A 111,957-nucleotide genomic window follows, 5' to 3' on the forward strand; every position below is an offset into this window, starting at 1 on the left:
GGTCGGCTTGTTCTACCTGCTCGACAGCCCGATCAGCCTGGCCTTCTTGCGCCGGTTTCCCACCGAAGCCAAGGCGGCCTGGTTGAGCGAGCTCCGGATGGCGCACTAGCTCAAGAGCAACGGCTACTGCGGCCGTCACACCCCGGCCCGGCTGGTCGGTCACCTGCGTGAAGCCGCCAGCGGGCGCGTCAACGGAGCAGCAGCTGAAGCCAGCGAGGTCATCGTGCTCACCCTCGTCGACCTGCTCACCACCCTGCGCGAGCATCAGAGCGTGCTCGAGGTCCGGATCAAGGAAGCCCTACTGGCCCACCCCGACGGCCCGATCTTCCAGTCCCTGCCCCGCGCCGGTGTCGTCCGCGCCGCCACCCTCTTGGCCGAGATCGGCGACTGCCGTGCCCGGTTCCCCGACCCCGCATCACTCGCGGCCGCGGCCGGGGTCGCACCCTCGACCCGGCAGTCGGGCAAACACCGCAACGTCGCCTACCGCCGTGGCTGCAACAAGCAGCTGCGCGCCGCGCTCGTCGACTGGGCCCAAGACACCCCACGCGCCAACGCATGGGCCCGCGACACCTACGACCGAGCCCGCGACCGCGGCTGCCGACACCCCCACGCAGCAAGGATCCTGGCCCAGAACTGGACCAGGATCCTATGGCGCTGCTGGCACGACCAGGTGCCCTACAACCCCGACCTACACGGCCGGCTCAGCACCCTCGCTCAGGAGGCTGCTTGACATAGGGCTCTCAGGCCACGGCGTGCGGCGGCTCAGCCGTCCGCCCCTGGAAGGCCAGGATGTCCGAGTTGCCCACGCGGCCGTCACGGATCTCGATCGCCCGGCTCAAGGTCTCGTCGGCGTCCCAGGCGGTCGCGCCTTGGAGCACCGGCCGCAGGAACGGGATCAGCGCGTTGCTGTTCTCCCACGTCGCCGAGTTCCACAAGTACGACGGGCTGTGGTCGACCGCGTAGTAGACGACGTTCTCGCCCACGACGAAGGTCGGCTCGTCGAAGGTCGTCGGGCGAGCCCAGCTGAATCCCATGCCCAGGTCGCAGGACACGTCGACGATGACGCTGCCGGGGCGGAAAGCGTCCAGGTCGCCGGTCTTGAGGTAGACGAGCGGTTTGCTCGGATCCTGCAGCGTGCAGTTGACGACGATGTCGGCGTCGGCGAGGTACGCCGGCAGCGGCTCACGGCCTCGCTCGGTGACGACGTTGCTCACGTGTTCACCGTCCGGCTCGTGCTCGAACTGCCGGATCACCACCGAGTGGATCGGCGAGCCCACCGCGGCCACCGCCCGGTTGGTCAACACCACCACCTGGTGCACACCGTGGGCGTTGAGCGCCGTCACCGCTCCCCGCGCGGTCGCGCCGAACCCGATCACCACCGCGCTCCGGCGCCGGCCGTAGTCACCGGTCAGGCCGGCCAGCTGAAGGGCATGTAGCACCGAGCAGTAGCCGGCGAGCTCGTTGTTCTTGTGGAACACGTGCAGGCCGACGCCGCCGTCACGGCCCCAGTGGTGCATCGCCTCGAAGGCGATGAGGGTCAGCCGCCGGTCGATGGCGAGCTGCGTGAGCTCGCGGTCCTGGACGCAATGCGGCCAGCCCCACAGCACCTGCCCGGGCCCCAGTGCTGCGACATCCGCGTGCTGCGGCTTCGGGAGCAGGACGACCTCGGACTCGGCAAGCAGTTGCGCCCGTGAGGCGAAGCCGGCGACGTGGTCGCTGAGGACCTCGTCGGCGACACCGAATCTGGCGCCGTACCCGTGCTCGAGCGTGATGCGCGCCCGCAGGTCGTCCTGCAGGAGCGGGATGTGCTCGGGGTGCAGCGGCAACCGGTGCTCGTTCTCCTTGGCCGACGACCCGACGACACCGAGCCCCAGGAGCGTCGTCACTTCTTCTTCGTGGGGTGGATCTTGTCCGAGACGCTCTCCTCGGACCCCTTGCTGCGCTTCTCGGCGCGCTTCTGCTTGATGGACTGCCCGGACTTCTTGGACATGCTCTGGCGCGGCGACTTGTCGCTCATGTGGGAACTCTCTGAGAGGAAGCCTGAACGGCTCCGTGTCCCGACCATACGCCCTCGGTCGCGAGGCTCACCCCCGCTTGGCTCCGCGGTCACAAGTGTCTGCTGCTTGCGGAGCCGGCAGGCGTCGGCCCCCGGTGGCGACTCCCGGATCGGTGGAGCCTTGGGCGTCGGGCATAGCCTTGGTCCACATGACCGGCGATGGTGCCTCCAACTCTGGCATGTTGTCGGCCAGATAGGTGGACGTGATGTCGACGCCGAACGCCCCTGCTCCGGATCCCGAGAGTGCAGAACGGAGTCGTACCCCGCTCCGCCTCCGGCTGGCTGAACACGCCGACGGAGACAGTCTCGACGGCGGTTGGTGGCCACACAGTCGTGACCTGACGGTCGAGTTGGCCGACCTCGTCGACCAATTCCCGCCGCAGTGCGGTCGGATCGAACGTGCTCTCTTCTCAGCGCCGGATTGGGAGTCTGCGCCGCGACGAATCGCGGTCGCCGCGGGGTACGTGGACGTTGAAGCCTTTCTCCGCGACGACGCCCACCTGATGCATCTCACGACCGTCGACGGGAGCTTGGTGAGACTTCTCGTCGTACCGCCGGAAGTCACCGACCAGCAAGGCGAGGAAGCGCTCCTGGCCGCCGCCACCTCGGGGAATGCGCACTCGGCCAGTTCTCTGCTGGACACCGCCCGCGAACACCCCGACGTCGACCCTCAGGATCTCTGGAACGACAGTGGCGGATCATGGTGGGATCCCCACCCCGTTGCGCCATCATCCCGGAGGAGCGGAAGACCCTGACCTGCTTGGGCGCTCTACCGGAGAGCGCCCATCCCATCGCGCAGAGCGCAACGACTGGCCTTCGACGTGGATGACGCGGTACGCCCTCGGACGCGATCGGTGTGGCGATCACGCCGCGACTGGCTTGGACTCGGCAGCGGCCGGGTCGAGAAGGCCTTCCCGCCGCGCCACGAAGACAGCGGCGCCAATGGTTGCCGCTACGGCGAACCCGTTGAGCAGCAGCACGGACACGCTCTTCATCAGGACGAAGGTCTCCAACGGCTGAGAGTGAAGCAGCCACAAGGTCGCCATCGCCTTGCCGAGGCACAGGATCGCCCACATCAGGGTGAGGCACCAGAACAGCCGACGGATTCGGGGTCGCACGTGGAGCTTGTCGTCCATCGGGTAGAAGTCGCCGGCCAGGCGGGCGACCATCGGCCGCGCTGTCGCCAGCGTCGCGATGAACGCCGCGCCGATGAGCCCGTCGCTGATGATGGGTTGGAGAAAGTACAGGTAGGTGCTGTCGGTGAGCAGGGCGACGAGCGTGCGGCCGGTCATCACGAGGGCGGTCAGCACGAGGAGGCCCGACGTCCGGCGCCCAGTGACCGCCCGCCACGCGATTGCGCCATAGGACCAACAGAGCGCGACGAAGATCGCCGTCCAGACGCCGTCCAGGCGCAGGCACGTGTAAAAGAGCGTCGCCGGAATCGCGCACGCGACCAAGAGGCTCACGGCGACCCTTCGGACCACCGCACGGAGGGAAGGATGGGCAGTGGTGGAGATCGAGGGCATCAGAATCCTGTCGTGACGAGCGGTCGCGAGCGGGTCCCGCACCTGCAAGTACCCAATCCACCACGGCACAATTGGACCCAACGCAGTCGCACCATGGCCGTCCTCGATAGGAGCTGAACGGCAGGGCCGCGTCGGGCTGATGACTGGCGACCCTGCCGCCGCTTTCCGCCGCTACAGCCAGTACAACCGCTACAGCCAGTACTGCCGTTACAGCCGCTTGGCCACCGAAGATCGTTGACTCTTCTCGACCCTCAGATTCTTCTCCGAATCGCCACGCTCTCACCGCGTTCCAGCCTTCTCTCCTGAGCGGCACACATGCTACGAAGGGTCGTAGATGGGTCGCCCGTGTTCGGGCGGCCCACGCGGCATTTTTGGGGTGTCCGTTGGTTGTCGACGGACGCGCTGGAGCGGGTGATCCGGGGTGATCGGCGTGCACGGCGGGGTGAAGTTCTACCACGGCGCCGCGAAGGCCGCGCGGACCTACGTCGAGCGCGACTGCGCGCGCTACGACGACTACTACCTCGCCGAGGGAGACGGGATCGCGATGCGGTTCGTCGCCGAGACAACCTGCGGCGGCGGCGTCGCGGTCGAGAGGAAGCAGGACCTGGATGGTGACAGCTACGAGGGCTGGGTCGCCGGGATGGTCGTCGAGACCGGGCAGCCGAAGGGCCGGTTGCGAAAGGATCCGGATGCGCTGCGGTTCGTCGAGGTCACCGTCAATGGACCGAAGACCTGGTCGCTCGCGGGCGCACTGAACCCGGGAGTCTCGGCCGCGCTCGACGCGGCCCAGGAGCGCGCAGCGACGCAGATCGTCGCCTACCTCGCCGGGCACGCCACGACCCGCGTCGGCCCACGCGGCCGGCAGGCGCAGGTGCCCGTCGAGCAGATCGAGGCCGCGGTGATCCGGCACTACACCTCCCGGGCGGGTGATCCCCACCGGCACCTACATCTCCAGATCAACGCCCGGGTGTTCGCGGCCGGCGGTTGGCGGGGGCTGCACTCGGTCGGGGTGCGGGACATGATCGAGGCGATCAACGGCATCGGCCATGCAGCTGTCGCGACCGACCCGGAGTTCCGGGCGGCACTCGCCGAGGCCGGTCTCACCATGGACCCGGAGACCGGCGAGATCACCGAGTTGGCGCCGTTCATCGCAGCGTTCAGCGCCCGGGCCGCGCAGATCCGCGGCAACATCGACAACTACGAAGCCGAATGGCGGGCCGAGCATCCCGGCGAGGAACCCGGACCCCGGCTACGCGAGACCTGGGACCGGCGGGCCTGGGCGCAGGCGCGGCCGGACAAGGCCGTCCCGTCAGACGGCGCGTCGGTAGTGGCGCGGTGGAACGAGGAACTGCGCGCACTCGGGTACGTCGACCCGGCCGGACACGTCCCACTGGTCTCCCCGCGGATCGCCGACCTCGACCGCGACGCGGCAGTCGACCTCGTGTTCTCGCGCCTCGGGGCGGCGCGGTCGGCGTGGAACGCGGCCGACATCCGCGGCCAGGTCGAGCATCTGATCGCCCAGGCCGGCCTGATCGCCGACGCCGGCGTCCGCATCGAGCTGGCCGAGGACCTGACCGCTCGGGCGGTCGCCCGCTGCACGCCGTTGCTGCTGCGGCCCGACGTGCCCGAGCACGTACGTTCCCTGACGTCACCGGCCGTGCTCGCGGTGGAGACCGAGATCCTGGAAGGGCTGCTGGGTCGCGCCCAGCCGCTCGAGCCAGCCAGGCTCCACCGCGCGACCGTGGCGCAGCTGTCTGTCGAGCAGGCACGGGTGGTCGCGGCACTCACCGGACGCGGGCCGCTGGTCGTGGTCGAGGGCGCCGCCGGCGCGGGCAAGACCACGACCCTCTCGATCACGCACCGGCAGTTGGCGGTTCGTGGCCGTCGCCTGCTGGTCGTGACCCCAACCTTGAAGGCGGCCGAGGTCGCCGCCACCGAGACCGGTGCCGAGGCCAACTCGGCCGCCTGGCTGATCCACCAGCACGGCTGGCGCTGGGACGACGACGGCCACCGGACTCGCCAACGATCCGAGCCGGCACCGGCTGCGCGGCTCAAGCGCGGCGACCTCCTGCTCGTCGACGAGGCAGGCATGGTCGACCAGGACACCGCACTCGCGCTCCTGACCATCGCCGACGAGGCCGGTGCCCGGATCGCGTTCATGGGCGACCGCCACCAGCTCCCCGCCGTGGGACGCGGCGGCGTCCTCGACCACGCCATCGCCTGGGCACATCCCACCGCGGTGCTCACCATGGACCGGGTGCACCGGTTCGCCGACCCCGACTACGCCACGCTCAGCCTCCAGATGCGCGAAGGACGGCAAGCCGACGCCGTCTTCGACCGACTCCTCGCGCGCGGCCAGGTCCTCGTTCACGCGTCCGAGGCAGAACGCAGCGCGCTGCTCGCCGTGGTCGGCGCCGACGGCGCCCTGGTCGTGGCCGACACCCGGGACCAGGTCGCCACCCTCAACGCCGCGATTCGGAGCGTCCGCAGGAATGACTCTGCCGGGGTGATCACGGATCGCGGCGACCTGATCGGACTCGGCGACCGCGTCGCGACCCGACGCAACGACCCCAGCCTCGGGGTCACCAACCGGCAGACCTGGACCGTGGCTGGGATCGGCGACGACGGCAGCCTGATCGTCCGCTCCCCCGGCATCCGCCGAGACCGCGAGCTGCCTGCGGCGTACGTCCGCGGCCACGTAGAGCTCGCCTACGCCACCACCATCCACGGCGCCCAGGGCGAGACCGTCGACGCCGCCCACGTCGCCATCGGCGACACCACCGGCGCCGCGTCGGCGTACGTCGCGATGACCCGGGGCCGGCAGAACAACGTCGCGCACCTCGTCGCCGAGTCCGTCGACGATGCCCGCAAGCAGTGGTCGGAGATCTTCGGCCGCGACCGCGCCGACCTCGGGCCCGCCCATGCACGGGTCCAGGCGATCGAGGCGATCGACCGCTACGGATCGGCCCCAACGCGGCGCGCCGGCCACGTTCCCCCTCCTGCAGCGCCGTCCCGTCGACCGGCCGAGGCGCCCGGGATCGGGCTCTGACAAGAACCCCGGCCACACAAAAGGGGGAACGCCCCTGACCTGCACGAACGCAGCGTTCCCCCTCGGCGTACCCCCACCTTGTTACCGGAATCCGGTAACACCCGGAGTCCACGCTGACCGGCGTGAGTCAACGACTCGCAAGACAACCAGCAAGACGACTTAGGGATACCTGTTGACCTGCGGAAACGCAGGCTTCGGGCAGGTATCCCCCTCCAGGTATCCCGAAATCGTGGATACCTGGCGGTCCACGCTGGCCGACACGAACAGATCGCTCACGACGACAACCGGCGAGGAGAGCACCATGACCGCATCACCCATCGAACCCGACGAGAACCGCCGCCCCGTCCGGAACCCCGGCGACGAGATGCTGACCCTGCAGGAGGCCTGCCGCTTCCTCCGCATCCCCGAGGGCACGCTGCGCTATTGGCGCCACCTCGGCTGCGGACCGCGCAGCTTCAAGATCGGCCGTCACGTCCGCTACTGGCGCGCCGACCTCATCGTGTGGCTCTCCGAGCAGACCAACCGTCCACAGAACGACGCCTGACCGCGACACCGACGGACCAGAGAGGCACGATGAGCCATGGCCAGCATCGAGAAACGCGTAAGGAATGGCCAGACGTCGTGGCGTGCGCACTACCGCACGCCGGCCGGCGCGCAGCGCAACAAGACCTTCGCCCGGAAGATCGACGCCGAGCGATTCCTGGCCGGCGTCGAGAGCACCAAGGTCATCGGGACCTACGTCGACCCGGCACTGGCGAAGGTGAACGTGGGCGAGTGGGCGCAGCGCTGGTTGGACGGGCAGGCTCACCTGAAGCCGTCCACGCGCTCCCGGTACGCCGGGATCCTGAGCAAGCACATCCACCCGCGGTGGGACCGGGTGAAGCTCGCCAACGTCTCGCACGGCGACGTCCAGGCCTGGGTCACCGACCTGACTAGGAGCCATTCTCCGGCGACGGTGCAGAAGATCCACCGGGTGCTCAGCCTGGTCCTCGACATGGCGGTCAAGGACGGTCGGCTCGCGCGCAACGTCGCCAGCGGGGTCAACCTGCCGCGGGTCGCCAGGCACGAGCATCGCTACCTCACCCACGATCAGGTCGACGACCTCGCCACGGCGACCGGATACCCGAGCGACGCGAGCAAGTTCAGCAGCCTCAACACCAGGGCCAACCAGACCTACCGACTCGTCGTGCTGTTTCTGGCCTACACCGGCGTCCGCTTCGGCGAGATGGCCGCACTCCGTGTCGCCCGGCTCGACCTGCGCCGCAACCGCGCCGTCATCGTCGAGTCCGTCACCCCGGTCCAGGGCCGGGGACTCGTCTGGGGCACCACCAAGACCCACCAGCGCCGCGAGGTCCCGATCCCGCCGTTCCTCGCGACCGAGCTCGCCGAGCACATCAAGGGCAAACCACTCGACGACCTCGTCTTCTCCGGCATCCGCAACGGCCAGCCGCTGCGGGTCAGCACGTTCCGCACGGCGTTCAGCGCGGCAGCACGCGCCATCGGCGTACCCGACCTCCACCCGCATCAGCTCCGGCACACGGCCGCGAGCCTGGCGATCGCCAGTGGCGCCGACGTCAAGGTCGTCCAGCAGATGCTCGGACACGCCTCGGCGACGATGACGCTCGACACCTACGGCCACCTCTTCGAGGACCGGCTCGACGAGGTCGGCAGCGCGATGGACGCGGCCCGAGCGGCAGCCCAGGCACGTCGCGCCAAGCTCACCGCCGTTCCCCGTGTTGCCCCAGTGTTGCCCGAGCGCGAGTTGGTCGGAGATGACGAAGAGGCCCCGTCCAGCATTTCTGCTGATCAGGGCCCCTTATCGGATCTGTACCCCCGACCGGATTCGAACCGGCGCTACCGCCTTGAGAGGGCGGCGTGCTAGGCCGCTACACAACGGGGGCTTCGCTCTCTCGAGCAACCTGCGGAACTCTATCGGTTGCTGTCGATCGCACAAAATCGCCGCTGTTGAGCGGCGATCTCGCTGGGATACTAGGACTCGAACCTAGACTAACTGGACCAGAACCAGTCGTGCTGCCAATTACACCATATCCCACTGGATTACCAGTGTTTGGCCCTCCAGACACCGCCTCGCGGCGGGCTGTCGGGCCGAGGAGAAACCTTACACAAGTCCGGTTCGGCCGACCAAAACGCCAGGCTCCGCGGGCGTTCGTGTCGTCGAACGGAGCTCCATCCGGCGGGCCACCCACACGACGAGGCCGAGGTAGACGAGTGACTGGGTGAGCGTGACGGGGATCGTCCACCAGTCGCCGCCGGTGGGGTTGAGCGTCGAAGCCATGTCACTGAAGGCGATGGCGATGCCGAACGCGAGCCAGTTGTTGAGCACGTGCATGGCGATGCCGGCCTCGAGCCCACCCGTGAGCACGACGGCCAGCCCGGCGACGACGCCGAACGCGAAGCGGTCGAGGAAGATCGGCGCGCTCTGGGACCCGTGCGCCAGGGCGAACAGGAGCGCGGGGAGCAGCACGGCCGCCCACGGCTTGCCGAAGAGGTTGCCGAAGGCCTGGGTGAGGTAGCCGCGGAAGGCGTACTCCTCCCCCGCCGCCTGCAACGGCGTGAGGAAGACCACCACGAGCAGGAAGTTGCGCATCGTCGTGGTGAACTCGTTGACGTCGCCGCTGAGCTCGGCGCCACCCTCGGACGACGGCACCACGGCCGAGACCACCAGCGTCGCGAACAGCGCGACGATCGACAGCCCGAAGCAGACGGCCAGCCAGCGCCACCGGATCCGGGGCGCCACCGACGCCAGCCAGCGCGGCCGCAGGCCGTGGAGCGTGCGGCTCAGCAGCCAGGTCACGAAGATCGCGCAGGCAAGCGTGACGTTGAGGTAGGCGAGTCCGAGCGGCGTCGGGTCGTCGAGGTCGAGCAGCCGGGTCAGCTCGTCGGTGACGTCGCGACCGGCGAGCGCGAGGCCGATCGCGAACGGCACCTGCACGAGCACCGGCACGATGACGATGAAGCAGGCGATCAGCGCGAGCACGCCCACGAGCGGGCGCCACACGCCGGAGCGGCCGCCCCGCTGGACGAGGTGGTAGGGCAGGCCCGGTGGCGCATCCATCGCAGGCGGCCCGGTCAGCCGAGCGCGCTCTGGAGCCGGGCGAGCGAGCGCTCGCGCCCGAGCAGCTCCATCGACTCGAAGAGCGGCGGCGAGACCCGGCGGCCGGTGACCGCCACCCGCACCGGGCCGAAGGCGTTGCGGGGCTTGAGCCCCATCGCCTCCACGAGCTCGGCCTGCAGGGCGTCCTGGATCGCGGCGGTCGACCACTCCGACAGCTCCTCGAGCTGGAGCATCGCGCGGCGTACGACGGCGCGCCCGTCGTCGTTGAGGAGCTTCTCCGCGTCGGTGGGGTCGATGGCGAAGTCCTCGTCGGAGACGAACAGGAAGCCGAGCATGTCGACGGCCTCGACCAGCTTGTTGATGCGCTCGGCGACCAGCGGCATCGCCTGCTCGAGCAGCTGCGCGTCGGCGTCGTCGACCGGGTCCGACACCACGCCGGCGGACTTGAGGAAGGGCAGCACCCGGTCGGTCATCTCGTCGAGCGACAGCAGGCGCATGTGCGACGCGTTGATCGCCTCGGCCTTCTTGAGGTCGAAGCGGGCGGGGTTGGGGTTGACGTCCGAGATGTCGAAGGCGGCGACCATCTCCTCCATCGTGAAGACGTCACGGTCGGCGGCGATCGCCCAGCCCAGCAGGGCCAGGTAGTTGAGCAGGCCCTCGGGCAGGAAGCCCTGCTCGCGGTAGGCGAGCGCGTGCGCCTCGGGATCGCGCTTCGACAGCTTCTTGTTGCCCTCGCCCATGACGTAGGGCAGGTGGCCGAACTGCGGGACCGCGGTCGAGAGGCCGAGGTCCACCAGCGCCCGGTGCAGCGCGATCTGACGCGGCGTGCTCGAGAGCAGGTCCTCGCCGCGCAGCACGTGGGTGATGTCCATGAGCGCGTCGTCGACGGGGTTGACCAGCGTGTAGAGCGGGTCGCCGTTCGCGCGGCAGAGCGCGTAGTCGGGCACGAACCGGGTCTCGAAGGTCACGTCGCCACGGACGAGATCGTCCCAGGTGATCGAGCCGTCCGGCATCCGGAACCGGACGACCGGCCTGCGGCCCTCGGTCTCGAACGCCGCGCGCTGCTCGGCCGACAGCTCGCGGCAGAAGCCGTCGTACCCCATCACCTTCGAGCCGGACGCCTTGCGTCGCGCGTCGACCTCCTCGTTGGTGCAGAAGCAGTCGTAGGTGTACGACGAGGCGCGCAGCCGCGCCAGGGCGTCGGCGTAGATCTCGCCGCGCTCGCTCTGCCGGTACGGGCCGTGCGGCCCGCCGACCTCGATCCCCTCGTCCCAGTCGAGGCCGAGCCAGCGCCAGAGGTCGAGGATCGCGTCGTAGGACTCCTGGGTGCTGCGCTCCCGGTCGGTGTCCTCCATCCGGAAGACGATGTCGCCGCCGTGGTGGCGCGCGAACGCCCAGTTGAAGAGCGCCGTGCGCGCCAGGCCGACGTGCGGCGAGCCGGTCGGAGACGGGCAGAAGCGGACGCGGACGTGGGTCGACCCCGGGGTGTTCAACGCTGTGCCACCTTGTTCGTGAGAGTGCCGAGTCCGGCGATCGAGACCTCGACCTCGTCACCGATGTTCATGGGTCCGACGCCCTCGGGGGTGCCGGTGAGGATGACGTCGCCGGGCAGCAGCGTCATCACGCTGGACACGTGCGCGACCAGCGTGGGGATGTCGAAGATCAGGTCCTTCGTGCTGCCGTCCTGCTGGAGCTCGCCGTTGAGGTGCGTCTGCACCCGGCGGCCCTCGGCGAAGTCGTGGGGGTCGAGGTCGGTCTCGATCCACGGACCCAGCGGGCAGAACGAGTCGAAGCCCTTCGCCCGGGTCCACTGCCCGTCGCTCCTCTGCAGGTCCCGCGCCGTCACGTCGTTCGCGATCGTGTAGCCGTGGATGACGTCGGTCGCCTGCTCGGGAGGCACGTCGCGGCAGATGCGGCCGATGACGACCGCGAGCTCGCCCTCGAAGTGCAGGTCCTGCGTCTGCGGCGGGTAGAAGATCGGGTCGCCCGGGCCGACCACGCTGGTGTTGGGCTTGAGGAACATCAGCGGTTCGGCCGGGACGTCGTTGCCCATCTCCGCGGCGTGCGCGGCGTAGTTGCGGCCGATCGCGACGACTTTGCTGCGCGGCAGCACCGGCGCGAGCAGCCGCACGTCCTCGAGCCTGAACTCCTGGTCGAGCAGCTTCACCCCGACGTACAACGGGTCCCCGGCGAGCGCCACGACGGCGCTTTCAGGGTCGGGCTGCCCGAACTCGTCGAGCTCGCCCGTGACCACGCCGTACATCGGGTCCTCGCCGGTGGTGAATCTCGCGATGCGCACCCGACGAGCCTATCGAGCGGGCTAGGGGTACTCGCCGCCGGTGACGCCGAAGAACTCCTCGAGAGTGGCGGTGCGGGTGGCGGTGCCGGTGACGCGGAGCTCGGCGGCGAGCGCGCGGCCGACGTAGCGGAGGTGCCAGGGCTCCGGGGAGTAGCCGGTGATCGCGGTCGCTCCGGGTTGGTAGCGGACCACGAAGCCGAAGCGCCACGCGTTGCGGTCGAGCCAGCGCCCGCCGGGCGTGTCGGCGAAGCACGCATCGAAGTCGCAGCCCGGGCGGGCGGGGGTGACGAGGTCGACCGCGAGGCCGGTCTGGTGCTCGCTGTGGCCCGGACGCGCCGACACCCGGTCGGCGGCGACCCGCCCGCCGGATGCCACGGCGTCCGAGTGGATGGCCTGCTGGTAGGCGTACGAGCGGAAGGCGCTGGCGATCTTGAAGCCGAGGCCCTCGCGATCGCTGTCGGCGAGGAGCGCGGCGAGCGGGCCCGCGGCCGGCGTCGCGACCTGGTAGCCGCGCACCAGCGTGATCACGGGCCTGAAGCCCGGCGGCAGCGGATGCTTCTTGTTCACGACGACCCAGATGCTCCGCGGGTCCGAGGTCGAGTGGCGGTCGCGGTCGAAGACCGGCTCGATCCTCAGTGCGGCCGGCGTCGGCACCACCGCTCGGGGGACTGCTGCCGGCCGCTCGCTCGGGGACGCGCAGGCGACCGCCAGCAGGACGACCGGGATGCCGAGCGCCGTCTTCCTCACGTCTCACTGACAGGTGCGACGCTGCCCGAGGTTGCATGCAACCCTGCTGCTGCCCGCACCCGTCAACCAGGCGGAAGGAGAGGTGTGCGCGACGACGAGCGATCCGCAGAGTTCGTGGCGTTCGCGCGCGCCCACCGGAGCGACCTGGTGCGCACGGCGGCCCTGCTGTGTGCGGGTGACGAGGCATTCGCGGAGGACGTCGTGCAGACCACGCTGACCCGGCTCTACCTGTCGTGGCCGCGGGTGCGCCGCGCCGACAGCCCGCTCGCGTACGCGAGGCGCAGCCTCACCCACGTCTTCATCGACGAGGCGCGCCGCGCCCACCGGCGCCGGGAGTCGACGGTCGCAGACCCCGCACGCACGCTGGCCGTCGAGCCTGCGACCGGCGACGCCGACCCGGAGCTGCGTGACCTCGTGCTCTCCGCGCTCGCCTCCCTCGGCCCGCGCCAGCGGGCCGTCGTCGTGCTCCGCCACTGGCACGACCTCGACGTGGCGCAGACGGCGCGGGTCCTCGGCTGCTCGACCGGCACCGTCAAGTCGCAGAACGCCCGGGCGCTCGCCCACCTGCGCGACCACCTCGCCCCGATCGTCCCCGCGTCCGACCTGGAGGTGTCCTGATGTCCCCCACCGACGACCTCAAGGGAGTGCTGCGGTCCGTCGCCGACGTCGACCGGCCGGCTGCCGACCCCGCCGACGACCTGGCCCGGGCGCGGTCGGCGGCGCGCGCACGCAGCCGCCGCCGGTTCCGAGTGGGCCTGACCGGCGTGACGGCGGGGGTGGTGCTGGCGGTCGGCGTCACGCTGGTCGTCGACAGGACCGGTCCGCAGCCCGCGCCGCCCAGCGCCGCCGGCGTCGAGCTGGTGGCCGAGCCGTTCGAGGCGACGCCGTACACCTTCGACCTGACGCCACAGGGCTGGTCGGTGCAGGGGCAGCGCGCGTCCGCGGTGACCATCGCGCCCGACGACGGCTCGACGTCGAGCCACCCCGACGACTTCCGGGGCAAGCTCGTGATCCTCTTCGACGCCAACCCGACCCACGGACGGCTCCTGGAGCGGGACGGCCGGGAGTTCTGGATCGACGGCGACTCCGGGCACACGACGGTGGCGACGCACACGCGCGAAGGCGAGCCGCCCGGCGTGGTGCGGATCCAGTACCCCACCGACGCCGGCTGGGACCTCGACGCCATGGTCGCCTTCCTGGCGAGCGTCCACGTCGGGCCGGGCGCTCGCCACGGGCTCGGCTGAGCCCGTGGCGAGCCGGTCGCTCAGTCGCTGATCCGGACGGTCCTGACGAGGTCCTTCTCGATCTGCGACTCGGTCCACGCGAACGCGACCCAGCCCTCGTCGGAGAAGATCCGGGTCTGGTCGTTCGACCAGGGCGACGACGGGTTCTCGTACTGGCCGTAGGTGAGCACCGTGCGCGCCTCGACCTCCCGCTTCCCGCGGAACGCGATCGCCTGGATGTACGACGACCCCACGTTGACGCCACCGACGACCGGGTCGTCGGTGCCCGAGGAGGACACGGCGTTCGCATCACCGGTGGTGTTACCGAGCCCGCCGCTGACCCCGATGCCCTCGCCCTCGTCGCCGCGGTCGGCGGACTGGTGCATGGAGCCGTACGGCGCGCGCAGGTCGATGCCCCGGTCGGTGAGCGTCTTGATCGCCTTGGCCATGGTGTCGACGACCGGCTGGGCGGTCGACAGCGTGCGCGGCGTCGTGAACGGGTGCTTCGCGGAGAACGGGACCTCCCACAGGCTCACCTTGTCGGCGCCGGCCAGCCGCATGAACTCCTGGAAGATCGCGGTGCCGACCGACGTCGTGTCGGACCGGCCGTCCCAGTCGCGCAGGACCTGGCAGGCCGCGGTCAGGCCGGTCGCGGCGCAGACCCGGTCGAGCCGGCCACCCGCGCGCGCCACCTCGGCGGCGTACACGCGGTTGGCGTACTGGTGCGACCGCAGGGTGGCCGGCGACTCCTTGCCGTCCTTCAGCTGGTCGCGGACGTAGCGCATGACGACCTTCGTCCGCATCGAGCGCTCGCACTTCTCGCAGCCGATGATGCGCGGGTAGCCCTCGAGCTTCTTCCGGGCATTGGGCGCCCAGTAGGAGTCGTTGGCGTTCATCACCCAGGAGTCGGTCACGACCTCAGGGAGGTGCTCCGGGCCGAGGATGCCCGGCCGCTGGGCGCCCCTGTCGGTGCCCCACGCGCACTCGCCGTCGGCGCGGGTGCCGTCGAGGCCGGGCAGGCCGGCCACGCCGAAGATCAGGCGGCCGGTGTCGGTCATGCACTCGTCGGCCATCTCGTCGGTCACGTGCGGGATCACGGAGTGGTCGGCGTACAGGACCTCGCCGCCGCGGTCGGCCGCGATCGTGTTGACCCACGGCATGCCGCCGCCGCGGTCCTGACGACGCAGCAGGTCGCGCACGTCGGAGGCCTGCGCCATCGACAGGAACGTGTCGAGGATGCGCAGGTGCTCGGCGTTCGCGTCGCGCATCGCCCAGAAGCCGGACTTCGTCCACGTCATGTACTGGCTCGGCGAGTTGAAGACGTAGCCCTGCGGGGTCCGGTAGAGCGTGCGGGTCACGGTCTTGACGCCGTCGTCGGTGCGCACCTCGACCTCGACGCGCCGGCGCTCGAGCCGGCGGACGCCGTCCTCGGTCTCGTAGCTCGTCGGGCTGCCGGCCGTCGTGTACTGGTACGGCGTGAACCGGTAGCCGGTCGAGACGGTGTGGCTCCAGGCGACGTCCTCGTTGAAGCCGATGTTGATCACCGGGGAGCCGAGCAGCGACGCGCCCGCGGCGTCGAAGCGGCCCGGGATCGTCAGGTGCAGCTGGGTGAACCGGTAGCGACCCAGCCACGGGAAGTGCGGGTTGCCCAGCAGCATCCCGCGCCCGGTCGTCGTCTCCGAGCCGCCGACCGCGGTCGCGTTGGACCCGAACGACGTGCTCTCGTCGGCTCCGAGGTTGTGCGCCAGCTCGGCGCGGCTGAGCGACGGCGTCGCGACCCGCTGGCCCGCCGCCGGCGGAGCGGCGTCGGTGATCTCGCGGAGGAACCTCGTGGTCGAGCCGATCAGCTGGGCCAGGTAGACGGCGTACCAGATGTCCTTGGTCGTGACGTCGGGCCGGATCCACTGCTGCTTCGCGCACGCGGGGTCGGTGATCTCGTGGGTGCGGAGCCAGCGGTTGATGCCGACGGCCTCGGCGCGGACCATCGCCTTCGCCCGCTTGCTCGGGCCGGCGACCTCGTCGGCCAGCAGCCTCTCGACGACCCGGCGGTCGCGGAGGTCGGTGACGAGCGTGTCCCACTGGAGGTTGGTGCCGACGCCGCCGACGCGGTCGCTGTACGTCGCGCTCGGGCCGTGCCGGAGCGAGCGCTGGCCGCGCGCCGTGAGCAGGGTGTCCATCAGGTTGCAGGTCGCCGCGGCGGTCGTCGCCCACCCCGCGCCGTAGCCCAGGCTCGCGAAGTCGTCGGCCTGGATGTGCGGGATGCCGTGCTTGGTGATGCGGATCTTCGCGGCGTACCTCTTCGTGGGCTTGTCGGGCTTCGCTGCCTGCGGCGATGCCGAGGTCGACGCCGGAGCCGCGGTCGCCTGGACGGCGCCGGTCACGGCCGCCGGGGCGAGGAGCAGGAGGGAGGTGAGGCCGATCAGGCCCGGACGGAGATTCACGAGGAGCACCGTAATGGTCGTCACACTCGCCGACGTGCTCGCAGCGCGGATGCTGCCTACGATTTCCGCGTGCAGACGTTGACCCGGGACGAGTGGGAGCCGCGCGCCGCGGCCCATGCCCGGCGTGTCGACGCCCTCGTCGACCCGCACCTCGAGCGGCGACGGGACCGGGTGAAGCACCCCGTGCACGACTTCCTGTTCACCTACTACTCGCAGCGACCCGCCCAGCTGCGGCGCTGGCACCCCGGCTTCGGCGTACGACTGCTCGATGCTCCTTCCCACGACGGCCTCAAGGGGTACGACGACGGCGCGGTCACCGCGGCGTACGTCGAGTCCCAGCGTCCGCTGCTCGTCGCGCTGTCACGGCTGCTGCGTGCGACCGCCGGCCGGCCGGCGAACTTCGGGTGCTTCGGGATGCACGAGTGGGCCATGGTCTACCGGCTCTCCGAGGACGAGACCCGGCACGCGGACTGGCCGCTGCGCCTCGGCGCGGCCGGCACCGACGAGGTCGTCGAGTCGCACCGGATCGCCTGCTCGCACTTCGACGCCTACCGCTTCTTCACCCCGGCCGCCGCCCCGCTCAACTCGCTCTCCCCCGCGGCGCACGACCGCCCCGACTTCGAGCAGCCCGCGTGCCTGCACGCCGGCATGGACCTCTACAAACACGCGTTCCGGCTCACGCCGATGATCAGCTCGGACCTGGTCGCGGACTGCTTCGAGCTCGCCTGGGACATCCGCGTGCTCGACATGCGCGCCGCGCCGTACGACCTCCGCGAGCTGGGCCTGACCCCGGTGCCGGTCGAGACGGCGGCGGGCAAGGCGGAGTACGCCGAGGCGCAGCGCCGCTTCGCCGAGCGCGGCGCCCCGCTCCGGGCGCGACTGGTCGAGGAGTGCGACCGGCTGCTGGCCGTCGCCGATCGGGGACCTTCGGCCCTGCTCCCGGAGACGTCCGCGACCTAGCCTCGATCGCATGGGGAAGCCCGTCCCGCAGTGCCCGATCCGCATCGGCGACCCCTGCTCGCTCTGCGTGCCCGGCGCGACCGGACCCGAGGACTGCCCCCTCGTCGCCGAGGTCATGCGCGACCCCGAGCTGAGGGCGCGCCTCGCCGAGCTGCGCCGCAAGCTCGCGCCCGCTCGCTGACCCCCACTTCCCGGGCAATCCCTGACGTTCTCGGGCAATCCTTTGCCCGGGAAGATCAGGTTTCCCCGGTGGGCCGGGGAAACCTGCGGGCCCCGGGCCATCCCGGTGACGAATCTCCCAGATCCCGACCACGGGGTTGCAGACGCGCACCCCGTCCGCCATGGTCATTAGGTAAGGCTTACCTAAATCCCATTCTCGGAAGGATCCATGGTGACCGCCACTCCCCCTGCCCGCGTCGCGGACTGCGCGCACCTCCAGCACCTCTTCCACCCGGCCCACGCCGATGCCTACGTCGACGCGATGCGTCGGGGCGTAGACCACCTCGCGGCGGCGCTCGCCCGGGTCGGCGGCCCCGCGACCGGGGTCGTCCCCGAGACCGCCGCCAAGGCCGTGGCCGACGTCGACCTCGACCGCCCGCTGGGCGACGTCGGCGAGGCGCTCGACGAGATGAGCCGGCTGTGGCTCGACGACACGGTCTGGTTCCACGAGCCGGCGTACGCCGCGCACCTGAACTGCCCCGTCGTCATCCCCGCGCTGCTCGCGGAGGTCTTCGTCAGCGCGGTGAACCCCAGTCTCGACACGTTCGACCAGAGCGTCGGAGGCACCTTCGTCGAGCGGCACCTCGTCGACTGGACCGCCGCGCGGATCGGGTTCGGGCCCGGCGCGGACGGCATCTTCACCAGCGGCGGCACCCAGTCCAACCTGCAGGGCCTGCTGCTGGCCCGCGACCACGCGCTCGCCGACGGAGCCGCCGTCCGCGACCTGCGCATCGTCACCAGCCGCGATGGCCACTTCAGTGTGCAGAAGGCCGCCCGCCTGCTCGGCCTCGGCGACGCCGCCGTGGTCACCGTGCCCACCGACGGCGACCGGCGCATGGACGTCGGCGCGCTCGGCCGCGCGCTCGCCACGATCACCGATCGCGGACACGTCCCGATGGCCGTCGTCGCGACCGCCGGCACCACCGACTTCGGCGCGATCGACCCGATCCCCGAGGTCGCCGCCCTCTGCGAGGGGTACGGCGGGTGGCTGCACGTCGACGCGGCGTACGGCGGCGGCCTGCTCGTCTCCCCCACCCACCGGCACCGGCTCGCCGGCATCGACCGGGCCGACTCGGTGACGATCGACTACCACAAGACCTGGTTCCAGCCGGTGTCCGCGAGCGCGCTCGTCGTGCGCGACGGGCGCCGCCTCGGCCACGTCACCTGGCACGCCGACTACCTCAACCCGAAGGACGCGGCCCATCCCAACCAGGTCGACAAGAGCCTGCAGACCACCCGCAGGTTCGACGCGCTCAAGCTCTGGATGACGCTGCGCGTGATGGGGCCCGACACGATCGGCGAGTACGTCGACCGCGTCGTCGCCCTCGCCGCCGAGGTCGGCGCGGTGCTCGACGCCGACCCCGACGTCGAGCTCGCTGCCGCGCCGCAGCTGAGCACGCTCGTCTTCCGCCCGGCCGGTCTCGACGACCGCGAGGCCGACCTGCTGCTGCCGCGGATCCGCGCGACGCTCTACGAGCGCGGCCAGGCGATGGTCGCGGCCACCCGCGTCGGCGGCCGCCGCTGGCTCAAGCTGACCCTGCTCAACCCGCTCGCCACCGCCGACGACATCCTGGCCGTCACCGGACGGGTCGGCGAGCTGGGCCGCGAGCTCCGGACGGCGGTGGCGTCGTGAGGGACTTCGTCGCGATCGGCGTCGGCCCCTTCAACCTCGGCCTAGCCTGCCTGACCGATCCCCTCGACGAGCTCGACGGCGTGTTCCTCGAGGCCCGCGACGAGCTCGCGTGGCACCCCGGCATGATGCTCGACGACGCGACGCTGCAGGTGCCGTTCCTCGCCGACCTCGTCACGATGGCCGACCCCAGCTCGCGCTGGTCGTTCCTCTGCTACCTCAAGGAGACCGGCAACCTCTACCCGTTCTACATCCGCGAGTCCTTCTACCCGCTGCGCCGCGAGTACGACGACTACTGCCGCTGGGCCGCCGAGCGACTCGACAGCATCCGCTTCGGGCAGGCCGTGACCTCGGTCGAGCACGACGGCTCGGCGTACGTCGTGACCACGGCGACCGGCGAGCAGCACCGCAGCCGCCGCCTCGTGCTCGGCGTCGGCACGCGACCGAAGGTCCCCGAACCCCTGCAGGGCATGGGGATCCACTCCTCCGACTACCTCCGCAACAAGCGCGCACTGCAGCAGCTCGACTCGATCACGATCGTCGGCAGCGGCCAGAGCGCGGCGGAGATCTACCGCGACCTGCTGCTCGAGAGCCCCGACCACGGCTACCGGCTGACGTGGCTGACCCGCAGCCCGCGGTTCTTCCCGATGGAGTACACGAAGCTGACGCTGGAGATGACGTCGCCGGAGTACACGTCGTACTTCCACGGCCTGCCCGCCGACACCCAGGCCCGGCTCGGGCGCGAGCAGCGGTCGCTCTACAAGGGCATCAGCGGCGACCTGGTCGACGAGATCTTCGACCTCCACTACCGGCTTCGCGTGCAGGGCGACGGCCCGCACACCACGCTCGTCACGAACACCACCGTCACCGGCGCGCACCACGACGGGGACCACGTCCTCGAGTGCCACCACGACGAGACGGGCGAGGACTTCACGATCACGACGCAGGGGCTGGTGCTGGCGACCGGGTACGCCGCGGAGGTGCCGGCGTTCCTCGAGCCGGTCCGCGACCGGATCCGCTGGGACGAGCAGGGCCGCTTCGACGTGTCGCGCGACTACACGATCGACCACCAGGACAGGGAGATCTTCGTGCAGAACGCCGAGGAGCACACGCACGGACTCGCCGCGCCCGACCTCGGCATGGGCGCCTACCGCAACTCCGTGATCATCGCGGCGATGGCCGGCCGGGAGGTCTACCCGGTCGAGAAGCGGATCGCCGTGCAGAGCTTCGGGGTGCCCCGATGAACACACGGATGAGGATCACCATCGAGCCCCTCGACCTCGAGCGCGACCTGTCGCTGCTGCACCAGTGGGTCACCCACCCGCGCAGCGTCTACTGGCAGATGCAGGACGCGTCGATGGACGACGTCGCGACGGAGTACCGGCTGATCGACGAGAACCCCCATCACCACGCCTGGCTCGGGCGGGTCGACGGCGAACCGGCGTTCCTCGCCGAGACCTACGACCCCGCGCAATCGGAGCTCGCCGGGCTGCCGGAGATCGCCCCCGGCGACCTCGGCATGCATGTGCTCGTGGCCCCGACCGACACGCCCGTCTCCGGCTTCACGCGGGCCGTCTTCGCCGCCGTCGTGGACCACTGCCTCGCCGACCCCGCCGTCCGGCGGGTGGTCGTCGAGCCCGACGCCCGCAACGCGCGCATCCGCGCCATCAACCGTGAGTTCGGGTTCCGCGAGCTCCGCACCATCACCCTGCCGACCAAGGAGGCCGTCCTGTCCGTCCGCACCCGCGACCACCTCACCCCGGAGCACCTCGCCAGCGCCCAGCGCCATCTGGTGACCAAGGCGATCTCGGAGTTCGCCCACGAGCGGCTGCTCTCCCCGGTCGCCGATGGCGACCGATGGCTGCTCACGACGCCGGCCGGCGACACGACGTACTCGTTCGCGGCCAGCCGACTCGTGCTCGACCACTGGGCGGTCGACGCCGCGACACTCACACGGACGGTCAAGGACGACCCGGCCGCACTCGACGTGCAGGACTTCGTCGTCGAGTTCTCCGAGGTGCTGGGCATCCCGGACGCGCTGCTGCCGACGTACCTCGAGGAGCTCGCGGCGACGCTGGCGTCGGCGTGCTGGAAGCTGGCGCACTCGACGCTGTCGGTCGACGACCTCGTGCACGCCGACTACCAGCAGCTCGAGGCGGCCATGACGGAGGGACATCCCGGCTTCGTCGCCAACAACGGCCGGGTCGGGTTCGGCGCCGACGACTTCGCGGCGTACGCGCCCGAGACCGGCAGCGCGGTCCGCCTGCACTGGCTCGCCGCCCGGCGGTCGCTCAGCCACCACTCCGGCCCCGAGGTGTACGACGCGTCGCTGCTCGTCGACGCCGGCCTCGACCCGGCCGACTACCACCTGGTGCCGGTGCACCCGTGGCAGTGGAGGAACAAGATCGCGATCACGTTCGCGCCCGACATCGCGCGGGGAGACCTCGTGCACCTCGGCGAGGGGCGTGACGACTACCGGGCGCAGCAGTCGATCCGCACCTTCTTCAACACGACGCACCCGGAGCGGCCCTACGTGAAGACGGCGCTGTCGATCCAGAACATGGGGTTCATGCGCGGCCTGTCGCCGAAGTACATGGAGGCGACGCCCGCGATCAACGAGTGGGTGCACGACCTCGTCGAGTCCGACCCGACCCTGCGCGGCTGCGGCTTCTCGGTGCTCCGCGAGATCGCCGCCATCGGCTACACCGGCGACGCCTACCACCGGCTGACCCGGCCCTCGCCGTACCGGAAGATGATCGCCGCGCTCTGGCGCGAGAGCCCGGTGCCCCGCGTCGGCGACGGCGAGCGGCTCTCGACGATGGCGGCGCTGCTGCATCGCGACGGAGCCGGGCGGTCGTTGGCCGCCGCGATGATCGAGGCGTCGCCGCTGGACGCGGTGGAGTGGCTACGCAGCTACCTGCACGCCTACGTGCGCCCGGTCGTGCACTGCCTGCTGGCGCACGACCTCGCGTTCATGCCCCACGGCGAGAACCTCGTGCTCGTGCTGCGCGACCACGTGCCGGTGCGGGCGTTCATGAAGGACATCGGCGAGGAGGTCTGCGTGATGTCGACGGCGCGCGACGTTCCCGACGACGTCGCGCGGGTCCGGCAGGACGTCGACCCGGAGATCCGTGCGCTGGCGCTGCACACCGACGTCTTCGACGGCGTGCTGCGGCACCTGGCGGCGATCCTGCACGTCGACGGCGTCCTCGACGAGGGCGACTTCTGGGCCGAGGTCGCGCGCTGCGTGCGCCAGCACGCCGAGGACCACCCGGAGCTGGCCGAGGCGTCGGCGACGTACGACCTGCACCGGCCGGAGTTCCGGCACAGCTGCCTGAACCGGCTCCAGCTGCGCAACACCCTGGAGATGGTCGACATCTCCGACCAGGCCGAGTCGCTGATCTACGCGGGGACCCTCGATAATCCCATTGCATGACCTCCCGAATCACCGAGATCAGCGTCGACTGCGCCGACCCCGCCGGGCTGGCCGGCTTCTGGTGCGCGGCCCTGGGCTACTCGGTCGTCAACTCCAGCGCCGACCTCGTCGAGATCGGTCCGGACCACGGGGACGACGCCGCGCTCCTGGCAGCGGTACGTCGCGAGCCGGTCGCTCCGTCGATCTTCTTCGCGAAGGTGCCCGAGGGCAAGGCGGGCAAGAACCGCCTGCACCTCGACCTCTCCCCGATCGACTGCACGCAGGACGAGGAGGTCGCGAGGCTCGAAGGCCTGGGGGCGCGGCGCGCGGACGTCGGCCAGACGGGCGCGGAGTCCTGGGTCGTGATGGTCGACCCCGAGGGCAACGAGCTCTGCGTGCTGCGCAGCCTGGCTCCCGGTGAGTTCGACCTCTGATCCCGTTAGGTTGAGGGGCATGCGCCTGCTCTCGGTCCTGCTCGGCCTCGTGCTCGTCGGCTCGCTCGCGCCTGCGGCCCACGCGGATCCGCGCTGGGTGTTCTACACGAGCGACAAGACCCGCTACGAGTCGCCGTGGTTCGCGGGCGCGCACCGGATCATGATCCCGTTCGGCTGCACCGCGGCGCCGTACTACTCCCCCGACTCGCGCTGCCGCGGCGGCCGCGGATTCCACCATGGGCTCGACGTCGCGATGCCGTGCGGCACCCCGCTCATCGCCGGGCGCAAGCTCCGCGTCGTCTCGAACGACTCCCTCGGCTCGGCGTACGGCGTGCACCCGCTGCGGCTGCGCAACCGCAAGCTGGGCTGGGACCTGGTCATCGGGCACACCCGCCGCGTCTACGTGCGCGAGGGGCAGGTCGTGAAGCGCGGCACGATGTTCGCCCGGGCCGGCGACAGCGGCGCACCCGACGGCTGCCACCTGCACTTCGAGCAGCGCTCGGTCGGTGGCGGGCTGTCGAGCGCGGTTCATCCGCGCCCGCTGCTCGCGCTGACGCCGCGCGACCGATGAACGACCGGGTGCTGCACAACTTCCTCGCCCCCGACGGCCGCCTGCACACGATCCCGTCGAAGCACGCCAAGCTCCTCGTCGTCCTCGACCACCTGGCCCAGTCCTTCGAGCCGGGCCAGCGCTACCAGGAGGCCGAGGTCAACCTCGTGCTGCGTGGGTTCCACGACGACTACGCCGCGCTGCGCCGCTACCTCGTCGAGAACGGCTTCCTCGACCGGGAGGCCGGTGTCTACTGGCGCAGCGGCGGCACGGTCGACGTCAGCCCGCCGCCCGCCTGACTGGTTCCTGTGTCGGGGTCAAGCTTGCAGCGGAGCCGCCGTCGGTTTCCCCGGTGAGCCGGGGAAACCTGACGTTCTGGGCCGAAACTTCGCCCGAAAAGATCAGGAATCCCCGGTGGGCCGGGGATTCCTGCGCCAGCCGGCCAACGGACGTCAGCCCGCCGCCCTCCTGACGAGCTCCTCGATCCGCGCCACGTCGGCGTCGGTCAGCGTCGTGATCGCGTACTCGGTCGGCCACATGTTGCCGTCGTCGAGCTGGGCGCCGTCGTTGAACCCGAGGTTGGAGTAGCGCGCGCCGAACTTGGCGGCCGGCTTGAAGAACACGATCGCCTTGCCGTTGCGACCGTAGGCCGGCATGCCGTACCAGGTCTTCGGGTCGAGGTCCGGAGCCACGGTCGTCACGATGGCGTGGATGCGCTCGGCCAGCACCCGGTCGGCGTCCTCCATCTCGGCGATCTTCTCGAGCAGGCTCTGCAGATCGTCGGCCTTCTTCGCGCCCTTCTTGCCCTCGGCCTTGAGCTCGGCGGCGCGCTCCTTCATGGCAGCGCGCTCGGCGTCGGTGAATCCGCTGGTGGTCTTCTTCGTCGTGGTCATGGCAGCACGCTAGTGAGGTCCTACCGGCGCTGCTTCTCGATTCCTGACGGGTCTGCGACCCGCTGCCGGATCCCGTCGAGCACCAGCCCCAGCCCGAGGGCGAAGTCGGAGTCCTCGCGCGGGGCGCCGTCGATCGCGCCGGCGGAGCCGGCCTGGAGGTGGGTCTGCTCGTCGACCACGTGACCGAAGACGAAGTGCAGCAGCGTGCGCGCGGCCACCGGCACCTGCGCCGGGGTGAGGCCGCCCTCGCCGAGGGCGACCACGAGCTCGTCGTACGGCGTGGCCGCGCCGATGCCGAAGGAGCGCACGGTCGCGACGAGCTCGGCGCCGTCGCGGTAGGCCAGCAGCCCGTCGCGCAGCTCGGTGCAGACCGCCTCGACACGGGCATCCCACGCGGGCGGGCGCACGTCGCGGCGGCCGCGGGCGAGGATCTCGTCGGCGACGGCGGCGAGCAGCTCCTGCTTGTTGGCGAAGTGGTGGTAGAGCGCGCTGGGCTGGACGCCGAGCTCCGTGCCGAGCCGCCGCATGGTCAGGTCGGCGAGCCCGTAGGTGTCGAGGACCCCCAGCGCCCGGTCGACGACATCGGCCCGGTGGTAGCGCACGTCACCCTCCGTCCCGCCCGGGGAGCGTTGACCCCGGCGCAGCCCGAACCCTAACCTGAACGCCGTTCACCTGACCAGCGTTCCGGCGCCGATCCGAAGGACCGAGCATGGCCATGGCCGAGACCCCCCTCTCCCCGACCGACGACGCGGAGGCACCCCGCGTGCGACGGCGCTCGTCGACCACCGACATCGCACTGATCGCGGCCTTCGCTGCACTCATCTCCGCCTGCGCCTACATCGGCGCGATCCCCGTCGGCGGCGCGGGCGTGCCGATCACGCTGCAGACCTTCGGCGTGATGCTCGCGGGCTGCCTGCTCGGGCCGGTGCGCGGCTTCCTGGCCGTCTCCCTCTACCTGCTCCTCGGCGCGATCGGGCTGCCGGTCTTCGCCGAGCACTCCTCGGGCCTGGGCGTCTTCACCGGCCCCAGCGCGGGCTACCTCTACGCGTTCCCGGTCGCCGCCGCCCTGGCGGGCTTCCTGGTCAAGTACGTCGCGCGCGAGCGGCGTACCCGCGCGATCTGGGTCTTCGCGTGCTCGATCGCCGGCAGCATCCTGGTGATCCACCCCTTCGGCATCGTCGGCATGAAGCTCTACTTCGACGTGTCGTGGCACGAGGCGCTCACCTACGACACGCCATTCTGGATCGGCGACCTGCTCAAGACCACGCTGGTCGCGCTGATCGCCGCCGAGGTGTTCCGCGCGTTCCCGCAGATGCAGCGCATCGACGACTGACCCTGTCCGCGCCTTGCCCACGATCACCTTCGATGCCGCCGGGCTCAGCGTGCCTGTGCCCGGCGGCACCCGCGTGGTGCTCGAGCCGACGACGGTCGAGCTCACCGAGCAGCGCGTCGGCGTCATCGGGGCCAACGGCTCCGGCAAGTCGACGCTCGCGCGCCTGGTCAACGGCCTCGTCTCCCCGAGCACCGGCAGGGTGCTCGTCGACGGCGTCGACGTGGCGCGCCACGGAGCCGCCGTACGCCGTCGCGTCGGCTTCTGCTTCACCGACCCGGCCGCCCAGCTGGTGATGCCGACCAGCGTCGAGGACGTCGAGCTGTCGCTGCGGCGTCACGAGCGCAACCCGGCCCGGCGCAAGGAGCGGGCGCTCGAGGTGCTCGGCCGCTACGGGCTCGCCGACCACGCCGACGTCAGCGTGCACGCGCTGTCCGGCGGCCAGAAGCAGCTGCTCGCGCTGGCCGGCGTCCTCGCCGTCGAGCCCGCGATCGTGGTCGCCGACGAGCCGACCACCCTGCTCGACCTCGCCAACACGCGCCGCGTCGCCGACCTGCTCTTCTCGCTCGAGCAGCAGCTCGTGCTGGTCACCCACGACCTCGACCTGGCCCGCCGCTGCGACCGGGTGCTGGTGGTCGAGGACGCGCGGGTCCGCTTCGACGGGGCGGCCGACGCCGCCGTCGGCGACTACCTGGCCTCGGTGGCGTCGTGAGCACCCCATGAGCAACACCGGCCTCGTCGGCGTCTACCAACCCGGCACCACCGTGCTGCACCGCCTGCCGGTCGGCGTGAAGCTCGGCGGGCTGATGGTGTTCAGCCTCGCGATCGTGCTGGTGCGGAGCATGCCGGCGGCCTGGGTCTTCCTCGCGATCGCCCTCGGACTGGCCCTGCTCGCCAGGATCCGGCTGGCGACGGTGGCGCGGGCGGCGCGTGCGGTCCTGCTGCTCGCGGTCTTCGTCGGCGCGCTGCAGTGGTGGTGGTACGGCCGCGACAAGGCGATCGAGACGTTCGTCGACCTGGTGGCGCTGTCGCTGGGCGCCGTCGTCGTGTCGGCCACGACGCCGGTCAACGCGATGCTCGACGCCCTGATCCGCTGGATCGGGCCGCTGCGTCGGTTCGGGGTGGACCCCGACCGGGTCGCGCTCACGGTCGGGCTCGCGATCCAGGCGCTGCCGGGCACGGTCGCACTCGCGGTCGAGACCCGCGACGCGGCGCGCGCCCGCGGCGTACGCCATCCGCGCGCCTTCCTCACGCCGTTCGTGATCCGGGTGGTCGCGCGGGCGCACGAGACCGGCGACGCCCTGCACGCGCGCGGGATCGGTGACGACTAGGCACCGCCGTGCTCGGCGAGCCACTGGGTCGCCCGACGCTTCGACGCCTGCGCGAGCCACGCGTCCTGCACGACCTCCACGAGCTCGTCGCGGGTGAGCTCGCCGATCCTGCTGGCGCGCAGCAGCACCGACGGATGGCCGTTGAAGTGCGGGGTGGTGAAGTACGGCGTCGACTCGTCGAGCACCATCGCCTGCTTGTCGGCCTCCGACGGCACCCAGAAGACGATGACGTCGTCGTACCGCTCACCCGTCTCCGGGTCGACCGCGTCCGGCCGCGGGGTCCGGAAGAAGACGAACGACTTCCTGCCGACCTGGTAGACCGGCCGCTCGCGCGTCGTGCCCTCGGCGATCTCGGCGTACGGCATCGCGAGGGCGATCTCATGGACGTCCTCGACCCGCGCCTTCCGGGATCGGCTCATCCCGCGTAGGGCACCTCGGTCTGCCAGTCGGCCTCGAGCTGGTGCGCGGCGTCCCAGAGCACCTCGGCGACCCGGTCGGGCGTGAACGGCCCCTCTTTGCCGAGGGTGCCGCGCACCGTCACCGAGACCGCGCGGATGCCGTCGTCCTGGAGCGTGGTGTCGATGCTGTGCACGAGGTTGCGTACGCCGGCCTTCTGGATGCCGAGCGACGCCGCCTTGTTCCACGGCTTGTCGGCGGCCATGCTCCCGGTGACCGTCACCCGGCCGCCCTCGCCCATGAACGGCCGCGCGGCCTGCACGCTCGTGAGCAGGGCGCCGACGCCGAGCGCGAGGTCGTCGAGCAGCTCGTCGACCGTGAGCTCGAGCGGGTCCTTCTCGCGGAAGGCGCTGGGGTTGAAGTGCAGCACGTCGATGCGGCCGAAGTTCTCGCCCATCGTCGCGATCGTCTCGGTCGTGGCGTCGACGTCGGTGATGTCGACCACGGCGATCTGTCCGTTGGCGCCGAGCGCCTCCAGGTCGACGCCCAGGGCGGCGAGCTCCTCGGGGTCGATGCCGAGCAGGCCGACGTCGTAGCCCTCCCGCGCATAGCGGCGCGCGACCGAACCGCTCACTCCCGGACCTGCTCCGACGACCACGATGACCGGACGACTCATGCAGCCACCGTAGCCAGCGATGCCGGAGGCGATGCGTCAGCTCGGCTGGTTGAGGAACCAGCGGTGCCCGAACGGGTCGTGGAAGACCGCGACCCGACCGGCCGGAGGGCTGTCCTCGGGCCCGCCATCCAGGGGCACCCCCGCGCGCGTGACGCGGTCGCAGACGGCGTCCACGTCAGCCACGGTGAGATGGAGCGAGACCGCGTTGCCGCGGCGCGGGTCGGGCGCCGCGACGCCGGCCGAGTCGAACTCGTCCGACATCATCCAGCCTGCGCCGTCGACCGCCAGCTCGACGTGGCCGACGCGTCCGTCGTCCATCACGATCGGATCGAAGGTCACCTCGGCGCCCAGCACGTCGACGTACCACGCGATCGCGGCCCGGGCGTCCGAGACGCAGAGGTACGGCGTCAGCTCGCTCACCACACGTCCCCCTCCCGCCAGTCGCAGGTGATCGGGGCGTCGAGGTTGATCCCGTTGCCGCGCACGTAGAGCCCGCCGTCGTCGTCGGGCGTGGGCACCACACCTACGGTCGTCGCCACCGACGACGGCCCGCGCCAGAGGTCCCAGCCGCGCGCCTCGTAGAACGGGATCGCGCCGTCGGAGGCACTCAGCGCCAACACGTCGTATCCCGGCGCCAGCTCCTCGAGCGACTCCATGACCGCCGAGCCGTGGCCGCTCCGGCGTACGTCGTCGGCGACCGCCACCGCCTCGACGTACCCGCACCGCACCCACATCCCGTCGACCATGAGCCGGCGCAGCACCAGCGAGCCGTGGGCGACCAGGCGACCGTTCTCGTGCACGACGGCGTGCATGCCGCCGAGGGCGTGCGACCAGTCGGCGGGTGTGAAGTCGCCGAACGCCGCGTCGCACAGCGCGCGGGCTTCGTCGAGGTCCGCCGCGCTGAGCTCGGCGGTGTGGCAGCGGCGCACGGTCACCATCTCTGTCACCATCCGGGTGCCTTTCGTTCGGCCCACGGCGCGGCCTGCTCGACCTGCGCCGCGAGCGAGATCAACAGCTCCTCCTCGGCCGGCCGCGCGGCGATCATGACGCCGACCGGAAGGCCGTCGGGGGTCCAGTGCAGCGGGAGGGAGACCGCCGGCATGCCGGTGACGTTCCACGCGGACGTCCACGGGGTGAACGCCTTCTGCGCCTCGAAGTCACGCTCGGGGTGCTCGTCGTCGCGCATCGCACCGACCGGCAGCGGCGGCGTCGCGAGGGTCGGGGTGAGCACCGCGTCGTACGGCGCGAGGGCGGTCAGCGCAGCCGCCGCATGGCGTCGCATCGCGCCGATGGCGAGCCCGAACTCGGGTCCGCTGACCGCGCGACCGCGCTCGGAGAGCCATCGCGTGAGCGGCCGGAGCAGGTGCTCGCGGTCGGGCGGTGCGACGGAGAGTGCGGTCAGCACGGCCCAGCAGGTCTCGAAGACCGGGACCGCCTCGGCGGGCAGGGGCACGTCGACGTCCTCGACCTCGTGGCCGAGCGACTCGAGCAGCCGGGACGCGTCCTCCCAGGCCCGCACGCACTCCTTGTCGACGGGAGTGTCGGTGATGACTGGTGTGATGAAGCGCGCGACCCGAAGCCGCCCCGGGTCGCGGCCGCAGGCCGACAGGAAGCTCTCGGAAGGAGGTGGTGCCCAGGCCGGATCACCCACGCGACGACCGCCGAGCACGTCGAGCATCGCCGCCGCGTCGGCGACCGTCCGGGCGATCGGCCCGGCCGTCGCCAAACCCACCGGGTCGCCGTACATGGGGTGACCACTGATCCGCCCACGCGTGGGCTTGAGTCCGACGAGCCCGCAGCAGGAGGCCGGGATCCGGATGGACCCGCCGCCGTCGGATCCCTGGGCGAGCGGCACCAGGCCGGCCGCGACGGCGGCCGCCGCGCCACCCGACGAGCCGCCGGCCGTGCGGGTGCGGTCCCACGGCGTCACCGCCGGGGGCGCCACGTCGGGCTCGGTGTAGCAGGGCGACCCGAACTCGGGGGTGTTCGTCTTGCCGAGGCTCACCAGTCCCGCGGCCTCGATCGACAGCGTGACGCCGTCGGAGACCTCCGGCACGTGGTCGGCGTACGCCGCGGAGCCGAACGTCGTGCGCACCCCGGCCGTCAGGTTGAGGTCCTTGATCGCGGTGGGCACGCCGTAGAGCGGGCCCGTGCCGTCGCCGGCCTCGAGTCGCGACGCGCGGTCCCGGGCGAGGTCGGGGGTGAGCGTGACGAACGCGCCGACCGAGTCGAGTCGGTCGGCGCGTTCGAGGTAGTGCTCGGTCAGCTCCGTGGGCGACACCTCGCGGCGCCGCACCAGGTCGCCCTGCTCCAGCGCGGTCAGGTCATGGAGTTCGGCCACGACCCCGACGCTAGCGGGCGCGGGTGGCAGCCGTCAGGCGGCGGCCTCCGACTCGTAGGCGGCGAGCAGCCGGACGGCGTTGGTCAGCCGGGCCAGCACATCGGGGTCGGTCAGCACGTCGACCTCGATCGCGGACTGGGAGACGGTGACGTCCTCGACGACGGTCGCGCCGGCGATCCGCGCGGAGCGGGCGGTGTCCTCGTGGGCCCACTTCCCGCCGTACGGCGTCGGGGTCGTGCCGATCACTCCGAACGGCTTGCCGACCATCGCGCCGGCGCCGTACGGGCGCGAGAGCCAGTCGATCGCGTTGTTGAGGACGGCCGGCATCGTGCCGTTGTACTCCGGGGTGACGGCCAGGACGCGGTCCGCGCGGCGGACCCGCTCGCGCAGGGCGGCGGCCGAGGAGGGGATGGCGGCGTCGTTGTCGACGTCCTCGTTGTAGAACGGGACCTCGCCGAGGCCGTCGACGATGTCGACGGTGACGCCCTCGGGGGCCTGGGTGGCCAGCAGCTCGGCCAGCTTGCGGTTGACGGAGTCGGAGCGCAGGCTCCCGACCAGGACGGCGATGGTGGTGTCGGTCATGGCAGGCTAAACGGACCATGGTCCGCTTCATATTCCGGGGATCTGCGGAATATCGCGAGCGGTACGTCACACCTGCTCACTAGGGTCACGACATGTCCGAGCCGCACCTGCTGCCGTTGCTCGACGCTCCGCCGCCGGAGCGTCGCGACGCGGCGCGCAACCGCGAGCTCCTGCTCGAGGCGGCGACGGCGCTCGTCGAGCGCTGCGGACCGGGCAGCGTGACGATGGACGCGGTCGCGGCGGCCGCCGGCGTCGGCAAGGGCACGGTGTTCCGACGGTTCGAGTCCCGCGAGGGGCTGATGGCGGCCGTGCTCGACCACTCGGAGACCGAGTGGCAGGCACAGGTCATGTCCGGGCCGCCGCCCCTCGGTCCCGACGCCGACCCGTGGGACCGGCTGCTGGCGTTCGGCCGGTCGCGGCTCGAGACGACCCTGCTGCACGCCGAGCTGATCCGGGCCGCGGGGCAGGCGGGCACGCGCTCGTTCGCGGCGTACTCCTTCGTCGCGATGCACACGCGCTACCTGCTCGGCCAACTCGAGGTGACCGGTGACGTGCCGATCCTCGCGACCGCGCTGCTCGCGCCCCTGGAGGCGCCGATCCTCGACCAGCAGGTGACGATCGAGGGCTTCCCGCTCGAGCGGGTCTACGCCGGCTGGGTCGACCTGGCCCGGCGCATCGTGGGCCGGGACCTCGCGCCGGATCAGTAGCGCTCGACGGTGTCGACCATCCGCTCGGGCGGGTCGTAGGACTCCGGCCAGAAGTCGGTGACCCGGGTGACCAGGCCGTCGCCGCCGAACTCGAGGAAGACCTGCGCCTCCGACCGCTCGGCGCCCACCGACCACTCGAACCAGACCACCGCTCGCTCGGCGTCCGCGATCACGACCTTCGGTCGCAGGCTCCAGTCGCCGGGGTAGGTCTGGTTGAACTCCAGGTAGGCCGCGCGGCCCGAGATGCGCTCCCGGGTCTGCGGCAGCAGGTAGACGACCTCGGGGTCCAGGAGGGCGGTCCAGGCGTCCCAGTCGCGGGCGTCCAGGGTCTGCACGAACGCGCGCGCGAGCGCAGCGGTGTCGGTCATGGGCCGATCATGGCCGACGGCACCGACGGTCAGCCCCGACGGTCAGCCCTGGTGGTGCCGCCGCAGTCCGAACGTGACCCCGTCGACGAGGGCGCCCCACGACGCCTCGATGACGTTGGCGCCGACGCCGACGGTCAGCCAGGACGTCTCGCCGTCGCTGGTCTCGATGAGCACCCGGGTGATCGCGTCGGTGCCGTGGCCCTGGTCGAGGATGCGCACCTTGTAGTCGATGAGCTCGAACTTCGCGACCTCGGGGTACGCCTGCTCGATCGCGGCCCGCAACGCCTGGTCGAGCGCGTTGACGGGACCGTTGCCCTCGCCGGTGACGACGTAGCGGACGCCGCCGGCGCGCAGCTTCACGGTCGCCTCCGAGAGGGCGTCGCCCTGCGGGACGGTCTCGGTGATGACCCGCCAGGACTCGACCTCGAAGTACGTCGGGCGCAGGCCCTCGACCTCCTCGATGAGCAGCAGCTCGAAGGAGGCGTCGGCGGCCTCGAAGGTGAAGCCGCGGTTCTCGAGCACCTTGACCCGGTCGGTGATCCGGGTGACCAGCTCGCGGTCGCCCGAGAGGTCGAAGCCGAGCTCGCGGCCCTTGAGCTCGATCGACGCGCGGCCGGCCATGTCGGAGACCAGCAGCCGCATGTCGTTGCCGACGCCGGCCGGGTCCATGTGCTGGTAGAGGTTCGGATCGACCTTGATGGCGCTCGCGTGCAGGCCGGCCTTGTGCGTGAACGCCGAGCTGCCGACGTACGGCTGCCGGGACGCCGGCGGGAAGTTCGTGACCTCGGCGACCGCGTGGGCGATCCGCGTCGCCTCGCCGAGCAGGCCCTGCGGCAGCACCTGGCGGTCGAGCTTGAGCTCGAGGTTGGCGACGACGGCGACCAGGTCGGCGTTGCCGGTGCGCTCGCCGTAGCCGTTGATGCAGCCCTGCACGTGGGTGGCGCCGGCGTCGACGGCGGAGAGCGAGTTCGCGATCGCGCAGCCGGTGTCGTTGTGGGCATGGATGCCGACCCGGACGCCGGTGGACTCGATGACGTCGTGGACGGTGTCGGCGACCCAGTGCGGCAGCATGCCGCCGTTGGTGTCGCACAGGGCGATGACCGAGGCGCCCGCGTCGTACGCCGTGCGCAGCACCTCGAGCGCGTAGGCGCGGTTGTCCCGGTAGCCGTTGAAGAAGTGCTCGGCGTCGAGGAAGACCTCCTGCCCCTCGGCGCGCAGGTGCGAGACCGTGTCGCGGACCATCGCGAGGTTCTCCTCGAGCGTGGTCCGCAGCGCCAGCTCGACGTGGCGGTCGTGCGACTTCGCCACCAGCGTCACAACGGGAGCGCCGCTGTCGCGCAGCGCCGCGACCAGCGGGTCGTCGGCCGCCTTCACGCCGGCCCGCCGCGTGGCGCCGAACGCCGCCAGCTTCGCGTGCTTGAGGTCGAGCTCCTGGGCTGCCCGCCGGAAGAACTCAGTGTCCTTGGGGTTGGCGCCCGGCCAGCCACCCTCGATGTAGCCGACGCCGAGCCCGTCGAGCTGGCGCGCGATCGCCAGCTTGTCGGCGACCGTCAGGTTGAGCCCCTCCTGCTGCGCGCCGTCACGCAGGGTGGTGTCGTAGACGTGGAACGCGCCGTGGAGGTCCATCGGGCTCTCTTCCATCTTCTGGGCTTCCGTGCTCGGGCAACAAAAAAACCCCCCGGGAACGAGAGGTTGGCGCGTCGGGCTTCCCTGGCGGGAGCGACGACGCGCTAGGCAATGATGATCGGTCGGTGGTGCACGGCCTCATCGTGCCACGCGGCCGTGATCAGCCACCAGGGATCTCGACATGCGGGCGGCCGTCCGCCGGGCTCCAGGAGGTGCCCTCGAGCTCCGCGCGGAGGCCGAGGGCGAGGACACCGGCGACCACGACGACGAGCGCGACGACCCAGGTCCGCGGTCGCGCCGCGAGCGGGTCGACGACCGCGCCGACCGGGTCGCGCAGGCGCGAGCCGCCCGGCCCCCACCACAGTGAGGCGGCGAGCACGACACCGCAGACGAAGAGCGCGAGCTCGAGCCCGGTCGCCACCGCGTAGCAGACCAGCGCGGCCGCGGTCGCCAGGCCGAGGGACCACAGCACGAGCAGCACCGCGCCGGGGATCGACTGGACCAGGTGCCAGGGGGCCGCGACGAGCAGCTGCGCGCCGTCGTACCACTTGCGGCCGCGGTACTGCCGGCGCTGGTCCTGCGCCGACGCCGCCAGCGAGACGCTGCGCAGCAGCCACGTGAGCAGGACGAGGGCTGCCAGCGTGAGCCAGGGGTACGCCGCGCAGCCGGCGCCCGCGGCCAGGGCGAGCCCCGAGAGCAGGGTGCCGCGGCGCAGCCGCTCCGCGAACCCCGGTCGCTGCTCGCCGTAGAGCTCGGTCGCGCCCTCGGGGGGCAGCGCCAGCGTGTACGGCTCGGGCGTGTCGTGGCCGGGCCACACGTCGGTCTCGTCGTCCGCCGCGGCCTGCGAGGCCAGCGCGAGCGGGACGGTGTAGGGGTCGTGCTCGACGGGGGTCGGCGGCGGGGTCGGCGGCGCGTCGCGGCGCGTGGTCAGCGGCCGCAGCCACGCGAGCAGCTCGGCGACGGTCGGGCGGTTGCGCGGCTCGGGGTCGAGGGCGGCGGCGACCACCTGGCCCAGGTCGTCGGGCAGCCCGGTCAGGTCGAACTGGCCGCGCCGGACCCGGTCCATGATCGCCATCGACGGCCCCCGGCCGAACGGCGGGTGCCCGGTGCCGGCGTACGCAACGGTCGCGGCCCAGGAGTGGACGTCGGACGCGGGGGTGGCGTCCTCGCCGTACAGGATCTCGGGCGCGAGGTAGCCCGGCGTGCCGAGCAGCCAGCCGGTGTGGGTGAGCTTCGGGTCGTCGGCGACGCGGGCCAGCCCGAAGTCGATGAGGATCGGGGTGCGCCCCTCCATCAGCACGTTGGAGGGCTTCACGTCGCGGTGCAGCACACCCACGGCGTGGACCGAGGCGAGGCCCTCGGCCAGGCAGCCCGCGAGCCAGTACAGGTCCGGGCCGGTGATCGCCCCCTCGTCGACGATCATGTCGTGCAGGGACGGCCCGGGGACGTAGCGCGTGGCGACGTACGGCACCTCCCCCCACGGGTCGGCGTCGACGATCCCGGCCACCCAGCGGCTGTTCACCCGCTGCAGCGACCCGACCTCGCGCGCCAGGCGCTGCCGGGCCTCGTCGTCGCCGACGATGTGCGGGCGCAGCACCTTGAGGGCGATCCGCTCGCCGTCACCGCGCCGCGCCAGGTGGACCACGCCCATGCCGCCCTCGCCCAGCTTGGTCAGCAGCGTGTAGCCGCCGATGGTGGGGCGCTCGGCCGAGCCGGCGGAGCCGGCCGGCGAGGGGGTGCTCGTCACGGCCCGAGGCTACCTGTGACCGGGTCGGCATCCGGGCAGAACGGCCACCCTCTTCCAGACACCGTCCCGCCACCAGTAAGGTAAGCCTTACCTTGTCGTGCGGGGCCGTCCGTCCTGCGCTCTCCCGAGAACCCTGGACCGCCGATGACCTCGACCGCGCCCCCACCGGTGGCGTCACCCGCCCGGCCGGCGCCTGCCCTGCGGCACGGGACCGTGCGCGGCCTCGTGGTGCTGGCCCTGCTGCTCGCCCTGGCGACCCTGGTCAGCCTGGCGGTCGGGAGCCGCCCGATCGGGCTCCCGACCGTGCTCGACGTGCTCTTCAGCCCCGACGGGTCGGACGCGTCGACGATCGTCCACGACCTGCGCATCCCCCGGACCGTGCTCGCGATCGCGGTCGGCATCGCGCTCGGCATCGCCGGCGCGCTGATGCAGGGCCACACCCGCAACCCGCTCGCCGACCCGGGCCTGCTCGGCGTCGAGGCGGGTGCGGCGTTCGCGGTCGTCATCGGCATCTACGCGTTCGGCGTCCACGACCTCACCGGCTACGCCTGGTTCTCGCTCGCCGGCGCCGGCCTCGCCGCAGCGGCCGTCTTCGCGATCGGCTCGACGAGGGGCGGTCCCGACCCGGTGTCGCTGGTGCTCGCCGGCACGGCCGTCAGCGCGCTCCTCTTCGCCCTCACCCAGGTCGTCGTGCTCCGCGACATCGACACCCTCGACGCCTACCGGTTCTGGGCCGTCGGCTCGGTCGCCGGACGCGGCATGGAGGTCTTCTGGGAGGTGCTGCCGTTCATCGTCGTCGGGCTCGCGCTCGCCGCGAGCAGCGCCTCGACGCTCAACCTGCTGCAGCTCGGCGACGACGTCGCCGTCTCCCTCGGCCTGCACCCGATGCGGCACAAGGCGATCGGCGTCCTCGGCGTGATGATGCTGACCGGCGCCGCGACCGCCGCCTGCGGCCCGATCGCCTTCGTCGGCCTCGTCGTCCCGCACGTCGCGCGCTTCTTCGCGGGCGTCGACTACCGCTGGGTGATCCCGTACTCCGCCTTCATCGGGGCGCTGCTGCTCGTCGTCGCCGACGTCATCGGGCGGGTGATCGTCCGGCCCGGCGAGCTCCAGGTCGGCATCGTGATGGCGCTGATCGGCGGCCCCGTGTTCATCTACCTGGTCCGACGAACCCGGATGGTGCGGATATGACGACCCTCAGCGCGCCGATCCGGATCGGCGCCGCGTCCTGGCTGGTGCCGCTGCGCGCCGGGCTCGCCTGCCTCGGCGGCCTGGTGCTGCTCGCCGTCCTGGTCGCGCTCGACCTGGCGAAGGGCGACTTCGAGATCCCGGTGACCGACGTCATCCGCACGCTCCTGGGCGGCGGCGACGCCGGCCAGCAGTTCATCGTGATGGAGCTGCGGCTCCCGCAGACGCTCGTCGCGATCCTCACCGGCGCCGCGCTCGGCCTGTCCGGGGCGCTCTTCCAGACGTTCGCGCGCAACCCGCTGGCCAGCCCCGACATCCTCGGCGTCACCCGGGGCGCCGCCCTCGGCGCGGTCGCGGTGATCGTGCTCTCCGGAGCGTCCGGGTACGGCGGCGGCCTGATCACCGGGCCACTGCAGACGATGGGCGTGCCGCTCGCGGCGTTCACCGGCGGCATGCTCGCCGCGACGCTGCTCTACCTGCTCTCGTGGCGCAAGGGCATCGACGGCCAGCGCCTGGTGCTCGTCGGCATCGGGCTGAGCGCCGCCCTGACGGCCGCCACGTCGTACCTGCTCGTGAAGGCGCGGATCGAGGACGCCGCCAGCGCCCACGTCTGGCTCAACGGCTCGCTCAACGCCCGCGGGTGGGAGCAGGCCTGGCCGCTGATCTGGGCCCTCGCCGTGCTCGTGCCCCTGGCCCTGCTGCTCGCCCGCTCGCTCAACGCGCTGCAGCTCGGCGACGACGCCGCCCGCGGGCTGGGCGTGCGGCTCCAGCTCACCCAGCTCCTGACGCTCGTCGCCGCCGTCGGCCTGGTGTCCGTGTCGGTCTCCGCGGTCGGCCCGCTGGAGTTCGTCGCCTTCGTCGTCCCGCAGATCGCGCTCCGGCTCACCGGCGGCTCGCGTCCGCCGATGCTCGCGTCGATGATCTACGGCGCCTGCCTGGTCGTGGCGGCCGACTTCGTGACCCGCGTCCTCATCCCGTTCGCCCTGCCCGCCGGCCTGGTCACCGCGGCGATCGGCGCGCCGTACCTCATCTGGCTGCTGCTCCGCACCAACCGAAAGGTGTCAGCATGAACGCCCCCACTCCCGCCCGGCTGCGCACCGAGGCCGTCTCCGTCGGGTACGGCGAGGACCCGGTCGTCCACTCGCTGTCGCTCGCGGTCGCCGACGGCAAGGTCACGACGATCGTGGGGCCCAACGGGTGCGGCAAGTCGACGCTGCTGCGCACCATGTCGCGGCTGCTCAAGCCCGCGAGCGGCACCGTCTTCCTCGACGGCGAGCCGATCCATGACGTCTCCACCCGCGAGGTCGCTCGCCGGATGGCGCTGCTGCCGCAGAGCCCGATCGCCCCCGACGGCCTGCTCGTCCGGGACCTGGTCGGCCGCGGCCGGCACCCGCACCAGCGCTGGTTCAGCCAGTGGTCGCCTGAGGACGAGCGCATCGTCGACCTCGCGCTCGAGCTGACCGACACCGCGGAGCTCCGCGACCGGCCGCTCGACCAGCTCTCCGGCGGGCAGCGCCAGCGCGCCTGGATCGCGATGACGCTCGCCCAGGACACCGAGCTGCTGCTGCTCGACGAGCCCACGACGTACCTCGACCTCGCCCACCAGGTGGAGGTCCTCGACCTGGTCGCCCGGCTCAACCGCGAGCGCGGCCGCACGGTCGTGATGGTGCTGCACGACCTCAACCTGGCGGCCCGCTACAGCGACGTCATCGTCGTCATGAAGGGCGGCGTGGTCGTCACCGAGGGCACCCCGACCGAGGTGTTCACCTCCGCCATGCTCGCCGAGACGTTCGGCCTCGAGGCCGACGTCCTCTCCGACCCACGCACGGGACTCCCGATCATCGTCCCGGTCTCCTCGGCCGCCACGGCCGTCGCCACCGACCCCCAGCAGAAAGAGCTCGCCCATGCTCCGCAGTCCTGACCGGTTCCGTCGTCGGCTCCTCGTCGGCGCCGTCGCCCTCGCCACGTCCGCCCTGCTCGCCGCCTGCGGCAGCAGCGACGACGGCAGCGACGCCGCCGCCGACAGCAGCGCGGCCCCGGCCCAGGGCCCGTGGAGCTACACCGACGACCTCGGCCAGACCGTCGAGCTCGACGAGACCCCCACCCGCATCGCGGCGTACGGCGACGCGGGCGCGGCGCTCTGGAACTTCGGGATCACCCCGGTCGCGCTCTTCCACTACATGGACCCCGCCGAGGACCCGACGTTCGAGGACATCGAGCTGTCCGAGACCGAGGTGATCGGCACGACGTACGGCGAGATCAACCTCGAGGAGCTCGCCGCGCTGCAGCCCGACCTGATCGTCACCACGACGTACGACGGCGACACCCCCGAGGAGATGTACGGCTTCAAGGACAAGGCGCAGCTGGCGAAGATCAAGGAGATCGCGCCCGTCGTCGGCGTCGAGCAGTCCGGCTCCGCCCTCGACGTCGCCGCGACCAACGAGGAGCTCGCGGCCTCCCTCGGCATCGACACCGCCGAGGGCTCGGACGTCGCCGAGGACAAGGCGGCGTTCGAGGCCGCGTCCGCCGAGCTGACCCAGGCGGCCGGCACCGGCCTCACGGTGCTGCCCATGTACGCCGAGGACGCCGGCCTCTACGTCCTGATCCCGCAGGACGACCCGATGATGAACTACCTGCAGTCCGTCGGGGTCCGGTTCGAGAAGACCGGCGGCAAGGGTGACTACTACTGGGAGACCCTGAGCTGGGAGAACGCCGACAAGTACGACGCCGACCTGATCCTCAACTCCCAGCGCGGCTCCTACTCGACCGAGCAGCTCGAGGAGCAGCCGGTGTTCGGGAAGCTCGCTGCCGTCGAGGCCGGGCAGGTCGAGCCGTGGAAGTTCAAGTCGATGGACTACGTCTCGCTGACGTCGTACATGGAGGAGCTGACCGGCTGGCTGACCGCCGGCCAGGACGTCGCCTGACCCGACGACGCAACGACAAAGGAGCCCGGCCCCCTCGCGGGGCCGGGCTCCTTTCGCGTCGCGGATCAGGCCTGGGCGGCCGGAGGCTCGGTCTTCGGGTCACCGTCGGCGGCCGCGGCGAGCTGCGGGACGTAGCGATCGAGGACGTAGGGGATGCTCAGCGGCGTCACGAAGCTGTGCGCCACGTAGTAGCTGCCGTCGGCCTCGCTGATGTCGACCCAGCGGCCCTCCTCGGCAGCGGTCGTCGACCCGAAGATCGAGCTCACCTGCTTGACGGCCTCGAGGTCGATCCACACGACGGTGCCGATGTCGCCGAGGTCGGAGGTGCGCTCGGCGCTCAGCGAGATGCCGAACTCGCTGTCGTCCGCGGTGGTGATGAGCTCGTGCAGGTCGAAGCCGAGGTCGGTGAGCATCCGCGAGCGCGGGTCCTCGGGACCGTAGATGAAGAGGCCTTCGTACGGCGTGACGACCGCGGCGGTCTGGCCCTCGAACTCGGGGTGCGCCGCGGCCTCGTCGGCGATGCGCTGCTTCACGGAGTCGATGAGCTCCTGCGCCGCCTTCGGCTGGCCGATCGCGGTGCCGACGGTGAGAGCCGCCTCCTCCCACGGGGTGCCGTAGTCGGCGTAGTCGCCGTTCTGGGCGACGACCGGGACCCCCATCGCGGAGAGCTTCTTGTAGTCCTGCTCGGTCAGGCCGGAGTACTGCCCGATGATCAGGTCCGGCGCGAGAGCCGCGATCTTCTCGATCTCGACGCCGTTGGTGTCCTTGAGCATCGTCGGCAGCTCGGCGTCGCCGAGGTGCTCCTGCGCCCACGGGTAGACGCCCTTGAGCTCCTCGTCGCCGAACCAGTACGTCACGCCGACCGGCACCACGCCGAGGGCCATCAGCGTGTCCTGCTCGGTGTAGCCGATGCAGACGACCCGCTCCGGGGCCTTCTCGATCGTGGTCTCGCCGTACTTGTGCGTGATCGTGACGGGGAAGGCACCCTCCTCGGGGCCGGCAGAGGACCCGGTGTCGCTGCCGGTGCTGCCGGTGCTGCCGGAGTCGCTGTCGTCGCCGCAGGCGGCGAGGACGGGTGCGACGGCCAGCACGGACAGGCCGGCGAGGAAGCGGCGGCGACTGGTGTTCATTTCTCTCCTTGGTCGGTCCCGAGACATGGGGTGGTCGAGCGCGTCCCTCAGGCAGGGAACTCGCGCGGGGCCTCACCGTCGACGGCCTGCTCGAGCATCGGCGTGAGCCGGTCGAGGGCGTACTCCAGGCTGAGCGGGGTGAGGAAGTAGAGGGCACCGGCCAGGGTGCCGTCGGCGTAGACCGTCCGGTTCTCGGTGACGGCCGGCAGGGTGTCGATGGTGCCGAAGCCCTGCAGCTGCTCGAACATGTCGGCGTCCTCGGTGGCGAAGACGACGACGTCGGCCTCGATCAGGGCGGTGTTCTCGGCCGAGATCTCGGCCTGCGACCCGATGTCGGGCGCGAAGCCCTCGAGACCCTCGGTCATCGTGAAGCCGAGGTCGGTGAGGAAGCTGGTGCTCAGCCCGTCGGGGTAGACGTAGAGGATGCCGTCGTACGGCCCACCCTGCGAGAACGTCGCGGTCAGACCCTCCCACTCGGGGTGGTCGGCACGAACCTCGGCGAACCTGCCCTCCACCTCGTCGACGAGCGCCTGTCCGTCGGCCTCGCGGCCGAGCGACCGAGCGACCTGGAGGACCTGGTCCTGCCAGGGCGAGAAGTACGGCGTCGAGCCCGCGACGTTCGTGACGGTCGGCGCGATCGCCGACAGCAGCTCGTAGTCCTTCTTCGTCATGCCCGAGTTCGTGCCGATGATCAGGTCCGGCTCGAGCTCCGCGATCTTCTCGAACTCGATGCCGTCGGACTGGCTGAGCACGACCGGCTCCGCGTCACCGAGCAGGTCCTGGGCCCACGGCCAGGTCGCGTGCGGCTGCTCGCCGTACCACTCGGTGACGGCGACGGGCGTCACGCCGAGCTCGAGCAGCACGTCCTGCTCGGTGAGCCCGACGCTGACGACCCGCTCAGGGGCCTCCGGGACCACGGTCTCGCCGAGCCGGTGCTCGACGGTGACCGGGAACGCCGCCGCGCCGCCGGAGTCCACGGGCTCCGTGTCGTCCGATCCTGCGGGGCCGTCGGATCCGCACGCGGTCGCGAACAGGGGAAGCACCAGCGCCGCAGCCGCGGCGGCACGAACACGCATGGCCAACGCCTCTCAGTAAGGTGAGCCTTACCTTAGCCCCCCGGCTTCCGCACGCGACACCGGGTCCGGTGGTCGAGCAGCGAGCGTGCTGCAGGGGTCTCGACAGGCTCGACCACCCGAACCCCGCCCCCGGTGGTCGAGCAGCGAGCGCCAGCGAGCGTCGTCGAGACCCCCGCACCCCACGACGACGCGCACGCCGCAGGGGTCTCGACAGGCTCGACCACCGGTATCCCGGCGCTGCGCTCGCTTCTCCACAGATCGCAACGGGATCGTTCGTCACCGTGCGCGGTCGGGCAGAAGATCGGCATGCCCTGGACCTACATCCTCGAGTGCGCTGACGGCAGCTACTACGTCGGGAGCACGGTCGACCTGGAGAGACGCGTCGCCGAGCACAACTTCGGAGTCGGCGCGACGTACACGCGCATCCGCCGGCGAAGGCCCGTGAAGCTCGCGTGGGCCGGTGAGTTCGAACGCATCGACGAGGCGTTCGCATTCGAGAAGCGCGTGCGGAAGTGGGGCCGGGCGAAGCGGCTCGCCCTCATCGAGGGGCGCTTCACCGACCTTCCTGCGCTGGCCCGCGGGCGGGACCGTCCTCCTCGCGACACCTGAGGCTTCCGGGGTCTCGACAGGCTCGACCACCCGAACCCCGCCCCGGTGGTCGAGCAGCGAGCGCCAGCGAGCGTCGTCGAGACCCCCGCACCCAACCGCGGCCCTCACGCCGCAGGGGCCTCGACAGGCTCGACCGCCGGTCGGGTCAGACGATGCGGTGCATCCAGCCGAAGGTGTCCTCGGCGCGGCCGTACTGGATGTCGACCAGTGCCTGGCGGATCCGCATCGTGAGGTCGTCGGACTGCGGCGCCGGTGCCGAGCCGCCGTCCCAGCGCAGCTCACCGACCGGCGTCACGACCGCGGCGGTGCCGCACGCGAAGATCTCGGTGATCCGGCCGCTCGTCACGCCCTCGCGCCACTCGTCGATCGAGAACCGTCGCTCCTCGACCTGGTGGCCGAGCTTGCCGGCCAGCTCGATGATGCTGGACCGCGTGATGCCCTCGAGGATGGTGCCGGTCTCGGGGGTGACGATGGTGCCGTCGTCGTGCACGAAGTACATGTTCATGCCGCCGAGCTCCTCGACGTACTGCCCCTCCTGGGCGTCGAGGAACACCACCTGGTCGCAGCCCTGGGCGATGGCCTCCTGCTGGGCGACCAGTGAGGAGGCGTAGTTGCCGCCGGTCTTGGCCGCGCCCATGCCGCCGCGGCCGGCGCGGGTGTACTCCTCGGTGAGCCACAGCGTGACCGGCTTGACGCCGCCCTTGAAGTACGCGCCGGCGGGGCTGGCGATCACCATGAAGGTGACGTGCTGGCTCGGCCTGACGCCGAGGAACTTCTCGGTGGCGATCATGAACGGCCGCAGGTAGAGGCTCTTCTCCCCCTCGGCGTCCGGGACCCAGCGCTGGTCGATCTCGACGAGCGCGTCCACGGCCTGCACGAAGTCGTCGACCTCGAGCACCGGGAAGGCGAGCCGATGGCTCGAGCGCACCATGCGGGCGGCGTTCTCCTCCGGCCGGAAGGTCCAGATGGAGCCGTCGTCGCGGCGGTACGCCTTCATGCCCTCGAACGTCTCCTGCGCGTAGTGCAGGACGGCCGTGGCGGGGTCGAGCGTCAGCGGCCCGTAGGGCTCGATGCGCGCGCCGTGCCAGCCGGCGTCGGGGGTCCACTCGACCGTGAGCATGTGGTCCGTGAAGTGCTGGCCGAAGCCGGGGTTCGCGAGGATCTCGGCGAGGCGCTCGTCGGAGACCGGAGCGCTCGACCGGGTGGTGCTGATCTCCATGGGGGACAACTTAGTCGCCCTTCCTACTAAATGAGACCGGCCGGGCACACGAACGTGTGCCCGGCCGTCGGTGGACGTCGACGAAGGCAGCCTCAGCCGGCTACTCGGGCAGCGATCGCGTCGCCGACCTCGGAGGTACGACGGGTCGCGCCCGGCGCCCGGGCGGCGAGGTCGTCGATGGCCGCGGTCTCGATGGCCGCGGCGGCGTCGGCGTACCCGAGGTGGTCGAGCAGCAGCGACGCCGAGAGGATCGCGGCGGTGGGGTCGGCCTTCTGCTGGCCGGCGATGTCGGGCGCGGAGCCGTGCACGGGCTCGAACATCGACGGGGCCGTCCGGTCGGGGTTGACGTTGCCGGAGGCCGCGAGGCCGATGCCGCCGGTGATGGCGGCGGCCAGGTCGGTGATGATGTCGCCGAAGAGGTTGTCGGTGACGATCACGTCGAAGCGCGACGGGTCGGTGGTCATGAAGATCATCGCCGCGTCGATGTGCATGTAGTCGGTCGTGACGTCGGGGTGCTCGGCCGCCACGGACTGGAAGAGCCGCCACCACAGAGAGCCGGCGTTCGTGAGCACGTTGGTCTTGTGGACCAGTGTCAGCTTCTTGCGCGGGCGCCGCTGGGCGCGGGCGAACGCGTCGCGGACGACCCGCTCGACGCCGTACGCCGTGTTGACCGAGACCTCGGTGGCGATCTCCGCCGGTGTTCCGACGCGCAGCGCGCCGCCGTTGCCGGTGTAGGGCCCCTCGGTGCCCTCGCGGACGACCACGAAGTCCACCTCGCCCGGCGCGGCGAGCGGGCCGGGGACGCCCGGGAAGATCCGGGACGGTCGGAGGTTCACGTAGTGGTCGAGCTCGAAGCGGAGCCGCAGCAGCAGGCCGCGCTCGAGGATGCCCGGGGGCAGGTTGGGGTCGTTGGGCTTCCCGCCGACCGCGCCGAGGAGGATGGCGTCGTGCTCGCGGATCTCGCCGAGCACGGAGTCGGGCAGCACCTCGCCGGTCGCGAGGTAGCGCTCGGCGCCGAGGTCGTAGCGGGTCTGCTCGAACTTCACGCCGGCCGGGGCCGCGACCTCGAGCACCTTGAGCGCCTCGGCCGTCACCTCCTGACCGATGCCGTCGCCGGGGATGACGGCGAGGCGGATCGTGCCCGCGGGTGCGTTCGAGTCAGTCGTCATGGGGCCAGAGGCTAGTTGTCGTCGGGGCGCTGGCCGCCGTTGTCCCGCAGGTCGAGCGACGCCTGCACGGCGGCGGCGACGTTCTCGTGGCTGTGCGGGTTCTCGGGGTGGTGCTGGGCGGGTCCCCACTCGGGGTACATGTCGTACATCGGCTTGCTCTTTCTCGTGTGTGTTTCTTCGGTGAGGTGTCCGTGCGGTCCCGGTACACCTGGAACGAAGATGGTCCGCAACGAGAGCAATCGCTCGCGGATCACACGAGATGAAGGAGAACCATCAGGAGGCGGGTCGCGCCGTGCTGTCGGGCGCTCGGTCGCCGCGGAGACATCTTCGATCCAGATGTGCCGAGAGACCGTCCACGCCGAACACCGCGGCGAGGTGGCCTCTCTGTCAGGCCCCGCCGCGGCAGTCGATGAGTACGAAGACGCTCCGCATGGTGCGACCACCGTACGGTGTGGCCGGGATCGGCGACACTGGATTTCACAGAGTGTTCGAGATGCGAGACAACCGTCCCGGAATGAAAGACTCGAAATATGAGCGCTCCCCCGGACCTTCCCGAGATCGTGTCGCGGGCCTTCGAGGTCTCCCGCAAGGCCGGGTACGTCTCGTTCTGCCGCAACGAGACCGGCCGACTGCTGGCGGCGCTGGCCGCCACGCGCTCCGGGACCATGGCCGAGTTCGGCACCGGCTGCGGCGTCGGCACCGCCTGGCTGCGCTCGGGCCTGCGCGGTGACGCCACGATCCTCACCGCCGAGCTCGACGCGAAGCTGGCCGACGCGGCCGCCGAGATCTTCGAGGACGACCCGCAGGTCGAGGTCCGCTCGGCGGACTGGTCCACCCTGCTGGACCAGGGCCCGTTCTCCCTGCTGTTCCTGGACTCCGGCGAGCCGACCGAGGTCAGCGTCGACGCGATCGCCGACCTCGTCGAGGAGGGCGGCATCGTCGTGCTCGACGACTTCACCCCCTGCGAGATGTGGCCGCCGGTGACGTACGGCCGCGTCGACACGCTGCGCGAGCAGTGGCTCACCGACGACCGGTTCACCGCGGTCGAGGTGATGGTCGCCCCCGACGCCTCGGTCGTCCTCGCGACGAAACGGTGACGCGGAGCGCGACATGGACGACGTGCCGGACACCGTGGCTGGGTGGAAGGCGCACGTCGAGGGGCTGCTGACCGAGCCGTCCTGCGCGTTCCACCGCAACGTCGACATCTCGTCGCACTACGCGCGCACCTACCTGGAGCTGCCGACCTGCCTCAAGTGGGCGGGGATGGCGGCGTTCGCCTCCCACCACGTGCGGCTCGCGCTGTTCCCCCTGCGGCTGGACACCGACCGGGCCGGGTTCGTCGACCTCCCGCGCAGCCTCGGACGACGGAAGGTCCTCCGCACGATGGACGTCGATACGATCCGCGTCACGAACAACGCGATCTTCGACGACATCTTCTGGGTGCATCGCGCCTACCTCAGCGGCGGGATCGGGCTGGTGCGCCGACTGCTCGCCCCGGAGCCCGGCTACGCGTCGATCCTCGCGGGCTTCGAGACCATCGACCGGGGACGTCGCGTGCTCGAGGACCCGGCCGCCACGGCCGACGCGCGACGGGACGCCGAGGACCTGGTGTGGACGGGCAACGTCCAGCTCCTCGAGCACGAGCAGCGGGCGCTGGTGCAGCCGCACTTCGACCGGCTCTCGTGCATGTCCGCGCGGCTCGTGTCGATCGGCGCCGCCACGACGTTCGAGGTGCGCGGCCCGCGTCGCGAGGCGGCGTACTTCACGTCGTTCTACCTGACCTCGCTCACCCGCGGCATGCCCGACGTCCTGCGCGCCGGCTCGTGGCCACGCATCACCCGGTACGACGACCGCTGGCGCTGGATCTCCACCAGCGTCGTCCCGCGCTTCCGGCGGTTCGACGCCGACACCCGGCTGATCGAGGCCACCGTGCAGCGGATCGTGGAGGAGGCGAGCGTGCACGCTGCCATGCCCTGCATGGCGCCCCGGTCCCGGCCGGGCTAGTCGTCGAGCTGCGCCCGCACCGGGATCGTCCACGCCGGCAGCCACAGCTGGGTGAGCGGTCCGATCGCCAGGGCGTAGAGGACGGTCCCGAGACCGAGCGTCCCGCCGAGCAGCAGCCCGACGACCACGACCGTGACCTCGAGGCCGGTGCGCACCAGCCGCAGCGACCGACCGGTGCGCCGCGCCAGGCCGGTCATCAGGCCGTCGCGCGGGCCGCGGCCGAGCTGGGCGCCGATGTACATCGCGCTGGCCAGGCCGCACAGCACGATGCCGCCGACCATCAGGCCGACGCGCAGCGCCATCGCGTCCGGGCGGTCGAGCAGCGCGAGGGTGGCGTCGGCGGAGAAGCCGACGACGAGGGCGTTCGAGATCGTGCCGAGGCCGGGCTTCTCGCGCAGCGGGATCCAGAGGATGAGCACGACGAAGCTCATCAGCACGACCGCCTGACCGAGCGTGATCGGCAGGTGCCGGATCAGGCCGGAGTGCAGCACGTCCCACGGAGCCAGACCGAGGTCGCCGCGCACCATGAGCGCGAGCGAGACGCCGTACGCGACGAGGCCGACGTACAGCTGCGGCAGCCGGCGAGCCAGGCGCCCGGCGCGCAGCTGCGCGATCGGGCCGAGGTCGGCGAGACCGGTGGGGGCGGTGGCGATCGTGCTCACGACGGCAAGTCTGAGCCCGATTGGCCTTCTCCCCAATAGCCAATCGTGTGAGAGTGGACTGCATGAGCACGTCCATCAGCGCCGGCCGGGTGTCCACCCTCGTCGGCGCGTTCGATCGCTCCCCCGCCTACGCCGGGCTGGCCGAGGCGTTGACGCTGCTGATCGGCGACGGCCGCATCGGCATCGACACCCGCCTCCCGAGCGAGCGCGAGCTGACCTCGGCGCTCGGCGTCTCGCGCACCACGGTCACGCGCGCCTACGCCGCCCTCCAGGAGGCGGGGTACGCCGAGGCGCGTCGCGGCGCGGGCACGTTCACGCGGGTGCCGGGCGGCCGCAGCCGGGCCCACGACCGCGCCCTGCTCCCCCGCCCCGGCGACGGCGACGCGATCGACCTCAACTGCGCGGCGCCCTCGGCTCCGCCCGGCATCGCGCGGGCGTACGCCGAGGCGGCGGCGGACCTCCCGGCGTACCTCGGCGGGCACGGCTACTTCCCCGCCGGGCTGCCAGAGCTCCAGGCGGCGATCGCCGCGACGTACGACGCCCGCGGCCTGCCGACGGACCCCGCCCAGGTGATGATCACCCCGGGCGCGCTGACAGCGGGCGCGGTCGTGGCGCAGGCGTTCACGAGCGCGGGCGACCGGGTGCTCGTGGAGTCGCCGACCTACCCCAACGCGACCGACGCGCTGCGGCACGCCGGCGCGCGGCTGGTGCCGAGCGAGGTCGACCCCGAGGGCTGGGACCTGCAGGCGGTCGCGGCGACGCTGCGCCAGACCGCGCCGCGGCTGGCGTACCTGATCCCGGACTTCCAGAACCCCACCGGGCACCTGATGACCGACGCCCAGCGCGAGGAGTACGCCGCCCACCTGCGCGGCAGCCGGACCGTCCCCGTGGTCGACGAGGCCCACCAGGCGCTGGCGCTCGAGGGGCAGCGCATGCCGCGACCGTTCGCGGCGTACGCCGCCGACGCGATCACGATCGGCAGCGCCAGCAAGGCGTTCTGGGGCGGCCTGCGGCTCGGCTGGATCCGCGCGCCGCGGGACCGGATGGAGCGGCTCACCCAGGCCCGCATCAGCCTCGACCTCGGCGCGCCGGTGCTCGAGCAGCTCGTGCTGACGCGCCTGCTCGCCGATGCCGACGACGTGCTGGCCGCCAACCGCGAGCGGTTGCGCGAGCAGCGGAACGCCCTGGCCTCCGCGGTCGGCGAGCACCTGCCCGACTGGACGTTCCACCTCCCCACCGGGGGTCTCGCGCTGTGGTGCCGCCTGCCCGGCACCCACGCGACGGCCGTCACCATCGAGGCGGAGCGGCTCGGCGTCATCGTCGCGCCGGGCCCGGTCTTCGCCGCGGAGGGTGGCCTCGACACCTTCGTCCGCATCCCCTGGACCCGCCCCGTGGAGGAGCTCACCGAGGCCGTGCGACGCCTCGCCGCCGCGTGGGCCGTGGTGCGCGACCGACCGGGGTCGCGCACCGGCCGCACCGAGCGGGTCATGGTCGCCTGAGCCCGCGGGGCGTGGCTCAGCTGCCCGTGATGTAGTGCGCGGCGTCGAACTCGGGACCCCCGTGCGTGTCCTCCTCGGTGTCGCTGGCCGCGTGCTCCTCCAACCAGGCGACGGCGGCGTCGAGGTGGCGGCTCGAAGCCAGCACGTAGGCGATCACGTTCGCCTCGTAGCACGTGAAGTGCGGGCCCACCCGCTCCGCCGTCTCGTGACGGCCGAAGACGCGCGCCATGTGCTCCAGCGCCTTCTCGAGGTCGTGGCCCTCGTCGCGCCCGGCACGCAGCATGCGGATCAGTGCAGGATCCACCATGGGTCTCCTGTACCCCCGACCGCCACACGCCATGACCCTCCCCGATACCGGGCCGTTACTGCGCCGGGGGCGAGCTGACACCGCCACAGTCGACGGTGAGTGAGCAGGGCCGGATCAGCCGGTCCTCCTCACGAGAAGAGCTCGGCCATGACCACCAGGACCACCCCTCGGAGCCGCATCCTCACCTTCGGTGCGGCACTCACCCTCGCCGCCTCCGCGCTCGTCTTCAACGGATCCACGGCGGCAGCCCAGCGGCCCGCCCCGGACTCCCCGTGCTTCGTGGGGGCCGACGCCGCCGAGCGCCTGTGCCGGGCCGAAGCGGCGCCCTGCATGAACCACCCGACCCGACCGTGCGGCGGGCTCCCGGAGCTGCGGTGCGCGGTCACCCCCGACGCCGCCGAGCGACGCGGCGCCCGCCACCCCGGCGACATCTGCCGGGTCTAGGGGGCGCAGACGCGTCGGTACGGCACGTCGTCGCCGAACGCATCGGCCCACTCGAGGCGGGTGAGCTCACGCCCGGCGACGTCGCAGGCGTAGCGGACGGCCGCCCGCGCGGAGACGTCCCACGCGAAGACGCTGCCGGTGATGCTCGCGGCGAGGATGCGGCCGTTGGGCGCGAAGGTGACAGCAGGCGGCGCCGGCATGTACTCCGGAAGGTCGGACGACGCCAGCGGCGTGCCGGTCGCCACGTCCCAGAGCCCCATCGGCACGCCACGGGAGCCGGTCGCCAGCCGGTCGCCCTCGGGATCGAAGGCAAGGTGGTGCACGTCGCCCGCGCCGTCGGTGACGGCCGGCCGGACGGAACGCCCCGACTCGAGGTCAACGATCTCGACCTCCCCGTCGAGACCGCCGAAGGCGACGCGTGACTCGTCGGGCGCCAGGGCGAGGGCCAGGCCGTGGCGCATCGTCAACCGACCCGACTGCACGACCTTGCCGGAGACCAGGTCGACGCGGTACCAGGTCCGTCCCCCGGGTGCCCAGGTGACGCGCGGGTCCGAGCCCTTGCCGAGGACCACGGCCGTCCTGCCGTCGGCGAATCCCGCCAGGCCCGCGACGTCCTCGGGCAGCGTGAGCGTGGTGCCGACCTGCTCGAGCGACGAGGCGTCGAGCAGCAGGAGCCGCCCGTCGTCGGTCGCTACCCCGATGCGCTCGGGGCCGAGGTACGACGCGGCGACGATGCCACGGTCGGTCACGCTGCGCCGGCCGACCTCGCGGCCCGCGTCGGCGTCGACGACCTGCACCCAACCCGCCCCATAGCCGGCGACGTATCGATCTCCCGCCGGGTTCCACGCTCCGGCGCGCAGCCACTCGGTGCCGATGACGGGCAGGTCGGACTGGCGGCGCGTGTCCAGGTCGAAGATTGTCAGCGCCAACTCCTCCAGCTCGGTGTCGATCCAGCCCGCGCTCGCCATCCTCGTCGCGTCCGGGCTGAACCGCAGCTCGGCGTTCGCGAAGCCCGGAGCCTGGTTGAAGCCGATCCGCTGGACGAAGCCGTGGGTCTCGCTCAGGTCCCAGGACTGGAGCTGGCGCCGCAGCGGCTTGGCCACGTAGAACGTGCCCCCGTCACTCGCGAATGCGACGCCGTAGCCCGGCGGCCCGCCCGTGTCGAGCGTCTCGACCGCCACTCCCGTCCGGACGTCCCACACGACCGCGGTGCCGTCCTCGCCGGACGCCGCCACGGACCTGCCGTCACGAGCGAACACGATGTCCACGACCACCCCGATGCCGTCGAGCAGGGCGAACCCGGGCCGGCCCGTCCGGATGTCGTAGAGCTGCACTGCCGAGGAGTCGGCGTTCGCCGTGGCGAGCATGTTTCCGTGGACGTCCAGGGCGTTGTTCCAGGTCGCGACGTCCGCCTGCCACCGGACGGCACCGGTGGCGACGTCGTACGCCGCCACCGGCGTGCTCGACAGGACGGTCCTCCCGTCCGCGGAGAGCCCGACGCCGGTCCATGCCCCCCCTGCCTCGATCGGCGGCCCGGCCGGGCGCCCGGTCGCGAGGTCCCAGACCCTGATGCGGTTGTTGACGTCCTGGACCGCGGGATGCTCCCTTATCGCCGGGCTGTACGCCACGGCGAGCCTGCGTCCGTCGGCGCTCAGCGACACGTCGACGACGAAGATGTTCGTCGGCACACCCCGGAGCCGGGTCGGCAGCTCCGTGAGCGACGCCGGGTCGATCAGGCGGATCGGACGATCATCACCGGGCGCGGCGGGCACGACCAGCACGTCGTCGTTGGCGGCGAGCGGCGGGTCGACCGTGGCGCGGTGGCCGTCTCCGGCGTCGTAGCTGCCGACCGGGCGGAGGTCGGTGTCGAAAGACCTCACGATGTGACGCTTGTCGATCGCGAACACCCGGTCGCCGGCCGCTGCGATGAAGCCGATGTAGTCGCTGTCCGGGACCGACACGAGCCCGGTGAGCAGAGGACGGCTCGCGACCGCCGAAGAGAGGCTCCGGAGCGTGTCGGCGGAGGGCGAGACCTGGTGCGCGGCCGCAGCCAGCAGCAGCGAGAGCTGGGGATCGTCGGTCTTGAGCGCCTTCGCGCCCACCGCCGAGGAGATGGCTTCAAGCGACTGCTGGTCCGCCCGGCGAGCCTGGATGACGGCGAGGACGCCCGCCACCAGGGCCGCGACGAGCAGGACGGCGACGCCGATCAACAAGCCACGCAGCACGCGGTTCGTGCGCTTCTGGCGGCGGACCTGGTCCTCGAGGGCGGCCGCCTCGGCGTCGGCCAGCTGCCGACCGGCCAGCAGGAAGGCCGCCTCCGTCTCGGTGAGGGCGACGTCAGCAGTCTCCGCCCAGCCGACCGCCCGGGCGAGGCGGACCCCCCGGTAGAGCTCGCTGTCCGGGCGGCCCAGCTCCTCCCACGCCCGGGCCGCCGCCGCCAGGTGGTGGAAGACGCGACGCCCGTCGACGTCCTCGTCGAGCCACTCGCGGAGCCGGGGCCAGCCGTCGACCAGGGCCTCGTGCGTGAGCGTAAGGGTGTCGGCGTCCCTGGTCACCAGTCGGGCCCGGACCAGGGCGTCCACCAGGTCCGTGTGACGGGGGTCCGTGAGCTGGTCCGCCGGGACACGCACCCGGTGCGGCTCACCCTCGGATCCCAGGCTGACCAGCCGCATCATCAGCGACCGGAGCGCGGTGCGGTCACCGGCGTTCGTGGCGGCGTACACCCGCTCCGCGGACCGCCCGACGGCTCCGCGCACGCCACCGGTCGCCCGGTAGCCCGCGACCGTCAGCGTCCTTCCCTCGCGACGCGACCAGGTCTGGGCGAGCGCGTGGGAGAAGAGCGGCAGCGCGGCCGGCTCACCCTCGAGGTCACGCAGCAGGAGGTCGACCAGACCGGGTTCGACGAGGAGCCCGTGCTGGGCGGCCGGCTTCTCGACGGCCGCGGTCAGCCCGGCCGTCGAGAGCCCGCCGAGCAGGAACAGGCCCTGCTCGACGAGCCGGGCCAGGCCCGGGTGGGCCGCGACCTCGGTCAGCTGGTCGGCGCGCAGCACGATGATGCGCGGCCCCGGGTGCGCGTCGACGCCGTCGAGCAGCGCGGCACGTTCGGCCTCGGGCAGCGCGAAGAGCTCCTCGGCCTGGTCGACGACGAGTACGTCGACCCCGGGCTCGACCCCGTCCGCGACCCCGTGGACGCGAGCGTGGGCACTGGGCGTGATCAGCTGGACCGATCGGTTCGCCTCGCGCAGCGCGGGCACCACGCCCGCGCGCACGAACGACGACTTGCCGATGCCGGAGGGGCCGACCACGGCCAGGCAGCCACGGGCATCGAGCACGGAGCGTGCGGCGACGATGTCGTCGTCACGGCCGAAGAAGGACTCTGCCTCGGCCGGACCGTAGGGCGACAGCCCGGGCCACGGGCACTGCTCGTCAGACGCGGCCGCCGTGGGCGCAGCAAGAGCCGGGTCCTGTCGCAGGATCGCGACCTCGAGCTCGACCACCTCCGGGCCAGGGTCGATCCCGAGCTCGTCGGACAGCCGCACCCGGCACAGGCGCAGCGCGTCGAGCGCCGCGGCCTGCTGCCCGATGCGGTACTCCGCCAGCGCGAGCTGGGCCCAACGCCGCTCCCGCAGCGGCTCCTGCTCCGCGAACGCCCGGGCCCGGACGACGGCCCGGTTCAGGTCGCCCGACCCCAGGAGCGCGTCGACCAGGAGCTCCTCCCCCTGCAGCTTCAGCTCGAGGAACCGCGTGTTCTCCGCCTCCGCCGGTGGCCAGTGGTCGAGCTCGGCGTACGGCGCGCCGGTCCAGGCTCGCAGCCGCTCGTCCAGCAGGAACGCGGCCCGGTCGGCCTGCCCGAGCCCGAGCAGGTCGCGGCCCCGGCTGATGGCCTGCTCGAACCGGTCCGCCTCCGTGACGGCGTGGGGAGACAGGACGTACCCGGAGTCGAGCGTCGTGATGGCGTCCGCGCCGAACTGTCCGCGGAGGCGGGACACGCACCCCTGGATGACCTTCGCGCTCGACGTCGGCGGGCCCTCCGGCCACAGCGCCTCCGCGAGCTGGTGGTGGCTCAGCGCGGCGGGCCGCGACAGCGCGAGCGCCGAGAAGACGACCCGATCCCGTCGTCCGAGCAGGTGGACGGCACCCGAGTCCAATGATCCAGGCGCCGTGCCGGTCACCTCCACAACTCTAGGCGCGGCTCCCGGCGGTGTACATCGGATTGCGCGCGGGAGGGTGACCGCACACCGGGGGTGGTGCTGGCCGCACGGGAGGCACCTCGAACGGGTCGGACACCGTCCCGCGCCGTGCGCCCAGCCCGATCGTGGATCGGCTCCGAACAGCGTGTGCTGGAGGCATCCACAAGACGCACCGAGAGGCAAGGCCATGATCATCGAGGAAGAGACCGGCACCTACACCTCCCGGACCGCGCACCCGCACAACGGCTACTACGCAGGCGACTTCTCCTCCGTTCCGTTCCAGCAGCCCGACCTGGGCGCGCTGCTCTCGCTGGCCCCGGGCTCCGCCGGGCACACGCACCGGTCGTTCGCCTGAACGATCAGGCGTCGCGCCGGGTCGCCAGCTCCGCCGACTCACCCCGCGCCAGCACGCCCAGCACATCGAACGAGATCGGGTGCACGAGCGCGTCGGCGTGGCGGTGCACCAGCACCCAGCCCGACGGCTCGCACCGGAGGACCAGCGTCACCCGCAGCGACCAGTCCTGGTCCGGAGTGCCCCCGACCTCGCCGTGCTGCCGCTCGATGAGCACCAGCACGGCGAGGTCGCCGGACGCCAGGACCTGCTCGACCTCGACGGTCGCCCCACCCCTGGCGAAGAACCGGCGAGTCTCCTCGCGGGCCTCCGGCGTGTCCACGAAGCCGCGGACCGTCGGGCCACCGAAGGGGGACATCAGGGTGAAGTCGTCGTCGTGGTCGATCAGGTCGAGGTAGGTGTCGATGTCTCCGCGGATGTACGCCGCGGCGGAGTCCTGCGCGAGCCGCGTCAAGTCGGCCGCCAGCGCGCTCGCGGGCTGTGCGGCGGTCATCAGGCGACGTGTTCCGCGCGTGTCTCGCCGACCGCGATCCGGGTCCGCTCCGGGAGCACCGGCTCGGCCGGCGTGGGCGAGCGCAGCACCCTCGCGATGGCAGCCGGCGCGAGCAGGGCGGACGGCGGGTCGGCCAGGCCGACGACCGCGAGGAAGCGCCGGGCGAGCGCCGGGTCGTGCTCGGCGGCGCCCAAGAACCGCTCGACGTACCGCCCCATGAGCATGCCGCGGCGGGTGCGCAGCCCGATGGTCTCCGGGTAGGCGAGGTCGGCGCCGTTCGACAGCGTCCACGCGACCCCGAGCGGACGCACCGCGGCCCGGTAGAACCGGCGCGGGAGGTCCTCGTCCGGCCCGTCCACCAGCGCGGTGCGCAGCGCCAGCGCCTGCTTCAGCGCCACCGTCATCCCCGTGCCGTAGATCGGGTTGAAGGCGGCGATGGCGTCGCCGAACGCCACGAGCCCCGCGGGGTGTCGGCGGAGCCGCTCGTAGTGGCGCCAGATGCTGGTGGGGTGCGCGTGCCGCGCCACGTCGTCGACCGGCTCGGCGGCGTGCAGCGCATCGACCAGCCAGGGCGGGGCCATGGTCTCCAGGAGCCGCATCCGCTCGCCTGCGTCGGTCGGCGGGTGCTCGGCCGCGCCGTACGACATGATCGAGACCGTCCAGCGGCCCTCCTCGCCGGCGAACGCGGCGAAGCCGTTGCGACGTCCGGGCGCGCGTCCCTCGATGACCAGGTCCTGCGGGTAGTGCGCGCGCGGCAGGCGGACGGTCTGGCTGGCGTAGCCGATCTGCACCACCGTCCGGTCCTCCTCGGGGCGGCTGTGGCCGAGCTCCTCCAGCCACACCGGCGTACGGCTCCCGCGGCCCGTGGCGTCGACGACGAGGTCGGCGTCGATGACGCGTTCCTCCGCGTCCCGGCTGGCCGCGGGCGCCACGCGGGCCCCGGTCACCCGGACCCGGTCGCCGTCGATCTCGGACGCGACCCCCAGGACGTCGAGGCCCTCGGCGATGTGGACACCGGGCAGCCCGCGGACGCGCTGCCGCATCCGCCACTCCAGGTGTGGACGGGTGACCGACAGGACGGGCGCGATCGGCACCTCCGCCTGGCTCAGCAGCCGGCCGGAGAACCGGAGCCACAGCCGACTGAGGTCGTGGACCTCGCGCGCACCGTCCTCGGCGAGCTGGGTCCGCAGGTCGGGGAAGAGATCCCCGAGCAGCTGCAGTCCGCCGGACTGCATGCCGTGCACGTGCCGGCCCTGCGGCACCCCTCGTCTGCCCCGGCCCCCGCCCGGCATGACGTCGCGCTCGACGATCGTCACCTCGTCGAAGGTGTCGGCGAGGACTCGAGCGGCGACCAGTCCGCCGATGCCTGCCCCCAGCACGACAGCCCGGCTGCCTCGCCCCGTTCGTGTCCTCATCGTGTCCTCCTCCGCGGCCGGTCCCCTGCGGGCCGGCCTTCGTGGGGATCCACGGTGAGGGTCGGCCCGCGGCAGGTCGTGGAGAGGATCTGGAGATTGCCCGGAGAAGGCCGGCCGGAAGTGGGTTGTCGCCGTCCGGGTGCGGGCCGACACTGGGTGGGGCAGGGAGGGGGTCCTCCGTGTACCGCTTCGAGGACTGCGAGCTCGACCCCCGCCGCCGGGAGCTGCGGCGGGGCGGCCGTCCCGTGCACGTCGAGCCCCAGGTCTTCGACGTGCTGGTCCACCTGCTCCAGCACCGCGACCGCGTCGTCCCCAAGGCCGAGCTCCTCGACGAGGTGTGGGGCGACCGGTTCGTCAGCGACGCCACCCTGACCAGCCGCCTCAAGGCGGCCCGGAGAGCCGTCGGCGACGACGGCCAGGGGCAGCGGCTGATCGCGACCGTGCACGGCGTCGGCTACCGGTTCCGCGGCGACGTCGTCGACGGCACGACGTACCTCCCCGACCCGGTGGCGTTGCCCCCGGTCCGGCACCGGGACACCCAGGAGATCCGCTACTGCCACTCGCCGGACGGCGTCTCGATCGCCTACGCGACGTCCGGGTCGGGGCCGCCGCTGGTCAAGGCCGCGAACTGGCTGACCCACCTCGACCTCGAGTGGCAGAGCCCGATCTGGGCGCACTGGATCGACGCCCTCTCCGACGGCCGCCGCCTCATCCGGTACGACGAACGCGGGTGCGGGCTGTCCGACTGGCAGGTCACCGACTTCAGCCTCGACGCGTGGGTGGAGGACCTCGAGCTCGTCATCGACTCGGTCGGCCTGGAGAGGTTCCCGCTCATCGGGCTCTCCCAGGGCGGCGCGGTGGCGGTGGCGTACGCCGTGCGCCACCCGGACCGGGTGACCCACCTCGTGCTCGTCGGCGCCTACGCCCGCGGGCGGCTGAAGCGGGCCGCCACCGTGGAGGAGCGGGAGGAGGCGGACCTCGACCTGCGCGTGGCCCGCGTGGCCTGGCGCAGGGACGACCCGGCGTTCCGCCAGGTGTTCGCGGCCCAGTTCCTCCCCGACGCGCCGCGAGCGCTGTGGGACGCCTTCAACGAGATGCAGCGAGCCACCACCTCGACCGAGAACGTGGTGCACTTCCTCGAGGCCTTCGCCGACCTCGACGTGTCGGCGATCGCGCCGCAGGTCGCCTGCCCGACGCTGATCCTGCACGCCCGGCGGGACCGGCGGGTGCCTGAGTCGCAGGCGCGTGAGCTCGCCGCGCTCATCCCGTCCAGCGTCCTGCACCTCGTGGACAGCGGGAACCACGTCGTGCTGCAGGACGAGCCGGCCTGGCCCGACGTCGTCGACCGGATCGACGCCTTCCTGGCGTGACGCGGGGCCACCTCCGCCACTACCCGGTACAGAGGATTCCAGATCGTGCGGGCCACGATCCCGACCTCGACCATTGACGACGACCCGGTTGGCGGAGTACCTGAGACCTGTGATCCGTCATCTGTCGCGTGCCGCAGGCACCGCCGCCGCCGTCCTGACCATCGCCGCGTCCTCCGTGGTCTTCGCCACCGCGTCCGCCGACAAGCCGGACCCGGTCGTCTACGACGCCCTCGGCGACTCCTACGGGTCGGGCTTCGGCGTCCCGCCCTACAGCGCGACGTGCGGCCGCTCTGCCGCGGCGTACGCCGAGCAGCTCGACGGCCGCAAGCACATCGCCCTGGACGACTTCGTCGCGTGCGCGGGGGCGACGACGCTGACCCTGGTGTCCGGAGGCCAGCTGGGAGCGCTCGACGCGGACACCGACCTGGTGACGATCAGCGTCGGTGGCAACGACACCAACTGGTCCACGGCCGTCGTGGCATGCCTGGGCTCGACCGACGCGAACTGCAAGGCCGCACGGGACGCGGTGACCGCCCGGATCACCACGCTGCTGCCGGGACGGCTGGACGCGCTCTACGGGCAGGTGGCGGCAGCGGCCCCCGACGCGCACGTCGTCGTCACCGGCTACCCGCGACTCTTCTCGCCCGAGTACGGCGCGTTCCTCGGCGCGTCCGCGGCGGAGCAGCAGGCGCTCAACGACGGCGCCGACCTGCTGAACGCCACACTCGCCGACGCCGCGGCCGCGCACGGCTTCCAGTTCGTCGACGTCACCAAGCGCTTCCTCGGGCACGGCGCGAACGCCGCGGAGCCGTGGGTCCTCGGGCCGACCGACCCGGGCGCCTTCCACCCGAACGCCGCGGGCTACGAGACCTACACGGCCGCCGTGACGAGCGCGCTGAAGCCGTCCCTGCTCCGCTGAGGAGTCAGGTCAGGTCGAGTCGGCGCGCTCGGCAGGGGGCGCTTCGGGGTACTGCAGGATCGACGGGTCGTCGTGCCGGTCGCCATCCCGGTCGTCGATCCGCTCCGGACCACGCGGTGCGGCCGGCGTACCGGTCGCGATGGCCTCGAAGTAGCGCAGCATCTCGACGGGGAAAGGCAGCACGAGCGTGGAGTTCTTCTCCGCGGCCACCTCGACCATCGTCTGCAGCAGCCTCAGCTGGAGCGCCGCCGGCGTCTCGGCCATCGCGGCCGCGGCCTCCGAGAGCCGCTGCGAGGCCTGGAACTCGCCGTCGGCGGTGATGATCCGCGACCGCCGCTCACGCTCCGCCTCCGCCTGGCGCGACATGGACCGCTTCATGGTCTCGGGCAGGGCGACGTCCTTGATCTCGACGCGGTCGATCTCGATCCCCCAGGACGCGGCCGGGCTGTCGAGCATCACCTCGAGGCCCTGGTTGAGGTGCTCGCGGTTGGACAGCAGGTCGTCGAGCTCACTCTTGCCGATGATCGAGCGCAGCGACGTCTGCGCGACCTGGAGGATGGCGAACGAGTAGTCCTGCACCTCGACGACGGCCCGCAACGGGTCGATCACCTTGAAGTAGACGACGGCGTCGACCCGGACGGTCACGTTGTCGCGGGTGATGCCGTCCTGCGCGGGGACCGGCAGGGTCACCACCTGCACGTTGACCCGGGTCATCCGGTCGACGCCGGGGACGAGCAGGGTCAGGCCCGGGCTGCGGGGCTGGGGCTGCGCCCGGCCCAGCCGGAAGACGACGCCCCGCTCGACCTGCTTGACCACGCGCGCGGTCGCGAGCCAGCCGACGACGGCCAGCACCAGCAATGACGCCAACACGATCCAGACGATGTCCACGGCTACCTCCACGCAGGAGCGCGCCTCACCTTCGAGAGTACGCCGCGCACGTAGTCCTCTCGGATGATTCCAAAAATTACTTGACTGAGTCAGGCAATAGGCGCACCATGGACCGATGGCACGCCTCGAGAACCTGCTGGGAGCCTGGTCGCTCACCGTGGCCGACCGGATGACGGCCGCGGGCCGGGAGGTCGGGATGTCGCCCTCCGACCAGGCCGCGGTGGTGACCCTGCACGCCGAGCCCGACCAGACGGTGTCGTGGCTCGGCGACGTGCTGGCGCTGACCAGCTCCGGGGCGACCCGGCTGGTCGACCGGCTGGTCGCGGCCGGCTGGGTGGCCCGCTCCCCCGGCACCGACAACCGGCAGCGCCGGCTGCGGCTCACCGACGCCGGGGAGGCCGCCGCGCAGCGGATGATCCGCGCTCGCCACGACGTGCTGACCGCGAGCCTGGCGCCGCTCGACGACCAAGTCCGCGCGCAGCTCGAGCTCGCCCTGGAGCAGCTGGTGGGGGCGTCGACCGACGTCCTGCCGACCGCCCTGCGCACGTGCCGTCTCTGCGACCGCTCCGCCTGCCGCGCCGCGGGGCACGACTGCCCACTCGCCCACACCACGAACCAGGAGGAGCACGATGACTGACGTCCGCACGAACGCCCGCCCCGTCGCCACGGCGACGGTCCTGGTGCCCGGCACCGCGATGATCGCGGTGACCTTCGGGCTCGCCCGCTACGGCTACGGCCTGCTGCTCCCCGACATGAAGGCCGACCTCGGCATCGGCCCGGGCGCCGCGGGCCTGATCTCCTCCCTCGGCTACCTCGCCTACCTGGTGGCGAACGCCGCCGTCGCCCCCCTCGCGGCGAGGTTCGGCTCGCGGGTCGCCGTCGCCGGAGCCGCGGTATCGGCTGCGCTCGGGATGGCGGTCATCTCCGTCGCTGGCGGCGCCTGGGCCGTCGCCATCGGGGTGCTGGTCGCCGGAGCCGCGGCCGGCATGGCGTTCCCGCCGTACGCCGACATCGTGGACCGGCACGTCGATGCACCGCGCCGGGACGTCGTGTGGTCGACGATCAGCTCCGGCACCGGGTGGGGCGTGGTGCTGGCCGGGCCGGTGGCCATCCTCGCCGGCGACCAGTGGCGGCTCGTGTGGGCGAGCTTCGTCGTGATCGCCGTCGTCACCGGCATCGCGGCCACGAGGCTGGCGCCGGCGCGGGACGACGTACCGCTCCGCCGGCCCCAGCTGAGCCCGAGCTGGTTCCTCTGCCCACGGTCGCGGCCGCTGCTGGTCTCGGCGGTCCTGATCGGTGCGGGCAGCTCCGTGTGGTGGGTCTTCAACGTCGACGCGATGCAGCAGGCCGGGATGGCCGCGACGCCGGCCCGCATCGTGTACGCCGTCTGCGGCGCGGCCATGCTGCTCGGCTCCCTGAGCGGGGTCGCCTTCGAGCGCCTGGGGCTCCGGATCACCTACCTCGGGTCGACCGCGCTGCTCGGTCTCTCCCTGGCGCTGCTCGGCGCCGCCACCGCCGACGTGGCCGCGGCGCTCGTGGCCTCGGCGCTCTTCGGCGCCTTCTTCGCCGCGGTCATCGCCGCGCACGGTGTGTGGAGCGCCCGGGTCTTCGACGAGCACCCGGCCGCCGGGCTCGCGGCGGTGAGCACCGCGCTGACGCTCGGCACCCTGGTCGGCCCGATCGTCGCCGGCGTCCTCATCGACCACAGCGGGCACGCGACGGCGCTGGCGATCGCCGCCGTGACCTGCGGCGCGGCCCTGCCGTTCTGCCCGCCCAGCCGCCGCCGCCGCGTCGCACTGGCCGGGCACGAGTGCACGGCCGCCCCGGTCCGCTGAGTCTCACTCGACGCCCGCGAGCCGGCCGGTCAGGCAGGTCTGGAGGCGTGGAGCCAGCTCGGCGACGACCGCCTCGGGCGGGAGCGACGCGAGCGGCTCGACCGCGACGACGTAGCGGGCCATCGCCAGGCCGACGACGTGCAGCATCACGAGCGAGGCGCGGTACGCCGCGTGGTCGCCGCCGATCCCGGCCGCGACCGGCTCGAGCAGGTCCACGCTGATCCGGTCGCGGAGCAGGCGCGCAGCCTCCGGCTCCGACGACGCCGCCCGGACCACCGCGAGCATCCGCTGCCGACCGTCCTCGGACTCGAGCGTCTCGACGACGAACCTCGCGAGCCGCTCGCCCGCCGAGCGTCGAGGACCGTCGAGCAGACGGGTGACGACAAGCTCCGGCGGAGCGGGCAGCTCCGCTGCGGCGGCGAAGAGCTCGAGCTTCGAGCCGAAGTAGTGCACGACGAGGGCGGGGTCCACCCCGGCCTCGATCGCCACCCGGCGGATGGACGTGCGGTCGTACCCCTCCGTCCCGAACAGCCGGCGCGCTGCCTCGTGGATGGCGGTCTTCGTGCCGCTGTCGCCGGCGCGCCGACCCCGCTTCGTGGTCGTCATGAGCACATCGTGCCAGAAAATTCTTGACGTGTTGAATTCAACGGGTGCAGAATTCTTGGCAACAGCCCCTTCCGCACCTGGAGCTCCCCATGTCGACCCACCTCTCACCCCACCGCCGCAGGGCCGTGCTCGCCGTCGTGTGCCTCGCGCTCGTGATCGTCGTGTCCGCCGTGAGCGGCCTCAACGTGGCCCTGCCCGACCTCGCCGTCGACTCCGGCGCCACCCAGACCGAGCTCACCTGGATCGTCGACGCCTACACGCTCGCGTTCGTCGGCCTGCTGCTCCCCCTCGGCGCGCTCGGCGACCGGTACGGCCGTCGCGGCGTGCTGCTCTTCGGCCTCCTCACGTTCGGCGCCGGCGCGGCATTGGCGATGACGACCAACGACCCCACCGCCCTCATCGCGCTCCGTGCCGTCATGGGCGTCGGGGCCGCGGCGATCATGCCGGCGACCCTGTCGGTCATCACGAGCTCGTTCCCGCCCGAGGAGAAGGGGCGCGCCGTCGGCGTCTGGGTCGGCGTCGCCGGCGGCGGGGCCGTGCTCGGCCTGCTGGTCTCCGGCACGCTGCTGGAGTTCTTCACCTGGAGCTCGTTCTTCGGCCTCAACGTGGCCCTCGCCGCCGTCGCCGTCGCGGGCGTGCTCGCCGTGGTCCCGAACTCCCGCGACGAGCGCGCCCCCAGCGTGGACCCGGTGGGCGCCCTGCTGTCGCTCGTCGGCGTCGTCGGCGTCGTGTTCGCGATCATCGAGGGCCCCGAGCGCGGCTGGACGGACCACCTGACCCTGACCACCCTGGTGGTCGGCACCCTCGCCCTGATCGCGTTCGTCCTCTGGGAGCTGCGTCGCCGCGAGCCGATGCTGGACCCGCGCCTCTTCCGCCTCGGCGGCTTCAGCGCCGGGGCGCTGGCGCTGACGGTGCAGTTCTTCGGCACGTTCGGGTTCTTCTTCGTCGTGATGCAGTACCTGCAGTACGTCGAGGGGCGCTCGCCGCTGATGGCGGCCGTATGCCTGCTGCCCCTGCCCGCGGTCGTGATCCCCCTGGCGCGTCGCGCCCCGGTGATCGCCGCCCACGTCGGGACGCGCCGGGTCGTGGTGCTCGGCCTCGGCCTGAGCGCCGTCGGCATGCTGATCCTGTCGACGCTGTCGCTGGACACGCCGTACTGGCACCTCGCGCTGGGCACCGTCGTCTTCGGCGCCGGGATGGGGCTCGCCGGCACCCCCGCCACCACGGCCATCGTCTCCGCGCTCCCCGACTCCCAGCAGGGCGTCGCCTCCGCGGTCAACGACACGTCGCGCGAGCTCGGCAGCGTCCTCGGGATCGCGGTGCTCGGCAGTGCGCTGAGCGCCGGCTACCGCGATGGGCTCGAGGGCGCCACCGACCAGCTGCCGCCGGACGCGGCGCACGCAGCCGAGTCGTCGATCGCCTTCGTGACCCACGGCACCGACCAGCTCGCGGCGATGGGGCCCGGCGGGGACCAGCTGGTCCGGGCGGCGCAGCAGTCCTTCGTCGACGCGACCGGTACGGCGTTCCTCATCGCCGCGGCCGTGCTGGCGGTCGGCGCCGTGGTCGTCGCCTTCCGGGCCCCGTCCCGGACGCAGGAGGCCGTCGCGACGGAGCCGGAGTCCGGGACGGACCGCACCGAACGGGTGGTGGTCGGCTGAGCCCGGGCGGCACGTAGGCTCAACGTGCCGCCTGGCTCCCGAACCGCGTCCCGAGGAGGTTGCGTGTCTGGCACACCGTCACGACTCCGGACGATCCTGCCGGGCCCGGGACGCACCGCCATTGGTGCGACCGTGGCCGGCGGGGTGCTGACCGGCCTGGCAGCTGTGCCCGAGCGGATGGGCCGGCTCTTCCGGCGCCGCTTCCCGATGGTGGCCGTGACCGGGATGACCGGGGTCGGCAAGAGCCAGCTCGTCGACCGGCTCACGCGACGCGGCACCGGCGCGGACGCGACGGAGGTCGGCTCGGCCGTGATGGAGCGTCGGACGCGGCGCTCTCCCCGGCTGCACGGCTTCCGCTTCCTGGTGGTGCCGGGCGACAACGCGGCAACCCGCCTGGGCGCCCTCGACGAGGTGTTCCACGACGAGCCGGTCGACGGCGTGATCCACGTGGTCGCGAACGGCCACGCGACGCCGCGGCGTACGGCCGGCACGACGGGTACGGCGACCGCCGCTCGCGAGGAGCAGCTCGCTGCGGAGCTCGAGGATTGGACGATCACCTCGCACCGCATCGCCTCCATGGCGGTGCGCCGCGACAAGCCCATCTGGCTCGTCATCGCGGTGACGAAGACCGACCTCTACCCCGACGACGTCGACGAGGTCGTGCACTACTACTCGCCGGGCAGCGGCTCACCCTTCGGCGACAAGGTCGACGCGCTGCGGGCCCTGGCAGGCGGGGCGAAGCTCTCGATCGACGTGCTCCCCGTGTCGAGCCAGGTCGACGGCGCCAGGTCTTCTCTCCCGACGAAGCGCGCCAACGCCATGGTCGACGCGCTCGCGGTGCGGCTGGCACAGCTCAGCGGGCACGCCTGAGCCTGCCCCCGACGGGCGTCAGACCAGGCTGACGGCCCGCGCGGCGGACGCCGAGATCGCGACCTGGATGTCATCGAGGGTGTCGGCGGGAATGGCGCTGTCGACCGAGAGGGCGACCAGGGCCAGCCCGCCGCGGGTCTGGCGGGAGACCTGCATGCCGGCGATGTTGACGCGGGCCTCGCCGAGGATGCCGCCGACGGTGCCGACCATGCCGGGGCGGTCCTCGTAGGTGAAGAACGCGAGGTGCTGGGTCGGCTCGATGTCGACGTCGAAGCCGTTGACCTCGACCAGCCGCTCCCGCTGGCCGATGCCGACCAGCGTGCCGCTCACCGAGATCGCCGACCCGTCGGCCAGGGTGCCGCGGATCGTGATCAGGTTGCGGTGGTCGGGGCTGTCGGGGTCGGTGACCAGCCGGACGGCCAGGCCGCGCTCGGCGGCGAGCAGCGGGGCGTTCACGTACGAGACCTGCTCCTCGACGATGTCGGCGAAGATCCCCTTGAGCGCCGCGAGCTCCAGCACCTTGACGTCGTAGTCGGTGATCTCGCCGCGCACCTCGACGTCGACCTGCTGCGCGACCTCACCGGCGAGGCCGGTGAAGACCCGGCCGAGCTTCTCGGTCAGCGGGATGCCGGGGCGGACGTCCTCGGCGATCACGCCGCCCTGGACGTTGACGGCGTCGGGCACCAGCTCGCCGGACAGCGCGAGCCGCACCGACCGGGCGACCGCGAGACCGGCCTTCTCCTGCGCCTCGTGCGTGGAGGCGCCGAGGTGCGGGGTGGCGACGACGTTCTCGAGCTCGAACAGCGGGCTGTCGGTGCACGGCTCGACCGCGAACACGTCGAGGCCGGCGGCCGCGATCCGGCCCTCCTTGAGCGCGCCGTGCAGCGCCGCCTCGTCGACGATGCCGCCGCGTGCGGCGTTGACGAGCACCAGCGACGGCTTCACCTTCGCGAGCTGCTCGGCGCCGATCAGGCCGACGGTCTCCGGGGTGCGCGGGAGGTGGACCGACATGAAGTCCGCCTCGGCGAGGAGCGTGTCGAGGTCGACGAGGCGCACCCCCATCTGGGCGGCCCGGCCGGCCTGCACGTACGGGTCGTAGGCGATCACGCGCATGCCGAACGCCGTGAGGCGCTGCGCGACCAGCACGCCGATCCGGCCGAGGCCGACGATGCCGACGGTCTTCTCGTAGAGCTCGATGCCCGTGTAGCGCGAGCGCTTCCACTCCCCGATCCGGAGCGCGGCGTGGGCCGGCGAGACGTGGCGGGCCGCCGCGAGCATCAGCCCGACGGCGAGCTCGGCGGCCGAGACGATGTTGGAGGTCGGCGCGTTGACGACCATGACGCCCGCCTGGGTGGCGGCCCGGACGTCGACGTTGTCGAGCCCGACACCGGCACGGGCGACGACCTTGAGGCGGCGAGCGGCGGCGAGCGCCTCGGCGTCCACCTTGGTCGCCGACCGCACGAGCAGGGCGTCGACGTCCGCGATGGCGGCGAGCAGCTCGTCGCGGTCCGCGCCGTTGCAGAGGCGGATCTCGAAGTCGGGGCCGAGCGCCTCGACGGTGGCGGGGCTCAGCTCCTCGGCGATGAGTACGACGGGCAGGTTCACAGCGATGCGTTTCCTCGAGGTGTCGGCTGGACGGCCATGCGGCACGACGCTGTGCTCGTTCGCGACACTACCCGACCACGCGGACTTATCGAGTGGCGTCCGCCTGACGACGCCACCTATCCTCGTCGGGTCCCATCCCCTCCCGCAGGCAGGTTCTCTTGGAGCTCTGAGGTGTCCCTCGACCACCACCTCATTCCTGGAGCTCCGCCATGCCCGCACCCACCTCTGTCATCGCCGCGTCCGGCCTCGGCTTCGCCTGGCCCGACGGCACCCCGGTCCTCACCGGCCTCGACCTGCTGGTCTCCCCCGGCCGCTCCGGCCTCGTCGGCGTCAACGGCGCCGGCAAGTCGACGCTGCTGCGCCTGATCGCCGGGGCGCTGCGGCCGACGTCCGGCCACCTCACCGTGGCCGGCGAGGTCGCCTACCTGCCGCAGGACCTCACGCTCGACGTCGCCCAGCCGGTCGAGGAGTTCCTCGGCATCGGCGCCGTACGACGTGCCATCCGCTCGGTCGAGTCGGGTGACGTCGACCCTGCGCACTTCGAGACGATCGGCGACGACTGGGACGTCGAGGAGCGGGCGGTCGCCGAGCTCACCCGGCTCGGACTCCCGCCCGACGTGCTCGACCGGCGGCTCGGTGAGCTCTCCGGCGGCGAGGTCACCCAGCTCGGCCTGGCCAGGCTCCTGCTGCGTCGGCCGGACGTGCTGCTGCTCGACGAGCCGACCAACAACCTCGACGCCGACGCACGCCACCGCCTCTACGACGTCGTCGACGGCTGGAGCCGCTCGATGCTGGTCGTCAGCCACGACCGCGAGCTGCTCGAGCGGATGGACCGCATCGGCGACCTCCGCGGCGGCGCCGTGCGGTGGTACGGCGGCGGCTACTCGTCGTACGCCGCCCAGGTCGCCGCCGAGCAGGAGGCCGCGCGCCAGGCGGTCACCAGCGCCCGCTCCGACCTGCGCCGGCAGCGCAACGAGCGGGTCGAGGCCGAGCGGCAGCTGGCCGTCCGCAAGCGCACGGCCGCGAAGGCCGAGCGGACGACGGGACTCGGCAAGGCCGCGATCAACGCCAAGAAGCAGCAGGCCGAGGAGTCGGCCGCCCGGCTCCGGCGCGTGCAGGACGACCGGGTCGGCCAGGCGCGGGACCGGCTCGGTGAGGCGGAGGCGCGCCTGCGCGACGACCGCGAGATCCGGATCGAGCTCCCCGGCACCGAGGTCTACCGCGGCCGGGTCGTGCTCGAGGGCGAGCTCGCGATCAGCGGGCCCGAACGGATCGGGATCATCGGACCGAACGGCTCGGGGAAGACCACCCTGCTGCATCGCCTCGTCGCCCAGGCCCAGGTGCCGGTCGGGCTGCTCCCCCAGCGGCTCGACGTGCTCGATCCCGACGACACCGTCTACGGCAACGTCGCCCGGCGCGCCCCGGGCGCGGACACCAACACGATCCGCGCGCGGCTGGCCCGCTTCCTCTTCCGCGGCGGCGCCGCCGACCGGACCGTCGGGGACCTGTCCGGCGGCGAGCGCTTCCGGGCCACGCTCGCCGCGCTGCTGCTGGCCGACCCCGCCCCGCAGCTGCTGCTGCTCGACGAGCCGACCAACAACCTCGACTTCGCGTCGTACGACGCACTGGTCTCGGCGCTGGAGTCCTACCGCGGGGCGCTGGTCGTGGTCAGCCATGACGCGGCGTTCCTCGACGACATCGGCGTGGACCGGATCGTCGACCTCGGAAATCCGGAGGCGCCCGGCACCGACGACTGACAGGCTGCCGACATGCACGTGGAGACCGAGCGCCTGCTGATCCGCCCGTGGCGTCACGAGGAGGCCGGGCGGCTGCTCGACATCCTCAGCAGGATCGAGGTCGTGAAGTGGCTCGGCGACGGGGAGCCGGTGCTGATGAAGGACCTCGACGAGGCGCACGCCCGGATCGACCGCTTCAACACCGTGCGCAACGAGCCGCCGCTCGGCATGTGGGCGATCGAGCGGGTCGCCGACGGGGTGGTGGTCGGCACCGTGCTCCTGCTGACGCTGCCCGACGCCGAGCACGGCGAGGTCGAGATCGGCTGGCACCTGCACCCGGACTCCTGGGGCCACGGCTACGCGAGCGAGGCGGCCGCGGCGGTCCTCGCCCACGGCTTCGCCGCCGGGCTCCCCGAGATCATCGCGGTCAGCCACACCGACAACTGGCCGTCGCAGGCCGTGATGCGCCGGATCGGCCTCGAGGACCGCGGCATCGTGGAGAAGTGGTACGAGGGCGAGTCGGCCTGCTTCGCGATCACCGCGGAGCAGTGGGCGAAGGCTCAGGCCTCGAAGAGCGCCTGACCGGCGTGCGCCTGCCGCAGGGCCTCGGCGAAGACCTCGCGCGGCTGGGCCCCGGAGACGGCGTACTTCTGGTCGAGGACGAAGAACGGCACGCCCGTCGCGCCGTACGCGCGAGCCTGGGCGACGTCGGCGGCCACCGCGTCGGCGTACTCGTCGCCGGCGAGCACCTCGCGGACCCGGGCCTCGTCGAGCCCGACCGACACCGCGGCGGCGACCAGGACCTCGTGGTCCCCGACGTCCCGCGCGTCGAGGAAGTACGCCGAGAGCAGCGCCTCCTTCAGGTCACGCTGGACGGCCGGTCCCCCGCTCTCGAGCGCCAGGTGGAGCAGCCGGTGCGCGTCGACGGTGTTGGTGTGCACGGTGTCGAAGAGCTTCAGGTCCAGCCCCTCGACCGCGGCCAGGTCGACGAGCTGCTGCTGCATCTGGCGCATCTCGGCCTCGCTGCGGCCGTACTTCTTCGCGATGACAGAGGTCGACAGGTCGTGGCCTCCCGGGGAATCGGCAGTGCGCGGCGCACTCGGGTCGAGCTCGAAGGAGCGGTAGACGATCTCGACCTCGTCGCGCTGCGGGAACTCGGCCAGGGCCGACTCCAGACGCCGCTTCCCGACGAAGCACCACGGGCAGACGACGTCACTCCAGATCTCGATCCTCACGACGCGCGCAACGTCCAGGCGCCGGGGTTTAGTCCCGAGCTCAGGCGGCGGGGAGGGTGACCCGGAACGTCGTGCCCTCGCCGAGCCGCGACCCGACCTCGATCGTGCCGTCGTGCCGCTCGACGATCGTGGCGACGATCGCCAGGCCGAGGCCGGTGCCGGACTCGCGCAGCGCTTCGGGGTTGCTGGTCCGGAAGAACGCCCGGAAGAGGCCCTGCTGGTCGTCGTCGGAGATGCCGAGCCCGGTGTCGGCGACGTCCAGCACGACCTGGTCGTCGCGGCGCGCCGCCGTGACCGTGATCTCGCCGCCGGGCGGCGTGTACTTCACGGCGTTGCTGACCAGGTTGCCGACGAGCCGGTCGAGCTCGACCGCGTCCCCCGGCACCACGAGCGGGTCCGGCGCGAGGTCTACGGTCAGCGTGAGGCCCTTGGACCGCGCGGTGGACTCGACGAACGAGACCACGTCGCGGGTGACCGTGTGCAGGTCGACCGGCACCCGCTGGAGCGGGTGGTGCGGGTTGCTGACCCGGGCCAGCAGCAGGAGGTCGTCGACCACCTTCCCCATCCGGTGGGCGCCGCGGCTCATCGCGCCGTGGTAGCGGGCGGCCTCCGGGTCGAGGTCCATGCCCCCGAGCAGCTCGAGGTTGCCGGAGATCACCGTGAGCGGCGTCCGCAGCTCGTGCGACAGCGTCGCGACCAGCTGGCTGCGGTGGTCGTCCACCTGCTGGAGCTCGCGCACCAGCTCGCGCTCGCGCTCCAGCGCCCGCGCCGTCATGAGCGCGGCGCCGAGGTCGTGGCCGATCTGGAGCGCGGACTCGATCTCGAGGTGCGCCCACGGTTGCTGGTCGGCCTGCCGGGTCAGCGCCATGAACCCCACGCACTCGTCGCCGACCCCGAGCGCGACGCCGAGGATCGACGACACGTTGCGCCGCTGGAGGTGCTCGGCGGCCCCGGGGGCGATGTCCCGCGGGATGCTCTCCGTGGCGATCACGATCGGGCGCTGCTCGGCCCACAGGTCCGGCGCGATGCTCTCGATGTGGTCGATGACGTCCGGGAACATCTCGAGCGGCTCGCCGTCCTCCGTGCGGAGGACCCCGACTCCCGGACCGTCGGGCTGGAGCACGTGGAGCCACGACCCGCGGGCGTCGAACCCCTGGACCAGCGGTCCGTGGGTGTGCCGCAGCACGTCCTCGAGCGACCCGTGGGTGGGTCGGGACGCCCACCGGATCAGCCGGCGGGCCGACTCCGCGTGGGCGACCTGCCGGACGAGTGCCTCCCGCTCGAACGCCGTGAGCACGGCGCGCTCGGCCTGCGCGGCGTACCGCTCCAGCAGGCTGCGCTGCCGCTCGTCCGGCCGGCGACCCGAGGACGGGCGGTCGACCGAGAGGATCCCGATCACCTCGCCGTCGTCGTTGCTGAGCACGGCGAGCAGGCCGTCGTCGGGCTGCCAGGCGTCCGGCTGCTCGGTGGGGACCTGCTCGATCCGGACCCAGTGGCCGTCGAGGTCCTCGATCGCCGTCGCCTCGACGAACCGCAGTCGCGGTCCCCAGGAGGTCGCCCGAGCGAGCACGGGTTCGATGACCGCCGCGGGATCGCTCTCCTCGATGAAGGCGCGGTGCTCCTCCGGTCCGGTGTACGCCAGCGTCACCAGGTCGTCGCCGAGCACCACCGACAGCGCGGCGACCTCGAAGCCGACCATCTCGGCGACCGACTCGACCATCAGCTGCAGCACGGCACGCGCCGAGGAGTCCGACCACGTCGCGTGGTCGGAGGTGCTCCTCGGCGCGTCGGGTCCCACGGGACGAAACTAGCGTCCCGGGGAAGCCAGCCGGTGCTCATCCGCTCAGCTCGCCTCCTTCCACGGATCGTGCTCGGCGAGGATCCGGTCGACGCGGGCCTGGTCGAGCCGCGACACGACGTACTGGTTCTCCTGCGCGTCGCGCACGCACTTGGCGAGGCTGAACGACGACGTGGTGAGGAAGACGGTGCCGAGGGCGAGGAAGGCCTTGGGCCAGGCGTCGCCCGGCAGGTAGTAGATGGCGACCAGCATCGTGAAGAGGGCCAGGCCGAACGCGATCGCGGACTGGGCGTAGAAGGCGGTGGTGTTCTTCGGGGTGTGGGTGGCTGTGTCCATGGCACGAGTCTCGGCGGCGGGCACGGGCCGCCACATCCGTACGGATACTCATCTCGGGTGTCACACTGCGGCACGTGAGCACGTCCCCCGCCGCGATCGCCGTCGAGAACCGGCTGTTCCGGGCGCTTGCCGTGCTGCGGCTCGTCCTGCTCGCGAACACGATGGCCCTGATCATCGTGCGGTCCGACGACCTCCGGAGCCCGGCCGTCGGGGCGGCGTGCGTCGTGGTGATGGCCGCGTGGACCGGCTTCGCGACGTGGGCGTACGCCGAGCCGCGGCGGCGTACCCCGCTCCTGCTGGTCGCCGACCTCGGGCTCGCCGTCGCGATCCTGCTCGCGAGCCCGCTGGTGATGGTGGACGACGTCACGACGAGCGTGCCCAGCTTCTGGATCGTCGCGGCGCTGGCGGCTTGGTCGATCCGCTACCGCTGGATCGGCGGGCTCGTGGCCGGGCTCGCGCTCGCCGCCGCGGACCTGGCGCGGCAGGACATCGACCGGTCCGACTACGGCAACGCGTTCCTGCTCGTCGTCGGCGGCACGGTCCTCGGCTTCGTGTGCGGCTCGCTGCAGCAGCTGGCCACCGAGCGCGACGAGGCCGAGCGGGCCGCTGCGATCGCGGCCGAGCGGGCCCGGCTCGCGCGCGCCGTGCACGACGGGGTGCTGCAGGTGCTCGCCCTGGTGCAGCGACGCGGCCGCGAGCTCGGCGGCGAGGCGGCGGAGCTCGGGCGGCTCGCCGGTGAGCAGGAGCGCGAGCTGCGCGCGCTGATCCGGGCCCAGGACGACGTGACAGGCCCGCGGAGCGCCGGCACGGTCGACGTGGCCGCCGAGCTGGCCCGGCTCGAGCGCCGCGCGGCGGTGACGGTCTCGACGCCGGGCGCGCCCGTCGAGCTGCCCGCGGAGACCGCCCGCGAGCTGGTGGCCGCGGCCAGCGCCTGCCTCGACAACGTCCGCAACCACGTCGGCGAGGACGCGCCCGCATGGGTGCTGCTCCAGGCCTTCCCCGACCGGGTCGAGCTGTCGGTGCGCGACGAGGGCCCGGGCATCCCGACCGGGCGGCTCGAGCAGGCCGCGGCGCAGGGCCGCCTCGGGGTGGCCGAGTCGATCCGCGGCCGGGTCGCCGAGCTGGGCGGCACCGCCGACCTGACGACGGGCTCCTTCGGCACGGAGTGGGAGATCGTCGTGCCCCTAGGGCGTGGTTCCTGATTCGGGCCGTCGCGAGCGTCGTCCAGGACGTGCTGTCGCAAGGCGCCGGAGCGAAGGCAGACTCGGTCGTCTTCCGAGCGACGGCAACGCCGCGAGAGTGCGTGATGGGCGGCGCGCAGCAGGCCCTTGAATCGGGGGCAACGCCCTAGGGTCGTCGTCATGACCCGGGTGATGGTGGTCGACGACCACCCGATGTGGCGCGACGCCGTCGAGCGCGACCTGGCCGAGGCCGGCCTCGAGGTCGTGGCCGTCGCCGCGACCGGGCGCGAGGCGCTGGCGCGGTTCCCCGCGGCGCGCCCCGACGTCGTGGTGCTCGACCTGCAGATCCCCGAGCCGGACGGCGTCGCCGTCACCGCGGCCGTCGTCGAGCAGGACCCGTCGATCCGCGTGCTCATCCTCTCCGCGTCGGGCGAGCACGCCGACGTGCTCGCGGCGGTGAAGGCGGGCGCCACGGGCTACCTCGTGAAGTCGGCGTCCCGGGAGGAGCTGCTCGGCGCCGTACGCCGCACCGCGCGGGGCGACCCGGTCTTCACGCCCGGCCTCGCCGGGCTGGTGCTCGGGGAGTTCCAGCGGATCTCGGACGCGCCGCAGCACGACCCCGACGAGCCGGGCCTGACCGACCGGGAGACCGAGGTGCTCCGGATGGTCGCGAAGGGGCTGTCCTACCGGCAGATCGCCGAGCGGCTGGTGCTCTCGCACCGCACCGTGCAGAACCACGTGCAGAACACCCTGCGCAAGCTGCAGATGCACAACCGCGTGGAGCTCACCCGCTACGCCATCGAGCGCGGCCTCGACGATTAGCGGGGACGCGCCAGCGGACCCGCTGATGGTGGTCGAGCAAGCGCCCGGGGACGCGCCAGCGGACCCGACGGCGCGTGTCGAGGCCCGGCGAGGTGTCAGCCGACCGGAAGGGTGGGCACGTCACCGGGTCTCGACACGCGGGTCGCGACTTCGCGAGCTCAGTCGCGCCGCTTGCTCCTTGCGTTGAGCCCGTCGAAACGACCACCGACGATCAGGTCCGCTTCGCGGCCCTGATCAGCGGGTGGCCGTGCCCTCGGTGTAGTCGGAGTCGTGGGACTTCACCCAGGCCATCAGCTTGCGGAGCTCGCGACCGGTCTGCTCGATCGGGTGCTGCTCGCCCTTCTTGCGCAGCTCGTTGAACTCCGGCGAGCCGGCGTCCATGTCGTCGATGAAGCGCTGGGCGAACGAGCCGTTCGTGATGTCGGCGAGGACCGCCTGCATGTTGGCCTTCACGTCGGGCGTGATGACGCGCGGGCCGGAGACGTAGTCGCCGTACTCCGCGGTGTCGGAGACCGACCAGCGCTGCTTGGCGATGCCGCCCTCGTACATGAGGTCGACGATCAGCTTCAGCTCGTGGAGGCACTCGAAGTAGGCGACCTCGGGCTGGTAGCCGGCCTCGGTGAGGACCTCGAAGCCGTACATGACCAGCTGCGAGGCGCCGCCGCACAGCACGGCCTGCTCGCCGAACAGGTCGGTCTCGGTCTCCTCGGTGAACGTCGTCTTGATGCCGCCGGCGCGCAGGCCACCGATGGCCTTCGCATACGACAGCGCGAGCGGCCAGGCGCTGCCCGACTCGTCCTTCTCGACGGCGACGAGCACCGGCACGCCGCGGCCGTCGACGTACTCGCGACGGACCAGGTGGCCGGGGCCCTTCGGGGCGACCATGAAGACGTCGACGCCGGCCGGGGGCTCGATGAAGCCGAAGCGGATGTTGAAGCCGTGGCCGAAGACCAGGGTGTCGCCCTCGGCGAGCTGGGGCGCGATCTCCTCGGCGTACAGCTTCCGCTGGTGCTGGTCGGGCGCGAGGATGACGATGACGTCGGCCTCCTCCGCGGCCTCGGCGGGCGTGAGGACCCGCAGGCCCTCGGCCTCGGCCTTGGCGCGGCTCTTCGAGCCCGGCTGCAGCCCGACGCGGACGTCGACGCCCGAGTCGCGCAGGGACAGCGCGTGGGCGTGGCCCTGGCTGCCGTAGCCGATGACCGCGACGTTCTTGCCCTGGATCAGGGAGAGGTCGGCGTCGTCGTCGTAGAACATCTCAGCCACTGGGGCTTCTCCTTCTTCGTTGTCTTACTGGAGTACTTGCGTCAGCCCACGGCTGGCGGAGCCGGCACTGTGACCGGGCGCAGGGTGCGCTCGGAGATGGAACGGGAGCCGCGACCGATCGCGACCATCCCCGACTGCACCAGCTCGCGGATGCCGAACGGCTCGAGCACGCGGAGCAGGTCGCCGAGCTTGTCGGCGTTGCCGACCGCCTGGATCGTGATCGCGTCGGGGGCCACGTCGACGACCTTCGCGCGGAAGAGCTGGACGGCGTCCAGCACCTGTCCGCGGGCCTCGACATCGGCCTTGACCTTGACGAGCAGCAGCTCGCGGTTGATCGACGCGGCGCCGTCGAGCTCGACGATCTTGATCACCTCGACGAGCTTGTTGAGCTGCTTGGTGACCTGCTCGAGCGGGGACTGCTCGACGTCGACGACGATCGTCATCCGGGAGATCTCCGGGTGCTCGGTCGGGCCCACGGCGAGGGAGTCGATGTTGAAGCCGCGGCGGCTGAACAGCCCGGCGATGCGGGCCAGAACGCCGGGCTTGTTCTCGACGAGGACCGACAGCGTGTGCTTGGTGTTGAGAGGACTGGTCACGGCCGGAGCTCCAGGTCTGCGTCGTCGTCGAACTTCGGTGCGAGGTCGCGCGCGTACTTGATCTCGTCGTTGCTGGTGCCGGCGGCGACCATCGGCCACACCATCGCGTCGCGGTGGACCCGGAAGTCCACGACCACCGGCACGTCGTTGATCTCCATCGCCTTGTTGATGGTGGCGTCGACGTCGTCGGGGCTCTCGCACGCGAGGCCCACGCAGCCGTAGGCGTCGGCGAGCTTCACGAAGTCGGGGATCCGCTTCGAGTGCAGGTCGGTGTTGGAGTAGCGCTCGTTGTAGAAGAGCGACTGCCACTGCCGGACCATGCCGAGCGACTCGTTGTTGATCACCGCCACCTTGATCGGGATGTCGTTGATCGCGCAGGTGGCCAGCTCCTGGTTGGTCATCTGGAAGCAGCCGTCGCCGTCGATCGCCCACACGGTGGCGTCGGGGCGGCCGACCTTCGCACCCATCGCGGCCGGTACGGCGTACCCCATCGTGCCGAGGCCGCCGGAGTTGATCCAGGTGTTCGGGTGCTCGTAGCCGACGAACTGCGCGGCCCACATCTGGTGCTGGCCGACGCCCGCGGCGTACACCGCCTCGGGTCCGGCGATCGCGCCGAGCCGCTCGAGGACGTACTGCGGCGCGAGGCTGCCGTCGTCGGGCCGGTCGTAGCCGAGCGGGTAGGTCGTCTTGATGCCGGCGAGGTAGGCGATCCACGCCTCGTAGTCACCGATGTGGCCCGCGTCGGCCTCGGTCTTGAGCGCGACGACGAGGTCGCTTATCACCTCGCGGCAATCGCCGACGATCGGGACGTCGACCGCACGGTTCTTGCCGATCTCGGCCGGGTCGATGTCGGCGTGGATGACCTTCGCTCCCGGGGCGAACGAGTCGAGGTTGCCGGTGACGCGATCGTCGAACCGCGCGCCGAGGCTGATGATCAGGTCGGACTTCTGCATGCCGGCGACGGCGGCGACCGTGCCGTGCATGCCGGGCATGCCGAGGTGCTGCGGGTGGCTGTCGGGGAACGCGCCCCGCGCCATCAGCGTGGTGACGACCGGCATGCCGGTGAGCTCGGCGAGCACGCGCAGCTCCTGGGCAGCGCGGGCGCGGATGACGCCGCCGCCGACGTACAGCACCGGACGGCGCGACTCGAGGATGAGCCGCGCGGCCTCACGGATCTGCTTGGAGTGCGGCCGGGTCACCGGGCGGTAGCCGGGGAGGTTGAGCTCGTTGGGCCAGGCGTACGTCGTCATCGCCTGGAGCGCCGACTTCGCGACGTCGACGAGGACCGGACCTGGTCGGCCGGTGGAGGCGATGTAGAACGCCTCCGCGACCGTCCGCGGGATCTCCGCCGGGTCGGTGACCAGGAAGTTGTGCTTGGTGATCGGCATCGTGATGCCGCGGATGTCGGCCTCCTGGAAGGCGTCGGTGCCGATCGCCGCGGCGCCGACCTGGCCGGTCACGGCCACCATCGGCACCGAGTCCATGTGGGCGTCCGCCAGCGGCGTGACCAGGTTGGTCGCGCCCGGGCCCGACGTCGCCATGCAGACGCCGACCCGGCCCGTGGCCGCGGCGTACCCCTGCGCGGCGTGGCCGGCGCCCTGCTCGTGGCGCACCAGGATGTGGCGGATCGAGGAGTCCATGAGGGGGTCGTACGCCGGGAGGATCGCGCCGCCCGGGATGCCGAAGATCTCCGTGGTGCCGGCGGCCTCCAGCGACCTGATCAGGCTCTGCGCGCCTGTCATCTGCTCGCTCATCACTTGTTCCTCTTCTGGACTTCCTGCTCGGGTGCTGCCGTGCCTGACCAACAAAAAACCCCTCGGCCCGGCGTGGGCGGCGAGGGGTCGACGTGCGCGCTGGAGTCGGCTCGACTCAGCTCACACGTCGCGTGCGTACAAGAATGTCCTGGCGCATGGCACCACGCTAGCCGCATGACGCGCCCGCTCGCATCCGAGTGTGACAGGCGTCCCAACATCCGGGACGGCAGTCTCACTCCTTGTCGGCGTCCCCGGGCTCGCGGCCGTCGGCCGTGCACACGCAGACCTTGTTGCCGTGGGCGTCGGCGAGCACCCAGAACGACGGCACGTCGTCCTCGCTGACGAGGGTGCCCCCGGCGGCGACGGCGGCCGCGACGCGCTCCTCGGCCACCTCGCGCGGCACCACGATGTCGAGGTGGAACCGCTGCTGGACCTCCCCGGTCGCTCCGGGCGCCTCCTGGAACCACAGCGTGTTGTTGCGGCCGCCGGGGTCCTGGACCTCCGACCACTCCTCGACCTCGGCGTACCCGAGCACGGCCGCCCAGAACGGCTGCACCTGCGCGGCGTCCGGTACGTCGAGCGCGAGCTCGAGCGTCGAGACATCCCGCGGCGCGGCCTCGATGCCGAGCTCGGCCGCGATCTCGGAGATCCGGCGCGCGAGGGCGACGTCGCGGCTGGTGACCCCGCGGACGTCGTGGCTCTGCAGGTCGACGTCGACCTGCGGGTAGGTCAGCACGACGTCGGGGTGGTGGTTGGCCTCCTCGGCCGCCTCGGTGATGCGGGTGACCAGCTCGAGGCCCTTGACGAAGCTGCCGGTCCGGAACCGGGCGTGCAGCTTCATCAGGAAGAAGCGCCAGTCGTCGAGGCCCTCGGCCACGACGTCCGGGTAACGCAGCACCTGCTTGGGGTCGGTCATGGAAGCACCACCTGTCCGATCGGTCCGGGGTTGTACGCGATCTCCCAGCGGTAGCCGTCGGGGTCGCCGAAGTAGCCGGTGTAGCCGCCCCACGCCCGCTCCCGGCCGTCCTGCACCGGGTCGGCGCCCGCCGCGCGGGCCGTCGCCAGCACGGCGTCGACCTCTTCGCGGGTCGGCACGTTGTGGGCGAGCGTGATCGGCGCCAGCCCGGGTCCGTCCCGGATCTCGCCGACCTCGGCCTCGAACTCGCTCCGCACCCACAGCGACAGCAGCAGGTGCTCGCCGAGCCGGATCATCAGGACGTCGCCGGGTACGTCGAGCGCGGCCTCCCAGCCGAGCCCGTCGAGGTAGAAGGCACGGCTGGCGTCGAGGTCGCGGACGGCGAGCGTGACGAAGCTGAGCCGCTGGTCCACGGCCCCACCATGGCACACCTCCCGGGAAGTCGGGACGCGCTGCCCTCGCGGCCGGGACGCCGGGTGACCGAGCCTTGCGGCGTCGTCGTCCCCGACCTGAGGAGCAGACCGCCGTGACCACTACCCACGACCACCGCGAGGAGCTCGACCCGCGCCCGCGCCGCGTCCTGCCCACCGCCAGCCGGGGCTGGGCCTTCGTCGGCGCCGCCGCGGGCCTGCTGGGCATCGTCGGCATGCAGGCGTCGCTGCAGGTCGACGCCGTCTACGACGAGAAGTACGCCGGCGACGCCCAGCGGATCACCGACCGGCTCGGCGACCTCGTCGGCCAGATCCTCGCCGTCCACCTCACGATGACCGGGGCCGCGCTGCTGCTCCTGGTCTTCGCGGCCGGCCTCCGGCGCCGGCTGCGCGCCCAGGCGCCCGCCGGGAGCCTGCTGCCCGACGTCGCCGCCGGCGGCCTGATGCTGACCTCGGTCGCCGGGCTGATGGGCGCGGCGTTCACCACCGAGATCGTCTTCGGCGTCACGGCCGACGGCATGAAGCTCGACCCCGAGTTCGGAGCCATGGTCGGCCACTGGATCGGCACCGTGGCGTGGCTGTGGGTCGGCGCCGGGGTCACCGGCGTCGCCGTCGCGGTCGCGGCCCTGCGGCACGCGGCCGCGCCGCGCTGGCTCGGCTGGGTCGCCACGCTGCTGGGCGGCATCACGCTGCTCTTCGGGATCTCCCCGCTCCAGTACATGGCCGGCTTCACCGGTCCGGTCCTGCTGCTCGTCCTCGGGCTGGGCTTCGCGTTCGGCGACCGCCGGATGCGGCCCGCTTCCTGACCGCGGCGCTACCCTCCCACTCGTGGTGACCCATGGCTGAGCGCGCGATCCGGGTCGCCGTGGTCGACGACCACCCCGTCTTCCGGCTCGGGATGGTCGGCCTCCTCGGGTCGCTGGACGGTATCGAGGTGGTCGCGCAGGCCGAGGACGCGATCGGCGCGCGGGAGCGCGTCGACGACTCCGTCGACGTGGTGCTGATGGACCTGCACCTCGGCGACGACTCCGGCATCGAGACCACGCGCGACCTGGTGCGCGCGCGGCCCGGCCTCGCCGTACTGGTGATCACGATGGACGAGGACGACGAGTCCGTCGTGGCGGCCATGCGGGCCGGCGCCCGCGGCTACCTGCTCAAGAGCGCCTCCCCCGCCGAGGTCGAGCGCGGCATCCGCGCAGTCGCGAACGGCGAGGCCATCCTCGGTCCCCAGGTCGCCGCCCGCGCCATGGCGACGCTGACCTCCGGCCGTACGGCGGTGCGGGTGCCCTTCCCCGAGCTCTCCGACCGCGAGCGCGAGGTGCTCGACCTGCTCGCCCGCGGCTACGACAACGCCACGATCGCGCGCCGGATGGTCCTCTCCCCCAAGACCGTCCGCAACCACGTCTCCAACGTGCTCACCAAGCTCGGCGTGCCCGACCGCGCACAGGCCATGATCCGGGCGCGCGACGAGGGGTTGGGCGGCGACTGAGGCGCTACGGTCGACCCATGACCGAGCCTGAGGGAGTCGACGCGACCGTGCCGCCGAGCGGGCCGGGCTGCGTCGAGTGCGAGGAGAGCGGCGGCTGGTGGGTCCACCTGCGCCGCTGCGCGCAGTGCGGCCACGTCGGCTGCTGCGACACGTCACCGTCCCAGCACGCCACGGCCCACTGGCGGACGACCGGGCACCCGGTGATCCGCACCTACGAGCCGGGCGAGGACTGGTTCTGGGACTACGTGGCCGACAAGGGCTTCCTCGGGCCGGAGCTCGCGGCGCCGCTCGCCCACCCCGAGGACCAGCCGACGCCGGGCCCCGCCGATCGCGTGCCCGACGACTGGCGCGACCACATCCACTAGTGTTGTGCGTCGAAAGTTGTTGAACGGTTGGCGTGCTCAGGGTGCGTGCGCTGCAAGGCGCCGGAGCGACGCCATACCCGCTCGTCTCGCGAGCTTCGGCAACGCAGCAGAGTGCGTGCCATGGGTGCGCGAAGCGCACAAGAACTTCTGACGCGCGACACTAGCTGCTAGTCGAGCTCGACCGGCGGGATCGTCACGACCTGACCGGCGTAGCTGAGGCCCGCGCCGAACGCGATCAGCAGGGCGGTGTCGCCCGGCTTCGCGTCGCCGTCGCGCACCATCGCCTCGATCGCCAGCGGCACCGAAGCGGCCGAGGTGTTGCCGGAATCCTGGACGTCGCGGGCGACGGCGATGCCCTCGGGGAGCTTCAGGTTGCGAGCCAGGGTCTCGGTGATCCGGAGGTTCGCCTGGTGCGGGATGAACGCGTCCAGGTCGGCGAGCTCGAGGCCCGCCCCGGCGACGGCCTCGCGGGCGACGTCGGCCATCGCGAACGGCGCCCACCGGAAGACCTGAGTGCCCTCCATCTGCACCACCAGCGGGTGGTCCTGGTCGAGCTCGTCGCAGCGCATCGACTGGGTGATGACGTGCGACTGCGAGCCGTCGGAACCCCACGCCACCGGGCCGATCCCGGCATCCTGGGCCGGACCGACCACGGCAGCGCCGGCGCCGTCGGCGAAGATGAACGCCGTCCCGCGGTCGGTCCGGTCCATGAACGTGCTGAGCCGCTCGGCGCCCACGACCAGGACGTGGCCCGCGTTGCCGCCGCGGACCAGGTCCGAGGCGACCGAAAGCGAGTGGCAGAAGCCGGCGCACCCGGCCGAGACGTCGAACGCCGCCGCGCGGGAGCCCAGCCGGTCCGCGAGCAGGGGTGCCGCGGCCGGGGTGTGCTGGACGTGGGTGGACGTCGCGAAGATGATCGTGCCGAGGTCGCCCGCGGCCACCCCGGACGACTTCAGCGCCCGCTCGGCCGCGATCGTCGCCATGTCGAGCAGGGACTCGCCCTCCGCGGCGTACCGCCGGGTCCTGATGCCCGAGCGCGTTCGGATCCACTCGTCGCTGGAGTCCAGCACCTCGCAGAGCTCGTCGTTGGTCACGATGCGCTCCGGGCGGTGCACACCGAGGCCGAGCATCGCGGTCGCCGGAGCACCGGACCGCTGGTTGATCTTCGTCACAGGCGAAGACTACGCGCGTGTCTGGATGACCTCCCGGACGCCGTCGCGCACGACCACGCGCCCGAGCGCGCCGTTGACGAGCGGCAGGAACGGCTGCGTGTGGCCGATGTCCATCTGCGCGATCACCGGCACCCCGAGCCCGCCGAGCGTCTCCTCGACCGCCTCGAGCTGGGTGAGGTCGGGCGCGTCGGGGGCCGGAGTGCGGCCGACGAGCACGGCGTTCGCGTGCTCGAACCAGCCCGCCATCCGGAGTCCGTGGAGGATCCGGCAGATGTCATAGGCGCCCTGCTCGCACGCCTCGACGTACACGAGGAGTCCCTCGTCGGCGTGCTTGCGGCCGAAGGACGGGATGTCGGCGTACGGCGTGCCCGCGAGCGGTGACAGCACCTCGAGGCAGCCGCCGATCAACCGCCCGGAGACCTCGACGTCGCCGCCGCCGAGCACGACCCAGTCCGTCTCACGGTCGAGCGTCATCTCGATGGTGTCGGGCACCAGGAAGTCGCCCCAGCCGACGCGGGTGCGCCCGGGGCTGCGCTGCGCGATCTCGCCGGTCGTGGCCAGGACGTCGGTCCAGTGCAGGAGGCCGTCGGGTGCGGCGAGCGGCGTGTCCATGAGGTTCCAGCCGTGCAGGTTCGCCCAGCCCAGCCTTGTCGTCAGCGGCACGAGCAGCGTGGAGATATCGCTCCAGCCGACGAGCCACGTGGGCTCCGCCGCCGCGAGTCGGTCCCAGTCGAGGACGTCGAGAAGGTCGATCGCGAGCTCCCCTCCGAAGGGCGGCACCACCGCGGCGACCTTCGGGTCGCAGAGGAGGTCGACGAGCTCGGCGGCCCGCTGCGCGGCCGGCGCGGAGCGGACCTCGTCTCCCGACATGCACTCACCCACGACGACCTCGAAGCCGCGGTCGCGCAGCCACTGCAGGGCGAACTCGAGCCGTGGCCGCGCGTCCGGCCCGACCCCGCTCGACGGGGCGGTGACGGCGATCAGGTCGCCCGAGGCGAGAGGTGGCGGGAAGCGCATGCGCTCAGGCTGTCAGGCCGTCCAGCGTCTCGCGAACGAGTTCCACGCCGCGCTCGACCTCGGCGAACGACGTCGACAGCGGCGACAGCCCGAGGCGGAGGCCGCCGGGGTCGCGGTAGTCGGGGATCACGTCGCGCTCCCACAGTGCGGCGGTGACCTCGCGCATCAGCGGGTGGTTGAGGGTCACGTGCCCACCGCGCACGGCGGGATCGCGCGGCGAGCCGAGCGCGACACCCGCCGGGGCGAGCAGCTCGTCGGCGAGGTCGACGGCGTACGTCGTGAGCGCCATGGACTTCTCGCGCACGGCGGCGATGCCGGCCTCCTCGATGAGCGCGAGCATGTCCTGCATCGCGAGCATGCCGAGGATCGGCGGGGTGCCGGACTGGAAGCGGCGGATGCCGGGAGCGGGCGCGTACGTCGGCCCCATGAGGAACGGGTCGACCGCGCCGAGCCAGCCCTGGATCGGCTGGGCCAGCTCGTCCAGCAGCCGGGCGGCGACGTAGCAGAAGGCCGGCGAGCCGGGCCCGCCGTTGAGGTACTTGTAGGTGCAGCCGACGGCGAGGTCGAGGTCCCACTCGTCCAGCGCGAGCGGTACGGCGCCGGCGGAGTGGCAGAGGTCCCAGAGCACCAGCGCGCCGGCGTCGTGGGCGATCCGGGTCAGCTCGGGCGCGTCCGCGATCCACGCCGACCGGTAGGAGACCTGGGACAGCACCACCAGCGCGGTCTGCGCACCCACGGCCTCCGACAGCAGCTCCGGCGTGACGCCGGCGTCCGGGTCGACGTCGATCCAGCGCAGCGTGAGCCCGCACTCCTCGGCGACGCCCGCGGCGACGTAGCGGTCGGTCGGGAAGTTGTCGCGGTCGATGACGATCTCGGTGCGGCCCGGCCGGGCGGCGACGGCCGCCCGCATCAGCTTGTAGAGCAGCACGGTCGTCGAGTCGCCGATCGTCGCCTGCCCCGGCGCCGCGCCGAGCGCGACGCGGCCGAGGTCGTCGCCGATCCGCTGCGGGAGCTCCAGCCAGCGCTCGTCCCACGCACGGATCAGGCGCCCGCCCCACTCCTCCTCGACGAACCGCGCCAGCCGCGGACCCGTCTCCTTCAGCGGCCGCCCGAGCGAGTTGCCGTCGAAGTAGACGAGCGAGGTCTCGGCGCCGACGAAGCGGTCGCGGTACGACGCCAGCGGGTCGGCCGCGTCCAGCCCGTGGGTCATGGGCGGGCAGCCGTCAGGTCGCGCACCTCGGCGTACCGCTCCCGCACCGACGGCGTCGGCTCGGCGTGCGTCTCGACGACCCCGGAGAGCGGCCACGCCGGAGGCTGGGTGCCACCGGAGAGGACCCACGCGGCCTGGCGGGCGGCGCCGCGTGCGACGTACTCCCCCGGCTCGGGCACCGACACCGGCAGCCCGAGCACCGCCGACGCGATCTCGCGCACGGCCTGCGACCGCGCGGCGCCGCCGACGAGGATGATCCGCTCGACCGGCGTGCCGAGCGCGCGGACGGCGTCGACCGCGTCGGCGAGGCCGCAGATCATGCCTTCGACCGCCGCGCGGGCGAGGTACTCCGGGGTGGCGGTCTCGAGCCGCAGGCCGTGGATCGCGCCGGTGGCGTCGGGCTTGTTGGGGGTGCGCTCGCCCTCGAGATAGGGCACCAGCGCGAGGCCGCCGGCACCGGCGGGTGCCGAGAGCGCGAGCTCGGAGAGCTCCGCGTGGGAGACGCCGAGCATCCGGGCAGCGGCGTCGAGCACCCGCGCCGCGTTGAGCGTGGCGACCAGCGGGAGGTAGCGGCCGGTCGCGTCGGCGAACCCCGCCACCGCGCCGCTCACGTCGCCGACCGGTCGGTCGGCGACGGCGCACGCGACGCCCGACGTGCCGATCGAGACGACGACGTCGCCCGCGACGGCGCCCAGGCCGAGCGCGGCGCCGGCGTTGTCGCCGGTGCCGGGACCGAGGACGGCGCCGGCCGGGGTCGACGGACCCGCCTCGGCCGGCCCCAGCACCCGGGGCACGATCGCGTCGTGGCCGAGGCCGAGCTCGAGCAGGTCGCGCCGGTAGTCCTCGGTCAGCGGCGACCAGTAGCCGGTGCCGCTCGCATCGCCGCGGTCGGTGACCAGCGCGTCCAGCGCAGGCGAACCTGCCAGCCGCCAGGTCAGGTAGTCGTGGGGCAGGCACACGGCCGCCGTACGACGTGCGTTGTCGGGCTCGTGGTCGCGCAGCCAGCGCAGCTTGGTGACGGTGAACGACGCGACCGGCACCAGGCCGACCGCGTCGACCCAGGGCTGCGGACCGCCCAGCTCGTCGATCAGGTCGAGGGCGGCCTGCGCCGACCGGGTGTCGTTCCACAGCAGCGCCGGCCGAACGACGGTGCCGGACTCGTCGAGGCAGACCATGCCGTGCTGCTGGCCGCCGACCGCGACCGCCTCGACGTCGTCGATCCCGCCCGCCGCCGCGATCGCGGCCTGGAGGGCGTCCCACCAGGCCTCGGGCGGGACCTCGGTCCCGTCGGGGTGAGACGCCGATCCGCTGCGGACGAGCTCGCCGCTCTCCGCGTCGCAGACGACGACCTTGCAGGACTGGGTGGAGGAGTCGACCCCCGCGACGAGTGGCACGAGCGAACCCTAACTACTGCTGTGCCAAGGTGTGCTCCGTGCGCGCCACCGCGGGACTCCCGCTCTCCCTCTCCCACGGCCCCTACGAGGCCGAGGTCGTCGCCGTCGGAGCGTGCCTGCGCACGCTGACCCGCGACGGGCTGGACCTCGTCGCGGGCACGCCGGAGGGGCAGATCTGCGCCAACTTCCGAGGGGCGGTGCTGATGCCGTGGCCGAACCGGGTCGGCGACGGCGCGTACGAGTTCGGCGGCGCGCACCACCAGCTCGCGCTCTCCGAGCCGAACCGGCGCAACGCGCTGCACGGCCTCGCGCACTGGGTGTCGTGGACCGTCTCCGAGCAGACAGCGGAGCGGGTGGTGTTGCGCCACGAGCTGGCCGCGCAGGTGGGCTATCCCTGGTCGCTCGACCTGGAGGTCGAGTACGCCCTCGGCGACGACGGCCTGACGACCCGGCTGACCGCGACGAACGTCGGCGACGCGGCCGCGCCGTACGGCACCGGGATGCACCCCTACCTGACCGTCGGCCGCCGCATCGACGAGTGCGCGCTGACCCTGCCGGCCGACACGTGGTGCGAGATGGACGACCGCGGCCTGCCGTCGTCCACGCAGCCCGTGGACGGCACGGCGTACGACTTCCGGGAGCCGCGCCGGATCGGCGACCTCGTGCTCGACCACCCGTTCGGCGGCGTGCCCGCCGGGTCGACGGCCGTGCTCGCCGACCCCGACAGCGGGCGCGAGGTGCGGCTGACCGTCGGCGAGGGCTACGGCTGGCTGCACCTCTTCACCGGCGACCCGCTGCCGTGGGGTGCCCGCGAGGCGCTCGCGGTCGAGCCGACGACCGCGCCGCCGGACGCCTTCCGGTCCGGCCTCGACCTCGTCGTCCTCGAGCCCGGCGCGACCCACACGGTGTCGTGCACGATCACTGGAAGCTGACGAACCGCACCTTCGGTCGGATGGCGTGCACCTCGCGCGGCCCCATCCGGCGCACGTCCTCGTCGTAGAACAGCTTGAAGCCCATCGTGAACTGCCGCGGGCGGGCGACGTGGTGGTACGTCGCGAGCTTCTGCCCGCGGGTGCCGAAGCCGTCGACGTGCTGGACCATCGCGAGGAACGCCCGCGGCCGGACCCCGGCGATCTCGGGGATCATGTCGGTGCGGAACTGGTGGAGCACGAAGAGCTTCTCGGGCAGCCCGTGGTCCTTGGCCAGCGTCGCGAGCCAGGCCGAGGTCTTGTTGACCTCGCGGGCGCCGACCTGGCCGGTGGTGCGGCCGGGGACCTCCCGCGGGCCCATCCGCCACTCCGGGTCGAGCGCCAGGCCGACCCACGGGTCGCGCAGCGCCCACTCCCACCGCTGGGCGGTCTCGAGGAAGCCGGACCGGCCGGGCTGGATGTCGAGCAGCAGCAGCGCGTCGTTGCGGTGGGCGGCGTCGATGTAGCCCTGCACGACCGACCGCGGGATGTCGTGGCTGTAGTCGCCGTCAGGCCCCGGCGACGCGTCGGCGATCGTCACGATCAGCTCGTAGACGTGCTGGATCCGCACGCCCGGGCGCTGGAACGGCGCGGCGGCGCGGTGCAGCCGCCGGTCCATCGTGTCGGGGTCGCTCTCACCCAGCACGCCGAGCGCCGGCGTCTGGCCGGTGCCGTAGTAGGCGACCAGGAACCGGTTGCGGGTGAAGATCCGCGTCCCGCCTCCCGGGAGCTCGACCGGTTCGACCCGCGACGCACGTTCCGGGGTCTCGACGAGCTCGACGGCGGCCGGGGACCCGGCGCCGCCGCGGCCGGCGGCCCAGGCGACCACGAGCAGCGTCAGCAGCGCCAGCGCGACCGCGCACAGCACCGGTCCGCGCCGGTCGGGTAGGGCCTCCACCCTCAGCTGGTGATCGCGCCGTGCGCGGCGGACTGCACGACCTTGGCGTACTTGCCGAGGACGCCGCGGGTGTACTTCGGCGGGTTGGGCTCCCACCCGACCTTGCGCTGCTCCCACTCCGCCTCGTCGGCGATCTCGACGTCGAGCAGCCGGTTGGCCACGTCGAGGGTGATCTTGTCGCCGTCGCGCAGGAACGCGATCGGGCCGGCATCCACGGCCTCGGGAGCGATGTGGCCGACGCAGAGGCCCGTCGTACCGCCGGAGAAGCGGCCATCGGTGATCAGCAGCACGTCCTTGCCGAGCCCGGCGCCCTTGATCGCACCGGTGATCGCGAGCATCTCGCGCATGCCCGGGCCGCCCTTGGGGCCCTCGTAGCGGATGACGACCACGTCGCGGGGCTGGATCCTGCCCTGCTCGAGAGCGTCCATCGCGGCGCGCTCACCGTCGAAGACCCGCGCCGTACCGGTGAAGACCGACTCGTCGAAGCCTGCGCTCTTGACGACGGCACCCTCGGGGGCGAGCGAGCCCTTGAGGATCGTGAGGCCGCCGGTCGCGTGGATCGGGCGGTCGATCTTGCGCAGCACGTCGTCGTCGAGGCTCGGCGGGGCGAGCTCTTCGAGGTTCTCGGCCATCGTCCGGCCCGTGACGGTGAGGGCGTCGCCGTGCATCAGGCCGGCGTCGAGCAGTGCCTTCATCACGACCGGGATGCCGCCGATCTTGTCGACGTCGTTCATCACGTAGCGGCCGAACGGCTTGAGGTCGCCGAGGTGCGGCACCTTGTCGCCGACCCGGTTGAAGTCGTCGAGGGTCAGGTCGACGTCGGCCTCGCGCGCCATCGCCAGCAGGTGCAGGACGGCGTTCGTCGAGCCGCCGAGCGCCATCACGACGGCGATGGCGTTCTCGAACGCCGGCTTGGTCATGATCTGGCGCGCGGTGATGCCCTGGCGCAGCAGGTTGACGACCGCCTCGCCGGAGCGGTGGGCGAAGCCGTCACGGCGCCGGTCGACGGCCGGCGGCGCGGCCGAGCCGGGCAGTGACATGCCGATCGCCTCGGCGACGGCGGCCATCGTGTTGGCGGTGTACATGCCGCCGCAGGCGCCCTCGCCCGGGCAGATCGCGCGCTCGATACGGTCGACCTCGTCGCGGCTGATCTTGCCCGCCAGGCAGGCGCCGACGGCCTCGAAGGCGTCGATGATCGTGACGTCGTTGCCGTCGACCTGGCCGGGCATGATCGACCCGGCGTACAGGAAGACGCTCGACAGGTCGAGGCGCGCGGCCGCCATCAGCATGCCGGGCAGCGACTTGTCGCACCCGGCGAGCAGCACCGAGCCGTCGAGGCGCTCGGCCATCATCACGGTCTCGACGGAGTCGGCGATCACCTCGCGGGAGACCAGCGAGAAGTGCATGCCCTCGTGGCCCATCGAGATGCCGTCGGAGACGGAGATCGTGCCGAACTCGAGCGGGTAGCCACCGGCGGCGTGCACGCCGTTCTTCACGGCCTTCGCCAGCCGGTCGAGCGACAGGTTGCAGGGCGTGATCTCGTTCCAGCTCGACGCGACGCCGACCTGCGGCTTCTCCCAGTCGTCGTCCCCCATGCCTACCGCCCGGAGCATGCCTCGGGCGGCGGCCCGCTCGAGGCCGTCGGTGACGTCGCGGGAGCGGGGCTTGATGTCGGGGGCAGGCCGGGAATCGGTCATGCGCAAAGCCTAGGCCGACAACCTCTAGCATTTTGATGTGACCGTGATCTGGGAAGCATCCTGCCGTGACTGTGATCTGGGCTGAGTACGACGCGGTGCTGTTCGACCTCGACGGAGTGATCACTCCGACGGCCGAGGTCCACATGCGCGCGTGGTCGGAGATGTTCAACCGCTTCCTCGAGGCGTACGACGGGCCGGGCGACCGCTCGTCGTACACCGACGAGGACTACTTCGCCCACGTCGACGGCAAGCCGCGCTACGACGGGGTCCGCGACTTCCTCGGCTCGCGCGGCATCGACCTGCCCGAGGGCACCCCCGACGACCCGGCCTCGGCCGAGACCGTCTGCGGCCTGGGCAACCGGAAGAACGACGCGTTCAACGAGGTGCTCGCGCGCGACGGCGTCGCGGCGTACCCCGGCTCGGTGCTGCTGCTCGATCACCTGCGCGGCCTCGGCCTGCCGCTCGGCGTGGTGTCGTCGTCGGCGAACGCCCCCGCGGTGCTCGAGGCTGCGGGCCTCAGCGACCGGTTCGGCACCGTCGTGAGCGGCACCGTCGCGCACGAGCTCGGCCTGCCGGGCAAGCCGGCCCCCGACACGTTCGTGCACGCAGCCGAGGTGCTCGGTGCGCCCGCCTCCCGCTCGGTCGTGCTCGAGGACGCGCTCTCCGGCGTGCGCGCCGGCAAGGCCGGCGCGTTCGGCCTGGTGGTCGGGGTCGACCGCGGCGCCGGCGTCGAGCAGCTGACCGCGGCCGGCGCCGACGTCGTCGTGCCCGACCTGGCCGACCTGGTCCCGGGAGACGCGGCATGAGCCGCCACTGCGGACCGGACCCGCTCGACCGGGGCCGCTTCCCGGTCGACGAGTGGAGCCTGGTCGAGACCGGCTACAACCCCGCCGACCTGGGGCTGACCGAGACCCTGTTCACGGTCGCGAACGGCTATCTCGGGCTGCGCGGCAACTCCGAGGAGGGCCGCCCGTCCTTCTCCAACGGCACCTACGTCAACGGCTTCCACGAGACCTGGGAGATCCGGCACGCGGAGGCGGCGTTCGGCTTCGCGCGCACCGGGCAGACGATCGTCAACGTCCCCGACACCAAGGTCCTCAAGCTGTACGTCGACGACGAGCCGCTCACGTTCGGCACGTCCGACCTCGAGCACTACGAGCGGTGCCTCGACTTCCGCGACGGCGTGCTGCGCCGCAGCCTGATCTGGCGCACGCCCGCCGGCAAGCTCGTGCAGGTCGACACGACCCGCATGGTCTCGATGACCCAGCGCCACCTCGCGCTGATGACGCTCGAGGTGACGATGCTCCGCGGCGAGGCGCCGATCGTCGTCTCGTCGCAGATCCTCAACCGGCAGGACGGGCGGGACGAGTACCACGGCCGCAGCACGACCGCCGTCGAGCACGTCGACCCGCGCAAGGCCGCGGCGTTCGCCGAGCGCGTGCTCGAGCCGCGCCTGCACTATGCGACCGAGGACCGGATGATGCTGGGCTACCAGTGCGCCAACTCGGGGATGACGATCGCGGTCGCCACCGACCACGTGCTGACCACCACCGACGTCCACGAGATCGTCGCGCGCGCCGACGAGGACCAGGCCAAGATGGTCTACCGGATCGATGCGACCGAGGGCACCACGACGCGGATCGAGAAGCTCGTCAGCTACCACTCCTCGCGCGGCGTACCCGTCCGCGAGCTGTCGGACCGCTGCGACCGCACCCTCGACCGGGCCGCCCGCTACGGCGTCGCGCACTACCTCGCCGACCAGCGGCAGTGGTACGCCGACTTCTGGGCCGCGGCTGACGTCGAGATCGCGACGCCGACCCCGCAGCACCGCGCGATGCAGCAGGCGATCCGCTTCAACCTGTTCTCGCTGGCGCAGGCCACCGCGCGCATCGACGGCATCGGCATCCCGGCGAAGGGCGTGACCGGCTCGGGCTACGAGGGGCACTACTTCTGGGACAGCGAGGTCTACGTCCTGCCGTTCCTCACCTACACCTCGCCCGACGTCGCGCGCAACGCGCTGCACTTCCGGTCGGTGATGCTCCCGGCCGCGCGCGACCGGGCGCGCGAGATGGCGCAGACGGGCGCGCTCTACCCGTGGCGCACGATCAACGGCGAGGAGGCGTCGGCGTACTACGCGGCGGGCTCGGCGCAGGTGCACATCGACGCCGACGTGGCCTTCGCGCTGATGAAGTACGTGCGGGCGACCGACGACCGCGGCTTCCTGGTCCGCGAGGGCATCGACATCCTCGTCGAGACCGCCCGGATGTGGGCCGAGCTCGGGTTCTGGCGCAGCAACGGCGAGCCGACGTTCCACATCCACGGCGTCACCGGGCCCGACGAGTACACCACCGTCGTCAACAACAACCTGTTCACCAACGTGATGGCCCGGTTCAACCTCGAGCAGGCCTCGGTCGCCACCCACCGGATCCGCACCCGCGACCCGGAGGGCTGGGTGCGGGTCGCGGCACGGCTCGGCATCGCCGACGACGAGATCGCGGAGTGGCAGCGCTGCGCCGACGGGATGACGATCCCGTTCGACGAGGGTCTCGGCATCCACCCGCAGGACGACTTCTTCCTCGACCGCGAGGTGTGGGACCTCTCCCGCACGCCGCCGGAGACGCGGCCGCTGCTGCTGCACTACCACCCGCTGGTGATCTACCGGTTCCAGGTGCTCAAGCAGGCCGACGTCGTGCTGGCGCTCTTCCTCCAGGGCGACCGGTTCACGCTCGAGGAGAAGCGTGCCGACTTCGAGTACTACGACCCCATCACCACCGGCGACTCCACGCTGTCGGCGGTCGTGCAGTCGGTGATCGCCGCGGAGGTCGGCTACCACGAGGCGGCGCTCGACTACTTCCACCAGTCGCTGTACGTCGACCTCGCCGACCTCCACCACAACACGGTCGACGGCCTGCACGTCGCGTCGGCCGGCGGCGTGTGGAGCGCGCTCGTGCACGGCTTCGGCGGCATGCGCGACCACCGCGGCGAGCTGTCGTTCAACCCGCGACTGCCGCAGGACTGGCCGTCGCTGGCGTACCGGCTCAGCTGGCGCGGCAACCGGATGCTGGTCGAGCTGACCCAGGACGAGGTGCGCTTCTCGATCGTCGACGGCGACGGCAAGATCCCGATCAGCGTTCGCGGCACGCCGTACGACGTCGCGGCCGGCGCGCCGATCGTCGTACCGCTCCCCGACCAGGGCGACCGCATCGACGGCCTGCTCGGCGACCACCCGGTCATCGGCGGAACGCGCGCCGACGGCAGCACCATCACCGCCGGCGTCCCCGAGCCGATCCAGCCGCCCGAGGACATGGAGCACACCGGCGAGATCCCGGCGTACCAGCCGGACCTGCCGATGCCTCCCGTCTAGGCCGGCTTCTCGGCGGCGACCTTGAGCCGGGCGAGCCCCTTCTCGAAGTCGCGGCCGACGAGCTTGTCCATGTTCATGAAGCGGCCGATGAAGCCCCAGAAGCCCTTCTGCTCGCCCCGCATCCGCCACTCGACGGCGGTGCCGCCGCTGCCGTCGGGGGTGAGCTCGAAGGTCACCGCGTTGGTCGCCGAGAACGGCTTCATGAAGATCAGCTCCACGTCGATCCGCTCCGGCGCGGAGCCGGTGATCTCCATGCTCCCCTGGCCGGCCTTGCGGTTGCCGCTCCACGCGTAGCGGGCGCCGACGCCGCGGTCGGGTCCGCTGTAGGTGCGGTGGAGGTCGGGGTCGACGTCCTCCCACGGCGACCACTCGCGCCAGGCGTGGAAGTCGTCGATCAGCGCGTGCACCCGCGCTGGCTCGGCCGCGGTCGTCGTCCCGCGGACCACCTCGTAGCTGCCCATGCGGCCTCCCGGTCGAGGTTGGTGGTCAGATGGCTGCCGCCCGCACGCACATCACGTCGGGCAGGTCGTTGACGATCTCGCTCCAGGTGTCGCCCTCGTCGGCGGACGCCCAGACGGCGCCGTTGCGGGCGCCGAAGTAGATGCCGGGGGTGTCGTGGTCGTCGGTGCACATCGCGTCGCGCATGACCGCGACGTAGAAGGAGTCGGGCAGGCCGTCGCCGAGCTCCTCCCAGGTCTCGCCGGCGTCGCGCGAGCGCCACACCCGCGCCTTGGCGTCGGTCGGGTATCGCCCGGCGCTGTCGCTGAGGGGGAAGACGTAGACGGTGTCGGGCTCGTTGGGGTGTACGACGATCGGGAACCCGAACTCGGCGGGCAGGCCGTCGGCGATCGAGGTCCACGACTTGCCGTGGTCGTCGGAGCGGTAGACGCCGCCGTGGTTCTGCAGGTACATGCGCTCGGGCCGGGCCGGGTGGCGGGTCACCTTGTGCACGCACTGGCCGAACTCGGGGTACTGCTCGCCCTCGGGCAGGAAGACGGCACAGATCCCCTGGTTGCGCGGCTGCCAGCTCTGACCGCCGTCGCCGGTCTGGTAGACGCCGCCCGTGCTGATCGCGGCGGTGATGCTGAGCGGGTCGTTCGGGTGCGGCAGCACGGTGTGGAAGGCCTGGCCGCCGAAACCGGCACCCCACTCCGGACGGTGCGGGTGCTCCCACAGCGCGCGCTCGAGCTCGAACGTCTCGCCGCGGTCGACCGACTTCCAGACAGCACCGGGCTCGGTCCCGGCGTACACGACGTCGTCCTCGCACCCGGGCACCAGCTGCCAGATCCGCTCGACCGTGACGCCGGCGTCCTCGGGGAAGCGCACGGCGCCGTTGGGGGTCTCCTGCCAGTCGGCGCCCAGGTCGTCCGAGCGCCAGACCTGGGGGCCGGTCCAGCTCGACGACGACCCGGCCAGCAGCCGTGGTCGATCACCGCGCTTGTCGACCATGCAGGAGTAGACCTCCTCCATGTCGAAGTGCGGGCCCGTGAACTCCCAGTCGGCCCTCGCCCCGTCGGACGTGCCGAGCCACAGCCCCTTGCGGGTCCCGACCATAAGGATCGTCTGCTTCGCCATCTCACCCTCCGCTCCGCTGGATCTACTCTGCCGTCTAGATTGACCCGGTGACCAGACGGAACTCATCGCTCCGGGTGGTCTCGCCGGTCTGGCTGGTGCTGATCGGCATCCTCTCGGTCCAGTTCGGCGCCGGGTTCGCGAAGTCGCTGTTCGACGAGGTCTCGCCGACCGCGATCGTGTGGCTGCGGCTCGTGACCAGCGCGGTCGTCCTGACGCTCATCGCCCGGCCCGTGCTCCGCGGGAAGTCGCGGGCCGACTGGCTGGCGGCGATCGCGCTCGGGGCCTCGCTGGGCATCATGAACTGGGCGATCTACCAGTCCTTCCTGCGCATCCCGCTCGGCGTCGCCGTCACGCTCGAGTTCCTCGGCCCGCTGACGCTCGCGGTCGTCGGCTCGCGGCGGCTGCGGGACCTGCTGTGGGTCGCGCTCGCCGCGATCGGCGTCGCCGTCCTCGGTCTCGCCGGCGACAGCGGGTCGGTTGGCCTCGCCGGCGTCCTCTTCGCGCTGCTGGCGGGCGCGATGTGGGCGGCGTACATCCTCCTCAGCGCGCAGACCGGCCGCCGCTGGCCCGGCATCGACGGCCTCGCGGTCGCCTCCGTGTTCGCCACGCTGCTGCTCACGCCCGCCGCCGTCGGCACCGGCGGCGCCGACCTCCTCGACCCGCGCATCCTGCTGATCGGCGCCGCCGTCGGGCTGCTGTCGTCGGTCATCCCCTACAGCTGCGAGATGGTCGCCCTCCGCACCATCCGGCCGTCGGTGTTCTCGATCCTGATGAGCCTGGAGCCAGCCGCCGCCGCCCTCGCCGGCATCCTCGTGCTCGAGGAGTACCTCAGCCTCGAGCAGTGGCTGGCGATGGTCTGCATCATCATCGCGTCCGTCGGCGCCACGCGGTCGTCGCGCACGGTCGCCCCTGCTCCCGACTGACCGCCGCGCCCGGACTCGAGTTCACGCAACCGTCACACGACGTTGACCCGAGGCGGAACACGCCGTCCTAGCGTGGAGCGCACCTCATCAGTCGGGACACCAGGGGAAGCCACGATGCACGTGATACCGGGCCGTGTCGCCCGTCCGCTCTCCCGCGCAGTGGGCGCGGCGCGGAGATGGCCCGTGGAGTCCCAGCAGCGTTCCCGGCGGAACGCCATGATCGCCTCCACAGCCCTCGCACAACGGCGTGCGGAGCTCGACGACGTCGAGGACTTCCTGGCAGGCCTCCGCCAGGAACGGGCACCGGGGGTCGCAGCCCGCGCTGCGCACGGCTGAGCCCACCGGGCGCCACCTTCCCGGTGGCCCGGTGGGCTTGGCCCGGGCCGCGTAGGGTCTCCCCATGAGACGCGTCGCCGCGGCCAGCGTGGTGGTGATCGCCGTGCTCGGTCTCGCGGCCTGCGGGGACGACGGCGACGACCAGCCGAGCGAAGGCGCCACGACGGCGCCCACGGAGAGCCCGTCGAGCGAGCCGCCGAGCATCCCGCCGTCGGAGAGCCCCGAGGGCAACCCCGGGCCGCCGAAGGTGGTCGACACCGTCGCGACGGGACTCGCGACGCCGTGGGGCATCGCGTTCCTGCCCAACGGCGACGCGGTCGTCACCGAGCGGGACAGCACGCGGGTGCTGCTGCTCGAGGCGCCGTCGTACGACGTGCAGGAGGTCGGCAGCGTCTCCGGTGCCGAGGGACTCGGTGACGTCGGCGGCGAGGCAGGGCTGCTCGGCGTCGCCGTGTCACCGTCGTTCGACCGCGACCGGATGCTCTACTTCTACTTCAGCACCGACGACGACAACCGCATCGTGAAGGCGCCGCTGCGCGACGGCCGCCTCGGCCCGCAGCAGGTGATCTTCTCCGGGATCCCGCAGGGACACATCCACGACGGCGGCCGGCTGGCGTTCGGTCCCGACGGGTACCTCTACGCCTCCACCGGCGAGACCGGCGAGCCCGAGCTCGCCCAGGACCGGAGCTCCGCCGGCGGCAAGATCCTGCGGATCACGGTCGACGGCCGGCCGGCGCCCGACAACCCGTTCCCGCGCTCGGCGGTCTGGTCCTACGGGCACCGCAACGTGCAGGGGCTCGCCTTCGACGCCGACGGGCGGCTGTGGGCGTCGGAGTTCGGCGCCAGCGCCTTCGACGAGCTGAACCTGATCGAGGCCGGCAGCAACTACGGCTGGCCGATGGTCGAGGGCAAGGGCGGCGGCGAGGGGCTGGTCGACCCGCAGGTCGTGTGGAGCACCGACGAGGCGTCGCCGTCCGGGCTGGCCTACCTCGACGGCCACCTCTGGCTCGCCTCGCTGCGCGGTGAGCGGCTGTGGCGGATCGCGACCGACGGCGACCGCGCGAGCGACCCGACGGACTTCTTCGTCGGCGACTACGGCCGGATGCGCACGGTCGTGGTCGCGCCCGACGGCAACCTCTGGGTGTCGACCAGCAACCGCGACGGTCGTGGCGACCCAGCCGCGGAGGACGACCGGATCCTCGTCATCCGCCCGTGACGACCCCGGTCACGGTCGCGCGCCGGGCCGCGCGCCGCAGCGTGGCCAGGATCGCCGGCCCGAGGACCACGATCGCCACGGCGGTGGTGACCGCGCGCATGGTGTCCCAGCTGCCGGTCGAGGTCAGCAGCGTGTAGACGAGGAACGTGTGCAGGTTGTCGACCACCGGCGCGCCCGGCACGTACGAGAGCGACCCCTCGTGGCCCTGCACGACGATGCCGGCGAGGAAGGGCCAGCCGGAGAGGTTCATGAAGAGCCCGTAGAGGTACGACGCCGCCACGGCGTACGCCGCGAGCATCGCGATCTCGGCGCGGCCGCCGAGCCGGCGCGGCAGCAGCCCAGCGCCCATGCCGACCCAGGCCGCGCACAGCATCTGGTAGGGCAGCCATGGCCCGACACCGGCGGTCATCAGCGCGGACGCGAACAGCGTGGTGCAGCCGAGCACGAACCCGAAGCCGGGCCCGAACACCCGTCCGCCGAGGACCAGCAGGAAGAACGTGAGCTCGACGCCGGCCGTCCCAGGCGAGACGCCGCGCAGGATCGCGCCGGCCGCGCTGAGCACGCCGAGGATCGCCAGCACCCGCGGGTCGAGGCCGCCCTCGTTGAGCTCGGCGAGCACCACGGCGATCACCACCGGCAGCAGCGCGAGGAAGACGAACGGCGGGTCGACCCGCTCCCCCGCGCCCGCCCGCAGCAGCAGCGGCCAGCACAGCATCATCAGCCCGGCGAACGACGCGACGCCGAGCACGACGACCGAGCGCGGGGAGATGCGGACGGCCGCGCTCATCCGGGGTCCCCGCGGAATCGTGGGGTGGAGGAGCGGAGCGGGGGAAACCCGCGATTGCGTGGGGTGGTCACAGTGCCGCCACCACCTCGTCGACGCGCAGCCACGGCGCGCCGAGCACCTTGGTGACCTGCGGGGCGAAGGCGGGCGACTCGGCGACCACCCGGCGCACCGGCCCCGACGACACGACCTCGCCCTCGGCCAGCACGACGACGTCGTCGGCGGCCTGCGCCACGAACTCCACGTCGTGCGTCGCGACCAGCACCGCGTGCCCGTCGCCGGCCAGGCCGCGGAGGATCCCGGCCAGCACGTGCTTGGCGGCGTAGTCGAGCCCGCGCGTCGGCTCGTCCAGCAGCAGCAGCCGGGGCCGCGACACCAGCACCAGCGCCAGCGCCAGCGCGAGCCGCTGCCCCTCCGACAGGTCACGCGGGTGCTGGTCGCCGGGGATGCCGGGCACCAGCCGGTCGAGCAGCGACCGGCAGGCGCCGCTGCCGCCGTCGGCGGCGGAGCACTCCTCGTCGACGGTCTCGAGGTAGAGCAGGTCGGCGGCGTTCTGGGGCACCAGGCCCACGAGCGCCCGGCGCTCGGCGGCGGCGAGGTCGGCCGGGTCGCTGCCGTCGACGTCGACGCGGCCCGACGTACGCCGTCCGCTGCCCTGCACCGCCCACAGCAGGGACGACTTGCCCGACCCGTTGCGGCCCATCAGCGCGGTGACCCGGCCGCTGCCGACCTCGAGGTCGAGCGAGCGCACGGCGACGGTGTGGCCGTGCACGACGTCGAGGCGGCGTACGACGGCGGCGGGCGTCGCCGCGGAATCGAGGCTCACCGGCGGAGCGGCGAGGTGGAGCCCACGGGCCCGTCGGCGGGCGTCGCGGACGCTGAGCGGCAGCGGGTCCCAGCCGGCCGCGCGGCCGAGCTCGACGATCGGCGGCACGACCGGCGAGGTGACCAGGAGCTCCCCGGGCTCGCCGACGGTCACCCGGCCGTCGCCGGTGAGCAGGCACATCCGGTCGACGAACGGAACCACCCGCTCGAGCCGATGCTCGGCCAGCAGCACCGAGACGCCGAGGTCGTGGACCAGCCGGGTGAGCGTGGCGAGCACCTCCTCCGCCGCGGTCGGGTCGAGCGCGGAGGTCGGCTCGTCGAGCACGAGCAGGCGGGGGTGCATGGTGAGCACCGAACCGATCGCCACCCGCTGCTGCTGGCCCCCCGACAGCGTGCGCAGGTCGCGGTGGCGCAGGTCGGCGATGCCGAGCAGGTCGAGGGTCTCCTCGACCCGGCGCCGCATGGTCTCCGGCGGCAGCCCGAGCTGCTCCATGCCGTAGGCGAGCTCCTCCTCGACGGTGTCGGTGACGAAGCCCGCCGCGGGGTTCTGCCCGACGTACCCGATCGCGTGCGCGCGCTCGCGCGGCGGCGTGCGCACGATGCTCGCGCCGTCGAGAAGCACGTCGCCGTCGAGCGTGCCGCCCGAGAAGCGGGGGACCAGGCCGGTCACGATGCCGAGCAGCGTCGACTTCCCGACTCCGGTCGGCCCGGAGACCAGCACCAGCTCGCCCTCGTCGACGACCAGGTCGACGTCGGTCAGCACCGGCGCCTCGTCGTACCCGAAGCGGATGTCGCGCAGCTCGATCATGCGGCGACCTCCTCGCGAGCGGGTGCGGCGACCGACGGGTGGGCCTGAGGCGGCGTGCAGAGCGGTCCGGCCAGGGCGATGCCGCCCATCACGAGCGCGACGGCGCTGAGGGTCGGGAACGCGTCGAGGGCCGGGTAGGCGACGGAGACCTGGTAGCGGCTCATCCACCAGCCGAGGGCACCGACCACGACACCGGAGGCGACGACGGCGGCCTCGGGCCAGCGCCACGGGTCGGGGCGGTAGCGCGTCCGCTCGACCCGGCGGCCGGCGCTGCGCAGCCCCGCGACCGCCGCGGCGACGCCGAGCCCGAGCATCGGCAGCGCGAGGAGCCGGGGCGCGGTGCGGTCGAGCACGGCGTACGTGCCGACGCAGATGCCGACCAGCCCGACCAGCATCAGCGTGCCGGTCACCCGGCGCTGCGCGGGGGTGGCGCCGCCGGCGCGGCCGTAGCCGCGGGTGTCCATGCCGGCCGCGAGGGCGAGCGAGCGCTCGAGGGCGTCCTCGAGCACCGGGACGAGCAGCCGGCGCAGCCAACCGACGCGGCCGGTCTCCCCCGCCCGCAGCGCCTGCGCCGCACGCACCCGCCGCACGCTCTCGACGAACTGCGGCAGCACCGTCACCGCGACCACGAGCGCCGTGCCGATCTCGTACAGGGCGGGCGGCACCGAGCGGAGCAGCCGCTTCGGGTTGGCCAGCGAGTTGGCCGCGCCCACGGCGATCACGATCGTCGCCAGGCGCAGGCCGTCGTACAGCGCGAACAGCAGCGCCTGCGCGTAGAGCGGCCCGAGCAGCGTGACGCCGGCGACCCAGTCGGGCAGCGGGATCGCGGGCAGGTCGAGCAGCACCCGGCCGCCGAACCAGCCGCCGAAGACCACGCGGAACGCCACCCGGATCACGATGATCGCCACGCCGAGCCAGACGTAGAGCCGGAACGACCGCGCCCACGGCTGGTCCGAGCGGCGCAGCGAGACCACGAGCGCTGCCACGCCGATCAGCATCAGCAGCACCAGCGGGTTCGTGGTGAACGACGCAGCCGTCGCGAGTCCCAGCGCCCACAGCCACCAGGCCACCGGGTGCAGGTCGCGAGGCATCAGCCCGGGATCCTGCGCCGGCGTACGACGGCGACGGCAGCTCCGGCCGCGAAGAGCACCGCCACCACGGCCGGACCGACCCAGGTCGGCATCCCGCCGTCGTCGGGCTCGGTCGGCTCGGACGACGCCGGGGTCGGCGTCTCGGTCGGCGTCTCGGTCGGCGTCTCGGTCGGCGTCTCGGTCGGCGTCTCGGTCGGGCTCGGGGCGGCACTCTGCTGCCGGGTGGGCTTCGGCTTCTTCGACGGCTTCGCGCGCGGGCTCTCGGTGCTCTCCGGCACCGCCGTCTCCGCCGGCGTCGGCGTCGCGGTCGGCGACGCCGACGGCTTCGGGGCGGGCCGCTTCGTGGGCTTCGCGGTGGGCTTCGGGGTGGGCTTCGGGGTGGGCTTCGTGGTCGGCGAGGACGAGGCGGTCGGCGCCGACCGGTGCACCGCAGGACCGGTCCCGGGCAGTGACTTCGCGGAGCTGCCGGTCCAGGAGAGCGCCACGGACCCGCCGTCCGGGACGGTCTGCGAGCCGACGGAGCTCGTGGCGTAGGCCCAGCGGCCGGAGGTGCCGTCGGACCAGTAGAGCGCCCAGTACGCATCGGCGGGAGGCGTGTTCACGCACGGGTCCGACGCCGGCTGCCCCGACACCCGGCACACGAAGCCTGGCTGGCGCTGCACGTAGTCGAGCCCGAAGCCCGCCACCGCGAACAGCGAGGCGGCGGTGCGCCCGCCACCGTCGGCGATGCACGCGCTCTGCACGCCGCCGCCGAGCTCGTGGAAGTCGACCACGACGCTCGCGCCGTCGGCGCTCGAGCAGGTCTCGGCCGCGGCCGGCCCGGAGGGCAGCACGAGGCCCGTCGCCGCGGCGACGAACGCCGCGGCGACGAGCCTCAGTGCCGTGCGACCCACCGGGTCAGCAGCCCTCGAGGTGCTGCAGCGCCGGCGCGGCCTGCGCGGTCGCGCGCACCCACTGGCCCAGCGTCGCCTTGCTGATGCCGGCCTTGCGGGCGGCCGCGTCGTAGGCGATCGCGCCGTTGGCGCGGCGCAGCCCGTTGACCCAGGTCGCGGCGTCCTGCGCGGCGTCGCACTCGCCGGCCCGAGCGAGGGCGACGGCGGCGAGGCCGGTGCTGTTGCTGTTGCTGCCCTTGGTGGCGGGTCCGCCGCCGAGGCTCCCGTCGCTCTTCTGCTGCTGCACCAGCCACGCGACCGCGGCGTCGGTCGCGGCCTCGACCGCACCCGACGGCTTGGCGATCGACTGGAGGTTGAGCACGGCGAGGACGGTGGCGTCGGTGTCGGCCTTCCGGTCCTTCTTGCGCGCCCCGTCGCAGGTCTGGTCCTCGGCACCGGCGTCTGCCAGGTTCAGGCGGAAGTAGCCCGGCGCGCACTGCTGGGTGACCAGGAAGCGCACCGCGGCCCGCGCCTTCTTCGACCCGGCCTCGGTGAGCCCGGCCGCGGCGTACGACTGCCCGATGACGTTGGCGTAGTCGGTGTCGGCGGTCTTGTCCTGGATCCGGCCGACGATGCCCTTCTCGGAGCTGACCCGGCCAGCGAGCCGCTTGACGAGGTTCACGCCGCCGAAGTCCTTCGCGTCGGCGTCGACCGTCTGCGCGAAGACCAGCGCCTTGGCGACCGAGCCCGCGTAGACGTCCTTGGTGCCGAAGTCGGCGCCAGTGGTCCAGCTGTCGACGTTCTTCTGGAGCGCGCGGTTGACCTGCCGGATCGTCTTCTTCTGGCCGCCGATCGCCGCCAGGGCCGTGCCGAGGTCGGCCGTCAGGCCGTAGTCGTCGAAGGTGAAGCCGTCGGAGGTGACGGAGACGACGCCCTTCTCGGGCTGCTTGGCCAGCCAGGCGGCCGACTTGTCGGCCGGCGCCGCCGAGGCGGCGGACATCGTGCCGACGGCGAGACCCAGCGCCAGCGCGCCGGAGACGAACGCCGCGGCGAGGCGAGGTGTGCGAGTCATGGGGTTCCTTCCCGCTGCTCATGCGGGGGCCCGGATCCCTGTCCCGGCGGCCACCCGCTGCTTTCCACGACAGCGTGTGATCAGGACGCGTCGTGACGGGTGCTCCGGCTCGCTCGCCCCGCGGCTGCGGGACGGCCTACGGTTGCGGGTCAGCGCCGGACTCGGACCGGCTTCCCCCACCACGGGCGTGCATTGGTGTGTGCCCGAGCAGCATATCCCGCAGTCGCGGGAGCCCCTCGCGCAGCCTCAGGAGAGCTTCTCGAGGATGAGCTCGCGCACCCGACCGGCGTCGGCCTGGCCGCGCATCTCCTTCATGACCGCCCCGATCAGGGCACCGGCGGCCGCCACCTTGCCGTCGCGGATCTTGTCGGCGACGTCGGGGTTGGCGGCGATGGCGTTGTCGACGGCCGTGGAGAGGGCGCCCTCGTCGGAGACGATCGCGAGCCCGCGGGCGGCGACGACCTCGTCGGGGGTGCCCTCACCGGCGAAGAGCCCGTCGAAGACCTGCCGGGCGAGCTTGTCGTTGAGGCTGCCCTCGTCGACGAGCGCCTGCACCCGAGCCACGTCGACCGGCGTCACCGGCAGCGCGTCGACCAGCACGCCCTGCTCGTTGGCGCGGCGTGCGAGCTCGCCCAGCCACCACTTGCGGGCGGCCTGCGGGGTGGTGCCGGCGGCGATCGTCTGCTCGATCACGTTCACCGCACCGGCGCCGACCGTGTCGCGCATCTCGAGGTCGGAGAAGCCCCAGTCGGCCTGCAGCCGGGCGCGGCGGGCGGTCGGGTTCTCGGGCAGCGTGCCGCGCAGCTCGTCGACCCACTCACGGGTCGGCGCCACCGGGACCAGGTCGGGCTCCGGGAAGTAGCGGTAGTCCTCGGCGTCGGACTTCTCGCGACCGCTCGTGGTGACCCCGGTGTCCTCGTGCCAGTGCCGCGTCTCCTGCAGGATCCGCTCGCCGCCGCCCAGCACGGCCGCGTGTCGCGACATCTCGTAGCGCACCGCGCGCTCGACCGAGCGCAGCGAGTTCACGTTCTTGGTCTCGGTGCGGGTGCCGAGGACTCCCGAGTCCTTCGGCGAGAGCGACAGGTTGACGTCGGCGCGGATCGAGCCCTGGTCCATGCGCGCGTCGGAGACCCCGAGGGCGACGATGAGGTCACGCAGCTGCGCGACGTACGCCCGCGCCACGTCGGGCGCCTTCGCGCCCGCGCCGACGATCGGCTTGGTGACGATCTCGATGAGCGGGATGCCCGCACGGTTGTAGTCGACGAGCGAGTGGTCGGCGCCGTGGATGCGACCGGTGGCGCCGCCGACGTGCAGCGACTTGCCGGTGTCCTCCTCCATGTGGGCGCGCTCGATCTCGACCCGGAACGTCTCGCCGTCGACGTCCACGTCCATCCAGCCGTTGAAGCAGATCGGCTCGTCGTACTGCGAGGTCTGGAAGTTCTTCGGCATGTCCGGGTAGAAGTAGTTCTTCCGCGCGAACCGGCACCACTCCGCGATGTCGCAGTTGAGCGCGAGCCCGATCCGGATCGCCGACTCCACGGCCTTGCCGTTGACGACGGGCATGGCGCCCGGCAGGCCCAGGCAGGTCGGGCAGACCTGGGTGTTGGGCTCGGCACCGAACTCCGTCGGGCAGCCGCAGAACATCTTCGAAGCGGTGTTGAGCTCGACGTGGACCTCGAGGCCCAGCGCCGGGTCGTACGCCGCGACGACGTCGTCGAAGGCGACCAGGGTGTCCGTCATGCGCGTGCCCCTTCCAGAGCGGGAGCCTTCTCGAGGAGCGGGCCGCGCCACTGCTGGAGCAGCAGCGCCTCGAGGGCGGCGCCGACCCGGTAGCAGCGGTCGTCGGCCAGGGCCGGGGCGAGGACCTGGACGCCGGTGGGCAGCCCGTCCTCGTCGGCGAGGCCGCTCGGCACCGAGATGCCGGGCACCCCGGACAGGTTGGCGGGGATGGTCGCGAGGTCGTTGAGGTACATCGCGATCGGGTCGTCGAGCTTCTCGCCCAGCTTGAACGCCGTGGTGGGCGCCGTCGGCGAGACCAGCACGTCGGCCTGCTCGAACGCCGCGGCGAAGTCGCGGGTGATGAGCGTGCGCACCTTCTGGGCCTGACCGTAGTACGCGTCGTAGTAGCCGCTCGACAGCGCGTAGGTGCCGAGGATGATGCGGCGCTTGACCTCGTCACCGAAGCCGGCGTCGCGGGTGGCGCGCATGACCTCCTCGGCGCTGGCGCCCTCCTCGGGCCAGACCCGCAGGCCGTAGCGCATCGCGTCGAACTTGGCGAGGTTGCTCGAGGCCTCCGCCGGCAGGATCAGGTAGTACGTCGCGAGCGCGTGCACGAACGTCGGGCACGACACCTCGACGACCTCGGCCCCCGCCTTGACCATCAGGTCGACGGACTCCTGGAAGCGGGTCATCACGCCGGACTGCCAGCCGTCGCCGGCCAGCTCCTTGATGACGCCGATCCGCACGCCGGACAGGTCGCCGGAGGCGCCCTGCTTCGCGGCGGCGACCAGCGCCGGCAGCGGCTGGTCGATGCTGGTCGAGTCGAGCGGGTCGTGGCCGCCGATCACCTCGTGCAGCAGTGCCGAGTCGAGGACGGTCCGGGTGACCGGACCGGCCTGGTCGAGGGAGTTGGCGAGCGCGACGAGCCCGTAGCGGGACACCCCGCCGTACGTCGGCTTCATGCCGACCGTGCCCGTCACCGCGCCCGGCTGACGGATCGAGCCGCCGGTGTCGGTGCCGATCGCGAGCGGGGCCTCGAACGCCGCGACCGCCGCGGCCGAGCCGCCGCCGGAGCCGCCGGGGATCCGGTCGAGGTCCCACGGGTTGCGGGTGGGGCCGTACGCCGAGTGCTCGGTCGAGCTGCCCATCGCGAACTCGTCCATGTTGGTCTTGCCGAGGATCGGCAGGCCGGCCTCCCGGAGGCGCCGCACCACGGTCGCGTCGTACGGCGGGACCCAGCCCTCGAGGATCTTCGAGCCGCACGTCGTCGGCAGGCCCTCGGTGGCCAGCACGTCCTTGACCGCGATCGGCACGCCGTCGAGCGCGGAGAGCGTCTGGCCGGCGGCGCGGCGGGCGTCGGACGCCTCGGCCTGGGCCAGCGCGCCCTCCGCGTCGACGTGCAGGAACGCGTGCACCTGTCCGTCGACCGCGGCGATCTGTTGCAGATGCGCGGTCGTGATCTCAACGGACGTCGTCTCGCCCCGCGCCAGCATGCCGGCGATTCCGGCCGCATCAACTCGCAGCAACCGCGCAGGTCGCTCCGCTCCCGGCGCGGTCACTGCTCGTCCCCCAGGATCCGCGGGACGGAGAAGCGCTGCTCCTCGACCTCCGGAGCGCCCGACAGCGCCTGCTCGGGCGTCAGGCCCGGGGTCACGACGTCCTCGCGGAAGACGTTGGTGAGCGGCAGGGCGTGCGAGGTCGGCGGGATGTCGTCACCGGCGACGCCGCTGATCGAGGCCACCGACTCGAGGATCACCGACAGCTGCGGCGCCAGGTGGTCGAGCTCCTCGTCGGACAGGTCGATCCGGGCGAGGTTCGCCAGGTGCGCGACCTCGTCTCGGGTGATTTCAGGCATGGGCCCAATCCTAGGAGAGGTCGTCACCCGGGTTTCCCCCGGCTGGCTCCCCTCAGGCCTGCTCGAGCAGCTGCCGGACCTTCTCCGGGTCGTCCACCTGCGGGCAGCCGATCAGCAACCGGCCGGGTTCCTCCTCCACGACCAGGTACCCGCGCTGGTGCAGCACCGCCGCGAAGTCGGCCGGGTCGCGGCCGGGCGGTACGGCGTACGAGATCGTCCGCGCGCCGGGCTGGTGGAGCTCGGCCTCGGTGCGGGCGACCGACTGTCCCCACTCGCGCAGGAACACGACGACGAAGACGGTTGCCGCGACGATGCCGACGACGACCATCACTGCGAACACGACCATGACGTCCTCCCCCTGCTCGGAACCCCTCTTCGTCCCGAGGGTGCGCCGAGGACGTCGGCACGGGAAGGGCACAAGGTCCCGGCGCGGCGGGGATCGGTGTCAGCGCTGCGACAGGATGTCGCGGAGCACCTGGGGGTAGTTGGTGATGATGCCGTCGGCGCGCCAGTTGATCGCCCGGCGCATCCCGGCGCCGTCGTTGACCGTCCACACGTGCGCCTCCATGCCGGCGTCGTGGATCGCGGTGATGTCGGACTCCTGGATGACGCCGAGCGCGGGGTTGACCTGCTGCGCCCACACGGCCGCACCCGTGATGTCGGCCTGCGTCGGCCGGGCTCCGAAGAGCAGCCCGACCGGCACCTCGGGCGCGATCTGCTTGTACCCGCGCAGCCAGACGTGGTCGAAGGACTGGACGACCAGGCGCCCCTGCTGCACGGCCTGGCGGAAGACCTTGACCGAGCGCAGCTCGTCGTCGAGATCGACCTCGACCCCGGGGTAGAGCGCCGGCGACTTCGGCTCGAGCAGCATGCCTGCCCGACCGCCGATGGCGCGGCCCCACTCGGCCAGCGTGGGCACCCGCTCCCCGGCGAACTCAGGGGCGAACCACGACCCGGCGTCGAGCTGCTTGATCTCTGCCAGGGTGAAGTCGCCGACGTTCCACGGCGCGCGGTCGGGGAAGAGCTCCTCCACGTTCGTCGTCCGTGCCAGCGAGGTGTCGTGCATGATCACCAGCTCGCCGTCGCTGGTGCGCTGGATGTCGTTCTCGACGACGTCGGACCGTTGCCGCAGCGCGACGCTGATCGCCGCGAGCGTGTTCTCCGGCGCGACGCCGGACGACCCACGGTGGGCGGTGACGTCCGGGCTCGTCGTACGGGAGGGCGCATCGGTCGCCGCCGTTGCCGGGCCGACGAGGCCGATCGTGACCGCGCCGGCGGCGAGCGCCAGGCCGAGCCGGGCCAGCGGGCGGGAGAGGGAACGGGACAGTGTCATGGGAGACCTCCGAGAATGGTCGAGCCACCGGAGCCGGTGGGCGCGACGAGCCTTGCGACGCCCGGCCAACCTCGGGTGTCGAGGCAGTGCACTCCCGCGGAACGGACGGTGAGGCCGCGGTTGGGCACCGGATGTCCGTGCCACCGGCCATCATGGGTCCCGTGGTGAACCCCAGCGGGACCCTGGTCGGACGGGACGCCGAGCTGGCGGAGCTCGTCGCGCTCCTCGGCGTCGACGGCTCCGACCGGCCTCGCCGTCCGGTCCTCCTGGCCGGCGACGCCGGTGTGGGCAAGACCCGGATCCTGACCGAGCTGACGGCGCGTGCTGCCGAGGCCGGGCACCGGGTGCTGGTCGGCCACTGCGTCGACTTCGGCGACAGCGCGCTGGCCTACCTGCCGATCTCCGAGGTGGTGGACGGCCTCGCGGCGGCGCTGCCCGAGGTGGTCGCGTCGGTCGAGCGCGACCACCCGGCCCTGAGCCGGCTGCGGGCCGGCGGCCGCACGCTCGACGCCGCCCGCGACACCGAAGCCGGCCGCGAGGCAGCCACCGGGCGGGGCGAGCTGTTCGCCGCGGTCCACGCCCTCCTGGAAGCGGCCGCCGAGCAGGTCCCGCTGCTGATCGTCTTCGAGGACCTGCACTGGGCCGACCAGTCCAGCCGCGAGCTGCTGACCTACCTGTTCACCCGGTCCTTCGTGGGCCAGGTGCGCCTGGTCGCGTCGTACCGCTCCGACGACCTGCACCGCCGGCACCCCCTGCGCCGGCAGGTGGCCGAGTGGTCGCGCCTCGTGCACCGGGTGTCGCTGGAGCCCCTGCCCGACGACGCCGTGCGCACGCTGGTCGCCGAGCTCGTGCCGACCGGGCTGCGCGCCTCGCAGCTGACCACGATCGTCACCCGCGCCGAGGGCAACGCCTTCTTCGTCGAGGAGCTCGTCGCGGCCGCCGACACCATCGACCGGGGTCTGCCCGCCGACCTCGCGGAGGTGCTGCTCGTGCGCCTCGACCGGCTCGACGCCGCGGCCCGCGCCGTGGTGCAGGCCGCCAGCGCGAGCGGTCGCTTCGTCCGCCACGACATGCTCGAGGTCGTCGCCGGGATCGCCGAGGCCGACCTCGACGGCGGCGTCCGGCAGGCGGTCGAGACGCACGTGCTCGTCACCGACGGCGACCGCTACGCCTTCCGGCACGCGCTGCTCGGCGAGGCGGTGTACGACGACCTCCTCCCGGGCGAGCGCGTCCGCCTGCACCAGCGGTACGTCGCCGCGCTCCGCGACGGCTCGGCCCGCGGCACCGCGGCGGAGCTGGCGCGGCACGCCCGCCTGGCGGGCGACCGCGACACGGCGCTCGACGCCAGCATCCGGGCCGGCGACGAGGCGCTGCGGGTCGGCGGTCCGGGCGAGGCCGCACACCACTTCGAGCAGGCGCTCGCGCTGCTGGCGGAGACCCGCGCCCCGGCTGACGACGCGCTCGTCGACCTGGTCGTGCGCACCTGCGACGCCATGAACGCCGCCGGATCGGCCGACCGCGGGGGCGAGCTCGCCCGGGAGCACCTGGACCGGCTGCCCCCGGACGCTCCCGGACTCTGGCGGGCGCGGCTGCTGACGGCGTCCGCCGAGATGTCGCTGGCGTACGTCGACGGCGCCGACATCATGACCCCGACGACCGAGGCGGTCGCCGCGCTGCCGGCCGACGCGCCGTCGGCCGTCCGCGCCAAGGTGCTCGGCATCCATGCGCGGGCGTTCTCCCTCGACGGTCGACTCGCGGACGCCAACCGGGTCGGTCGCGAGGCGCTCGCCGCCGCCGAGGACGCCGGCCACGAGCGGCTCGCGGCGGAGTTCGCGATCACCGTCGCGTTCACCGACTCACCCGGCAGCACCGAAGCCTGGCGGGCGGGACTTCGCGACGCGACCGCCCGGGCCGAGAAGGCCGGTGCTCAGCTGCCCGACCTCCGCGGCCGGATGCTCCTCGGTCGCGCGCTCCTCTTCGACGCCGAGCACGACGAGGCGGCCGACGTCTTCAGCGGCGGTCTCGCCCGCGCGGTCGAGCAGGGCGTCCCGTGGGCGCCGTACGCGTTCGACTGCCGCGCGTACCTCGCCTGGATCCGGATCGTGCAGGGGCGCTGGGACGAGGCTCTCGTCCTGACCGCCGAGGTCGGCGGGCCCCCGGTGCTCCAGGCGTGGCTCGACGCGCTGCGGCTCACCGTGGAGCAGGCGCGGGGCTCCGACGTCGGCGATGCGGTGGCGCGCACGCGCGCGCTCTGGCCCCAGGAGATGGAGCTCGTCATCCTCGCGGGTCCGCTCGCGATGATCGCGGCCGGTCGGCGGCAGGGCCTCCCGGACGTCGTCGCCGCCTACGACGCCGCGTGCGAGGCCGGGACGACCATCGACGGCGAGGACTTCGAGCCGCGGGTGCGGCTCGCCGCGGTCGGCATCGGCGCGATCGCCGCCGTCCTCCCCCGGCTCCCCGCCGCCGAACGCGCGGCGGCCGTCGAGCAGGCCCGCCGGATGCGTGCCGACGCGCAGCGGGTGACCCCTGCCAACATCTTCGGCGATCCCTGGGGCGTCGAGGGGCAGGCCTGGCTGCGGCGGGTGGACGCCGAGGAGCTGCGGACCCGCTGGCTCGCCGGTGTCGACGCCCCGGACCAGGCCGAGCTCGTCACCGTGTGGCAGGACGCCGAGCGAGCCTTCGCGGAGCTCGGCGACGTCCACGAGCTGGCCCGGGTGCGGACCGCGTTGGCCGGGATCCTGCGCGCCGGCGGCGACGCCGCGGGTGCCCGCGCTCTCGCCGACGCCGCGCGGGAGGTGGCCCACGCCCTGGGTGCCCAGCCGCTGCTCGACGAGCTGCGCACGCTCGGCTCGACGCCGGTGCGCAACGACGCGACGTCGACGGACCTGACGGCCCGGGAGCGGGAGATCCTCACGCTGGTGGCCGGCGGCCGGACCAACGGCGAGATCGGCAAGCAGCTCTTCATCAGCGCCAAGACGGTCTCGGTGCACGTGTCGAACATCCTCGCCAAGCTCGGTGCCGCGGGTCGAACCGAGGCCGCCGCGATCGCCCGCCGCCGCGGACTCATCGAGGAGGGCTGACCCTCACACGGCGGACGGGCCGCCCTCGAGCAGCGACTTGAAGCCGGCCTCGTCGAGGACCGGGACGCCGAGCTGTTCGGCCTTGTCGGCCTTCGAGCCGGCGTTGTCGCCGACGACGACGTAGTCGGTCTTCTTCGACACCGACCCGGCGGCCTTGCCGCCGCGGGCGAGGATCGCCTCCTTGGCGGAGTCGCGGCTGAAGTCGACGAGCGACCCGGTGACGACCACGGTCAGGCCGTCGAGGGTGCGCGGCACCGACTCGTCGCGCTCGTCCTCCATCGAGACACCCGACGCCGCCCACGTGTCGACGATCTGGACGTGCCAGGGCTCCTTGAACCACTCGATCACCGCCTCGGCGATCGTCGGCCCGACGCCCTCGGCCGCGGCGAGCTGCTCCTCGGTGGCCTCGCGGATCGCGGTCATCGACCCGAACTCCTGCGCCAGCGCCCGGGCCGCCGTCGGCCCGACGTGGCGGATCGAGAGGGCGACCAGCACCCGCCAGAGCGGCACCTGCTTCGCCTTGCCGAGGTTGTCGAGCAGGCGCTGGCCGTTCGCGCTGAGCTGCGGGCCCTCCTCCCCCTTCTTCGGGGCGCGGGTGAAGAGCGGCGCCTTCAGCAACCGGGCCGCGTCGAGGTCGAAGACGTCGCCCTCGTTGTCGATGACCTGCGCGTCGAGCAGCGCGACCGCTGCCTCGTAGCCGAGGCCCTCGATGTCGAACGCGCCCCGGCCCGCGACGTGGAAGACCCGCTCGCGCACCTGCGCGGAGCAGAACTGGTGGTTGGGGCAGCGCCGGTCCTTGTCGCCCTCCTTCTGCTCCACCAGCGTCGTCCCGCACGCGGGGCAGTCGGTCGGCCCGACCCACGCCGGCAGGTCCTCGGGCCGCAGCGCCAGCACCGGTCCGAGGATCTCGGGGATCACGTCGCCGGCCTTGCGCAGGATCACGGTGTCACCGGGTCGGACGTCCTTGCGCTCGACCTCGTAGTAGTTGTGCAGCGTGGCGTTCTCGACGGTCGAGCCGGCGACCCGGGTCGGCTCCATCACGCCGTACGGAGTGACGCGGCCGGTGCGCCCGACGTTGACCCGGATCTCGAGGAGCTTGGCGTTGACCTCCTCGGGCGCGTACTTGAACGCGATCGCCCAGCGGGGCGCCCGGCTGGTGGAGCCCAGTCGTCGCTGGAGCGCCACGTCGTCCACCTTCACGACGACGCCGTCGATCTCGTAGGGCACGATCGTGTGCCGGTGCTCGCCGGCGTTCTCGATGTAGGCCTCGACGTCCTTGAGCGTCGGCACGACCTTGACCTTGTCGCTGATCGGCAGGCCCCAGGCGCGCAGCGCGTCGTACGCGTGCGACTGCGCCTGCGGCTCGAAGCCGCGGCGCTCGCCGATGCCGTGGCAGACCATGTCGAGCGCGCGGGTCGCGGTGACCCGCGGGTCCTTCTGGCGCAGGGAGCCGGCCGCGGAGTTCCGGGGGTTGGCGAACGGCGCCTTGCCGGCGTCCAGCAGCGAGGCGTTGAGCCGCTCGAACCCCTCGACCGGGAGGAACACCTCGCCACGCACCTCGACCAGCTCCGGCACGGGGAACTCGTCGGTGCCGGTGAGCCGGTGCGGGATGGAGGCGATCGTCTTGACGTTGGGGGTGACGTCCTCGCCCGTGGTGCCGTCGCCGCGGGTCAGGGCCCGGACCAGGCGGCCACCCTCGTAGAGCAGGTTGATCGCGAGCCCGTCGACCTTGAGCTCGCAGAGCAGCACGGGCTTCTCGACGCCATCGCGGCCGAGCCGGGCGAACCACGACTCCAGCTCCTCGAACGAGAACGCGTTGTCGAGGCTCTCCATCCGGCGCAGGTGGTCGACGGCGGTGAACTCGGTCGAGACCGCGCCGCCGACCTTCTGGGTCGGCGAGTCCGGCGTCCGCAGCTCGGGGAACTCCTCCTCGAGGTCCTGGAGCCGGCGCATCGCCTTGTCGTAGACGGCGTCGTCGATGGTCGGGCTGTCGAGCACGAAGTAGCGCCAGCGCGCCTCCTCGATCTGCTCCGCCAGGCGCCGGTGCTCCTCGCGCGCCTCGGCGGGAGCGGCGTCGACCTGGGCGGGCTCGGCGGGCTCGGCGGGCGTGGTCATGCCCGCATTCTGCCCGCCCGCGCCGACACCGCGCGGCCCGGTGCGAGGCCTCGGGAACAATTTTCGAGAAAACCGGTTTGGCTGGAATGAACCGCGGATCTAGGCTGTTCCCGATGAAACGAAACCGTTTCGTTTCATCCATGTGAACGCGCGATGAACAGCCTGAAGGACCGCCGATGAGCCCCGTCACCGAACGCCCCCGCGTCGAGGGCAACCGCGAGCAGGAGATCTTCGACGCGACCCTCGAGGTGCTCGCCGAGTCCGGCTACGACCGGCTCACGATGGACGCGGTCGCCGCGAAGGCCAAGGCCTCCAAGGCGACCCTCTACCGACGGTGGACCAACAAGGTCAGCCTCGTCATCGAGGCCCTCCAGCACGAGAAGGGCGTCCCCATCGTGCCCGACACCGGGTCGCTGCGAGACGACCTCTGCACGGCCTTCTGCGGCGTCGGCGGGCTCACGGACGCCGAGACGGTGGCCCGGTTCGCCAGCGTGCTCACCGCCATCTCCCGCGACGCCGACTTCGCCGAGGCCTTCCGCCGCGACGTCATCGGCCCCAAGCTCGCCGTCTCGCGCCAGATCTGGGAACGCGCCGAGGAGCGCGGAGAGCTGCGTGACGACGTCGATCTCGACCTGCTCGAGCCCGCGCTCGCGGGCA

Annotated in this window: 107 protein-coding genes, 2 tRNA genes, 1 pseudogene and 1 riboswitch (1 of these 111 only partly in view); of the genes and pseudogenes, 49 read left to right on the forward strand and 61 right to left on the reverse strand. The window is 72.4% G+C overall.

Features of this window, described 5'->3' with window-relative positions; all coding sequences use genetic code 11:
• Positions 1-223 precede the first annotated feature (223 nt).
• Complete coding sequence (locus tag ACFQQI_RS16320) at positions 224-730, forward strand: transposase (RefSeq protein ID WP_378565605.1); 507 nt, start codon at positions 224-226, stop codon at positions 728-730.
• A 10-nt stretch (positions 731-740) separates the two neighbouring features.
• On the opposite strand, the gene ACFQQI_RS16325 is transcribed toward ACFQQI_RS16320, so the two are convergent.
• Together ACFQQI_RS16325 and ACFQQI_RS16330 are read right to left on the reverse strand one after the other, a co-directional pair.
• Positions 741-1,886 (reverse strand): N(5)-(carboxyethyl)ornithine synthase, encoded by a 1,146-nt coding sequence (locus ACFQQI_RS16325; protein WP_378565608.1) that lies wholly within the window; start codon positions 1,884-1,886, stop codon positions 741-743.
• Positions 1,883-2,017: a hypothetical protein gene (locus ACFQQI_RS16330; RefSeq protein ID WP_378565611.1), complete on the reverse strand. Its 135-nt coding sequence runs from the start codon at positions 2,015-2,017 to the stop codon at positions 1,883-1,885. The genes ACFQQI_RS16325 and ACFQQI_RS16330 overlap by 4 nt, the downstream gene beginning before the upstream one ends.
• Before the next feature lie 245 nt (positions 2,018-2,262).
• Here ACFQQI_RS16330 and ACFQQI_RS16335 point away from each other — a divergent pair, with 245 nt between their 5' ends.
• Positions 2,263-2,811, forward strand: a complete 549-nt coding sequence (locus ACFQQI_RS16335; RefSeq protein ID WP_378565614.1) for a DUF5994 family protein — start codon at positions 2,263-2,265, stop codon at positions 2,809-2,811.
• A gap of 108 nt (positions 2,812-2,919) precedes the next feature.
• On the opposite strand, the gene ACFQQI_RS16340 is transcribed toward ACFQQI_RS16335, so the two are convergent.
• The gene (locus tag ACFQQI_RS16340; protein WP_378565617.1) at positions 2,920-3,522 is read right to left on the reverse strand and encodes a VC0807 family protein; all 603 of its coding nucleotides are present in this window, start codon (positions 3,520-3,522) and stop codon (positions 2,920-2,922) included.
• A gap of 481 nt (positions 3,523-4,003) precedes the next feature.
• On the opposite strand from ACFQQI_RS16340, the gene mobF reads away from it, so the two are divergent.
• The 3 genes and pseudogenes from mobF to ACFQQI_RS16355 form a co-directional block, all read left to right on the forward strand.
• Complete coding sequence (mobF, locus tag ACFQQI_RS16345; protein ID WP_378565620.1) at positions 4,004-6,631, forward strand: MobF family relaxase; 2,628 nt, start codon at positions 4,004-4,006, stop codon at positions 6,629-6,631.
• 364 nt (positions 6,632-6,995) lie between these two features.
• Entirely contained in the window at positions 6,996-7,175 is a 180-nt protein-coding gene (locus ACFQQI_RS16350) for a helix-turn-helix domain-containing protein (protein WP_378566230.1), read from the forward strand.
• A 36-nt stretch (positions 7,176-7,211) separates the two neighbouring features.
• Positions 7,212-8,216 (forward strand): annotated as a pseudogene (locus tag ACFQQI_RS16355) (tyrosine-type recombinase/integrase); the annotation flags it as partial.
• 243 nt (positions 8,217-8,459) lie between these two features.
• On the opposite strand, the gene ACFQQI_RS16360 reads toward ACFQQI_RS16355, so the two are convergent.
• From ACFQQI_RS16360 to ACFQQI_RS16385, 6 genes are all read right to left on the reverse strand, one after another.
• Positions 8,460-8,532: transfer RNA gene (locus tag ACFQQI_RS16360), tRNA-Glu, on the reverse strand.
• An 80-nt stretch (positions 8,533-8,612) separates the two neighbouring features.
• Positions 8,613-8,684 (reverse strand) — tRNA-Gln (locus tag ACFQQI_RS16365).
• Positions 8,685-8,750: 66 nt separating this feature from the next.
• Positions 8,751-9,707, reverse strand: a complete 957-nt coding sequence (locus ACFQQI_RS16370) for a CPBP family intramembrane glutamic endopeptidase (RefSeq protein ID WP_378565623.1) — start codon at positions 9,705-9,707, stop codon at positions 8,751-8,753.
• A gap of 14 nt (positions 9,708-9,721) precedes the next feature.
• Positions 9,722-11,200, reverse strand: coding sequence for a glutamate--tRNA ligase (gltX, locus tag ACFQQI_RS16375; protein WP_378565626.1), 1,479 nt, complete (start codon positions 11,198-11,200; stop codon positions 9,722-9,724).
• Complete coding sequence (locus tag ACFQQI_RS16380) at positions 11,197-12,006, reverse strand: fumarylacetoacetate hydrolase family protein (protein ID WP_378565629.1); 810 nt, start codon at positions 12,004-12,006, stop codon at positions 11,197-11,199. Before ACFQQI_RS16380 ends, gltX begins: the two co-directional genes overlap by 4 nt.
• Positions 12,007-12,027: 21 nt before the next feature.
• On the reverse strand, positions 12,028-12,753 hold the full coding sequence (locus tag ACFQQI_RS16385) for a M15 family metallopeptidase (RefSeq protein ID WP_378565632.1): 726 nt from the start codon (positions 12,751-12,753) through the stop codon (positions 12,028-12,030).
• A gap of 84 nt (positions 12,754-12,837) precedes the next feature.
• On the opposite strand from ACFQQI_RS16385, the gene ACFQQI_RS16390 reads away from it, so the two are divergent.
• A complete protein-coding gene (locus tag ACFQQI_RS16390; RefSeq protein WP_378565635.1) occupies positions 12,838-13,371 on the forward strand; it encodes a SigE family RNA polymerase sigma factor in 534 nt (177 codons plus the stop codon).
• Complete coding sequence (locus tag ACFQQI_RS16395; protein WP_378565638.1) at positions 13,371-13,997, forward strand: hypothetical protein; 627 nt, start codon at positions 13,371-13,373, stop codon at positions 13,995-13,997. The genes ACFQQI_RS16390 and ACFQQI_RS16395 overlap by 1 nt, the downstream gene beginning before the upstream one ends.
• A gap of 20 nt (positions 13,998-14,017) precedes the next feature.
• On the opposite strand, the gene ACFQQI_RS16400 is transcribed toward ACFQQI_RS16395, so the two are convergent.
• A complete protein-coding gene (locus ACFQQI_RS16400; RefSeq protein ID WP_378565641.1) occupies positions 14,018-16,417 on the reverse strand; it encodes a penicillin acylase family protein in 2,400 nt (799 codons plus the stop codon).
• A gap of 69 nt (positions 16,418-16,486) precedes the next feature.
• On the opposite strand from ACFQQI_RS16400, the gene ACFQQI_RS16405 reads away from it, so the two are divergent.
• The 8 genes from ACFQQI_RS16405 (at position 16,487) to ACFQQI_RS16440 (ending at position 23,924) form a co-directional block, all read left to right on the forward strand.
• Positions 16,487-17,377 (forward strand): 3-methyladenine DNA glycosylase, encoded by an 891-nt coding sequence (locus ACFQQI_RS16405; protein ID WP_378565644.1) that lies wholly within the window; start codon positions 16,487-16,489, stop codon positions 17,375-17,377.
• Positions 17,378-17,387: 10 nt separating this feature from the next.
• A complete protein-coding gene (locus tag ACFQQI_RS16410; protein WP_378565647.1) occupies positions 17,388-17,558 on the forward strand; it encodes a DUF6767 domain-containing protein in 171 nt (56 codons plus the stop codon).
• Between the two features lie 210 nt (positions 17,559-17,768).
• Positions 17,769-19,229: a pyridoxal phosphate-dependent decarboxylase family protein gene (locus tag ACFQQI_RS16415; RefSeq protein WP_378565650.1), complete on the forward strand. Its 1,461-nt coding sequence runs from the start codon at positions 17,769-17,771 to the stop codon at positions 19,227-19,229.
• Positions 19,226-20,470 (forward strand): lysine N(6)-hydroxylase/L-ornithine N(5)-oxygenase family protein, encoded by a 1,245-nt coding sequence (locus ACFQQI_RS16420; RefSeq protein WP_378565653.1) that lies wholly within the window; start codon positions 19,226-19,228, stop codon positions 20,468-20,470. The genes ACFQQI_RS16415 and ACFQQI_RS16420 overlap by 4 nt, the downstream gene beginning before the upstream one ends.
• Positions 20,471-20,478: 8 nt before the next feature.
• Positions 20,479-22,662, forward strand: a complete 2,184-nt coding sequence (locus ACFQQI_RS16425) for a GNAT family N-acetyltransferase (RefSeq protein WP_378565656.1) — start codon at positions 20,479-20,481, stop codon at positions 22,660-22,662.
• Complete coding sequence (locus ACFQQI_RS16430) at positions 22,659-23,075, forward strand: VOC family protein (RefSeq protein ID WP_378565659.1); 417 nt, start codon at positions 22,659-22,661, stop codon at positions 23,073-23,075. The genes ACFQQI_RS16425 and ACFQQI_RS16430 overlap by 4 nt, the downstream gene beginning before the upstream one ends.
• 19 nt (positions 23,076-23,094) lie before the next feature.
• Positions 23,095-23,646: a M23 family metallopeptidase gene (locus ACFQQI_RS16435; RefSeq protein WP_378565662.1), complete on the forward strand. Its 552-nt coding sequence runs from the start codon at positions 23,095-23,097 to the stop codon at positions 23,644-23,646.
• Positions 23,643-23,924, forward strand: coding sequence for a DUF2087 domain-containing protein (locus ACFQQI_RS16440; protein WP_378565665.1), 282 nt, complete (start codon positions 23,643-23,645; stop codon positions 23,922-23,924). Before ACFQQI_RS16435 ends, ACFQQI_RS16440 begins: the two co-directional genes overlap by 4 nt.
• Positions 23,925-24,077: 153 nt before the next feature.
• On the opposite strand, the gene ACFQQI_RS16445 is transcribed toward ACFQQI_RS16440, so the two are convergent.
• Both ACFQQI_RS16445 and ACFQQI_RS16450 read right to left on the reverse strand, forming a co-directional pair.
• On the reverse strand, positions 24,078-24,518 hold the full coding sequence (locus ACFQQI_RS16445; RefSeq protein WP_378565668.1) for an iron chaperone: 441 nt from the start codon (positions 24,516-24,518) through the stop codon (positions 24,078-24,080).
• Positions 24,519-24,538: 20 nt separating this feature from the next.
• Positions 24,539-25,120, reverse strand: a complete 582-nt coding sequence (locus ACFQQI_RS16450; protein WP_378565671.1) for a TetR/AcrR family transcriptional regulator C-terminal domain-containing protein — start codon at positions 25,118-25,120, stop codon at positions 24,539-24,541.
• Positions 25,121-25,233: 113 nt separating this feature from the next.
• Between ACFQQI_RS16450 and ACFQQI_RS16455 the strand changes: the two genes are divergently transcribed.
• Genes ACFQQI_RS16455 through ACFQQI_RS16465 form a run of 3 tightly spaced genes read left to right on the forward strand, consistent with a single transcriptional unit; the run spans position 25,234 to position 27,179 of the window.
• Positions 25,234-25,851, forward strand: coding sequence for a biotin transporter BioY (locus ACFQQI_RS16455; RefSeq protein ID WP_378565674.1), 618 nt, complete (start codon positions 25,234-25,236; stop codon positions 25,849-25,851).
• A gap of 13 nt (positions 25,852-25,864) precedes the next feature.
• Positions 25,865-26,560: an energy-coupling factor ABC transporter ATP-binding protein gene (locus ACFQQI_RS16460; protein WP_378565677.1), complete on the forward strand. Its 696-nt coding sequence runs from the start codon at positions 25,865-25,867 to the stop codon at positions 26,558-26,560.
• A gap of 7 nt (positions 26,561-26,567) precedes the next feature.
• Positions 26,568-27,179 carry an energy-coupling factor transporter transmembrane component T family protein gene (locus tag ACFQQI_RS16465; RefSeq protein ID WP_378565679.1) on the forward strand — a complete coding sequence of 204 codons (612 nt, stop codon included), beginning with the start codon at positions 26,568-26,570 and terminating at the stop codon, positions 27,177-27,179.
• Here the strand turns inward: ACFQQI_RS16465 and ACFQQI_RS16470 are convergent.
• From ACFQQI_RS16470 to ACFQQI_RS16495, 6 genes are read right to left on the reverse strand one after another with little or no spacing between them, the layout of a single operon-like run.
• Positions 27,176-27,598 carry an MmcQ/YjbR family DNA-binding protein gene (locus ACFQQI_RS16470; protein WP_378565681.1) on the reverse strand — a complete coding sequence of 141 codons (423 nt, stop codon included), beginning with the start codon at positions 27,596-27,598 and terminating at the stop codon, positions 27,176-27,178. The two genes, ACFQQI_RS16465 and ACFQQI_RS16470, sit on opposite strands and share 4 nt — an antisense overlap.
• Positions 27,595-28,251: an SDR family oxidoreductase gene (locus tag ACFQQI_RS16475; protein WP_378565684.1), complete on the reverse strand. Its 657-nt coding sequence runs from the start codon at positions 28,249-28,251 to the stop codon at positions 27,595-27,597. The genes ACFQQI_RS16470 and ACFQQI_RS16475 overlap by 4 nt, the downstream gene beginning before the upstream one ends.
• A 36-nt stretch (positions 28,252-28,287) precedes the next feature.
• On the reverse strand, positions 28,288-28,671 hold the full coding sequence (locus ACFQQI_RS16480; RefSeq protein ID WP_378565687.1) for a VOC family protein: 384 nt from the start codon (positions 28,669-28,671) through the stop codon (positions 28,288-28,290).
• Entirely contained in the window at positions 28,668-29,201 is a 534-nt protein-coding gene (locus ACFQQI_RS16485) for a GNAT family N-acetyltransferase (RefSeq protein WP_378565690.1), read from the reverse strand. Before ACFQQI_RS16485 ends, ACFQQI_RS16480 begins: the two co-directional genes overlap by 4 nt.
• On the reverse strand, positions 29,195-30,592 hold the full coding sequence (locus tag ACFQQI_RS16490) for an amidase (RefSeq protein WP_378565693.1): 1,398 nt from the start codon (positions 30,590-30,592) through the stop codon (positions 29,195-29,197). The genes ACFQQI_RS16485 and ACFQQI_RS16490 overlap by 7 nt, the downstream gene beginning before the upstream one ends.
• 33 nt (positions 30,593-30,625) lie before the next feature.
• The gene (locus ACFQQI_RS16495; RefSeq protein ID WP_378565696.1) at positions 30,626-31,174 is read right to left on the reverse strand and encodes an NAD(P)H-dependent oxidoreductase; all 549 of its coding nucleotides are present in this window, start codon (positions 31,172-31,174) and stop codon (positions 30,626-30,628) included.
• Positions 31,175-31,266: 92 nt separating this feature from the next.
• On the opposite strand from ACFQQI_RS16495, the gene ACFQQI_RS16500 reads away from it, so the two are divergent.
• A complete protein-coding gene (locus ACFQQI_RS16500) occupies positions 31,267-31,881 on the forward strand; it encodes a TetR/AcrR family transcriptional regulator (protein ID WP_378565699.1) in 615 nt (204 codons plus the stop codon).
• Here ACFQQI_RS16500 and ACFQQI_RS16505 read toward each other — a convergent pair.
• The 3 genes from ACFQQI_RS16505 to ACFQQI_RS16515 form a co-directional block, all read right to left on the reverse strand.
• Entirely contained in the window at positions 31,875-32,249 is a 375-nt protein-coding gene (locus ACFQQI_RS16505) for a nuclear transport factor 2 family protein (protein WP_378565702.1), read from the reverse strand. The genes ACFQQI_RS16500 and ACFQQI_RS16505 overlap by 7 nt on opposite strands.
• A gap of 42 nt (positions 32,250-32,291) precedes the next feature.
• Positions 32,292-33,875, reverse strand: coding sequence for a citramalate synthase (cimA, locus tag ACFQQI_RS16510; protein ID WP_378565705.1), 1,584 nt, complete (start codon positions 33,873-33,875; stop codon positions 32,292-32,294).
• A 160-nt stretch (positions 33,876-34,035) separates the two neighbouring features.
• A complete protein-coding gene (locus ACFQQI_RS16515) occupies positions 34,036-35,622 on the reverse strand; it encodes a serine/threonine-protein kinase (protein ID WP_378565709.1) in 1,587 nt (528 codons plus the stop codon).
• A 144-nt stretch (positions 35,623-35,766) separates the two neighbouring features.
• Between ACFQQI_RS16515 and ACFQQI_RS16520 the strand changes: the two genes are divergently transcribed.
• From ACFQQI_RS16520 to ACFQQI_RS16535, 4 genes are read left to right on the forward strand one after another with little or no spacing between them, the layout of a single operon-like run.
• Positions 35,767-36,813 carry a FecCD family ABC transporter permease gene (locus tag ACFQQI_RS16520; protein WP_378565712.1) on the forward strand — a complete coding sequence of 349 codons (1,047 nt, stop codon included), beginning with the start codon at positions 35,767-35,769 and terminating at the stop codon, positions 36,811-36,813.
• A complete protein-coding gene (locus ACFQQI_RS16525) occupies positions 36,810-37,880 on the forward strand; it encodes a FecCD family ABC transporter permease (RefSeq protein ID WP_378565715.1) in 1,071 nt (356 codons plus the stop codon). The genes ACFQQI_RS16520 and ACFQQI_RS16525 overlap by 4 nt, the downstream gene beginning before the upstream one ends.
• Positions 37,877-38,731 carry an ABC transporter ATP-binding protein gene (locus ACFQQI_RS16530; protein WP_378565718.1) on the forward strand — a complete coding sequence of 285 codons (855 nt, stop codon included), beginning with the start codon at positions 37,877-37,879 and terminating at the stop codon, positions 38,729-38,731. Before ACFQQI_RS16525 ends, ACFQQI_RS16530 begins: the two co-directional genes overlap by 4 nt.
• Complete coding sequence (locus ACFQQI_RS16535) at positions 38,715-39,734, forward strand: ABC transporter substrate-binding protein (RefSeq protein WP_378565721.1); 1,020 nt, start codon at positions 38,715-38,717, stop codon at positions 39,732-39,734. The genes ACFQQI_RS16530 and ACFQQI_RS16535 overlap by 17 nt, the downstream gene beginning before the upstream one ends.
• A 65-nt stretch (positions 39,735-39,799) precedes the next feature.
• On the opposite strand, the gene ACFQQI_RS16540 is transcribed toward ACFQQI_RS16535, so the two are convergent.
• Both ACFQQI_RS16540 and ACFQQI_RS16545 read right to left on the reverse strand, forming a co-directional pair.
• Positions 39,800-40,864: an ABC transporter substrate-binding protein gene (locus ACFQQI_RS16540; RefSeq protein ID WP_378565724.1), complete on the reverse strand. Its 1,065-nt coding sequence runs from the start codon at positions 40,862-40,864 to the stop codon at positions 39,800-39,802.
• A 47-nt stretch (positions 40,865-40,911) separates the two neighbouring features.
• Positions 40,912-41,940, reverse strand: coding sequence for an iron-siderophore ABC transporter substrate-binding protein (locus tag ACFQQI_RS16545; protein ID WP_378565727.1), 1,029 nt, complete (start codon positions 41,938-41,940; stop codon positions 40,912-40,914).
• A gap of 306 nt (positions 41,941-42,246) precedes the next feature.
• Here ACFQQI_RS16545 and ACFQQI_RS16550 point away from each other — a divergent pair, with 306 nt between their 5' ends.
• Positions 42,247-42,549 carry a GIY-YIG nuclease family protein gene (locus ACFQQI_RS16550; protein ID WP_378565730.1) on the forward strand — a complete coding sequence of 101 codons (303 nt, stop codon included), beginning with the start codon at positions 42,247-42,249 and terminating at the stop codon, positions 42,547-42,549.
• A 145-nt stretch (positions 42,550-42,694) separates the two neighbouring features.
• Here the strand turns inward: ACFQQI_RS16550 and ACFQQI_RS16555 are convergent, their stop codons facing one another.
• The 3 genes from ACFQQI_RS16555 to ACFQQI_RS16565 all read right to left on the reverse strand — a co-directional run bounded on the left by ACFQQI_RS16555 (position 42,695) and on the right by ACFQQI_RS16565 (position 45,086).
• Complete coding sequence (locus tag ACFQQI_RS16555; RefSeq protein ID WP_378565733.1) at positions 42,695-43,768, reverse strand: branched-chain amino acid aminotransferase; 1,074 nt, start codon at positions 43,766-43,768, stop codon at positions 42,695-42,697.
• 92 nt (positions 43,769-43,860) lie between these two features.
• Complete coding sequence (locus tag ACFQQI_RS16560) at positions 43,861-44,937, reverse strand: 3-isopropylmalate dehydrogenase (protein WP_378565737.1); 1,077 nt, start codon at positions 44,935-44,937, stop codon at positions 43,861-43,863.
• Between the two features lie 11 nt (positions 44,938-44,948).
• Positions 44,949-45,086 (reverse strand): hypothetical protein, encoded by a 138-nt coding sequence (locus tag ACFQQI_RS16565; protein ID WP_378565740.1) that lies wholly within the window; start codon positions 45,084-45,086, stop codon positions 44,949-44,951.
• Between the two features lie 381 nt (positions 45,087-45,467).
• Here ACFQQI_RS16565 and ACFQQI_RS16570 point away from each other — a divergent pair, with 381 nt between their 5' ends.
• Both ACFQQI_RS16570 and ACFQQI_RS16575 read left to right on the forward strand, forming a co-directional pair.
• Complete coding sequence (locus tag ACFQQI_RS16570) at positions 45,468-46,034, forward strand: O-methyltransferase (RefSeq protein WP_378565743.1); 567 nt, start codon at positions 45,468-45,470, stop codon at positions 46,032-46,034.
• A gap of 13 nt (positions 46,035-46,047) precedes the next feature.
• Positions 46,048-46,941 carry a DUF2515 family protein gene (locus ACFQQI_RS16575; RefSeq protein ID WP_378565746.1) on the forward strand — a complete coding sequence of 298 codons (894 nt, stop codon included), beginning with the start codon at positions 46,048-46,050 and terminating at the stop codon, positions 46,939-46,941.
• On the opposite strand, the gene ACFQQI_RS16580 is transcribed toward ACFQQI_RS16575, so the two are convergent.
• Entirely contained in the window at positions 46,938-47,603 is a 666-nt protein-coding gene (locus ACFQQI_RS16580) for a YitT family protein (protein ID WP_378565749.1), read from the reverse strand. The genes ACFQQI_RS16575 and ACFQQI_RS16580 overlap by 4 nt on opposite strands.
• A 62-nt stretch (positions 47,604-47,665) precedes the next feature.
• Between ACFQQI_RS16580 and ACFQQI_RS16585 the strand changes: the two genes are divergently transcribed.
• Complete coding sequence (locus ACFQQI_RS16585) at positions 47,666-49,102, forward strand: PLP-dependent aminotransferase family protein (RefSeq protein WP_378565752.1); 1,437 nt, start codon at positions 47,666-47,668, stop codon at positions 49,100-49,102.
• Positions 49,103-49,118: 16 nt separating this feature from the next.
• Here ACFQQI_RS16585 and ACFQQI_RS16590 read toward each other — a convergent pair whose 3' ends face one another.
• Positions 49,119-49,406: a hypothetical protein gene (locus ACFQQI_RS16590; protein WP_378565755.1), complete on the reverse strand. Its 288-nt coding sequence runs from the start codon at positions 49,404-49,406 to the stop codon at positions 49,119-49,121.
• 150 nt (positions 49,407-49,556) lie between these two features.
• Between ACFQQI_RS16590 and ACFQQI_RS16595 the strand changes: the two genes are divergently transcribed.
• On the forward strand, positions 49,557-49,853 hold the full coding sequence (locus ACFQQI_RS16595; RefSeq protein WP_378565758.1) for a hypothetical protein: 297 nt from the start codon (positions 49,557-49,559) through the stop codon (positions 49,851-49,853).
• On the opposite strand, the gene ACFQQI_RS16600 is transcribed toward ACFQQI_RS16595, so the two are convergent.
• A complete protein-coding gene (locus ACFQQI_RS16600; protein ID WP_378565761.1) occupies positions 49,850-54,025 on the reverse strand; it encodes a BTAD domain-containing putative transcriptional regulator in 4,176 nt (1,391 codons plus the stop codon). The two genes, ACFQQI_RS16595 and ACFQQI_RS16600, sit on opposite strands and share 4 nt — an antisense overlap.
• Positions 54,026-54,230: 205 nt before the next feature.
• Here ACFQQI_RS16600 and ACFQQI_RS16605 point away from each other — a divergent pair, with 205 nt between their 5' ends.
• The gene (locus tag ACFQQI_RS16605; protein WP_378565764.1) at positions 54,231-54,398 is read left to right on the forward strand and encodes a hypothetical protein; all 168 of its coding nucleotides are present in this window, start codon (positions 54,231-54,233) and stop codon (positions 54,396-54,398) included.
• Positions 54,399-54,402: 4 nt separating this feature from the next.
• On the opposite strand, the gene ACFQQI_RS16610 is transcribed toward ACFQQI_RS16605, so the two are convergent.
• Positions 54,403-54,888: a nuclear transport factor 2 family protein gene (locus tag ACFQQI_RS16610; protein WP_378565767.1), complete on the reverse strand. Its 486-nt coding sequence runs from the start codon at positions 54,886-54,888 to the stop codon at positions 54,403-54,405.
• A complete protein-coding gene (locus ACFQQI_RS16615) occupies positions 54,888-56,303 on the reverse strand; it encodes an NAD(P)/FAD-dependent oxidoreductase (protein ID WP_378565770.1) in 1,416 nt (471 codons plus the stop codon). Before ACFQQI_RS16615 ends, ACFQQI_RS16610 begins: the two co-directional genes overlap by 1 nt.
• 179 nt (positions 56,304-56,482) lie before the next feature.
• On the opposite strand from ACFQQI_RS16615, the gene ACFQQI_RS16620 reads away from it, so the two are divergent.
• Both ACFQQI_RS16620 and ACFQQI_RS16625 read left to right on the forward strand, forming a co-directional pair.
• Positions 56,483-57,673, forward strand: coding sequence for an alpha/beta fold hydrolase (locus ACFQQI_RS16620; RefSeq protein WP_378565773.1), 1,191 nt, complete (start codon positions 56,483-56,485; stop codon positions 57,671-57,673).
• Positions 57,674-57,782: 109 nt separating this feature from the next.
• Entirely contained in the window at positions 57,783-58,592 is an 810-nt protein-coding gene (locus tag ACFQQI_RS16625; protein ID WP_378565776.1) for an SGNH/GDSL hydrolase family protein, read from the forward strand.
• A 9-nt stretch (positions 58,593-58,601) separates the two neighbouring features.
• Here the strand turns inward: ACFQQI_RS16625 and ACFQQI_RS16630 are convergent, their stop codons facing one another.
• Positions 58,602-59,480: a slipin family protein gene (locus tag ACFQQI_RS16630; RefSeq protein WP_378565779.1), complete on the reverse strand. Its 879-nt coding sequence runs from the start codon at positions 59,478-59,480 to the stop codon at positions 58,602-58,604.
• Between the two features lie 115 nt (positions 59,481-59,595).
• Here ACFQQI_RS16630 and ACFQQI_RS16635 point away from each other — a divergent pair, with 115 nt between their 5' ends.
• Together ACFQQI_RS16635 and ACFQQI_RS16640 are read left to right on the forward strand one after the other, a co-directional pair.
• Positions 59,596-60,117, forward strand: a complete 522-nt coding sequence (locus ACFQQI_RS16635) for a MarR family winged helix-turn-helix transcriptional regulator (RefSeq protein WP_378565782.1) — start codon at positions 59,596-59,598, stop codon at positions 60,115-60,117.
• The gene (locus ACFQQI_RS16640; protein ID WP_378565785.1) at positions 60,110-61,315 is read left to right on the forward strand and encodes an MFS transporter; all 1,206 of its coding nucleotides are present in this window, start codon (positions 60,110-60,112) and stop codon (positions 61,313-61,315) included. The genes ACFQQI_RS16635 and ACFQQI_RS16640 overlap by 8 nt, the downstream gene beginning before the upstream one ends.
• A 3-nt stretch (positions 61,316-61,318) precedes the next feature.
• Here the strand turns inward: ACFQQI_RS16640 and ACFQQI_RS16645 are convergent, their stop codons facing one another.
• Complete coding sequence (locus ACFQQI_RS16645) at positions 61,319-61,921, reverse strand: TetR family transcriptional regulator (protein WP_378565788.1); 603 nt, start codon at positions 61,919-61,921, stop codon at positions 61,319-61,321.
• A gap of 89 nt (positions 61,922-62,010) precedes the next feature.
• Here ACFQQI_RS16645 and ACFQQI_RS16650 point away from each other — a divergent pair, with 89 nt between their 5' ends.
• Both ACFQQI_RS16650 and ACFQQI_RS16655 read left to right on the forward strand, forming a co-directional pair.
• Positions 62,011-63,579: an MFS transporter gene (locus ACFQQI_RS16650; RefSeq protein WP_378565791.1), complete on the forward strand. Its 1,569-nt coding sequence runs from the start codon at positions 62,011-62,013 to the stop codon at positions 63,577-63,579.
• A 63-nt stretch (positions 63,580-63,642) separates the two neighbouring features.
• Entirely contained in the window at positions 63,643-64,449 is an 807-nt protein-coding gene (locus ACFQQI_RS16655; RefSeq protein WP_378565794.1) for a hypothetical protein, read from the forward strand.
• Between the two features lie 18 nt (positions 64,450-64,467).
• On the opposite strand, the gene serA is transcribed toward ACFQQI_RS16655, so the two are convergent.
• Entirely contained in the window at positions 64,468-66,054 is a 1,587-nt protein-coding gene (gene serA, locus ACFQQI_RS16660) for a phosphoglycerate dehydrogenase (protein WP_378565796.1), read from the reverse strand.
• A gap of 209 nt (positions 66,055-66,263) precedes the next feature.
• Here serA and ACFQQI_RS16665 point away from each other — a divergent pair, with 209 nt between their 5' ends.
• Together ACFQQI_RS16665 and ACFQQI_RS16670 are read left to right on the forward strand one after the other, a co-directional pair.
• Positions 66,264-67,811: an ABC-F family ATP-binding cassette domain-containing protein gene (locus ACFQQI_RS16665; RefSeq protein WP_378565798.1), complete on the forward strand. Its 1,548-nt coding sequence runs from the start codon at positions 66,264-66,266 to the stop codon at positions 67,809-67,811.
• A gap of 12 nt (positions 67,812-67,823) precedes the next feature.
• Positions 67,824-68,372: a GNAT family N-acetyltransferase gene (locus ACFQQI_RS16670; RefSeq protein WP_378565801.1), complete on the forward strand. Its 549-nt coding sequence runs from the start codon at positions 67,824-67,826 to the stop codon at positions 68,370-68,372.
• On the opposite strand, the gene ACFQQI_RS16675 is transcribed toward ACFQQI_RS16670, so the two are convergent.
• Genes ACFQQI_RS16675 through ACFQQI_RS16685 form a run of 3 tightly spaced genes read right to left on the reverse strand, consistent with a single transcriptional unit; the run spans position 68,351 to position 71,159 of the window.
• Positions 68,351-69,025: a DsbA family oxidoreductase gene (locus ACFQQI_RS16675; RefSeq protein WP_378565804.1), complete on the reverse strand. Its 675-nt coding sequence runs from the start codon at positions 69,023-69,025 to the stop codon at positions 68,351-68,353. The genes ACFQQI_RS16670 and ACFQQI_RS16675 overlap by 22 nt on opposite strands.
• Positions 69,026-69,065: 40 nt before the next feature.
• On the reverse strand, positions 69,066-70,823 hold the full coding sequence (locus ACFQQI_RS16680; RefSeq protein ID WP_378565807.1) for an ATP-binding protein: 1,758 nt from the start codon (positions 70,821-70,823) through the stop codon (positions 69,066-69,068).
• A 45-nt stretch (positions 70,824-70,868) separates the two neighbouring features.
• Positions 70,869-71,159, reverse strand: coding sequence for a YiaA/YiaB family inner membrane protein (locus tag ACFQQI_RS16685; RefSeq protein WP_378565810.1), 291 nt, complete (start codon positions 71,157-71,159; stop codon positions 70,869-70,871).
• A gap of 74 nt (positions 71,160-71,233) precedes the next feature.
• Between ACFQQI_RS16685 and macS the strand changes: the two genes are divergently transcribed.
• Positions 71,234-72,361, forward strand: coding sequence for a MacS family sensor histidine kinase (gene macS / locus ACFQQI_RS16690; protein ID WP_378565813.1), 1,128 nt, complete (start codon positions 71,234-71,236; stop codon positions 72,359-72,361).
• A gap of 159 nt (positions 72,362-72,520) precedes the next feature.
• Entirely contained in the window at positions 72,521-73,162 is a 642-nt protein-coding gene (locus ACFQQI_RS16695; protein WP_378565816.1) for a response regulator, read from the forward strand.
• A gap of 234 nt (positions 73,163-73,396) precedes the next feature.
• Here the strand turns inward: ACFQQI_RS16695 and ilvC are convergent, their stop codons facing one another.
• The 5 genes from ilvC to ACFQQI_RS16720 all read right to left on the reverse strand — a co-directional run bounded on the left by ilvC (position 73,397) and on the right by ACFQQI_RS16720 (position 78,104).
• A complete protein-coding gene (gene ilvC, locus ACFQQI_RS16700) occupies positions 73,397-74,425 on the reverse strand; it encodes a ketol-acid reductoisomerase (protein ID WP_378565819.1) in 1,029 nt (342 codons plus the stop codon).
• Between the two features lie 41 nt (positions 74,426-74,466).
• A complete protein-coding gene (ilvN, locus tag ACFQQI_RS16705; RefSeq protein ID WP_378565823.1) occupies positions 74,467-75,021 on the reverse strand; it encodes an acetolactate synthase small subunit in 555 nt (184 codons plus the stop codon).
• Positions 75,018-76,826 (reverse strand): acetolactate synthase large subunit, encoded by a 1,809-nt coding sequence (locus ACFQQI_RS16710; RefSeq protein ID WP_378565825.1) that lies wholly within the window; start codon positions 76,824-76,826, stop codon positions 75,018-75,020. Before ACFQQI_RS16710 ends, ilvN begins: the two co-directional genes overlap by 4 nt.
• A gap of 181 nt (positions 76,827-77,007) precedes the next feature.
• Positions 77,008-77,691: a 4a-hydroxytetrahydrobiopterin dehydratase gene (locus tag ACFQQI_RS16715; protein WP_378565828.1), complete on the reverse strand. Its 684-nt coding sequence runs from the start codon at positions 77,689-77,691 to the stop codon at positions 77,008-77,010.
• Positions 77,688-78,104 carry a VOC family protein gene (locus ACFQQI_RS16720; RefSeq protein WP_378565831.1) on the reverse strand — a complete coding sequence of 139 codons (417 nt, stop codon included), beginning with the start codon at positions 78,102-78,104 and terminating at the stop codon, positions 77,688-77,690. The genes ACFQQI_RS16715 and ACFQQI_RS16720 overlap by 4 nt, the downstream gene beginning before the upstream one ends.
• A gap of 113 nt (positions 78,105-78,217) precedes the next feature.
• Between ACFQQI_RS16720 and ACFQQI_RS16725 the strand changes: the two genes are divergently transcribed.
• From ACFQQI_RS16725 to ACFQQI_RS16735, 3 genes are read left to right on the forward strand one after another with little or no spacing between them, the layout of a single operon-like run.
• Positions 78,218-78,928: a hypothetical protein gene (locus tag ACFQQI_RS16725; RefSeq protein ID WP_378565834.1), complete on the forward strand. Its 711-nt coding sequence runs from the start codon at positions 78,218-78,220 to the stop codon at positions 78,926-78,928.
• Between the two features lie 32 nt (positions 78,929-78,960).
• Entirely contained in the window at positions 78,961-79,611 is a 651-nt protein-coding gene (locus ACFQQI_RS16730) for a response regulator (RefSeq protein WP_378565837.1), read from the forward strand.
• Positions 79,612-79,628: 17 nt separating this feature from the next.
• On the forward strand, positions 79,629-79,976 hold the full coding sequence (locus ACFQQI_RS16735; protein ID WP_378565840.1) for a UBP-type zinc finger domain-containing protein: 348 nt from the start codon (positions 79,629-79,631) through the stop codon (positions 79,974-79,976).
• 167 nt (positions 79,977-80,143) lie between these two features.
• Here the strand turns inward: ACFQQI_RS16735 and ACFQQI_RS16740 are convergent, their stop codons facing one another.
• The 4 genes from ACFQQI_RS16740 to xylB are packed head-to-tail and all read right to left on the reverse strand — an operon-like array spanning position 80,144 to position 84,769.
• Entirely contained in the window at positions 80,144-81,148 is a 1,005-nt protein-coding gene (locus ACFQQI_RS16740) for a beta-ketoacyl-ACP synthase III (protein ID WP_378565843.1), read from the reverse strand.
• 9 nt (positions 81,149-81,157) lie between these two features.
• Positions 81,158-82,165 (reverse strand): S66 peptidase family protein, encoded by a 1,008-nt coding sequence (locus ACFQQI_RS16745; protein ID WP_378565846.1) that lies wholly within the window; start codon positions 82,163-82,165, stop codon positions 81,158-81,160.
• 4 nt (positions 82,166-82,169) lie between these two features.
• On the reverse strand, positions 82,170-83,375 hold the full coding sequence (locus ACFQQI_RS16750) for a kynureninase (RefSeq protein WP_378565849.1): 1,206 nt from the start codon (positions 83,373-83,375) through the stop codon (positions 82,170-82,172).
• Positions 83,372-84,769 carry a xylulokinase gene (xylB, locus tag ACFQQI_RS16755; protein WP_378565852.1) on the reverse strand — a complete coding sequence of 466 codons (1,398 nt, stop codon included), beginning with the start codon at positions 84,767-84,769 and terminating at the stop codon, positions 83,372-83,374. Before xylB ends, ACFQQI_RS16750 begins: the two co-directional genes overlap by 4 nt.
• 38 nt (positions 84,770-84,807) lie before the next feature.
• Here xylB and ACFQQI_RS16760 point away from each other — a divergent pair, with 38 nt between their 5' ends.
• Positions 84,808-85,701, forward strand: coding sequence for an aldose 1-epimerase family protein (locus ACFQQI_RS16760; RefSeq protein ID WP_378565855.1), 894 nt, complete (start codon positions 84,808-84,810; stop codon positions 85,699-85,701).
• On the opposite strand, the gene ACFQQI_RS16765 is transcribed toward ACFQQI_RS16760, so the two are convergent.
• Positions 85,688-86,635 (reverse strand): hypothetical protein, encoded by a 948-nt coding sequence (locus ACFQQI_RS16765; RefSeq protein ID WP_378565858.1) that lies wholly within the window; start codon positions 86,633-86,635, stop codon positions 85,688-85,690. The genes ACFQQI_RS16760 and ACFQQI_RS16765 overlap by 14 nt on opposite strands.
• Positions 86,636-86,637: 2 nt before the next feature.
• Complete coding sequence (ilvD, locus tag ACFQQI_RS16770; RefSeq protein WP_378565861.1) at positions 86,638-88,332, reverse strand: dihydroxy-acid dehydratase; 1,695 nt, start codon at positions 88,330-88,332, stop codon at positions 86,638-86,640.
• Positions 88,333-88,403: 71 nt separating this feature from the next.
• Here ilvD and ACFQQI_RS16775 point away from each other — a divergent pair, with 71 nt between their 5' ends.
• Positions 88,404-89,138, forward strand: a complete 735-nt coding sequence (locus tag ACFQQI_RS16775; protein WP_378566233.1) for an HAD family hydrolase — start codon at positions 88,404-88,406, stop codon at positions 89,136-89,138.
• Positions 89,135-91,696 (forward strand): glycoside hydrolase family 65 protein, encoded by a 2,562-nt coding sequence (locus ACFQQI_RS16780; protein ID WP_378565864.1) that lies wholly within the window; start codon positions 89,135-89,137, stop codon positions 91,694-91,696. The genes ACFQQI_RS16775 and ACFQQI_RS16780 overlap by 4 nt, the downstream gene beginning before the upstream one ends.
• Here the strand turns inward: ACFQQI_RS16780 and ACFQQI_RS16785 are convergent.
• Positions 91,693-92,157, reverse strand: a complete 465-nt coding sequence (locus ACFQQI_RS16785) for an SRPBCC family protein (RefSeq protein WP_378565867.1) — start codon at positions 92,155-92,157, stop codon at positions 91,693-91,695. The genes ACFQQI_RS16780 and ACFQQI_RS16785 overlap by 4 nt on opposite strands.
• Positions 92,158-92,182: 25 nt before the next feature.
• Positions 92,183-93,271: a WD40/YVTN/BNR-like repeat-containing protein gene (locus ACFQQI_RS16790; RefSeq protein WP_378565870.1), complete on the reverse strand. Its 1,089-nt coding sequence runs from the start codon at positions 93,269-93,271 to the stop codon at positions 92,183-92,185.
• Between the two features lie 47 nt (positions 93,272-93,318).
• On the opposite strand from ACFQQI_RS16790, the gene ACFQQI_RS16795 reads away from it, so the two are divergent.
• On the forward strand, positions 93,319-94,194 hold the full coding sequence (locus ACFQQI_RS16795) for a DMT family transporter (protein ID WP_378565873.1): 876 nt from the start codon (positions 93,319-93,321) through the stop codon (positions 94,192-94,194).
• Positions 94,195-94,594: 400 nt separating this feature from the next.
• Positions 94,595-95,746, forward strand: coding sequence for a PQQ-dependent sugar dehydrogenase (locus ACFQQI_RS16800; protein WP_378565876.1), 1,152 nt, complete (start codon positions 94,595-94,597; stop codon positions 95,744-95,746).
• Here ACFQQI_RS16800 and ACFQQI_RS16805 read toward each other — a convergent pair.
• The 10 genes from ACFQQI_RS16805 to ACFQQI_RS16850 all read right to left on the reverse strand — a co-directional run bounded on the left by ACFQQI_RS16805 (position 95,733) and on the right by ACFQQI_RS16850 (position 106,105).
• On the reverse strand, positions 95,733-96,533 hold the full coding sequence (locus ACFQQI_RS16805; protein WP_378565879.1) for an ECF transporter S component: 801 nt from the start codon (positions 96,531-96,533) through the stop codon (positions 95,733-95,735). The genes ACFQQI_RS16800 and ACFQQI_RS16805 overlap by 14 nt on opposite strands.
• Positions 96,534-96,600: 67 nt before the next feature.
• Positions 96,601-98,163 (reverse strand): ABC transporter ATP-binding protein, encoded by a 1,563-nt coding sequence (locus tag ACFQQI_RS16810; RefSeq protein ID WP_378565882.1) that lies wholly within the window; start codon positions 98,161-98,163, stop codon positions 96,601-96,603.
• Positions 98,160-99,254 (reverse strand): energy-coupling factor transporter transmembrane component T, encoded by a 1,095-nt coding sequence (locus ACFQQI_RS16815; RefSeq protein ID WP_378565885.1) that lies wholly within the window; start codon positions 99,252-99,254, stop codon positions 98,160-98,162. The genes ACFQQI_RS16810 and ACFQQI_RS16815 overlap by 4 nt, the downstream gene beginning before the upstream one ends.
• The gene (locus ACFQQI_RS16820; protein ID WP_378565888.1) at positions 99,254-100,147 is read right to left on the reverse strand and encodes a hypothetical protein; all 894 of its coding nucleotides are present in this window, start codon (positions 100,145-100,147) and stop codon (positions 99,254-99,256) included. The genes ACFQQI_RS16815 and ACFQQI_RS16820 overlap by 1 nt, the downstream gene beginning before the upstream one ends.
• Before the next feature lie 4 nt (positions 100,148-100,151).
• Positions 100,152-101,198, reverse strand: a complete 1,047-nt coding sequence (locus ACFQQI_RS16825; protein ID WP_378565891.1) for a hypothetical protein — start codon at positions 101,196-101,198, stop codon at positions 100,152-100,154.
• A gap of 76 nt (positions 101,199-101,274) precedes the next feature.
• A riboswitch (cobalamin riboswitch) is annotated at positions 101,275-101,397 on the reverse strand.
• Positions 101,398-101,444: 47 nt separating this feature from the next.
• The gene (gene gatB / locus ACFQQI_RS16830; protein ID WP_378565894.1) at positions 101,445-102,938 is read right to left on the reverse strand and encodes an Asp-tRNA(Asn)/Glu-tRNA(Gln) amidotransferase subunit GatB; all 1,494 of its coding nucleotides are present in this window, start codon (positions 102,936-102,938) and stop codon (positions 101,445-101,447) included.
• Complete coding sequence (gene gatA, locus ACFQQI_RS16835) at positions 102,935-104,410, reverse strand: Asp-tRNA(Asn)/Glu-tRNA(Gln) amidotransferase subunit GatA (RefSeq protein ID WP_378565897.1); 1,476 nt, start codon at positions 104,408-104,410, stop codon at positions 102,935-102,937. The genes gatB and gatA overlap by 4 nt, the downstream gene beginning before the upstream one ends.
• A 62-nt stretch (positions 104,411-104,472) precedes the next feature.
• On the reverse strand, positions 104,473-104,772 hold the full coding sequence (gene gatC / locus ACFQQI_RS16840; protein ID WP_378565900.1) for an Asp-tRNA(Asn)/Glu-tRNA(Gln) amidotransferase subunit GatC: 300 nt from the start codon (positions 104,770-104,772) through the stop codon (positions 104,473-104,475).
• 52 nt (positions 104,773-104,824) lie between these two features.
• Complete coding sequence (locus ACFQQI_RS16845; RefSeq protein ID WP_378565903.1) at positions 104,825-105,118, reverse strand: hypothetical protein; 294 nt, start codon at positions 105,116-105,118, stop codon at positions 104,825-104,827.
• A 99-nt stretch (positions 105,119-105,217) separates the two neighbouring features.
• Positions 105,218-106,105, reverse strand: a complete 888-nt coding sequence (locus tag ACFQQI_RS16850) for a glycerophosphodiester phosphodiesterase (protein ID WP_378565906.1) — start codon at positions 106,103-106,105, stop codon at positions 105,218-105,220.
• A 161-nt stretch (positions 106,106-106,266) separates the two neighbouring features.
• Between ACFQQI_RS16850 and ACFQQI_RS16855 the strand changes: the two genes are divergently transcribed.
• The gene (locus tag ACFQQI_RS16855; RefSeq protein ID WP_378565909.1) at positions 106,267-109,185 is read left to right on the forward strand and encodes an AAA family ATPase; all 2,919 of its coding nucleotides are present in this window, start codon (positions 106,267-106,269) and stop codon (positions 109,183-109,185) included.
• Positions 109,186-109,188: 3 nt separating this feature from the next.
• Here the strand turns inward: ACFQQI_RS16855 and ligA are convergent, their stop codons facing one another.
• A complete protein-coding gene (ligA, locus tag ACFQQI_RS16860) occupies positions 109,189-111,300 on the reverse strand; it encodes an NAD-dependent DNA ligase LigA (RefSeq protein ID WP_378565912.1) in 2,112 nt (703 codons plus the stop codon).
• Positions 111,301-111,476: 176 nt separating this feature from the next.
• Between ligA and ACFQQI_RS16865 the strand changes: the two genes are divergently transcribed.
• Positions 111,477-111,957, forward strand: partial view of a TetR/AcrR family transcriptional regulator C-terminal ligand-binding domain-containing protein gene (locus tag ACFQQI_RS16865; protein ID WP_378565914.1) — the 5' portion only. The gene runs 110 nt beyond the window's last position; the window shows 481 of its 591 coding nt (coding positions 1-481); its start codon is at positions 111,477-111,479; its stop codon lies beyond the right edge, outside the window.

Origin of the sequence: Nocardioides sp. GCM10030259, assembly GCF_042666375.1 — a bacterium.
Lineage (GTDB): Bacteria > Actinomycetota > Actinomycetes > Propionibacteriales > Nocardioidaceae > Nocardioides.

Bases quoted from the DNA above. Each gene is read 5' to 3' on its own strand.
- ACFQQI_RS16425 (WP_378565656.1), top strand. From the start codon at position 20,479: ATGAGGATCACCATCGAGCCCCTCGACCTCGAGCGCGACCTGTCGCTG.
- ACFQQI_RS16530 (WP_378565718.1), top strand. From the start codon at position 37,877: ATGAACGCCCCCACTCCCGCCCGGCTGCGCACCGAGGCCGTCTCCGTC.
- ACFQQI_RS16730 (WP_378565837.1), top strand. From the start codon at position 78,961: ATGGCTGAGCGCGCGATCCGGGTCGCCGTGGTCGACGACCACCCCGTC.
- ACFQQI_RS16605 (WP_378565764.1), top strand. From the start codon at position 54,231: ATGATCATCGAGGAAGAGACCGGCACCTACACCTCCCGGACCGCGCAC.
- ACFQQI_RS16565 (WP_378565740.1), bottom strand. From the start codon at position 45,086: ATGTACGACATGTACCCCGAGTGGGGACCCGCCCAGCACCACCCCGAG.
- ACFQQI_RS16810 (WP_378565882.1), bottom strand. From the start codon at position 98,163: ATGATCGAGCTGCGCGACATCCGCTTCGGGTACGACGAGGCGCCGGTG.
- ACFQQI_RS16545 (WP_378565727.1), bottom strand. From the start codon at position 41,940: ATGCGTGTTCGTGCCGCCGCGGCTGCGGCGCTGGTGCTTCCCCTGTTC.
- ACFQQI_RS16350 (WP_378566230.1), top strand. From the start codon at position 6,996: ATGCTGACCCTGCAGGAGGCCTGCCGCTTCCTCCGCATCCCCGAGGGC.
- ACFQQI_RS16445 (WP_378565668.1), bottom strand. From the start codon at position 24,518: ATGACCACGACGAAGAAGACCACCAGCGGATTCACCGACGCCGAGCGC.
- ACFQQI_RS16750 (WP_378565849.1), bottom strand. From the start codon at position 83,375: ATGACCCACGGGCTGGACGCGGCCGACCCGCTGGCGTCGTACCGCGAC.
- ACFQQI_RS16550 (WP_378565730.1), top strand. From the start codon at position 42,247: ATGCCCTGGACCTACATCCTCGAGTGCGCTGACGGCAGCTACTACGTC.
- ACFQQI_RS16520 (WP_378565712.1), top strand. From the start codon at position 35,767: ATGACCTCGACCGCGCCCCCACCGGTGGCGTCACCCGCCCGGCCGGCG.
- ACFQQI_RS16395 (WP_378565638.1), top strand. From the start codon at position 13,371: ATGTCCCCCACCGACGACCTCAAGGGAGTGCTGCGGTCCGTCGCCGAC.
- ACFQQI_RS16585 (WP_378565752.1), top strand. From the start codon at position 47,666: ATGAGCACGTCCATCAGCGCCGGCCGGGTGTCCACCCTCGTCGGCGCG.
- ACFQQI_RS16475 (WP_378565684.1), bottom strand. From the start codon at position 28,251: ATGAGTCGTCCGGTCATCGTGGTCGTCGGAGCAGGTCCGGGAGTGAGC.
- ACFQQI_RS16455 (WP_378565674.1), top strand. From the start codon at position 25,234: ATGGCCGAGACCCCCCTCTCCCCGACCGACGACGCGGAGGCACCCCGC.
- ACFQQI_RS16540 (WP_378565724.1), bottom strand. From the start codon at position 40,864: ATGAACACCAGTCGCCGCCGCTTCCTCGCCGGCCTGTCCGTGCTGGCC.
- ACFQQI_RS16430 (WP_378565659.1), top strand. From the start codon at position 22,659: ATGACCTCCCGAATCACCGAGATCAGCGTCGACTGCGCCGACCCCGCC.
- ACFQQI_RS16640 (WP_378565785.1), top strand. From the start codon at position 60,110: ATGACTGACGTCCGCACGAACGCCCGCCCCGTCGCCACGGCGACGGTC.
- ACFQQI_RS16800 (WP_378565876.1), top strand. From the start codon at position 94,595: ATGAGACGCGTCGCCGCGGCCAGCGTGGTGGTGATCGCCGTGCTCGGT.
- ACFQQI_RS16485 (WP_378565690.1), bottom strand. From the start codon at position 29,201: ATGGTGACAGAGATGGTGACCGTGCGCCGCTGCCACACCGCCGAGCTC.
- ACFQQI_RS16650 (WP_378565791.1), top strand. From the start codon at position 62,011: ATGTCGACCCACCTCTCACCCCACCGCCGCAGGGCCGTGCTCGCCGTC.
- ACFQQI_RS16845 (WP_378565903.1), bottom strand. From the start codon at position 105,118: ATGGTCGTGTTCGCAGTGATGGTCGTCGTCGGCATCGTCGCGGCAACC.
- ACFQQI_RS16470 (WP_378565681.1), bottom strand. From the start codon at position 27,598: ATGAGCCGATCCCGGAAGGCGCGGGTCGAGGACGTCCATGAGATCGCC.
- ACFQQI_RS16570 (WP_378565743.1), top strand. From the start codon at position 45,468: ATGAGCGCTCCCCCGGACCTTCCCGAGATCGTGTCGCGGGCCTTCGAG.
- ligA (WP_378565912.1), bottom strand. From the start codon at position 111,300: ATGACCACGCCCGCCGAGCCCGCCGAGCCCGCCCAGGTCGACGCCGCT.
- ilvD (WP_378565861.1), bottom strand. From the start codon at position 88,332: ATGACCGATTCCCGGCCTGCCCCCGACATCAAGCCCCGCTCCCGCGAC.
- ACFQQI_RS16535 (WP_378565721.1), top strand. From the start codon at position 38,715: ATGCTCCGCAGTCCTGACCGGTTCCGTCGTCGGCTCCTCGTCGGCGCC.
- ACFQQI_RS16850 (WP_378565906.1), bottom strand. From the start codon at position 106,105: ATGACACTGTCCCGTTCCCTCTCCCGCCCGCTGGCCCGGCTCGGCCTG.
- ACFQQI_RS16715 (WP_378565828.1), bottom strand. From the start codon at position 77,691: ATGACCGACCCCAAGCAGGTGCTGCGTTACCCGGACGTCGTGGCCGAG.
- ACFQQI_RS16525 (WP_378565715.1), top strand. From the start codon at position 36,810: ATGACGACCCTCAGCGCGCCGATCCGGATCGGCGCCGCGTCCTGGCTG.
- ACFQQI_RS16465 (WP_378565679.1), top strand. From the start codon at position 26,568: ATGAGCAACACCGGCCTCGTCGGCGTCTACCAACCCGGCACCACCGTG.
- ACFQQI_RS16805 (WP_378565879.1), bottom strand. From the start codon at position 96,533: ATGAGCGCGGCCGTCCGCATCTCCCCGCGCTCGGTCGTCGTGCTCGGC.
- ACFQQI_RS16560 (WP_378565737.1), bottom strand. From the start codon at position 44,937: ATGACGACTGACTCGAACGCACCCGCGGGCACGATCCGCCTCGCCGTC.
- gatC (WP_378565900.1), bottom strand. From the start codon at position 104,772: ATGCCTGAAATCACCCGAGACGAGGTCGCGCACCTGGCGAACCTCGCC.
- ACFQQI_RS16595 (WP_378565758.1), top strand. From the start codon at position 49,557: ATGACCACCAGGACCACCCCTCGGAGCCGCATCCTCACCTTCGGTGCG.
- ACFQQI_RS16825 (WP_378565891.1), bottom strand. From the start codon at position 101,198: ATGACTCGCACACCTCGCCTCGCCGCGGCGTTCGTCTCCGGCGCGCTG.
- ACFQQI_RS16615 (WP_378565770.1), bottom strand. From the start codon at position 56,303: ATGAGGACACGAACGGGGCGAGGCAGCCGGGCTGTCGTGCTGGGGGCA.
- ACFQQI_RS16790 (WP_378565870.1), bottom strand. From the start codon at position 93,271: ATGGCGAAGCAGACGATCCTTATGGTCGGGACCCGCAAGGGGCTGTGG.
- ACFQQI_RS16370 (WP_378565623.1), bottom strand. From the start codon at position 9,707: ATGGATGCGCCACCGGGCCTGCCCTACCACCTCGTCCAGCGGGGCGGC.
- ACFQQI_RS16440 (WP_378565665.1), top strand. From the start codon at position 23,643: ATGAACGACCGGGTGCTGCACAACTTCCTCGCCCCCGACGGCCGCCTG.
- cimA (WP_378565705.1), bottom strand. From the start codon at position 33,875: ATGGACCTCCACGGCGCGTTCCACGTCTACGACACCACCCTGCGTGAC.
- ACFQQI_RS16685 (WP_378565810.1), bottom strand. From the start codon at position 71,159: ATGGACACAGCCACCCACACCCCGAAGAACACCACCGCCTTCTACGCC.
- gatA (WP_378565897.1), bottom strand. From the start codon at position 104,410: ATGCTGGCGCGGGGCGAGACGACGTCCGTTGAGATCACGACCGCGCAT.
- ACFQQI_RS16505 (WP_378565702.1), bottom strand. From the start codon at position 32,249: ATGACCGACACCGCTGCGCTCGCGCGCGCGTTCGTGCAGACCCTGGAC.
- ACFQQI_RS16815 (WP_378565885.1), bottom strand. From the start codon at position 99,254: ATGCCTCGCGACCTGCACCCGGTGGCCTGGTGGCTGTGGGCGCTGGGA.
- ACFQQI_RS16780 (WP_378565864.1), top strand. From the start codon at position 89,135: ATGAGCCGCCACTGCGGACCGGACCCGCTCGACCGGGGCCGCTTCCCG.
- ACFQQI_RS16335 (WP_378565614.1), top strand. From the start codon at position 2,263: ATGTCGACGCCGAACGCCCCTGCTCCGGATCCCGAGAGTGCAGAACGG.
- ACFQQI_RS16635 (WP_378565782.1), top strand. From the start codon at position 59,596: ATGGCACGCCTCGAGAACCTGCTGGGAGCCTGGTCGCTCACCGTGGCC.
- ACFQQI_RS16495 (WP_378565696.1), bottom strand. From the start codon at position 31,174: ATGACCGACACCACCATCGCCGTCCTGGTCGGGAGCCTGCGCTCCGAC.
- ACFQQI_RS16745 (WP_378565846.1), bottom strand. From the start codon at position 82,165: ATGCGCTTCCCGCCACCTCTCGCCTCGGGCGACCTGATCGCCGTCACC.
- ACFQQI_RS16500 (WP_378565699.1), top strand. From the start codon at position 31,267: ATGTCCGAGCCGCACCTGCTGCCGTTGCTCGACGCTCCGCCGCCGGAG.
- ACFQQI_RS16330 (WP_378565611.1), bottom strand. From the start codon at position 2,017: ATGAGCGACAAGTCGCCGCGCCAGAGCATGTCCAAGAAGTCCGGGCAG.
- ACFQQI_RS16695 (WP_378565816.1), top strand. From the start codon at position 72,521: ATGACCCGGGTGATGGTGGTCGACGACCACCCGATGTGGCGCGACGCC.
- ACFQQI_RS16645 (WP_378565788.1), bottom strand. From the start codon at position 61,921: ATGACGACCACGAAGCGGGGTCGGCGCGCCGGCGACAGCGGCACGAAG.
- ACFQQI_RS16735 (WP_378565840.1), top strand. From the start codon at position 79,629: ATGACCGAGCCTGAGGGAGTCGACGCGACCGTGCCGCCGAGCGGGCCG.
- ACFQQI_RS16435 (WP_378565662.1), top strand. From the start codon at position 23,095: ATGCGCCTGCTCTCGGTCCTGCTCGGCCTCGTGCTCGTCGGCTCGCTC.
- gatB (WP_378565894.1), bottom strand. From the start codon at position 102,938: ATGACGGACACCCTGGTCGCCTTCGACGACGTCGTCGCGGCGTACGAC.
- ACFQQI_RS16575 (WP_378565746.1), top strand. From the start codon at position 46,048: ATGGACGACGTGCCGGACACCGTGGCTGGGTGGAAGGCGCACGTCGAG.
- ACFQQI_RS16410 (WP_378565647.1), top strand. From the start codon at position 17,388: ATGGGGAAGCCCGTCCCGCAGTGCCCGATCCGCATCGGCGACCCCTGC.
- ACFQQI_RS16665 (WP_378565798.1), top strand. From the start codon at position 66,264: ATGCCCGCACCCACCTCTGTCATCGCCGCGTCCGGCCTCGGCTTCGCC.
- ACFQQI_RS16610 (WP_378565767.1), bottom strand. From the start codon at position 54,888: ATGACCGCCGCACAGCCCGCGAGCGCGCTGGCGGCCGACTTGACGCGG.
- ACFQQI_RS16670 (WP_378565801.1), top strand. From the start codon at position 67,824: ATGCACGTGGAGACCGAGCGCCTGCTGATCCGCCCGTGGCGTCACGAG.
- ACFQQI_RS16555 (WP_378565733.1), bottom strand. From the start codon at position 43,768: ATGGAGATCAGCACCACCCGGTCGAGCGCTCCGGTCTCCGACGAGCGC.
- ACFQQI_RS16785 (WP_378565867.1), bottom strand. From the start codon at position 92,157: ATGGGCAGCTACGAGGTGGTCCGCGGGACGACGACCGCGGCCGAGCCA.